We start from the raw sequence: 115,343 nt of genomic DNA, 5'->3' as shown, positions 1-115,343 counted from the left end.
GATCAATATCGCTTTTATTCTACCTCTGTCGCTTTATTCCCATGGCTGGAAGGCACCATTCGCTATGCGGATGTGCGTACCCGCCTTTACAGCAGTAATCCCGCTTTCAGTGGTAACCAAAGCTACAAAGATAAATCTTTTGACTTTAAAGTGCGTTTACTGGAAGAAAGCTACTATATTCCTGCTGTGGCATTTGGGAAACGCGATATCTCAGGTACTGGCCTGTTTGATGGTGAGTATATTGTCGGTAGCAAACGTTTTGGTCCGGTCGATTTCACTCTGGGCGTTGGCTGGGGTTATATCGGTAACAGCGGTAATATCAGCAACCCTTTTTGCCGGGCATCGGACAAGTACTGTACCCGCAGTGACTTAGTGGATGCAGGTGAAATCAGTTTTGACGGCATGTTTAAAGGTCCCGCGTCCGTGGTGGGCGGTATTGAATACCAGACGCCCTGGCAGCCGCTAAGTTTGAAACTGGAATATGACGGCAACGACTATAAGGACGATTTTTCTAAAAATATTCGCCAGTTTACCCACTATAACTTTGGCGCAGTATATCGTGTTGCCGACTGGGCATATGTTAATCTCAGTTATGAACGCGGTGATACTTTGATGTTTGGTTTTACCCTGCATAATAACCTGAATACTCTGCGTCCTGCTTATCGCGATGCGCCGAAGGTGGCTTATGATCCGGAAGTGACCGAGGGTGTGCCTTCTTATACCGTAGTTGCCAGCCAGCTGACTAATCTCAAATATAATGCAGGCTTTGATGACCCGGAAATTAAGTACCACGGCAACACCGTCTATATGTCCGGTGAGCAGAAACGCTATCGCGATCCTCGCGAAGCGGTTGATCGCGCTAATCGTATTCTGGTGAATCAGTTGCCTGCGGGCACCGAGACCATCAGCGTGACCCAGACCAACATGCATCTGCCGATGGTGACCACAGAAACCAACGTTGCAAGCCTGAAAAAAGAGCTTGCAGGATATCCGCTGGGTCATGAAGGAAAACTGCTTCAGAAACGTGTTGAACCCAAGGATCCAATACCTGACTCTCAGGGCTATCGTATTAAACCGTCTCGTTTTAGTTATGCATTTGAGCCTAAGTTAATTCAGTCACTCGGCGGACCGGAAGGCTTCTATATGTACCAGATTGGTCTGTTACCGAGCGCTAATTACTGGCTAACGGATAACTGGCTGGTCGACAGTGGGGTGTTTATTAACATCCACAATAACTACAACAAGTTTAACTCGTCATTGCTGCCTAAAGACTCGACCCTGCCACGAGTTCGTACTCATATTCGTGACTATGTCCGCAATGATGTCTTTATCAATAACCTGCAAACTAACTATGTGGCCGATCTGGGGAACGGATTCTATGGCCAGGCGTATGGCGGTTATTTGGAAATGATGTATGGCGGAGTCGGGGCCGAAGTGCTCTATCGTCCGCTTGACAGTCAATGGGCCATCGGAATCGATGCCAACTACGTCAAACAGCGTGACTGGAATGATATGATGCGTTTCGCTGACTATAACGTCGGCACCGGTTTTATCACCACCTACTGGAACCCACCGCAAATGAATGGCGTGCTGCTGAAAGTAGCGGTCGGTCAGTATCTGGCGGGGGATAAAGGTGTCACCATTGAGATGGCTAAACGCTTTGACAGCGGCGTTAAAGTCGGTATATGGGGGGCAAAATCGAATGTCTCGAAAGCCGATTACGGTGAAGGCGGGTTCAGTAAAGGTTTCTATGTCTCAATTCCATTTGACTTGATGACAGTTTCTCCGAATCCAAACCATGCGCTGATCTCCTGGACTCCATTGACGCGTGATGGCGGACAGACGCTGAGTAGAAAGTACCAACTGTATAATATGACGTCAGAACGTGAAATACCTTTGGGTCAGTGAGTGACGCAGTAATGACCCCTAAGTGGTGAGTGACAGACCTCATTCAAACGCCTGTTAAGGCATCAGTACTTTGATTAAAAGACGATGATAGCAAATGAAAAAGCGCATTTTAAAATTATCAGTTCTGGCTCTGACGTTAACAGCATTGAGTGGCTGTACGATAATACCAGGACAATCATTAAGCACCCGTGGTAAAGATGTCATCGAGTTACCGGATAATAATTATGATTTGGATAAACTGGTCAATGTCTATCCGGTGACGCCGGGTCTGATTGATAAGCTACGTCCTGGCAATATCGCTGCCCGGTCGAATCCAGAACTTGATGCGCAATTGCAAAATTATGAATACCGTATTGGCGTCGGTGATGTTCTGATGGTGACCGTATGGGATCACCCGGAATTAACCACGCCAGCAGGGCAGTACCGTAGTGCAAGTGATACAGGTAACTGGGTTAATGCGGACGGCACTATCTTCTATCCTTATGTCGGTAAATTACAGGTCGTTGGAAAAACTCTGGCGGAAGTGCGTAATGAACTGACCCGACGCTTGGATGCGGTGATTGAAAGCCCGCAAGTTGATGTCACGATTGCAGCTTTCCGTTCGCAAAAAGCCTATGTGACGGGTGAGGTGGCTAAATCCGGCCAACAGCCGATCACCAATATTCCGTTAACCATTATGGATGCTATCAATGCTGCTGGCGGACTGAGTAGCGATGCTGACTGGCGTAATGTGGTATTAACTCATAACGGGAAAGACTCAAGCGTTTCGCTCTATGCCTTAATGCAGCGCGGTGACTTGATGCAGAACAAGCTGCTGAGTCCGGGGGATATTCTGTTTGTTCCGCGCAATGATGACTTGAAAGTCTTTGTTATGGGTGAAGTAGGCAAACAAAGTACCCTCAAAATGGATCGCAGCGGTATGACGCTGGCTGAAGCTATTGGTAATGCTGATGGTATGAAGCAAGATGTCTCTGATGCCACCGGTATCTTTGTTATTCGTTCGGTGAAAGACCGTGCTGCGGGTAAAATTGCCAATATTTACCAGTTAAATGCGAAAGATGCCTCCGCAATGGTAATGGGGACTGAATTCCAGCTCGAACCTTACGATATTGTCTATATCACAGCCGCACCACTGGCTCGCTGGAATCGTGTTATTTCTCAGTTGGTTCCAACCATTACCGGTGTGCGTGACCTGACTGAAACCGTGAGATATATCAAAAGATGGCCAAACTAATGTTCCAGTCCGTTCTCGTGGTTTGTACTGGTAATATTTGCCGTTCTCCGGTGGGAGAGCGGTTATTACGTAAATTATTACCGGATATGAAAGTTGACTCAGCGGGAACCTATGGCCTTACTGACCATCCTGCCGATGCTGTTGCGGCGGAGGTTGCAGCAAACCATGGACTTTCGCTTGAAGGGCATCATGGACGCAAGTTAACGTCTGCCATTGCACGTAGCTATGACCTTATTCTGGTGATGGAAGCTTCACATCTTGAAGAAGTGACTAAAATTGCCCCGGAAGCGAGGGGAAAAGTGATGCTTTACGGACAATGGCTGGGCAAAAAAGAAATTCCGGATCCTTATAAGAAGAGCCAGGATGCTCATGAGCATGTTTATGGCCTACTTGATGACGCTTCACAGGAATGGGCGCGGCGGCTCAGTTAACTAAACGAGATATTCAAGTTTTATTATGACGACAAAAAATACGCAAAAGCAAAATACCCCTTCAACCGAAAATGAGTTGGATTTGGGCCGCTTGCTCGGTGATCTTATCGATCATCGTAAACTCATCATCGGTGTGACGCTGTTGTCTACTGCCTGTGCTTTGGTGTATGCCTTATTTGCTACACCGGTTTATCAGGCTGATACCTTAGTCCAGGTGGAACAGAAAAAAGGCAATGCGATTTTAAGCAGTCTGAGTCAGATGATCCCTGATTCTTCACCGGAATCTGCGCCTGAGCTGCAGCTATTACAGTCGCGAATGATTCTGGGTAAAACCGTCAACGACCTGAATTTACGTACCGTGGTCTCTGAGAAATTTTTCCCGATTTTTGGTGAGGGCTGGGCGCGTCTGTCTGGCCAGCCAGAACAGACTCTGGATGTGAACTGGCTGAATTTATCGCTTGGTCGCGACAGTTCAAAAAGCGTGCTGGTCACTGTCGGTGAGAACGGGAAGTATCAAGTCTCTCTGGATGATGATATTACCCTGCAAGGTACAGTGGGTGAATTGCTGAATGACAATGGTATTGATATCAAAATCAGCAGTATTGATGCGAAGCCGGGTACTGAATTCGTCGTGACGCAATATTCTGAGCTGGCGGCTATCAATAATCTTCAGCAGAATTTTACTGTCAGTGAGAAGAGCAAAGACAGTGGCATGTTGGGTCTGACTATGTCCGGAGAGGATCCGATACTGATTGAGAAGATCCTCAACAACATCAGCGATAATTATCTGCAACAGAATATTGCACGTCAGGCAGCTCAGGATTCGAAAAGTCTTGAGTTTTTGCAGAAAAAAATGCCTGAAGTCCGCAATGAGCTGGATGAAGCGGAAGATAAGCTGAACGCTTATCGTAAGCAGAGCGACTCCGTTGACCTTAACCTTGAAGCCAAATCAGTGCTGGAACAGGTGGTCAATGTTGATAACCAAATTAATGGCTTGACGTTCCGCGAAGCTGAAATTTCACAGCTGTATAAAAAAGATCACCCGACTTATAAAGCATTGATGGAAAAACGTCAGACACTGGAGCAAGAAAAAGCCCGTCTGAATAAACGTGTATCTGGCATGCCTGCGACTCAGCAAGAAGTACTACGTCTGAGCCGCGATGTTGAGTCTGGTCGGGCGGTATACAGCCAGTTGCTTAATCGCCAGCAGGAATTGAGTATTGCTCAGTCAAGTGCTATCGGTAACGTACGTATCATCGACCCGGCATTAACTCAGCCGAAGCCGATCAAACCGAAAAAACCGCTTATTGTTATCCTTGGTTTCTTCCTGGGTCTGTTTGCTTCAGCGGGTATTGTGCTGGCAAGTTCGGTATTACGCCGCGGCATCGAAACACCAGAACAGCTGGAAGAGCAGGGCATTAACGTTTATGCCACCGTGCCGACTTCTGAATGGTTACTGAAGCGCACGCGTTTGCGCAGTAAAAATTTCTTCTCTAATCGCGTTCGTCATAAGACTAAAAACGTTCCTTTCCTGGCACTGGACAACCCGATTGATCTGTCGATAGAGGCGATTCGTGGTCTGCGTACCAGCCTCCATTTCGCCATGATGGAAGCATCCAATAACGTGCTGATGATCTCTGGGGCAACACCGGACAGCGGAAAAACTTTTATCAGTAGTTCACTGGCTGCGATTATTTCTCAGCCCGGACAAAAAGTGCTGTTTATTGATGCGGATATGCGTCGCGGCTATATCCATGAACTGTTCCAGATGAGTAACGATAAAGGCCTGTCTGATATTCTTTCTGGAAAAACCAGCGCCAGTGATGCTGTGCAGACGTTCCATAAGGCGGGCTTTGATGTCATTACTCGCGGCATGGCACCACCTAACCCGTCAGAGCTGCTGATGCATGAGCGCTTTAAACAACTGCTGACTTGGGCCAGTGAAAATTACGATATGGTTATTATCGATACCCCACCAATTCTGGCGGTGACCGATGCTGCTATTATTGGTCGTTCTGTTGGCACAAGCCTGGTGGTTGCACGCTTTGAAATGAACAGCGTGAAAGAAATTATGGTTTGTGTACAACGTCTGGAACAGGCGGGTGTTACGGTGAAAGGGGCTATCCTCAACGGCGTAATGAAACGTGCAAGTAGTCAGTATGGTTATGGCTACCATCACTACGGTTACGATTATACGGATAAGGCATAACCGCAGCAGTATTTTTATAGACTAAACAGAATAATACCCGCCCGGAAATTTAGTCCAGGCGGGTATTTTTTTACCCTTCGCTGACCCCGATTCGTCTTCTGCCACATTCCCCGTTCTGGCGTTAAAATATTTCTCCCGATAAAAGGCGTCGTCAGTATGACTCTAACATAACGATGAAGTGTGACCACTCTCTCATCCTGACGGTAATACAATATTCCTTATTAAATGATTATGGGAATAATTTATTTTGTTTGCTATTGTAAAAATTAACGGTGTTCAGATCTTAAGGAGCTAGCGTGGGAAAAGAACTTTATCTGGGTATTATGTCCGGCACCAGCCTGGATGGTGTTGATACAGTTATTATGGATTTTTCAGAGACCAGCCCACAGATGGTAGCCTGTGGTTTTACCGCTATGCCAGATGAGTTACGAAAATCATTGGCGGCGCTATGTCTGCGAGGCGAAGCGACCTTACTGGAACTGGGAGAGCTGGACAATCGCCTTGGACATCTCTATGCGCAAAGTGCACAAGATCTGTTGCGGTCTTCGGGCATCAGCGCAACGGATATTCGTGCTATAGGCTGTCATGGTCAGACCGTATGGCATTCACCGCAGGGTAAATATCCCTTCACGATGCAGATTGGTGATGCCAATGTGATTGCATCCTTGACCGGTATTACTACTGTCGCGGATTTCCGCCGTAAAGATATGGCCTATGGCGGGCAAGGAGCCCCATTAGTCCCTGCGTTCCATCAGGCCTTATTTTCTGACCCACAGCAATTAACTGTAGTGCTGAATATGGGCGGGATCAGCAACATCTCAATACTGCAGACCGGAGAGCCCACCCGCGGATATGACACCGGGCCGGGAAATGTGTTATTGGATGCATGGATCGAACGTCATCTTGGGCACTCTTATGATAAAGATGCTCATTGGGCGCAACAAGGTCATGTCAATACCCCGCTATTAAAGCATTTGCTTGCCGAACCTTTCCTGGCACAACCCGCACCAAAAAGCACCGGACGCGAGTTATTTAGTCTGGCATGGTTGCTTGCTAAACTCGAAGCATTTCCGCATGTTGCCCCTCCGGATGTCCAGGCGACGCTGGTCGAATTCACGGCAATAACAATTCGTGATGAACTGTTAAAACTGCCTGAAACCCGGCAATCCAAAGTGCTATTGGCCTGCGGTGGTGGTGCAAAAAATCCGCTACTGATGGCACGCTTGCAGGCGATGCTGCCAGACTGGACGCTGGGAACGACCACGGCATCCGGGCTGGATATTGACTATGTTGAAGCGGCCGCCTTTGCCTGGCTTGCGCATCAGCGTATCCATAATCTGCCGGGTAATGTTCCGGCTGTCACCGGGGCCACAAAAGCGGTATCGCTCGGTGTCATTTATCCTGCTGACTAAATCATTCCGAATACCACCCGGGGGAACGCATTTGCCGTGAGCCCGGGTGATAGCCAGATTGGCTTACTCATCGGCTTTTCATAAGAGTGCTTCTTAATGCAAACTTCCCAACATGCTGTCGTAGCACAGAAACGTGCGCTTATCGCAGGTTCTGTAGGTAATTTTATTGAGTGGTATGAATTTGCTGTCTATGGATTTCTTGCCACAATCATCGCTCAGAATTTTTTTCGGCTTGAAGGTGAAGCTGAACTGACAGCACTGATTCTGACCTATGCCTCCTTCGCTATTGCTTTCTTCTTCCGGCCACTTGGTGCCATTATTTTTGGGCGTATGGGCGACAGGATTGGGCGTAAACCTACGCTACTGTTTGTCCTCATTATGATGACACTGGCTACCGTTGCTCTGGGCCTGGTTCCGACGTATGCCAGTATAGGTATTGCAGCACCGCTAATTGTGACCGGACTCCGTATCCTTCAGGGGCTGTTTGCCGGAGGAGAGTATGGTGGTGCAGTCTCATTGATGACTGAGTTTGCCCCGCGTGGTAAACGTGGGCTGTTTGGTGCCTGGCAATCATTTACTGTTGCTCTTGGATTACTGGCAGGTGCGGGCATTGTTGCCTTGCTCTCTGTCTTGTTAAGTCATGAAGAGATGCTCGCCTGGGGCTGGAGAATTCCATTTTTTGTCGCATTACCTATGGGGATTGTCGCTTTATGGTTACGCTTCCATATGGAAGAAACCCCAAGCTTTATCAAGCAAAAACAAGAACAACAGACGCAGCCTGTGGATAAAATAAAAGCGAGTCTGAGCACCACGCTGAAGACGATATTGATGGGTATTGGCCGGGTGATGGTGTGGTCTGCAGCAGGGTATACATATTTAGTTATTATGCCAACCTACTTGCAGTCTTCGCTTCATACCGGCTTTAATCAGGCATTATTAATTGCCGTTATTTCCAATATCGGTTTTGCTCTGACCATTATTCCTGCCGGCATATTAAGCGACAGAATAGGGCGTCGAACTGTGATGGTGACGGCGGCTGTCTTATTATTCATTCTTGCTTTACCGCTATTGCACTTGCTTCAGGACAGTAGCTCAACATTATTGACAAAAGCGATTGTGGTACTCATCGCTGGAGGACTGGTCGGATTGCTTGCTGGGCCTGGGCCTGCGATGTTATCTGAAATGTTTCCAACCCATGTACGATACACAGGGCTGGGACTGGCATATTCATTATCGAATGCCATTTTCTCTGGCTGTGCGGGTTTAATCATTACGGGTTTAATCAAAGAAACCGGAAACCTGGATATTCCAGCCTGGTATGTAATGGCGACCGCCGTAGTGAGTATTTTTGCACTACTGACACTCAATAAAGATGACCATTTACGTACTCTTGATGAGACGCATCCGACTGAAACGCCGGTAAAATAGCGCCATAGTATCTGATATCTTTACGGGCAGGGCTTGCTTTGACAGCCCTGCTCAGGAGGTGTGTTTATCAAGAGGAGTCCTGGTTGAATTTATGGTGGTAGTGCGACAAACCTTGATCTGAACGTAAAAAAGGTGCATATTCCACCCGTTTTTGTCAAATGTGTTTCTTTCTCATGACTCTTTATCAACAAATGTTGGTTTTTTACGCTATTATGGCGTTAGTTTGCGCAATAATTACGTGGTTTCTGGCGCGTGATACCTGGCGGATAAAACTTCTGTGTTCCGTTCTGGTAGGGGCAACCTGGCCGATAAGCTTTCCCGTCGCGCTCCTTTTCTCCCTGTTCTGAGTTCTGTGATAGCCAAAGATAAGTGACCGTTTTTTGATGACTGACAAAATGGCAAGGCTATCACTTTTTATATTTATACCTCTCATTCTTCAAGTTGCCTGTACGCTGGCTGCTTTCGTTTATCGAATTATTTACCCTCGTTAAGTTCATCGGTATTCTTTCACTTGCTCCTGCTTCGGGAACAACGCTTTGTCATGCTTTTATTCTTAATCCCGATGACGATTATATATAATGCTTGCTATATAATTTTAAATTAATCTGAAGCGATATTTTTTATCCAGGGGGGGTATTGTTATTTTCATGCGCTACCGAGGCGGAATTCTACATATAAATTCGTTTTATGATAGTTAATGAATTGAGTATGTGTATTCAGTTGGGGTGAGATTGTGCGCGAAATGCCAGTTTATAATCAAATAATATTATTAAGTTAACCTTCTGCTTTACGATTCACATATGAAATATATAGAATCTGGCTTGTCTGATTACAGATGTCACTGGCAGAAATATACAGTGTATCTCGTAACGGCGTTGATGGCAGGGAAATAAGAGAACTGAAAATACAGATGGTTTTTCTATAGGGAAGAAATATGTTTGACTTAGATAAAGCGCAGCGATTGAGTCTTACCGTGCAGGTTGAGTCACGGTTAAAAAGTGCTCTTATTTTAGGTATGCTAAAACCAGGAGCCCGTTTAGTGACAAAGGAAATTGCCCAGCAACTGGGTACGAGTATTACACCGGTCCGTGAAGCACTGTTAAGACTGGTCGCATCGAGTGCTTTAGATGTCACCCCCGCTCAGGCCTTCCTTGTGCCGGCAATCTCAGAATGCCATTACCAGGAGATATCGACTATCCGTAAAAGCCTGGAAGGTATGGCAGTACAAAAAGTAACACGAGAAATAAATAAATCCGGTTTGATGCGTTTAAATCAGCTCCGGGAGAGTTTTCTCAATGCCAGAAAAGTTAGCGTAGAGGCAGTGTTAAAGGCAAAACGTGATTTTTATTTTCAATTATTTAATTATGCTGAAATGCCAACGTTAATGGAATTAATTGAGCAACTATGGGTTAGAATTGGACCCAGTTTTAATTATCTCTATCCTCGCTTTGATGAAGTGTCGGGTATGACACATAATTATGATACTTTAATCGAAGCATTGACTGACAGAGATGAAGCCGGAAGTGTCGCTGCTATTCATAAAGGTATTATGGATGATTTTGATATTTTACTGCGTCAATATCGAGGGCAGTAAATAGTCATTGATGCTATTTTTAAATGGCCTGGCTGACTCTCTGTATTTGGTGAAAGTGCGTAAGGCCATTTGTCTTCTGTTATACACAAAATAATTCGGGTTATTCGGGTTATTTGCAGGCACAAAATGAGGTACGTCGACGAGCATAGATAAACTATGTGATTCGGCGCGCCTCAGGCATGCAACACCCAGGTAACTTGAAGTATGACAGGTATATACAGAATGATGCCCGGCTAACCCATTTACGCGGGACAGAGCAGATTGTGGCTGCGATTTTTGCCACGCGGTGAGTTGCTTTGTCTGTTTTTAGTCTGTTATTTCGGTTTTTTTATGCGCGGACAGAAATTTCAGTTGCATAATATTATACTAAGCGCTTTTTCATTAAACGGACGATTTTATCTGGGATACCGGAAAAGTAATCCCTGAGCTAACCGACCGATAAGATTTACCACTGCCATTTTTGATACAGGATGCCCTATGGCTAATGACATAACTTTTTTCCGTCGTTTTCAGGATGACATTATCAGTGGCCGTAAGACGATAACGCTACGAGATGCCAGCGAGTCTCACTTTTTTGCAGGCCAGTTTTTACGTACCGGGTGCTACGAAGATGACAGCTACTTTTGTACCATCAAAGTCATCAGCGTGACAGCGGTGCGGTTGAGTGAGTTAAATGAGCAGCATGCCCGACAAGAAAATATGACGCTGTCACAGTTGAAAGACGTTATCCGTGAAATATATCCGGGGGAAGAGTCACTCTGGGAGATTGCTTTCAGTGTCGTCAAGGTAGCGTAAACATCTTGCTGTAACAGCAACAAAAAAGGAAGAGCGAGCTCTTCCTTGATCTGACAACAAAAGGCCGCCGCTAAGCGGTTTGCTGACTGGCGTGTTTTAGCATTTGGTACAGTTCATCTTTCAAACGCAGCTTTTCCTTTTTGAGCAGGGCGACTTTAAGGTCATATCCTGTCCCTTTCGGACCTTCTCTGCGGAGTATTTCGCCGTCAAGGCGATGGTGTTTATCAAACAGACTGAGAAAACGAGGGTTGACGCTTTTCAGATGAGTAATCAATTCACGGTACTCAGGAAACATAGGGCCTCCTTGGTGAGTTTATTGAAAGAGGATGTCAGGACATTCAAAACCTGACCTGAAAAGTTTACCTGTTGCTGAGTAATATGGCTAAAAAACTGTCATTTATTTTGTCACTGATGGTAACAAAATATTCATAAAGCCAGTATTAATAGAGTCATACTGGCAAAAATATCAGGAACGCTTTTTCTGATAGCGTTTGTCCGTACCAGGTAGCTGCTCCACCACTTCCCAGCCACGGTGCTGATAAAACATGGCCGCGCGGCTCAGGCTATCGGTCTCAAGCCAGATTTGAGCATGTTGCTGAAAGAGTGCGGCTTCAGCATGATTCATTAGTTGTCCTCCGAGCCCCTGGCCTTCATATTCAGGCAGAACAAACAGCGCAAAAATTGATCCTTCGTCATGGTCCGCGATGGCAAAACCTGCGGTTATTTCATTTATTTCAGCCATCCAGATGCAATCAGGTACCGCCAGCATCTCCAGAATAACCTCGGGTGTTATTCCCATCTCTGTCAGTTGTTCTAATGAGAGCAGGTTTTCTTTTACCGCAGTACGGATAGCAAAAATAGTGGTGATATCACCGGGGCGGGCAGGGCGTACTACAATCTTCACTGTCAGCATTCTCGGGTTCAACAAAGGTACTGACATTGTAACAGGTTAATGATTAAAGTGTGCCCGATAACAGGGCACACTTTAGAGGATGAGATTAAGACTCAGGATTATCTTGTGCAAGCTGGTGTACGCGTTTACGCACACCAAACCAGCCAATAATCAGTAAGACTGCAATCACCGGAATGGAGGCGATGGTAAAAGTACCGTTTGGATAGTCCAGTGCCATCAGAATCAGAACACTGAGTAAGAACAGCAGGGTTAGCCAGGAAGTAAAAGGTGCTCCGGGCAGTTTAAAACTGACTTCATCTGCCTTCCCTTCGGCGATGGCTTTGCGCAGACGCAACTGGCAGATGATGATAAAGGCCCAGGAGGTGATAATACCCAATGATGCGACATTGAGGACCAGCTCAAATACCTGAGTAGGAACCAGATAATTGAGGAATACGCCGAGCAAGTAGACCGCACTGGTCGCAAGGATACCCGCATAAGGGACCTGACTCTTGCTCATTTTTGACATGAATTGTGGCGCCGACCCTCCCATTGACATGGAGCGCAGTATCCTGCCTGTGGCATACAGACCTGAGTTCAGACTGGACAGCGCAGCCGTTAACACAACGATATTCATGATATCCCCCATATAAGGGACACCCAGCTTACTAAAGAAGGTTACAAAAGGACTTTGGTTTGCCTGATAGGCACTCCAGGGCAGCAACAGCACTAGCAGTAAGACCGATCCGACATAGAACAAACCAATTCGCCAGATAACGCTATTAATCGCCTTTGGTACCATGGTTTTGGGATCTTTACACTCTCCGGCCGCGGTGCCAACCAATTCTATTGAGGCGAAGGCAAACACGACACCTTGTACCAGAATTAACGCGGGTAACAGGCCATGAGGGAACATACCGCCATTATCAGTTATCAGATGAAACCCTGTACTATGACCATCCAGAGGTTTGCCGCTCCCGAGGACGAGAGTCCCCACGACTAAGAAGCTGACGATAGCCAGAACTTTGATGAGGGCAAACCAAAACTCCATCTCTGCGAACCATTTCACACCAATCATATTCATGGTGGCAACAATAGCCAGGGCGCCAAGCGCAAACACCCACTGAGGAATGTCACCAAAGCTATTCCAGTACTGCATATAGAGCGCAACCGCGGTGATATCCACAATGCCGGTCATTGCCCAATTAATAAAGTACATCCAGCCGCATACATAGGCTGCTTTTTCGCCGATGAATTCGCGCGTATAGGAAACGAAACTGCCGCTGGAAGGGCGATGCAATACCAGTTCACCTAATGCCCGTAAAATAAAAAACGAAAATAATCCGCAGACTAAATAGACCAGTGCCAGCGCAGGGCCTGCTGCCTGTAATCTGCCACCGGCGCCAAGAAACAATCCGGTACCGATTGCGCCACCGATTGCTATCATTTGCACTTGACGGTTACCAATAGCTTTATGGTAACCGGCATCTTGCGCATTAAGCCAGTGACGTTTTGCGGCTCGCTTCTCCGCTTCTGTTTTTAAACTCATGGGACTCCCGTCTACCTGATAGCATAGAAAATGGCCTTCCTCTCAATACGTTTTGTCTTATCGCAGCGTCTGTAAAAAGAAGGCTGAGGATACTAGCCGGAAATCAGGGTAGAAGTAAAACCAGAAATCTGCGATTTCTGCCAAACGAAGCACGGCAAAAAATAAAAGTAGCGGTGATTTCGCACTGTTAGTGCAGCTCGGGATAAAGCAAAACTGCTATGCCTGATTCCTATAGTTGTCAAATTTTGCTGCAAATTCAGACTCATTACTTTCAAAAAAATGTTTTACTGGCGTGAGCGATATCCACAATCTGCTGGCGTAACCATTGATGTGCCGGGTCGATATCGCGGCGAAGATGCCAGAGTTGTTGGAACCAAAAGGGCTTAATAACCAGTGGCGGTTCAAAGATACACAGTGCCGGATTGAGTGGTGTGACATTACGACTGGCGACGGTAAGAATTAAATCGCTACCGGGGATCAAATCATTAGCAACACGCCAGTGTGGAAGCGTTATTTGTCTTTTCCTTTCCAGCCCAAGAGCTGCAAGATCTGACTCAATTTCTAACCCGTTGTTGGACGGATGCGTAACAATCACATGTGGCCTGGCAAGCCACTCGGCTAAACTCAGCATCCTGTCGGCAGGTAAGGTACTGGCATCCGCCACGCTGATAAATCGTTCCTCAAAAAGAGGCTGCTGTCGTAATGTTTCGCCATTCAGTCCGGGAAAAACACCCAGCGCAATATCCACTTCACCTTCATTAGCCTGAGCTATCATCATCTCACGGCTGGCTTGAGTGACTACTAATGAGATGTCCGGCGCCTCAGTGCGTAAGCGTCTGACCAGTTCAGGGAGAATCAGCCAGGCTCCATAGTCTGACATTGATAAGCGAAAAGTACGTTTTGATTCTGCCGGAACAAAAACAGGGGCTTCCAGCAAGCCTTCCAGCCCTTCAAGCGCTTCGGTTAACGGCGAAAGCAAACCACTGGCTTTAACACTCAGTTCAAGATGCTTCCCTCGGCGAATAAGCAGCGGATCATCAAAAATCGTTCGTAAATGCGCCAGTGCATGGCTGACAGCAGGCTGACTTTTATGCAGGCGAATAGCCGCCCGGGAGATGTGTTTTTCCAGTAATAAGGCATGGAGTGTGACAAGTAAATTAGTATCAATACGACGAAGGTTATTCATTTCGCGAATAGTTCCCAGGGTGAAATACGAATTGGTATCTATATTTCATATAACTGATGATGGCGGTTCGATCCATCGTTTTCTGAGGTTTATATGTTTTCAACCAGTGGACTCTATACTTTATTGCTTATCGGACTGGCATTGATTGCCGGCGCATTAGTGCCGTTTCAGGCGGGAGCAAATGCTATTCTCGGCCGTACTCTCGGTCATCCACTCTGGGCAACGGTCGTTTCATTGCTCGTCAGTCTTATGTGTGTTTTACCGCTGATTCTGGTTCTACGCTTGCAGTTACCTAAATTCGGTGAGGCTTTCCAGGCACCTGTCTGGATATGGTTTGGTGGCCTGGCAGGGGTTATTTTTATCACCGCGGCGCTAATGCTGGTGCCCCGGCTGGGAGGGACTGGGTTTATTGCCGGGGTGATTGCCGGACAGATGCTGACCGCCTTGATTATTGACCATTTCGGTTTAATGGGCCTGGCGGAAAAATCGGCCAGTCTGGGACGTATTAGCGGCGTTCTGGTGATTTTTGTCGGGGTAATTATTATTCAGCGTTGTACTCCCCCGTCTTAATAACAGGAGTAAGCATTTTTTAACATTTAATCACGGGTATTTAGCGATACAGTGCGGGGATGATTAATTAGAAAGGAAAGTCACTATGTCATTTTGCCTGGAAAGTTACTTTAAACGCATTAACTATCAAGGTCCCCGCACCGCGACTCTGGAAACATTAAAACAGTTACATATAGCTCATACCCAGACGATTGCCTTTGAAAATTTGGATGTCTTGCTGGAGCGAACAATCAAGACAGATGATGATAGCGTATTTGCTAAACTGGTTTCTGCGGGGCGTGGGGGCTGGTGTTTTGAACAGAATGGGCTGTTCCGGAGGGTACTCTTTGAGCTTGGATTCAAGGTGACGAATTTATCCGGACGCGTGCTACTGGCTAATCCTGCCCGCTTACCGGCGCGTACCCACCGTATTACCCTGGTAAATTTTGGCGATGAAGCCTGGCTTGCTGATGTGGGGTTCGGTGGTCAAACTTTACCGATCCCGATTCGTTTACATGCCGGTGAAGTTCTCGACACCGCATACGGGCGCTATATTCTGGAACAAGAAGAAGGATTCTGGTTATTGAAATACCAGAACAGCGAAAAGACGCTGAAAATGTACAGCTTTAACCTGGAGCCTCAGTTTGACTCAGATTATGAGATGGGCAACCATTATGTCTCAACCTGGCCTGCCTCCCATTTCCGCCATTGCCTGACCTTGAGTTTGTATCATCCTGACGGCGGGCGCAGCACGCTCTATAGTGCGGCAGAAAAAATGCCTGAGTTCAGTCATCCGGAAGCGTTATATCATCATCTACAACATCAGTTTAATTTACGTTTTGATGATAACGAGCAGGGGATCTCGCTGGATGAATTTACGGCGATGCTGGAACGCTTGAAACTGTTGGACGAAAAATAAGTTAAATGATACCTCTAACTAATAAAGGCAGTTAATTAGAGGTATGCTGGTCAGGCAACAATAAAGCCTTTTATCTCAACCTTGTTTGGGTTCATCAACGTTACGGTTGCGTGTTTTTTCTCTCGCTTGTTATTTCTGATGACTGAGAAATAACAAGCAGTTATCTTCTGCCGAACATTTTCACTTGAACGTTATCCATGTCGACATCTAAGTCTCAGAGTCTTAAAATGCTCATCCATCGTTGCAGGAACACCCCCTCCAGGCGAGAATCGAATAGCGGGAGTTTATGAAGTATAATGAGCGGATCTGACATTGTTAAATAGCTAAGACTGTCTCCTGTAGGTGACACACTATTTCGAATGATCGTTAAATAAATATATATTTACGAATTAAGCGCCAAAAAAGGCAATAAATCTAAAAAATCCCTTACCCATTTAAGTGATTTTATTTTAGCATAGCGGGCAGTTTTAAATGCTGGTGGACTCTGTGCAATGAAAAATATTATTTTCGTTATCCTTCTTGCTTTAATGGTACTGGGCGCTTTTGCTCATGATCCTCAACCCGTTGCAACAACGGATATGATTACCACGATGAATAGCCGATAACCGGGTTTTGGCTCATCCGGATCCCTTATTCTGGTTTCTTGGCTTAATGCGTGAATTGTTATAACACGATGTTTTTTAAAGCAAGATAAAAGAACAGACCTCCACTGGGCTGTTGCTTAACGTGTTTTATAGCTAATCGCGTTACGCTTTTCTCTGCTCGCCCATTGTTCACTATTTGCGAGTCCACGAGCTGAATTGACGTGCCGAATTTATATATAACCAGCAGGTATTTACGCTTGCGGCGGCAAACCTCCTTTGGGTTAATATTCCTGCACTATATTGTTAATAAGTTACTATTCCTGCTGTTATTATCATGTTATTTTAATCTTTCGATTTATCCTGCCTGTTATAAATAGTTTTTCACCAGAATTTGGCAATAAAGATGTATCGTTTTCCTGTCATCAATATTTTGGCCACATGAAGGCAAGCGAAATCCTTTTTTGCTGCATGATTTCATCAAAGCATCCGTAGTGTGCTTGTTCGGTATACTGGCAATGGCAAAGATTGCTTGCACCAGGAAGGCCTTCCACTGTAAAACAGTAGGTTAAGTCAGCAATCACGAGAAACCTCCATGCCACATATTGAAATTAAATGCTTCCCACGTGACTTAAGCGAAGAACAAAAGCAGGCGTTGGCGACAGATGTCTGTGATGTTTTGAAAAAACACTTTGGCTCAAAAGATGAGTCTCTGTCCGTGGCATTACAGATGGTAGAACAGGCGCAGTGGAAATCAGAGGTCTGGGATACACAAATTGCCCCCCAGATGGCACAGTTACTTAAAAAACCAGGTTATCAGTTATAATTGAGCAAGATGTGTTGTAAAAAGGCCCTGCAATAACAATATGCAGGGCCTTTTTATTTTACTGGCAATCAGTGTGGCGCCGTGAAAGGCTGTCTCAGCCAACCTTCGGCAATAAACCCAGCGTTATCGAGAACTGAATCAGCACAATCATAACACCGCAGGCAAAAACAATAACCAGTAGCGGTTTACCTCCAGCCACGTTAAATACACGCTCAGGATGATGTTTACGGCTCTGCCAGACCAGCATAGACGGGATCATTAATGCCAGTACGGCCAGAGCAACACCGGCATAACCCAGCGCCATTACGAAGCCCTGGGGATAGAACAGGGCAAATATCAGTGGCGGCAGAAAGGTCATCACCCCGGTTTGTAATCTGCCGGAAGCTCGACGATTACGAGAAAAGAGATCCGCCAGATAATCAAATAAACCTAACGAGACGCCAAGGAAAGAGGTCGCCAGGGCGAAATCAGCAAATAATTGAATGACCAGCCCCACTTTCGGTGTTGCCACAACCTCGCGGATCACTTGTAGGAAACCACTCAGTCCGGTGTGATGGGTTGCCAGAGTATCAAATGTGGCCCCATCAATTGAACCCAGCGTTACCAGTTGCCAGAAAATATAAGCAACCAGCGGGATGGCGCTACCAATAATAAAGATTCGGCGTAGTTTAAGCTGGTCGCCGCCCATATAGCTGATGATACTGGGTACGCTACCATGGAAACCAAAAGAGGTGAAAATAACAGGAATAGCAGACAGCGCGAGACCTTGTTCAATCGGCAGAGTTAACAGGTTGGTATGATGGATATGCGGCATCATCAAGGCCAGCATCACCACCAGCAGAATAACTTTTGCGGTAAACAAAATTCGGTTAAACATATCAACCATATGGGTGCCGATACAAACCACTCCGCCCGCAACGAGAGTGAAGAGAAGAACCCCCGAAGTCGCGGGAATATCCATGACTAACCAGTGACTCAGGCTGGCCGCCAGAAGTTCACCTGCACCGCTGATATAGGCCGCTGTTAATGCGTACATCAGAAATAGCATACTAAATCCCGTCAGCCACTGACCGGGACGACCAAGATAACGTTTGGCGAGTGTACCTAAACCGGTATCGGCAGAACTATACTGATAAACTTCGACCAACAATAATGCGGTGTAGCACATTAATGCCCACAAACCGAAAAGCATCAGCAAAGTAACACCGAAACCCACACCAGCAGAAGCCAAGGGCATAGCAAGCATTCCTGCTCCAATGGTGGTTCCGGCAACGATAAAAATACTGCCAAGAGTGCGATTCTTCACGTTTTCCTCTTTATTAATAAACAGAAACATCGCTTTATGCCGCGCAGAGTAAGGGAAAAGGTCTTTTTCGTCAAATGAGGGTTACGGGAGGTGTAATTCCTAGTTTACGCTCTTGAGTTTTGTTGTGTGACGTTGTCACAAAAAGCGATAGCTGGCAGGATTCTGTTTCTGAATAATTCTGATTGAGGGCGGGCTGCCAGGCGTTTAAAAATCAGAAAAGATGAGAAAAAAGTATATTCCCTTCAAATCTTAAGTTTCCAGGCTATTTTGGGGGCCCGGAAAACTCGAGTTATTTATAATACGGACATTAAATTCAATGCGTTAATTCGCTTTCTGCACACTAAGGACGGCCGCTTCCCGCTCAATGAAGAGCGGGAAATGTCTTTGGGTCAGATAGAGGTGCGGCGATAATCACGATATTCTGGTTTCCAGAAATTATCATCAATTGCCTGGTGTAACGCTTCATCAGAGGTGAGCGTGGCCAGACCTTGTTGCTGTGCGGTTTTTGCCACAGCAAAAGCAATCGCCCGGGAAACAAGTTGAATATCTTTCAATTCAGGGAGGACCAGACCTTCACCATTTTTTACCAACGGTGAATGTTCCGCCAGTGCCGCACTGGCGGCCATCAGCATTTCATCGGTGATGCGCGAAGCACCAGAAGCGATAACGCCGAGACCAATTCCCGGGAAAATATAGGAGTTGTTACACTGGGCAATAGGCAAGACCTTATCCTGCCACTGTACCGGAGCAAAAGGACTTCCGGTGGCGACTAGCGCCTGTCCTTCGGTCCAGGTAATAATATCTTGCGGGGTCGCTTCCACCCGGGAAGTTGGGTTTGATAACGGCATGATAATAGGCCGTGGACAATGTTTATACATCTCACGGATCACCTCTTCGGTGAACAGACCGGCCTGACCGGAAACGCCAATCAGAATATCGGGTTTCACATTGCGCACAACGTCCAGTAAGGACAATGCTTCACTGGTAGTATCCCAGTCATTCAGCTTGTCACGTTTCTGTACCAGTTTAACCTGGAACGGAAGCAGGTTTGGCATGTTATCGGTTAACAGACCAAAACGATCGACCATATAAACGTTGTTGCGTGCCTGAGTCTCACTGAGCCCTTCATGCTGCATTTGCGCGATGATTTGTTCTGCAATGCCGCAACCTGCGGAACCCGCACCAAGGAAAACAATTTTTTGCTCATTTAACTGACTGCCTGCAGCTTTACTGGCGGCGATTAATGTTCCGACCGTGACAGCCGCGGTGCCTTGGATATCATCATTAAATGAACATATTTTATCGCGGTAGCGCGTTAACAACGGCATGGCATTTTTTTGAGCGAAGTCTTCGAATTGCAGCAGAACGTTTGGCCAGCGATGGCGCACCGCCTGAACAAACTCATCCACAAATTCGTAGTATTCATCGCCGGTTATCCGTGGATGACGCGCTCCCATATACAACGGGTCATTCACTAATTGTGGGTTGTTAGTACCGACATCCAGAACGACTGGCAGGGTATAGGCCGGGCTGATTCCGCCGCATGCAGTGTAAAGCGAGAGCTTACCTATCGGGATACCCATTCCCCCAATACCTTGGTCACCGAGGCCGAGGATACGCTCACCGTCAGTGACAACAATCACTTTGACGTGCGGTATGGTAATGTTTTGAAGAATATCATCCATATGCTGACGGTTATCGTAATTAATGAAGACACCACGAGCACGACGATAAATTTCTGAAAAACGCTCACAGGCGGCACCAACAGTGGGGGTATAAATCACTGGCATCATCTCGACCAGATGATTTTCAACCAACCGATAGAACAGTGTTTCATTGGTATCCTGGATATTACGCAGGTAGATATGTTTATCTATTTCGTTTTTAAAACCCTGATACTGAAGCCATGCACGCTCAGCTTGCTCATCGATGGTTTCGACCGCGCCGGGGAGTAATCCCAGTAGATTGAAGTTAAGTCGCTCCTCAAGACTAAAAGCACTGCCTTTATTAAGCAGAGGGAACTCGAGTAAAACCGGACCGGCATAAGGAATATAAAGAGAACGGTGCTTTTTTGGCTTGGTGTTCATTTGGTTACTCTACAGTTTTCAATATGATGGTTTGTCAGGAGATCCTGGCGAGTGGATAACTGCCAGTATTACACAAGATATATGAACAAGAACAAAGCATTGTTCAATTACCCGTCATACTTCACGTTACCTGGACGTTGTCTGTATCCCGCCCGCCGATATCCATAGTTTATCTGTGCTTGTGGGTAACAAACAGGAAGATAAAATATTTTTCTTAATCGCTTACTTTTTTTGTGATTTAATAAGCTAAATGGTTTTAGCAACTTTTAGCCTTTGTGGAGAACAGTATGAGTGAAAAAGTCTGGGTGCTGGGTGATGCGGTTGTGGATCTGCTGCCTGAAGGTGACAGTCATTTATTAAAATGTCCCGGAGGCGCGCCGGCAAATGTGGCGGCGGGGATCGCCAGGCTGGACGGTAAGAGTGGTTTTATTGGTCGAGTGGGCGACGATCCTTTCGGCCATTTTATGAAGCAAACTCTGAATGATGAAAACGTTGATACAAGTTTTATGCACCATGACGCAGTACACCGGACTTCTACCGTAGTTGTCGCGCTGGACGAGCAGGGGGAACGTTCATTTACATTTATGGTTCGCCCCAGTGCCGACTTGTTTATCGTAGCCGATGACTTACCTGACTTTAACCCCCGGGAATGGCTGCATACCTGTTCTATTGCGCTCAGTGCGGAACCAAGCAGAAGCACGACCTTTCTGGCTATGAAACAAATTAAAGCGGCAGGCGGAAAAGTCAGTTTTGATCCGAATATTCGCACCGATTTATGGACAGACGAGGAACAATTACGTGCCTGTCTTGCTGATGCCCTTGCAATGGCTGATGTCGCGAAGCTCTCGGTCGAAGAATTGCAATTTATTAGCGGTGAATCAAATTTACAGCGTGGGATAGACAAGCTGATTTCATTTTACCCGCTACAATTATTACTGGTCACCCAGGGCAAAGAGGGCGTCATGGCCCATTATCAGGGAAAAACGCACCATTTTCCTTCCAGACCCGTGGTCTGTGTTGATACCACCGGGGCAGGAGACGCGTTTGTTGCGGGACTGCTGTGTGGACTGGCTGAACAAGGTATGCCAGAAAATATCGTACAACTAGAACAGATATTAATTCAGGCTCAGTTATGTGGTGCATTGGCCACGACTGCCAAGGGGGCGATGACAGCGTTGCCTCGTAAGCAAGATTTGGTTAAATATTTGTAACATCAGCACACGATTTGTAAGCTTCATCACAGTTACCTTACCCGATTCATTTTTTTTGTTGCTCAGGAAGATATGACATGTTTATCTCACTAAGCTAAATCGGTTTAGCAGTGGTGTAACGTAAATATAATTAGTAAGGATGCAATATATATGTACAAACAAAAAAAACTTGCATTGATGATAGCGGTGCTCGTCGGCTCAGCCTCTATGGGGGTACAAGCTGACTCGAAAAGTGTTGAAGCTCGTCTTGCGGCTCTTGAACAACGTCTTCAGGCTGCTGAAGAGCGCGCTCAGGTTGCAGAACAACGCGCAGTGGTTGCAGAAAAACAAGCGCAGCAACTGGCTGTGCAACAGCGTACAACCGAAGCGACCGCTGTATCCGTCGCTGAGCGTACTGCAAAACTGGAAAGCAAAGCGGATGCCAGCAGCGGCTTTGAGTTCCATGGTTATGCACGTTCCGGTTTACTGATGAACGGCTCAGGCTCCAGTACCAAAGGTGGGCCATATTTAACGCCAGCGGGTGACACCGGCGGTGCGGTCGGACGTCTGGGTAATGAGCCTGATACCTATGTTGAGCTGAATCTTGAACATAAACAAACTCTTGATAACGGTGTAACCACACGTTTTAAAGCGATGGTTGCTGATGGCCAGAAAACCTATAACGATTGGACAGCGGATTCCAGCGATGTGAACGTTCGTCAGGTCTATGCTGAACTGGGCAATTTACCGGGCTTTGATGGTCCGCTGAAAGGCAGTACTTGGTGGGCAGGTAAACGCTTTGACCGCGATAACTTTGATATTCACTGGTTAGACTCTGATATCGTCTTCCTGGCGGGGACCGGTGGTGGTGTCTATGATGTGAAATGGAATGATGACTTCCGCAGTAACTTCTCTATCTACGGTCGTGATTTTGGGCCAATTGAAAATGAGAGTAACAATACCATCCAGAACCATATGTTAACCGCAAACAACTTTATGGGTCCGTTCCAGGTGATGGTCACCGGGTTACGTGCGAAAGACAATGAGAACCGTAAGAGTGGTAATGGCGTCGATATTATCAATGGTTCGGACAAAGCACACAATGGTGTCCATGTTCTGGCCGGTCTCCATAACGATAGCTTCTACGGCCTGCGAGAAGGCTCTGCGAAAACCGCGATTCTCTACGGTCATGGTTTAGGTGCTGAGGTGAAAAGTATTGGTTCTGATGGTGCACTGTTGTCAGAAGCGAACACCTGGCGTTTTGCGAGCTACGGCGTAACCCCGCTGGGGGATGGCTGGCATATCGCGCCGTCGGTGATGGCGCAAAGCAGTAAAGATCGCTATGTGAAAGGCGACAGTTATCAGTGGGCTACTCTGAATACCCGTCTGATCAAAGAGATAACGCAAAACTTTGCTCTGGCGTTTGAAGGTTCTTACCAGTATATGGATCTGAAACCTAAAGGTTTTGAAGATCGTAACGCGGTGAATGGCAATTTCTATAAACTGACCTTTGCCCCGACGCTTAAAGCGGAAAAAGTCGGTGACTTCTTCAGCCGTCCGGAACTGCGTCTGTTCGCCACCTGGATGGACTGGAGCAGCAAACTGGATAACTACTCTAAAGAAGGTTCATTCGGTAACGATGGCTTCACCTCCGGCGGAGAGTGGAACTTTGGTGTCCAGATGGAAACTTGGTTCTAAGTTTTATCGGCCCCCTGTGTTGGTGGGGGCCGATAACCTGCCAGTGGCACGCTGTCCTGAGTTTATACTCGGAGGGCCGCGACTTCGTCAAATTATCACTCTCTTATGCTACTGCTCCCTCTCTGTTTGCATGATAAACTGCTGAGAATTATCCTTAGTTTCGGGTTTTTTTGTGCATAAAATCAAACGTGTCACGATAAAAGACGTGGCGGAACTGGCCGGGGTTTCTATCGCCACGGCAAGCCTGGTATTGAATGGCCGGGGAAAAGAACTACGCGTTTCTGCTGCGACGCGCGAACGCGTGTTGATTATTGCGCAACAGCAAAAATATCAACCTAATATTCATGCCCGATCGCTACGAGATGAGCGTAATCGCACACTGACCCTGGGGTTGGTTGTGCCGGAAATGACAAATTATGGTTTTGCCGTCTTTTCATTTGAGCTGGAAACGCTGTGCCGTGAAGCTGGATTACAGCTCATTATTTCTTGTACTGATGAGAATCCAGGCCAGGAAACCATGGTCGTTAATAATATGATTGCCCGCCAGGTTGATGGCCTGATAGTGGCATCTTGTATGTTTTCAGATGATTTCTATCGCAAACTCAGTGAACAATTACCGGTGGTCCTTTTTGACCGTAATATGTCCGGCAGTCAGTTACCCTGTGTACTCACTGAGTCGACGCAATCTGTCCGTGAGTTAATTGCGCCCATTGCCAGTCAGTCACCTGATGAGTTCTATTTTCTTGGTGGTCCGCCACGGCTGTCACCTACGCGTGACCGGCTGGAAGGCTTTATTCAGGGACTACAGCAAGCCGGGATAACGCCTCGTCCGGAATGGATTATTCACGGAAAGTATCATTCAAGTGCCGGATACGAAATGTTTGCCGAACTCTGTGCCCGGCTGGGGCGTCCACCGAAAGCCGTTTTTACTGCGGCCTGTGGTCTGCTTGAGGGCGTTCTGCGTTATATGCACCAACATAATTTACGCGACCAGCCTGTCTGTCTGGCCAGTTTTGATGACCATTATCTTTATGATTCTCTCTCTTTGCCGATCGATACGGTTTCGCAGGATAATCGTCAGCTGGCACTACATTGTTATACCCTGATTACTCAGCTTATTCAGGGGGAGGTACCGGAGAAGCTTCAGATCAGCCAGTCTGGCAATATAAAAAGACGCATTATGACAGACAGGTCTACTCGCTGAGTCTCTTCGTCGAGATCTGAAGGATTTTGCGGTTTTGAAGAGGACCTGCTATTACGGACTAAAATGAACAGCGCAAGACACATGCCCTCTATGGTTAACAGAGAACAATTGGGGGCCATGCTTATCGCGCAGGCATTGAGTATCAATAGCTATTCCGTTATCTATTGTGTTGGTATATACCCGTCATATTTCAAGTTGCTTGCACGTTGTGTGCGTGAGACAAGCAACTCGAATTATTTTGGATACAGTCCTAACTTTAGCCTTAATTAAAGAGTTTAAAACGTGAACCAATACACCGGAAAAAGCATGAAATATAATAACCTACCATAACAATACCTCCTCCTATAATGGTATCAATAAGGCGTTGTACTGCATAGTTTATGTCATTACTTCCAGGCTGGATAATATTTATCAATAATAAAATTAGCGGAGTTAAAAAAACAGCTTGTAAAACATACGAGCGACTCATAGCCCAAGGTAACACAAAAGAAAATATAGACATTACAGTTACAAAATAAATATTTTTCGGTATTAAAATCAATACTATAGCACCGATGATAACGCCGAAAAAAGTGCCGATAATTCGTTGTGGCGCCCGTGCCTGCATTGGACCTAAGTCAGGCTTAATAACCAGGCCAACCGTTAAGGGTATCCAAAACCAATGAGGGTTATTATCTATTAGATGCATGCTGTAAGCAACGCCAAGACATAATGCGAGCGTACACGCCGATATATACTTCGACTCTTTTGCCTGCGGAGGTTCTTTATTAACCGAAGGAGGAGGGGTTTCATCTTTTTTATCTTCGGGACTGCTGATTATATTGCGTATCAAAAATTCCAGGCTCAAGATTATTATATATAGCAATGTTCCGACTAAATACAGAATCGAGGGTTTCCAGAAGTTCTCTATGGAGGGTACACCTAATGCAATGGATGCTAATAATAAGAACTGTAGCATTCCTATTGATAGCGTATGATTAATACGACTTAAAAATTGAGATGCTGCACCAAAAAACATCATGGATAAAATCACCAAGCTCCATGACAATTCATTCAAATATCCAACAAGATAACCAAGGGAACCAATAATAGCCGAGAGAACCATTCGACTACAGACATAACGATACGTCCCTGTCGTTTCACCTGTTATCATCATAAGACAACCCATACCTATCCACATACCCGTCATTATATCGTTAGATAACAACCCGTATATGAATGGGATAAAGATGCTTACTGCGGCGCGAATAGCTCGCCCCCATCTCCAGTGACTTTGAGAAACATTAGCAATTTGGGATTTTTTTTTCAGAATCACGTTCATTTCTCACTCTGTTTTGCTTTGTTAGGTATTTGATAAAAATCAATAGATTTATCGATACGTTATCCTGGATACGACATTACAGATGAAAGCCAATAACACGTGGACATCTTGCACTATTAGAATGTAAAAACTATCAATATCATTTGATATAAAAACGTTAATCAAATATTACATCATACGAGACATAAACCACAAGAAAGAAGGTTCTGATTAATTGAATATACATCACGTGGTTGGGAATCGTCGTAGTAGTTACAGATACTGGCTGTAGCCAAAGAACCTGATGCCACAAAAGTGGCATAACTGACTCCTGTGCGCGACGTTTATCGCGAAAAAATGGTTTCTCAGGTGCGCGCAGCATTGCTGTATGGTCACAACTAAAGATATAAAACTGAGCTATTGGTGGGAGCGAAGTTGCTAATTGTGCTTAATGTTATCAGTTGTCAGCACGTACAATATGCAGATAATAAAAATTTATACAGTCCCTGTTAATGATTTTAATACTGAGGCGATGTCAAATGTTTATCTGCGTGATTTAATATATCTATGTTAAGCGCGTTAAATTTTGATGCTATGTCACAGACACAAATAACAGAACGCGATCGTCTGTTAAGAATAGACCACCTCAGTCAATGGGTGAGGGGCGTTTTTTGCAAGAAACGAGTTATCGATTTATAGAAACTGCTCCATCGATTTAACCGTTACTATGATAAGGAATAAATATGAATAATACGGGACATTTTATTACGGCAAAAGTTTTGGTCAATTCACAGTGGTCTGTCGAAGAAGGAAAGCAAGCCCTTGAAACCTATTGCCAGAAGGTGCGACAGGAGCCCGGCTGTAATCAGGCTTTAGCGTTACAGGATAATATTCAACCACGATGCTTTATATTGTGGGAGCATTATGAAAGCCAGGCTGCTCATCAACAGCATTTCACCCAGCCACATACCCATGCGTTTATCAAGGCGGGTTGGGTAAGTCTGGTTGAAGTCGTCGAAACAACACGCTGATATATTACATGGCCCTGTAGTTTTCAACGTTGAATATGGGGCTATGCCGCTTGTCATTAACGGGATCGCTCTCTCGATGAGTATATCCTGCACCCGGCCATCCGCCAATGTACATCTCAGCCGCGTTCAACTCGCTTAAAGTGCGCTGCCTATATACTCTGTTATTGATTGCTATTAACATCATTCTGATAAAAGCGCTGCTGGCGTAACGGGAGTGACTGTTTAAGATCCCGGCACGATAATTTTTTAGCAGACCTCTCCCCCGAACGGCTTATTTAACGGATGATTCAAACAAATGACACGACTTTACAAATGGATTATTGCCCGTGTTCTGGCCATTCCTGCGGCGTGTGCAGCACGATTGTCGCGTACTTTTCCAGGATACCCGGAAAGCCCTCACTTTAATAAAGAAAAAGGCCGATTTGTTAATCCACAGCCAATGAGCGGAGTCGCATTCAGAGACGGTATATCGGCATTATTAGAAATGTTGCAGGGCCTGAGTCAATATGGACCGAAGAAACCGTTGCCAACAATAACACCAGACTGGCCGCTGTTTCTTCAGAATGACAATATCAATCGTTTTATCTGGTTTGGTCACTCCACATTACTGATGAGAGTCGGACAACAAACCGTGGCAGTTGATCCAGTACTGGGTAAGTCAGTTTCACCTTTAGTCGTGAATATGCGACGCTTTCAAGAACCCGCAGCGCCTCTGAATGAATGGCCCCAGGTGAATATGATATTGCTATCACATAACCATTATGACCATCTGGAAGAAAAAACACTCAAGCAATTCGCCGGAACGTCGACGCGTTTCATTGTTCCTCTTGGCGTGGGGGAATATCTTACCCCGTTGGGGATACGGGCTGAAAATATTACCGAACTCGAGTGGTGGCAGTCACTGAATTATCAAAACGTTAGCTATACTCTGGTACCCGCATGGCATAATACCGGTCGTGGTTTGCGTGATACCGATAAGAGTTTTTGGGGGGGATATATTATTCAGCAGGCTGATGACACGATATATTATAGCGGAGACTCCACCTATGGCTTCCATTTTGCTGAAATTGCCCGCCGCTTTCCCAATATCAGTCTTGCTTTTATTGAGAACGGGCAGTACGACAGACGCTGGCCGAATAATCATATGACGCCGGAGCTGACCGTTCAGGCAGCAGAAGACTTGCAGGCTCATCGTGTGGTGCCTGTTCACTGGGGAGCTTATACCATGGCTTTTCATCCCTGGAGTGAACCGGTACGGCGTAGTATTCCTCTGCTGCGTAAAAAGGGAATACAGACGTTAACGCCCCTTCAGGGACAGGTTTTTGATAAAAATACCCCGACTGAAGAGTGGTATCTGAAGCTTGAATAACGCATCAATCGTGACAATATTTTAAGGGTTATTCCTTCTCGTCAGATGACAGAGTGAAATTTAAAAATGAATATTACTGAAAGCATTTTAAATGTTGTTGCTATGAATTCTGTCGTACTTTTTGTAGCGATATTTTTATTAATGCTAGGCTCTTCTGTTGTCGGGAAGTGTCTGTTTAAAAAAAAACACCCCGGTGACGATATCGCAAATGATGAGGCAAAAATCATTCTTGGCGCCTTATTATCATTACTTTTTTTATTGATGGGATTTATTCTGTCCATAGCGATTGGAGGATATAACGCCCGGGAACAGACAGAAGAGCAAGAAGCCATTGCTATTGCCAATGCGGTGCAAAATACCGCGATGCTTACTACAGAAAGTCAGCAACAAGCCTACCCATTACTGCAGCAATATCTCAGTACGCGTATTGCTTTTTTTAACTCGGGCACGCACATCTATTCCCAGCCATTACAGAATCAATCGATCGCTATTCAGAAAACATTGTGGGACATCGCCAAAAATGAAGCTAAAACCAGTACCGTTAACGGATTTAGCCTGGTATTAAGCTCTTATACCGAGCTGTACAACACCCAGGCCAGAACAACGGCTGGATGGCGGGATCAAATTCCAGGCGCGGCCTGGTTATTGTTGATAATCTTCTCTGTCGCAGCTAACTACTTGATAGGTCATAATATTCGGGGGTTGCGCGGGCGAAACTCACTGATTATAACCTTGCCGCTGCTCACAACCCTGGCACTGTTTATGATTGCAGAAATAGATGTGCCGGGAGAAGGGGTGATTTATGTCAAGCCGGATAACTTGTTGATTTTGCAAGAAGGTTATCTTTCAGCTGAATGATATTGGGGCGTTTTAGCCCTTTTTTAATGGTTTATTAGTTACATCATACTAATGGTTCTTGTTGATGGCGATCAATGCCAGCTTCCGTTGGCGCGGTTTTATGTTTTGCAGAAGTCACCTTTAAACACCCAGTGCGAACTTCTCTGGTAACGCATTCGGGAATGTTTCAGAAGATCTTTTTCCTGCTGATAACCAGGCTAAAACCCATAATATAACAAAGGAATTGTCAGCGTCTGAATAAATGTGTATTTTAAATGCATCTTTAAGAGAGAGGAAAGAAAACGATGTTAACCTCAAAGCAGAAAGAGCTGGTAAAAGCCACTGTCCCGGTATTAAAAGAGAGCGGTGCCGCTCTGACTGATTATTTTTATAAACGTATGCTGGGTAATAACCCGGATCTTAAAGAGACCTTTAACCTTGGGCATCAGCGTAGTGGGGCACAAGCACGTGCTCTGGCGGGGGCGGTGTTAGCTTATGCGGAAAATATTGATGATCCTTCAGTGCTTGCTCCGGCCGTTGAGCTTATCTGCCATAAACATGTGAGTTTAAATATTCAAGCTCCTGACTATGCGATTGTCGGTGAAAATTTACTGCATTCCATCAGCGAAGTGCTGAGTATTCCGATGGATGACGAACTGATTGTTGCCTGGGGCATTGCCTATCAGCAACTGGCTGATTTATTTATTGAAACCGAAAAATCACTTTATCAGCAGCAACAAGCGACGCAAGGTAGCTGGCTGGGCTGGCGTGAATTTGTCGTTGAGCGCAAAGAACAAGAAAACGCTGAGATTACGTCGTTTTATCTGGTGCCGAAAGATAAACAAGCGCTGCCAGTTTATCAGCCAGGACAGTATATTACTGTGCGAGTAACTGTCCCTGAACTCGGCATCAAACAGCCACGTCAGTACAGCCTGTCAGATAAACCATCGGGTAAATATCTGCGTATATCAGTGAAACGTGAGGATGCTCATCTCGAAGGGCAGGATCCCGGTTATGTTTCATCAACATTGCATAATGTGATTAATGAAGGGGATGTGATTGAAGCCAGCGCCCCCACCGGGAATTTCTTCCTGGTTAATCAGGATAACAATAATGTACTGATTAGCGCCGGAATCGGTCTTACACCGATGATAGCGATGCTAAACCAGCTTATCTCACATGAAAAAACGGATAAAACACCTGCCAGACAAATAAGTTTTATTCATGCGGCACGTCACCCTGATGTGCATGCGATGCGTAAAGATGTGGATGCTTTAAAAGAGCAAAACCCACGCTTGTATACTTATACTGCTTATGAGTCAGTCACTCAGGGGGAAGTCCTGGGTAAAGACTACCAGTATCAAGGTCGCCTGGATTTACAACAGGTTCCGGAAGCGCTACTCCCGAAAGATGCAGACTACTATCTTTGCGGCCCGCTCCCCTTTATGCAGCTACAGAATGCCGCCTTACTGGCTCGTGGCATTCCGCAACAGCAAATTCATAGTGAAGCATTCGGGACTGGGGGAGTAAAACTGTAATATAATGCAGGCATTGGCTATAACCCTGAATAGTTAAAGTTGTTTAATTTATACCCCAAATAATTCAAGCTGCAGGACAAAACGTCTGGGTTTGACCAACGCAACCTGTTGATCCGTCACTCACAGGAAATTGATGTATGACGGGCAGATTTGAGGTATTTCGGGAATAGCATATGTTGAGTTAATCGCCGGGGGAAAAGTATATTCCCCTGGTATAACGAGGACCTAATGAAACTTCACCAGTTTACCGATCTTGGCTTGCGGACACTTATTTTCCTGACACAACCGGCTCGTGAAACCCCTTTTACTATCAGCCAGACGGCCGGTGAACTTCAGGTCTCCGTTAACCACCTGGTAAAAGTGGTACATTTTATGGGGCAGCAAGGGTGGATCCATACCGTAAGAGGTCGTAACGGTGGTATTTACCTGGCGAAAGATTTGAAGGAGTATCGTCTGGGTGAAATAATCCAGACTCTGGAAGAGCGGGCTGATGAATCAAAATATATCGTTAACTGCTATGGACCCGTCTGCCCGTTGATTAATCACTGTAATTTAAACGGTATGCTGCAAGATGCCATGCAGGTATTTATCCAGCATTTAAATCAATACACGCTTGCTGATGCTGTACGTAACCGACATACCCTGAGCGAGTTAATGCGTATTCCATTGACGCAGACATAGAAAAAAATCGCTATCCGTCATGTACTTTATCTCGTTTTGTGAGTGTTTTTGGTTTTCGTCATTTTTTACGCACGGCATTGTTTTTACCGGCTGATTTTATTGTGTTTTTGTTTTTATTCCGCGCCGATAGAGAGTACTGCGGGCGACCCCTAACGCTTGTGCGGCTTTACTGATATTCCCTTTAAAGCGCTTTAAGGTCTCAGCGATTAAAGCCTCATCATGTCGTTGACGAATGGAGAGTGATTCTTCCTGTGGTGCTGACTGAAATTGTTCAGGCAGGCAACTGCAATCCAGCTGCTCGTTATCGTCAGCTAAAGCAAGCAAGACTTTAAGTAAACTACGGAGTTGTCGAATATTGCCGGGCCAGGGATACTGTGCAAGCTGTTCTGACAACTCTGGCATTAGCTGAATCCCCCTCCGGGCACCTCCCATTTCTTGCCACAATTGCAAAATAAAAGCCTGGGGTGCGGGCCATTCACGTAACGGGGGCAGGGTGAGTGAAAACTCCTGCAAACGGTACAGTAAGTCCTCCCGGAATTCACCGTTAGCCACTAATTGCGCTAAATTACGATGACTGGCGCAGATAACGGCAAAATCAACCGACCAGCTTTGACTGGAGCCTAAAGGTGCGACTTCTTTTTCCTGTAATACACGCAGCAAACGTGTCTGAAGCGCAAAGGGCATATCACCGATCTCATCAAGAAATAGTACGCCTCCGTCTGCCTCACGTATTTTACCGATATAACCATTTTTACTGGCGCCAGTAAAAGCTCCCGGCTGATAACCGAATAGCTCAGACTCAATCAATGATTCAGGAATGGCAGCGCAGTTGATAGCCACAAATTCACCCCGATACCAGCGGCTTTGCTGATGTAACCGACGACTGACAAACTCTTTTCCGGTTCCTGTTTCGCCTTGAATACAAAGAGAAATCCCTGCGTTAAGCAACCGAACCATTTTATCGTTTTCGTTTTGTAGGGGGAAGGTATCAACGGGCGGTCTGACAACGGGATGAATATTACGCAGAGGTTCACGCAAACGAAAATAGTACTGTTGTTGCTGTCTGGTTGTCAGCGGGAGAGGGACAGGAGTAGCCGCTTGTTTACACAGCGGGAATAATTGCTGAAAAGTGAGAGAACCAAACTGATCGAGGCGTAAATTAAGCTCCCGGATAGCAGTGCGATTAGCAGAGATTAACACATTGTCGGAAAATATCAGTAACAGCTCGTCAATACTATCAATGCCTTGTGGCTGAGGATGTAAACTCATTAGCCATTGATCGGGCTGCAGACTCTGTTTCATCCACAGATACTCAATCTGCTTGGCTGCGTCTTTGACCCAGGAGAGTGTATAAGGGTGGGAATAATGAGCGGGTCCGGAGATATCCAGCACGCCTGCAATTTGTCCATTTGGTGCCTGGAGCGTCATTGCTGCACAGTATAAATCCTGATTACTGGTGAGATAGTGCTGATGGGCAAAAATTTCACAGCCATCGGCGATAGCCAGCGAGGTACCGATAGCATTAGTTCCGCGCCCACATTCGCTCCATAAATTGCCGGGCGCCAGAGCAAAGCGTTGTACTTTTTGCAGCGCGCTGAGATCGCCAAAATTATTCAGCACTAAACCACTGGCATCTGACAGCACCACAACAGACTGTTTGGCGGCAATTTTCTCTGCCAGTGCCTTTACTACGGGCTGGGCAAATTGCTGCAGACTGGTATTGTTCGCGAGTTTATCAGCCAGTTCATTATGAGGAATGCGTGGCAAATCTCCTGCTTTTGGATCCAGGCCATATAGCTGACTACGAAGCCAGGAATCATTCAGTAACGGGGTTAACGCTATTTCAGGTGTACTGGCAACGGACTGATTTCCCAACATTAACAATCTCCGAACGAGCTCGAAAGTGTTGCGACATTGTAGCGGTTGGGTGTTTTTAATGTTGCGAGTCGCAACACAATTGCTAAATTGTTATTGTGAAGGATTGTAACAAAACAACAAGTCGAGACTTAATTCATTGATAAACAGATAAAAATAAATCCACAGGTGATCCGTTAAAAAACTGGCATGGCGCATGCAATAACATTGATGCCAAGCGATTACAGTCAAACTGTGATAGCTCACACTCTAATAAAAATGACCCTACAGTAAGGAGTTTGCGATGCGTTATGCTCATCCTGGTACACCTGGATCACTGGTTTCTTTTAAATCAGTTTATGGAAACTATATTGACGGTAAATTTGTTGAACCCGTCAACGGTCAGTATTTTATGAATACATCGCCCGTTAATGGCAGTGATATCGCCCAATTTCCACGGTCTGATGCCAGCGATATTAATGCGGCATTAGACGCAGCACATCGGGCTGCTGATGCCTGGGGTAAAACCAGCGCCCAGCATCGTGCTAATTTACTGTTACAACTGGCCGATCGTATTGAAGGAAATCTGGAATATTTAGCTGTTGCAGAGAGCTGGGATAATGGCAAACCGATTCGTGAAACCCTGAATGCAGATTTGCCCTTAGCGGTGGATCATTTCCGCTATTTTGCCGGTTGCCTGCGGGCGCAGGAAGGGAGCACGGCAGAGATTGACCAACACACTGTGGCTTACCATTTTCATGAACCATTAGGTGTCGTGGGGCAAATTATTCCGTGGAACTTTCCACTATTGATGGCAGCCTGGAAACTGGCTCCTGCACTGGCTGCTGGTAACTGCGTGGTACTCAAACCAGCGGAACAGACACCGCTGGGTATTACATTACTGCTGGAACTGGCAGGTGATATTTTCCCGGCAGGCGTTCTTAATGTCGTTCAGGGCTTTGGCCGTGAAGCGGGTGAAGCTCTGGCAACCAGCAAGCGTATTGCGAAAATAGCGTTTACTGGTTCTACGCCAGTCGGTCGTCATATTATGGCCTGTGCCGCGGAGAACATTATTCCCTGTACCGTTGAGTTAGGCGGCAAGTCACCGAATATCTATTTTGCCGATGTGATGCAAGGGGAAGAAGACTTTATCGATAAAGCTGTGGAAGGGTTAGTTCTGGGCTTCTTTAACCAGGGGGAAGTCTGTACCTGTCCGTCCCGGGCATTGATTCAGGAATCAATCTATGAATCCTTTATGGAACGCGTGATGGCGAAAGTTGCGAATATTCGTCGTGGCGATCCTCTGGACACAGATACCATGATCGGTGCTCAGGCATCACGTCAGCAGTTCGATAAAATTCTCTCTTATATTGATATCGCCCGTGAAGAAGGCGGTAAGATCCTCACAGGAGGTGGACGAGCCTCAATAAAACCTGATCTCGACAATGGCTATTATATCCAGCCAACGTTGATTAAAGGTGAGAACCAAATGCGTTGCTTCCAGGAAGAAATTTTTGGCCCGGTCATCGGAATTACGACCTTTAAAACGGAGTCAGAAGCGCTGGCGATTGCCAATGAAACGCAATTCGGACTTGGGGCAGGGGTATGGACACGGGATACTAACCTTGCTTATCGCATGGGGCGTAATATTAAAGCAGGCCGTGTCTGGACAAACTGCTACCATATTTACCCGGCCCATGCCGCATTTGGCGGCTATAAGCAGTCAGGCGTAGGGCGTGAAACCCATAAAATGGCATTAAACCAGTATCAGAATACGAAAAACTTGCTGGTGAGCTATGACACTAAGCCGTTGGGTCTGTTCTGAGAATGATTGAGTAGAAAGCTTCAGGCAGGTTTACGCCCTGCCTGAAGCTAACCAAGTAAAGGTGTTTTATAAAATGCTAAAAAAAAGGCGAAAAGTTTGTTTTTTCAGCATAAATGGATAGTTTTCACCTTGGGTGGTCTGAAATTTTACCGGGGTTATAATTTTTCATTCAACATTTTATGCTGTTCGAACTTCAGTTAATTTTACCTGTTTTATCATCTGTTGCCTCAGCCAGTTCAAGAAGCCATTCCTCCTTATGAAGAACCTTTCCATTCACTTGAATCTCAATATATTGAATACCTTCATAGTACTGACGGGTCGTGATTTTTTTAATGGTATGTTTTTTATCGATACGGATGACACTGTCGGGAGGTAACGAAAACGTGCGTAACTTAAAAACCTTGGGAGATGTCGTGTTATTCGCTTTCATAAAATGAAGAATATAGTCCAGGACGATATTCTGTGGCTGGTCACTGAGAGAACGAAGCTGCGTGGTGAACTCCAGGCTTTCATTCAGTCTGATCTTTCGTTTTTTTACCGTAAATTCAGTAAGTTCTACCTTTGCTCCAAATTGAACGCCAATAAGAGACAGTGCTCCCGGATGGCCTGCTTTGATAAGCGTTCGTAAAGCCTGTTTGATGATCCAGTCAATGTTTTTAAGTCCTGCGGGAGAAGCCTGCTGCTTCCAGCGGGTTAATAACTGAATGACGTAGTCAGGATTATCTTTGGTAATATCATTCAGGTGGTTGGCAACACTTTTTCTGACGTAGAGTTCAGGATCAAATTTTAACGCCTCTAAAATCTCTCGGGTTGCACTTGGATCCTGAATAAAAGCGGGTAGTAGTTCTCCCCAGGGAACCCTTGGTCGGGTTCCTTCTGACGCCCATCTACGAATATCCACATTCTCACTTCTGGCGCAATCAAGCAGAAACATCATGGTTTGCTGTGGATAGCGTTTGATAAAAGGGCGCACTGCCCATTCAGAGGTAAAAAACTGGGTGACAATGGCTAAGGCATCTAATGATATATCAGGGTATTCAATACCATAGGTCTGAATAAACTCAGCAATCGGCCAGACAGAAAACCCTCTGAGTTGATTATCCTTAAGGACTGATATCAGAATATTTAAGGCATCGGGATAGTTTTCAGGCAGCTCCGCGGCGAGGGTATCGCGTATCAGGTGAACCCTGGCTTTCATTTCTCTGTCCGTTAACAGCGGTGCGATAGCCAGAAATGCCGCAGAGTGAAATGAAGGTAAATAGCGACTGATTGAAGCAGCCATTTGCTGTAGCAAAGCCTCGTTAAACGCGTGTTTAAAGGCATTTTCATTACTGTTCTCAGTGATATTACTCATTTGATGCAGGCCTTGACTCGTTGGTAGCAGGTATAGCTAAAGTGCGAATGCATGGAGGCTTAGGTGGCGGAATGCTTTCAAAACCAGGATATTTAGATAAAACCTATACTATCACGATTAAAGATTCAGAAGGTTCTTCTTAATATCGTTTTAGGGAAGATCTCAGCATCGCTCATCAAAATATGATAACCCGCTCACGGAGCGGGTTCCTCACACCTTAATGGTTAAAAGGCAGCCATATAATCCAAACTGATGCCTTTATGGTATCCAGGCTATTCTTGAGTACAACGGTTACGCCAGTAATTTTAACAGCGTCTGGTGGTGGTGTTTGCTTAGGCTGCCAGGTGCCTGATAGTCGCTATTTTCGCGGCCCCTGGTATACAGGGCCACCAGCCAGTCATAGGCATAGCTGACGTTTGTTCGCTGGGGTTGTTCACCCAGTTTACTCAAGCGTTGATTAATATCCAGACGACTGACCGGTGCAAAAATGGCTTGTTGCTTATTAATACGGCTTAACGGGCGCTGGTTGTAAGGGGTACCAGCATAACCGAGCCAGGCAACAAAATCGCCCAACGCACTATGACTGCGTGCTACGGCAAGTTCCCGGTTCGGTTCGTCGCTGACGCTTTCCAGTTGCGCCGGTAATCCGAGTCGATAGCTGGCGATGATTAATATCTCGCACAATGTGTGCCACTGCTCAGGTTCCAGTAACGACGACAGGCTGGTTTCAGTTGAGTGTAACGGGGTGCGCAGATGATTGAGCCACAGATGATAAATTGCGTTACTGTAAGATCTTTTATCAGGATGGGGCGCCTCATCAAGCTCCTCATCGGCGAATAGATCAATCTTTAGTTCCGGACTTTCTGGTCTGGCTTGTTCTTGCTGATAAGTTTGTAACCAACATTGATTCAATGCCTCGCGGGAAGGTACCAGGCAAGCCAGCAAGGAGCCCAGTTGCAGCACCTGTGTTTGTAGTGTCCTCACCAGAACTTCAGCCTGCTGGCGCAGCTCTTCAGGTGTGAGCAAATGTACGTCGCGCAGACTACGGAATAAATTCCGGGCCTGTTTCTCTAATGCCAGATTCAAACCGGCCAGACGCTGAGTTTTACGTTCAGGTGTAAGAGCGCCTTGCAGCCAGTCGCGTAGCAAGTGTAAATTCCGAGTGTCCTGCGCCTGCAAAGTACCCCAACGCGTGCGAGCCGTTCCCACTCGCCGCTGAACTCCCTCATCCAGATTTACGCCATTTTTAAAACGTGAGTCTGCTGACGTAATGGCCCAAATGAGGCCGGGACGACCGTCGTTGCCGGAAATCTGAGTACTGTCTATCCAGCGGTTTAACCTGTCAGCTGTCGTCTGAGTCTCGCGTACGTGCAGTACGGCATTGCAAACCAGTAAAATATCCACTTGCAGGCGGTGAGTGTATAAATCGAGTTGGTGCGTTGGAATATCCAGTAAATCAACACCGGAAAGCAGGGGGGCTGATTTTGGCGTCAGAATCACTTCAGCACAAATCCGCGCTAAGTCTTGCTGCGAGACACTGAGAGGCGGTAGTGCGACCCCTTTGATCAGAGAGCAAACCTGCACATCGTTTGACTGCTGGTGGTGGTGAGGGTTGATGGGTGTCAAAAAACCTTCAACAGGCAACATAAAGCTGTCTACTACCAGGCTTGCCGGGGCAAGAATATGCTGAGGATGGCCGAGTTGTTCCAGTAACAGAGCGAGACGAAACCACTCTTGCGTTAAACGACTTTCTTCGTTCCAGAGCAATGAATACAGTTCAGCCCGATCGTTCAGGCTCAATCGTGGTGCCAGTGCGCTTATTCGGGCTTCCAGTGTTTCACTGAACCTGGCGCGACGTGGCTGTAAACGTCGGTATTCTTGCAAAACCCGAGCAATATCTTCTTCATAATCAGTATCGGGGGGATCGGCCTGGCAACGCGTTTCCAGCTCGCTTAAGCGTTGTGATATCAGACTGGGTAGCAGCGTGCGTGAGTCAGAACTTTGCAAATAATCTTTGATAAACAGATAAACCAGTTCGCATTCACTGAGTAAGGCCAGCCGCAATGGATACTGGGGAAGTTCAACGGACGGTGGAGTTTGGCTGAAACGTACTGCCATTGAAGTTGGGGTATTACCAGGATTAATATGCGTCAGATAATCGAAAGATTTATCGCCCAGCATAATTTCTATTCGCTCATTAGCCGGGCGTTGTAACGCCGCCAGTAAGTGATTTTTACCCGCCTGAGCATGGCCATAAAACCCCAGAGTGAGAGGCTGCTGGTACAAGGCGTTAACACAGCGGGAGCGTGATTTTATCCGTTGCAAGTTGATAGTCAGGCTGTCAGCCTGATGGTCGACTTGGCGGCTCAAGGCTCGGGTTTGCGTGACCCAGTCTGTCAGTGCGTTAAGGGTGTTTATCGTCGGATTCATTTGCGGTATACACTCCCGTTATCAATCCAGTAGTGCATCGCACCGTTGTCGCCGTTGGCGAGAGTGTTCAGTTTAAAACTGAGTTGTTCCAGCGGAACCGGTGTGCCATCTGATAACCAGGCTTTGGCGAGAGCGAAAGATTCCGCATCATGGGTCTGTTTCAGGGCCACATTAAGGACATTGTCACCGGCAACCGCTTTAGCCAGATGCGGTGAGTTAATGGCTAAGGTATATAACGAGGTCGCTGGCCAGCGGGCATTATCCAGTTGCCGGAAGCCCAGGCGGACATTGCCCCGTAAGGGGAAGTGAAGCTCCGAGGGAAGTTTTCCCTGTGGGGTATCCAAGTCGATATCCCGATACCAGACATTTTCATCACGCAGATGATTGGTTTCTTCAAGCACGCCAAGATAGCGGATCGTGGAATATGCCTGAATATCTGCGGCCTTAAAATTAAAGTGGGGCAGACGTAAATCACTCGCCAGACTATAGAGCATCGCGCCGACGGCGGCGGTTGATTTCGGATTACCGCGCGTATCGGTATTGGTAAACGGACAGCCTTCCTGTGTCTGGTAATTATCGAGCCAGACCATACGGTTGACCGGTACCGGCTGGAGATGACGCAACTGCTCCTGAATACCCGGCAAGGCACCAGAGCGTCCGGTAATCAACAGGACATCACAACAGTAGAGATTAATAACCTCACACAGTGACTGGAGTGGAGAGGTTAAAGAAAATTTTCCGCTCACTAATGCTTCTTTGAGCTGCGCAATATCCGCTTGCAATGGCACCTTCATAATATCAAAGGGGATTGCACAGGCGTCCTGAGCCTGTTGTACGGCCTGCTGGATATAGCTGATCACGTTCTCAGTGAGCGGCTGTGTGAGCAGTTCACCAAAAGTACTCTCCAGAATTGCGTTCGGATTTTCTTCCCCGTACTTTTCCCAGAACGATAAAATAGCATGTCCCAGTGGGATAAAGAGCTGGAGTGTGGTTTGCTGACGCAGAATGGCATGGCTCTCCTGACGGGTAGCCTCGCCAAACAGCATGTTCATCAATCCGCTGGCGTCGGTAACGCCTGAACGTTGAATTGCGTTTTGTAGTGATGGCAGGACGCTATACTGAATAATATCCAGCAGCACATCATCTCCGGCCACCTTAAAACCTTCGCGGAAAAGCAATCTGGGGGTGATTTTAACATTCCGGCCGCGACCTTCATCCAGCTGGTACTGAACAATCGCCATATCGGTGGTACCACCGCCAATATCCACTGAGGCAACGCGTAATGTTTTGCCGGGTTCTGTGGCATCATCGTCAATCAGTCTGTCGGCGCGCGCCAGTGTTGCAAAAAATTGTTCGGTCTGTCCGGCATAATTGACGATAGCTTCATGATACAGCCATACCAGCTGCCCGCAGGTTGCTTCATCCCATTCCATTTGCACTTGTGGGATCGGACGTTTACTCCGCTGGTGGGCATCGCTGGCGTTAAAGTCATCATCGACGGGGTGCCAGTCCAGTGCTTTCCAGACCAGACCCACTGCTTCCTGCATTCTGAGCCGGAATAATTCCCGCTCAGGTTTTGGCATTGCTGAAGGCAGGGTCAGAATAAGATTGCGCAAATGACGAGGTGCAGCAGGATGATTCATATTTTGCCGCGAACTGACGCTATTCATTTGCATTAAGGCTTGTGCCAGCAGTTCACATAACATCAAAGTCATCAGCGAACTACGGCTATATTGTGCTGAGAAGACAGGAAGGCGTTCTTCAATCGGTAAGGTATAAAGCGGCTGACCGTCATCATTCATTAGCGACATCAAGGGCAAGGCTGTCGCCTGAGGTTCACGTTGTGTTCTGGTATTAAGCTGACTGAATCGCCAGTTCTGATGTGCCGGGCTGGTATCCCATAAATAACGACGTGGACTTGAAATACCACTTTCCCCTTCGGTTCCAAGACGCTGACAGGCGAGGCGATGAGCCTCATCACCAACGCGAACGATCGAAGGCCAGATAAAGGCATCATGACGGCCACTTTCCAGGGAGCAATGCTGCTTGCCAAACCGGGCTTCGCTGAATTCGAGTCTGCTGGTAAACATCGGAGGATTCACTCGGTACGGCTCCCCCAGAGAGCGGATTTGTAGCTCAGCGGTCTGACGTAACCCTTCGTTTTCTGCACCATGATCCTCAATCAAAATTCCGCAGGTATGGGTATTGCCCACATCAAGCACCAGATCTACAGGTATCGCTTCAGCATGCAATGTTGCAGTGACAATTTTTACCTCGGGTATGGCAAGCTGTGTCCCGAGCATTTCCAGAATATTGAGATAGTGCCCCTGATATTCAAACAGTTTCAGGGCTCGTGTCAGCGAACTATCATCCATTGCGGCGTTATCGCGGTAAAAATGACAGAACACTTCCCGCAGCCAGCCATCAACCCAAGTGTTATCGAGAAAATGGTTCAAACTGTCATCACGCCAGGCAAGTGCAAACCGGGTCCCGTTACCAATATCACTGATATCCGGCGCCAGAGAAGGGCCGTTCTGTGCGGTTGCTATTCTGGTATCGAGAGCAATGGTCACCCGGACAGTATTTCCGGCATTATCAGGCTCATCAAGAGTACAGACCTGGACGCGCGCCCAGTTATCCGGCCCACCTGTAAATATATGTGAAGCATTAATACGCAAAAAAGGTAACGGTAACCAGACGTTATTCAGAACTTGCAACGAATGAGTCAGTGAAAGCGTGGTTTCGGGTTTTACCACTTCCGGAGCACTGCCTTTCTCACCGGGAAGCGTGAATTTTCCGGGAATAACATCATAGTTAACCCGAAGCAGCGGACCATTTGCTGTCTGACGGACAAAACGTCCGGCGCAGGTATCCTGCCACTGTGGGGTTAACCCAAAATCGAGAAACTGAATGCCACTATTCTCTATGAGTGTGACATCAGATTTATAGTTAAACAGTGTGGCCAGCATAATTAATTACTCACTTTTTGAAAGGTGATCGGAACCTGGTTGTCACCTTCGTAGCGACCGGTACATTCCGCCACGCCGTTGATGCCCGCTTTACAGGATATTTCTGGTAAGGCATGGCGTGTTCCGTCATTGCAACGCGCACTGCCACGGGTTTTGATCATTAATATTCCCGACTGATGCAGTCCGGAGAATATCTGCGCCTGACAGGTGACGTTGTCACTATTGGTGAGATGTACGGTGCCTTTATTATTCATAATTCGGTAACGTAACGTTGGAGGCTTACCGGCGACAGGATCACTAAACTGAGCACGTGCCAGCCATGTGCCGTTAAGGAATTTGGTTGATCCCATTCTTAATTCATCTGCCGGTAGCATTAGGGTGCCTTTGGATACCGGCGGCGATAAGACTTCCGGGACAGGCGCTTCAACGACGACAGGTGGTATCACGGTAGCCTGCATCAGCGGTAACGTACTCGGGGGAGGCTGTGCTTCGGATATCGGTTCAACAGGTTCAGTAATGGGAGGGAGGCCGACGTCTGGCGTTGCAAGCGTCTCTTCTTTCGACTGTAACCAGGGTATCAGATAACTACCACCAGCCAACACCAACAATAGCGCGAGAAGCGCGGCTGCGGATATCCAACGGCGGTATGTCCGGGGAACGGTTTTCTCTGCAGGTACAACAGAAGGACCTGGAGTCAATTCAGATGCAACAGTATAAAGAGCAAGATCAGGTAGATGGGCAGGTTCAGCTGTACTGGCTTTTTCGCTAACGGCGGCAGTTTCAACCGGGCGCGGGGTCGATGGTGTTAAGTGCTCGCGAGGTTTTTGGAGCTGCAGGCACGCCAAACTGTTTTCCCGGAGGGGCTCGTTTTGATTAACAAATCCCCAAAAGGTAATGACTGGTTTATCATCAACCAGATAGATATATTGGCTGGCGGGGAACTGTAATATTTTCGTCAGCAGTGAACCAAACAGCTGTAAGGCAGTTTTATCGCTGCGCAGGCATTGGCTACTCAGCAACGTTATGTTTGTCCGACAATGTTCAAGATAACGTAAGGCGCCAGTACGCTGTTCCTCACTGGCCGCTAACCAGCTGGTGATATGTCCCGGATTAGGCGCGTACCAGTCAATACGGCTACCACTGTCATTGATTTGTGGAATAGCCAAGGCATCAGCGATGGCCTGTTGGTTGCGCAAACGTAAGGTTTCACGGATTTGCCAGGCCGAATCAAATACTGCCTGGCCATTTTCTCCCAGAGCCAGAAAGTCGTCCGGGCATCCGCTGCGCAATAATGAGTTTATCACTTTATCCATCCTGCTTTTGAAAGCACATTGAGCACTATCTTCAATATGTCTATTTTATTGACTCTTCCTTAAGTCAAACGGCTAAAGAAGCGATGAAATTGACGAATTATCAGGCTATTGAATAGAGGGGATGTAATGAGAATAGTTTTTGGGCTACAGGATAGCCGTTAACTCTGGTCACTTTGGGTATATAATGACGACAGATTTTAATAAGGAGTAAACCATGGCACATCTGGATGATATTATTCAGCAGGTTGATGAAACCCTCGCACGTCATATTATTTTTGAAATGAATACCTTGCTAATTGCTCTTAGTAATGACGGGGAACTCACGCGCGAGGATCGCTATACTCAACAGCAACGACTCCGCTTTGCCATTGCGCAGAAAGGCCACGGGCATCACCGCTCCCAGGAAGATGAGGATGCCCGCCGCGAACGGTTGACCAAAGATGGCGAGATCATTTAACGCGCGAGTGCTCGAAAAATAGTCCAGACGTTATAAGCTCCACCCGCGCAGGCTATCGCCAGCAGTATCCAGGATGATAACAGCGAGATTGTTCGCTGGTGCTGGATTTTGACCCAGCGTTTAATCGCCAGAATATAAAAAGAGAGTACGGCAAAATCCAGCCCTGTCCAGACCAGTGCCAGCACCAGAACACTGGTACTGAAACTGGCTGTCACTGGGATAAACTGCGGGAAAAAAGCCATAAAAAAGAGAATATCTTTAGGGTTTGATAATCCGGTAATAAAGCCTCCCCAAACGCCTTTGCTCTGCACTGTTAACGGCTGTTCCGCCGAACTGGCCGGGGACAAAATACCCTGCCGTGCGATATAGCCAATATAGATACAGCCGGGAATACCCAGCAATGCCAGACTCAGTTCGCTGAGCGACATCACACCACTTAGCATCAAAATGGCGGCCGCCATCAGAACTAACGACGCTGCATTTGTACCTGCCAGAGTTGAAAATGCCCGGCGGCTTCCGTCGCGGGTGGTCACGCTGGTTATCAGGGCGACTACAGGACCGGGAGTCATAATTAACAGTAATACTGCCAGGATATAGGCGCTTAATAACGGGATATTCATTCGGTCTGTTCCTGCATTAAATAAGAGGCAAATTATTACGTCATCCCGGTCAGTTGAAAAACGGATAAAACTGCGCTTCAATGTGAGTTAAACTCAATAAAGGGTGTCTGTTATGTCGCTTCCTCCGTTATATGCGCTGAGAGCCTTCGAATCAGCGGCGCGCATGGGTTCTTTCAGTAAAGCGGCGATGCTACTTAATGTCACCCCGGGGGCCATTAGCCGGCATATTCGTACGCTGGAACAGTGGTTTGACTGCCAGTTATTTATGCGTATGGGGCCGAAGGTTGAAATTACCCAGGCAGGTCGAAGGCTGGCAGCGCAGCTTGAAGAGGGGTTTTCTCAGCTGGAACGCGCCTGTGATGCGTTCCGAAGCCACCAACAGGAAATACGCTTAAAAGCTCCCTCAACATTGACCTTAAGCTGGCTGTTAAACACATTGCGTACCTTTCGTGAGTCTGACTCAACACCTGAAGTGCAGGTTACCAGTGTCTGGATGGATACAGACAGTGTCGATTTTGCCAGGGAGCCTTATGACTGCGCCATTTTATTGGGTAGCGGGCAGTTTGGTGACGACACGGAAAGCCATCATTTGTTTGATGAGTGGTTGATACCTGTTTGTTCTCCGGGCATGGTGAGTCAGGCTCAGCAGAACTTATCTGACTGTGAGTTAATCCATCCTTCACCTGATGGCAGAGACTGGCGGCGGTGGGTCAAACAGAGTGGGAGATTTGCCGGGCTAAATCTGACCCGTGGTATTGTGTTTGATACGCTTGAACAAGGAAACCTGGCGGCGATTAGCGGACATGGCGTGTCGGTCGGCGATCTGCTGCTCAGCTTGAATGCCATTCACAGTGGAATGTTAGCCTTGCCGTTTCCTGAAACGATAGCAACCGGTGAGAGCTACTATTTTGTCTGTCAAAAAGGCACCTTTGCGCATAAAAATAACCTACAGCTTTATCATCATCTGAAAACCTGTGTTCCCGCTGATTATCCCGCTAATCTGCAATGGCTGCCGAAGACATCTTCGGTCGTTTCTGCTGGCGTAGCTGCCAGGTCAGATAACTCATCACCGTCCACCGATTTTAGCGTATAAGGAGGTTACATTGTCACTTGCTCTCAATGAATTCCAACAACCTATTGGCTTGCCGCTACCAAACTGGCAGCCGTGCGATTTGCCGCAACGGGTTACCCTCGAAGGACGTTATTGTCGGCTGGAAGCGCTTGATGTTGCGCGTCACGGCAGCGCACTCTGGGAAGCCTGGCAGCAGGCTCCGGATAACAGCGGCTGGACCTATCTGAGTATCGGCCCTTTTAGTACACGTGAGGCTTTTATTGAGTATTTGCACCAGGCGGCCAGCAGTCAGGATCCTTTTCATTTTGCGGTGGTTGATAATAACAGCGGTCTGGCGACAGGCACGTTTTCTCTTATGCGCATTGATCCAAACAATGGCACGGTTGAAGCAGGTTTTGTGATCTTTTCACCTTTGCTACAGCGTACTGTTCAGGCAACCGAGGCCCATTTCTTACTGATGAAATATGCCTTCGAAACGCTGGGCTTTCGTCGTTATGAGTGGAAATGTGACAGCTTAAACGCGCCTTCGCGTCGGGCTGCATTACGTCTCGGATTTCGTTATGAAGGACTGTTCCGCAATGCGGTCATTTATAAACAACGGACCCGCGATACTGCTTGGTTCTCGATTATTGCCGACGAATGGCCCCGTATAAAAGCAGGGTTTGAGGCTTGGCTCAGTGTCGATAATATCGTGCAAGGTATTCAAAAAGTCGGTCTGGCAAAACTCCGTGATACGGGGGGGCAGACTGCATCTCACCGAAGTCTGACTCTTCGCGCGCTGACTGCTGAGGACCTTCAGCAATGGACGATACTGTGGCAGGGTTATCTGACCTTTTATGAGTCCGATTTACCCGCATCAGTGAGTGCCTTGACGTGGGAGCGTTTGGGCGATCCTTCTGAGCCAATAAGGGGTATTGCGGCTTTTGATGAAAAAGGCGTGATGCTCGGCTTTACGCACTTTATCTATCATCGTAGTAGCTGGTCTGCAACCCACTATTGCTACTTAGAAGATTTGTTTACTGCACCGGATGCCAGAGGCAAAGGGGTGGCACGAGCATTGATTGAGGCCGTGCGTGTTCAGGCGATGGCCGATAATTGCAGCCGGTTGTACTGGCATACCCATGAAAACAACATTCTGGCTCAGGCATTGTATGAGCGTGTGGCGACGCAGTCTGGCTTTATTCAGTACCGTAAGGGATTATAAAACGTATCGCTTATTCGTCAGGGCTCAGTTGCCTGGGCTCTGTCTGCTGATAAGTGGTTGACCTGAGCATGTATTACGGACAGGTCACCAGCTTAATCGCGACTGTTTTTTATTCATCAGAAGGGGAAAACTAACTACAGCACTGGTTAATCGGTAGAATATATTTCTTATCTTCAGCCATTCTGGCTACGCGATATTTATGCGGCGGCACCGAAAAATAATTTTTAAAGGTACGTGTCAGAGTCTGCTGAGACTCGAAACCATAGCTTTCAGCTAAATATAAAATCGGTTCATCGCTTTCTTGCAATTTCAGTGCAATTTCCGTCAGCTTACGGTTACGAATATATTGCCCCAGAGAGTATCCCGTCTCTTTTTTGAACATCCGTTGCAGGTGCCATTTTGAGTAACCCGAACGCTGTGAAACTTTCTCCAGTGATAGGGGGGCTTGTAGATTATTTTCTATCCAGTCTAAAATACTGTGAATAGTAATGGTATCGTTGTTCTGTCTGGACATTATTCTACCTCTTTGCAGGTTTACGGCAGTATCTTGGTAAGTAACTTATAGAGTGTATCGACTTCATCCTGGTGCAGATTTTTTGTCAGCTCGTTATGCATACTTAATCCCACTGTACAATGACATTGCTGACAAAGAGCACGACCTTCAGGCGTTAAACTGATAAGTATTCCACGTTTGTCTTTAGGATTCGGGACGCGTTGCACCCAGCCTTTGCATGACAAGCGATCCAGCATACGTGTTAATGCGCCAAGATCGACGGAAAGAGCCTTTTTTAACTCTACCGGGGAAAGGCTGCCTTGATGATGAATAGAGCACAGCACTTTAAATTGAGCGGCAGTAATATCCAGCGTACATAATGCATCGTTTAACAAACGTTCAGCGTGCTGATTGACCATATGGATCAATCGGCCCAGCGGGATAATTTCGTTAAACAAATCACAGTTACTGTCACGACTCAAAATGTTTGCCCAGGCAAGTAGTTAGTAACGTCAGATACTATTCATGATGAAACTATATGTCAATCTGCGGCAGCCCCGGATGCCACAAATAGCTAAAAAACCAAAAATGGTGCTAAAATTGATGTTAAAACACTAAGTTAAACTGAAAACTCTCGCTAACAAGGGACATTAAATGATGGAATTATTTCGGGCAATAGGTCTCGGACTGGTTGTTTTATTACCCCTGGCTAACCCATTAACGACGATTGCGTTGTTCCTGGGACTGGCGGGCAATATGAATAAACAGCAACGTAACCGCATTGCTGTGATGACTGCGATTAACGTCTTTGCCATTATGATGGTTGCTTACTATGCCGGTCAGGTAGTAATGAATACCTTTGGTATTTCTATTCCCGGACTCCGTGTTGCGGGGGGGCTTATCGTTGCATTCATTGGTTTCAGAATGTTATTCCCGGCGCCTAAATTGCAGCATACCGGTGCTTCTGCGAATGAGCAAAATGACGAGCCTGATACCAATATTGCCTTTGTACCACTGGCAATGCCAAGCACCGCCGGGCCGGGTACGATTGCGATGATAATCAGTTCCGCTTCCACAGTCAGACAGAGCAATGATTTTCCTGCCTGGGTACTGGATGCCGCACCGCCGCTTATTTTTCTGATAATTGGTTTGATTCTGTGGATTAGTTTACGCAGTTCGGGTTCCATTATGCGCATCGTGGGTAAAGGAGGAATTGATGCAATTTCACGGCTGATGGGGTTCTTGCTGGTGTGTATGGGCGTTCAGTTTATTATCAACGGCATTCTTGAAATCGTTAAAACCTATCCTGCCTGATCCTGCTCGTTAGCCTGGTCTCCCGGCATGAGTGGGAGACCAGCGCTTCTTTTTAAACTATGCCTGAATCTGTGCCTGAGGCTGCTCCTCTTCTGACTTGGACGTCCAAATCCGAAAGATTAACACGGACAAAATGAATGCTGCCAGGACCGGTATCGCACCGACATACCCAATTTCTGCCATAGAGAAATGCAGACTGACCTGGTTGCCTAACAGCGCTCCGGCACCTATGCCGATATTAAAGATACCGGAGAATAAAGACATTGAGACATCTGTTGCGTCCGATGCCAGTGACAGGATTTGCACCTGCATGGTGAGGGTTATGGTCATCACTGCGACTCCCCAGAATACACAAAGTACCATCAGCGGCACTTCACCCACTGCGGCAGGCAGCAGTAACACCAGACAAATCAGTAACAGACCAATCGCACCACTGAGTAGTTGTGAGGCATACTTATTACCCAGTTTACTGAAGACGATGCTGCCAATAATGCCCGCAGCGCCGAGGATCAGTAATAACAGCGTGGCAAAATTTGCGCTCAGTCCGGCAATATTTTGTACGAAGGGCTCGATATAACTATAAGCGGTATAATGTCCGGTGACGACAATAGCTACCAGCAGGTAAAGACTCATCAGAGCTGGGCGGCGGAGCAGCAACGGTAAACTTGCCAGTGAACCTGAACGTTCACTCGGCAGTTGCGGCAGCAGACGCACCAGGCAAATCAGTGTCAGGGTTGCAATTATTCCAATACCCAGGAAAGTGGTTCGCCAGCTAAAGTACTGTCCGACAATGCGGCCAAGCGGTAAGCCCAGCACCATGGCCAGTGCAGTACCGGTCGCAATCAAACTTAGTGCCTGGGCTTTTTTACCCGCAGGAGCCATACGTAAAGCAAGCGATGCGGTGATTGACCAGAAGATAGCATGAGCAAAAGCCACGCCAATACGACTGATGATAAGCACAGTAAAGTTCCATGACAGGAACGACAGGATATGGCTTGCAATAAAGACGATAAAAATAGCAATCAATAAACGGCGGCGTTCCACTTTCCCGGTTAATAACATAAAGGGCAGGGATGTCAGCGCCACTATCCAAGCGTAAATAGTCAGCATGATACCAACCTGCGCGGTTTCCATATCAAAGCTTTGGGCAATATCTGACAATAAACCGATAGGAACAAATTCGGTGGTATTAAAGATAAAGGCGGCGACGGAGAGCATAAGCACCCGCAGCCACGCAGTTTTGCGAGACACTGTATTTGACGGCATATAAAATTCTGGCAGGTTGGTCAGTAAGAAGTGGTGAAATGATAGGCTGCTATTGACCGCCATTCAACTGATTTTGTGATTTACATCTCATATTTTTATCGTTGTAAAATGTGACGCTGTCACTAAAAAGAAATAGTCGATGCATAACCACAGTTATACGATAAAAATGGGGACGTGACAGAGGTTTAGCCGTTAAAAGCTATGCTAATTTTATTGCCTGAAGGAGCATAAACACAGGCCGTATACGTGACTGCAAAGATGATTCGGTGCGCCGTGAAAATCGCCGCCGTGACTTATAGCGGTCTGGTTAAAGCTTTGACTTCAACGTGCGATTTCACTCTGAATTCAACTATCGTTCTTTTTTGAAGTTTGATTAAATCAAAATGCCAGAAACTGCAGACGTTTAATAATCTCTTCATCCAGAGGCAGACAGCGAAAATCAGTCATAATTTGTAATTCTGTCGCTGAGTTTATGGCGCTAATTTTCATAATGTTCTGATCAGCCTTGCCGGGTTTCCTGCATAAATGCCTTTGATCTCAATCGGCTTCACCACAACTGAACCCGCACCAATAACGGAGCCGCTGCATATATACGGTGACAGAATGGTGGCTCCGCTGCCCACAGTAACCGAATCACCTAGGGAAATGGTGATCCAGTTATCAGGTGACGGATCCGGCGCACCAGACCGAAACAGATCGTTGGCAAACGTCACGTTATGACCAATGAAGCAGTTCTCCCCCAGTGATACGTTTTCACAGATAAACGTGTGCGACTGTATCCGGCTTCCACTGCCAATAACACAGCCTTTCTGTATCTCAACGAAGGGGCCGACAAATACATTGTCCCTGAGTTCACATTCATAAATGTTGGCAGGTTTGACAATACGAACATTAGTCCCGTGAACCACATCCCGGACAGCACATTCCATAAATTTCATACAAATACTTCCTTCAAATACTTCCTTCAAATACTGATGACCCATACTGGAATTGTTGTGGTAAGTGTCGTTCTCAAAGTCGGTGGAACTGCATGACAAAGCCATTGGGCATTATCTGAACATAAAACATTATCAGTAAGTTGAAGTCACACCCCGATTCTGCTCTTCGAGAATTTTATAGACAGTGGAACGTGCAATGCTGAGTTGATGAGAAATATAAGTTGCACCAATACCTTTCTGATGGAGTTCCAGAACGGCATCCCTGTCTACACTTCGCTTGCGTCCGAATTTGATGCCTTTAAGCTTCGCCTCCTGCCTGCCTTCATTAGTGCGCTCAAGAATTCTTTGGCGTTCGGCCTGTGCTACAGCTGAAAGAATAGTGAGCACCATTTGTCCCATTGGTCCGTCGGTGCTAATCCCGTCATCAATGAACCGGACTGCAACGCCTTGAGTATCGAATGCTTTTATCAGGTGAATCATATCAGTAGTGTCGCGGCCAAGACGGTCGAGTTTTTTTACCAATATGACGTCGCCTTCCTCCACCTTCATTCGCAGCATGTCTAGACCTTCTCTGTCGGTAGAGATGTCCGATGCTTTATCTGTAAATATACGATTGGCTTTCACCCCAGCGTCTCTGAGCACCCCGATCTGAATATCGAGTGACTGCTGGCTGGTAGAGACCCGCGCATAACCAAAAAGTCGCATATAAATGTACCTTAAATCGAATATCAGACACCTTATGTCTATTATGGCAAAAATACGATTAATAGACAGCCTATGCTTTCCGTTTTATGTTGTCTGATAATTTATATTATTTCGAACGATTGCGGGATTGTTAATAAATAACCGTCAGGCAAGCAGGCCGATATGCCCGTCGATTTTCTGACCACTGAGCAGGAACAGCGAAACAAACCCGAATGACAAGTTGGAGGCAAGATCCCCGAAGCCATAGCCTATTTTTTCCCGAATACTGACCTTCACGTAGCTGTCAGAGGCAATTTCTATTGTTTTCATTATTATTCACTTATGCTGGTTGGCGTGTTAATGAGTATACCGGGGACAGAAATAGCGGCTTTCCAGCCTTTGTTTAAACAATTCCGATTTTTTGCTTTGTTACGGTGTTGTGATAAGTATCACAGAGAGGCTTTATATGTTGCTTCATCCATTCTCCTGTCAGTCCTGTCATCTGCTGCTAAGATTTCCACTGCTCTGCTATAATCTGCCAGTTTATCTTATTGACTCAGGAGTTTAGAGTGCCGGTATTAGACAATCAGTTACTGGAAGATATCCTCAATCAGGTTCGCCACTTAGTGGGAAAGGGCCGTGTTGCGGACTATATCCCGGCTCTTGCGGCAGTCCATGGCGATAAACTCGGCATAGCAGTCTGTTCTGTGGAGGGGGAACTTTTCACAGCCGGTGATGCTAATGAACGTTTTTCCATTCAGTCGATATCAAAAGTGCTGAGTCTGGCGCTGGCTATGGAGCGTTACGATGAGCATGAGATCTGGCAAAAAGTGGGCAAGGAACCTTCCGGTCAGCCTTTTAACTCATTGTTACAACTGGAAATCGAGCAGGGGAAGCCGCGAAATCCGTTTATCAATGCTGGCGCACTGGTCATTTGTGACATGTTGCAAACACGATTGAGTGCACCTAAGCAACGTATGCTGGAGGTCGTGCGGAATTTATCGGAGGCCGGGGATTTAATCTATGATGTGCAAGTCGCACGTTCAGAATTTGAACATTCAGCACGTAATGCGGCTATTGCCTGGTTAATGAAATCATTTGGTAATTTTGATAATGATGTCACTACCGTACTACAAACCTATTTTCATTACTGCGCCCTCAGTATGAGTTGTCTGGAATTAGCCAAGACATTTGTATTTCTGGCTAATCAGGGACAAACTTTACACGGGAAGCAGATTATTCCTGCGGAGCATGCGAGACAAATTAACGCCATGATGATGACCAGTGGCATGTACGATGGTGCGGGTGAGTTCGCTTATCGGGTCGGGCTGCCGGGGAAATCTGGTGTGGGTGGTGGGATTATTGCTATTGTGCCTAATGCGTTTTCAATAGCGGTCTGGTGTCCTGAACTGGATACGTCTGGCAACTCTTTAGCAGGAACTGCTGCGTTGGAAATTTTATCCAAGCGAATGGGGCGTTCTATTTTTTAGCCTTAAAGTATGACCAATGCAGTGAGATATGAATTGTCTGTCAGATACCCAACGTATTGGCGGCTAAGCGCAGCCAGAGCAGCGCAACAATGCTGACTGTCACCATAACTGCTGCGAGAATAACAGCGATAAATATCCGTTCTGACCAGGTTTTTTTCTGCATCACCTCTCCATTTTTTAAATCATCAGGAAGCCCAATATAAAACAAAGAATGTAAACACGGAGTAAACCTGATCTCGCTTATCACTATAGCAATACCCTCTTTGGATTAATGGATCTAATCTGTAAACATGTTGAAACTCCCCGAGAAATACTTGCAGTATCTCAAATAATCACTGATGAATTGCGGGTGGGCGTGTTCTTATTAACGTTCACTTACCATCATCACAATATCAACGAGGCCTGGAATGTCAGTGAGGCCCCGCCGGAACCAGAAGTATCACGACGATGGTCACGGCAAAGGGCGTAAAACTCGGTCGATGGCTGGCCGGTCGACTGATGAAAGAGCTGAGTATAGCCAGTTGTCAGATACAGGCAGATGTTGTGGCGCTATCGGATAGCACAGAGTATGAGCTGCCGGGGAAACTGCTGGGATAATAGCCCAATGGAGCGGTTCTTCCGTAGTACGTCGGTGGTACGAAAGCCGGGATGAAAGGCTAACACAACCGCAACCGACGTGATATGACGCCAGTACTGGACGCCACGCGGGAAGCCGAAAGCCGCCTGAGATAACGGGGAATAGCTGAAGAGCAGGGAATAGTCCTCGACGTTTGCCATCCTTCCATAATTCCCCGTCAGTCCAGCCAGACTTTGACTGGGTTATCGTCCTTTCCCGCTGTTCATCAACGATGATACCGATATAAAATCCGTCAGGGCGTGGATTGCCAATAAACGATTTTTTTCCAATATCAGCATGTGTGTCGCTTCACCTATTTCCAACCAGCGTTTTTCTGGTGAGCCCGTGGCTCGCAGAAACCATGCCTGCGCCAGATCAATAGGGACATCAATATCCCATTCGCCGTGGATCAGAATAACGGGGACCCGTATATTTTCCGGCTGGTAGTAAGGTTTATTGGCTGTCCAATATTCCCGGATATCCTGAATAGGACCATTACCTGATTTAAACGAGGTATCAGCACGCAATTCGGCGTCCGGTTCCGCAGATAAGGTCTGCTTGATCCAGGCGTCAAAGGTTCCTTCAGGGATCAGACCGTCACGTTTGTCGGCAGGCACTGCGCTGAGCCAGTGTCGTTTAGCCGCATGCATATTAACGATGCGCCAAGCGCCCAATTCTTCCCCGGTATCAATGGGAACCGGTTTATTGCTGAGCCATTGTGGCGCAAGTAGGCCAAGACTGCGCACTGTTTCATTATTTCTCGCCGTATAGGTTGCAGCAATGGTGCCTCCCCAGGACATACCAAAAATATTAAGCTGTTTCAGTTGTCGGGTGCGCAACAGGAAGTCTGCAGCATAGGTGAAATCGCGCACCGCCGTTTCGGTACGGCCCACCGGTAAACCTAGCTGTGCCGGCTGTGTCATCGCCTGGGAGCGGGTTGAACCGCCATAGCCCCGCACATCGACGGCGTATACATCGAATCCGGCGCAAGCCAGATGATCCATAAAGGACTTTCCCTCCACTGGGGTATCATAAAGGCTGCCGGACGAATATGTTGCCCCGTGCACCATTAATAAGGTGTTTGACTCATCATAGGTCCGGTTTTTATCCGGACATTTTCTGATAAGGTTCAGCGTTATACCGGCAGTATCAGAAGGGATCAAAAAGTTTTCGCTGAAAATTTCCTGCTTAGACATGCTTGTGCCTCATCTATAATGATAACCACTGTAATTGGCCTTCAGCATTCGCTTCGATCTTGCCTGCTGAGGTACCGGGAAAATGGGTCGTGAAAACGGTTGCCCGTGTCGCTACGGCGAACTCCAGCGCTTTGCGGCGCGAATGCAGGGATTGTTCGGGAAATTCACAAAAAACCGAATTCCACTGCGGAAGCGCTATTTGTAGCGGATGATGCATGATGTCTCCCCAGAAAAAGGCCGTTTCTCCTTCTGAGGTAAAACTCAGCGACAGGTGATCGTAACTATGTCCCGGTGTTGAATGGAGCTTAAAACCTTCCAGTGGAAAATCGTCATCACCGTTTATCAGCATCCCCATACCGGCGGCAATAATCGGAGCTACGCTGTCTTCATGGACGAATTCGCTCGGCTGACGTACGTTGTTAGGATCTGCGTAAAAAACAAATTCTTTTTGCGAAAATATATAGCGGGCGTTAGGAAAGGTCGGCACCCAGCGGCCCCCGTTCAGCATCGTATTCCAGCCAACGTGATCGACATGCAGATGGGTATTGAAGATATAATCCACCTGCTCCGGCTCGATGCCCGCTTCACGTAGCCGGACGAGATACGGCACATCCAACTGGTGGAACAGCAGGTTGCGCGGCCGTGATTTTCCATTACCGGACGCCGTATCAATCAGCAGGGTAAGACCATCAACTTGCAGCAACCAGCTATGGGTACTTTGGGCCAGAGAGGAAAACTCGCCGGAAAAACAGTATGCCGGCAATGTCTTTGCCGCATCTTGCGCGATATCATCCTGCCATTGCGGATAGAGAAACGATCCCGCTACGTTTTCCAAGGCCAGCTCCGGGATTTTGCTTATCCGCGCGCGGCCGATTTTATGCGTCGTAATAGCAGACATAACTTTACTCACCTTAATGTTCAACATATAACAGGTTTTATACTTGCCGATTTATCCCCGCAGAACAAGATAGGCGAAAGGGATGGATGGTTGTTGATTTTGCAACGATAGTCTGAGGAAAACAGATTGGATAGGCTTACAATGATGCGCTCTTTCGTCCGGGTGGTGGATTCCGGCTCTTTTGTCAGTGCAGCCAGGCTGCTCAATATACCTAAATCGACCATCACTCGGCATATCCAAGCGCTGGAACATGATCTGGGCACAAAGCTGCTGAACCGTACTTCACGTACGCTAAATCTGACCGAACAGGGGCAGATTTATTATCAGGGGACGTTACGGCTGCTTGAAAACCTCGATACTCTGGATAGCAACATTCAGATGTCTGCCATGCAACCGCGAGGAAAAGTCCGTGTAGAAGTGCCGAATGCTCTAGCCTATTGTCTGGTGATACCGGCGTTGCCTGATTTTCTGGCACGTTATCCTGATATCCAGCTTGAGCTTAGTGTAGGCAACCGGACGGTCAATCTGATCGAACAGAATATTGATTGCGTTATACGGATTGGAGAGTTGTATAACGACGCACTGATTGCCCGTTCTTTAGGGGAGCTGGCACAGGTGACCTGCGCCAGCCGTACCTATATTGAACGCAGCGGACAGCCGGCGCATCCTGTCGATCTGGCTCAGGGGCATACACTGATACAGATTATTTCCCCCCGAACCGGTCTGAAGGTGATCAATGAACTTTATCGCGACAGACAGGTGGAAAGAATAAGCTCGCAGTGGCAACTTGCCGTTAATGATTCAATGGCCGCGAGTACGGCCGCGCTTCACGGTTTAGGCGTGGTGACGACATACCGCTTTCTGGTTGAGGAATACCTGTCAAGCGGGCAAATGGTTGAACTGTTTTCTGACTGGAATATCCAGCGTATACCGGTACATATCGCCTGGCCGGAAAATCGCCAGCTGCCCTCTAAAGTTCGCATTTTTATTGAATGGGCCAGAAATTTGTTCAACCAAGGGGAGTGAGATGTAGGCATCCCCTCCACAGTAGCGGATGATATAAACATCTCATCATAGTTTATTGGAACTATTCCGTAAGCCGCCTGCCAGTTGAATAAACACTTCAATCATTTTTGGCAGTGCCCGCTGCGGATCGTCGCTCGCAGCAATCCAAAGAGCGGAATTCAACGCGGAACTGTTTAACAAATGTGCAGCCGCATCCGCGTCAACCGATTTAAGTACGCCGCGTTCGATCAAATTTATAACGGTCTGTCGGGTGGATTTGAGGCAATTATTTTGGCTAGGCCATTGTGTTGGATCCCCAAGGAAGGCCGGACCATCGAGCAGAACAATGCGGCTTACTTCTGTGTCTAGTGCCATTTTAATATAGGCAATCCCTTCAGCCAGCAGCTTTTCCCAGTCATCACTGGCATTCGCAGCGGCGGCTTTGGCTCGTTGTGCCATTTCACCATCTACTTGAGCAACAACCGCGGCAAGCAGCCCCTTTTTATCACCAAAGTTGTGGTATAGCGCCCCGCGAGTCAGGCCAACGCTGGTGGTTAATTCATCCATAGATACAGCAGCAAAACCTCTTTCGGCAAAGGACTTCCGCGCAGCCGTGATCAATTTGGCTCGGTTCTCTTCCATCGTTTCGGCACGGCGTTTGGTGGCCATACGCTCTCCTTTTTGATATACGAGACGTATGTTATTTGACATACGTCTCGTATGTGTGATTAATTTAATATACGCCGCGTATATTAAATCAATTTCGCATATCACGCATCCCGCATCACACATTGACTTAAGAAAGGTAATTCCATGATCCAGAGTGAGCCTATTTTTCCTGCTAACCGCCATGCTCTCTATGAAGAGCACGGTTATTCTGCCGCGATCCGTTCTGGCGATATGTTGTTCGTTTCCGGCCAAGTTGGCAGCCGCGCCGACGGTACGCCGGAGCCTGATTTTGCCGCGCAGGTACAACTTGCATTTGATAACCTGGCAGCAACGCTTGCAGCAGCGGGTTGCACGTTTGACGACCTGCTTGATGTCACCACCTTTCATACGGATCCGGAGAATCAGTTTCCGACAATTATGCAGGTGAAACAGTCGATTTTCCCGCAGCCCCCTTATCCGAACTGGACAGCCGTTGGAGTTACCTGGCTTGCGGGATTCGATTTTGAAATTAAAGTCATTGCCCGAATTCCAGCATCCACCTCCGCAGGTTGAAAGGTCTTGATGTTAATGCCTCATCAACGGGTGAGGCCGCCATCATGAAAAGCGTTGTTTCAGCACCGACATAACATCCAACATACGCTTCCGACACGATGTAGTCCGACATGGGCCGAAGTTTTTCAAGATTTTTATGCTAAATTTAAACGTCCCCCTTGCTCAGCTGATACGTTATATGAGGGGGTATTGCGCCTGATCCGCTCGTTGAGTTTTATAATGCTGTAAGTCTCCGCTATGCCGTTCCGGTTAGTGGGTGTGTTCTTATTAACGCTCACGTATCATTATTTCAATAGTTACAACATACATAATATATTCTACAAAATCCCACTTTAGCACTCTGCTCGCTGTCTTTGGTCTGGCAAAACAAGCGGGGGAGCAGTCTCCCTCCGCATCAGTATCTTACTGATTTTCCCCCATAATAATTTTCAGGGTTTCTTCATCAGGTTTACCTTGGTGCTGCTGCAATCGTCCCTCAGCATTAAGGTAATAAATCGCAGGTGTTGCATTTCCGCCTAAATCGTCCATCAGTGAGAGATTATTTTTAAGTGCCTCACCGACTTCAGGTGTGATTTTCTCTGGTTTTGTTAAGGCCAATTTGCCTTTACTGTTCTCATAATCAGCCAATGTTTTAGCCGGATCTTCAGTCATCATAATTGCAGCCGCTTTCTGACCGCTATCAGGGCGTAACATGCCAACCAGTAATATTCTGAGCTGAACTTTTCCGGATGTAAGCCATGGCTGAGCCTGATCCCAAAACTCAGTACAATAAGGACAGTAGGGGTCAGCAAACACATAGACAATACGTGGGGCGTCTTTACTGCCGGCTGCTATCCAGCGATGCTGGCCCAGGGTATTCCACATCTCTTTAGCCATCGGTGCGTAGATAAACTTTTCGACTTGTTCATCGCTCAGATTATTGCCCTTTGCATCAACCATATTTCCCATAATGGCGTGTTGCTTATCTGGAGTCAGGTAAACGGTCGTACCTTGACCCTGGAATTGCATCGCATAACCCGGTAAACCGCCGGGAGCGGTAAACTCACCTTTTAACTCAAACCCTTGTTTTTCAAGTGCTGTAATCGGGGCGGGAAGAGGGGCTGAAGCGGCCAGAACACTTAGTGGAATGAGAAGATTAAGGGAAAGTACAGTCTGGATTATTTTATTCATTAAAGAGTCCTTGCAAATAGCGAGCTGCGCGCGAGATTTGTCGCATAAACGCTGACTATCCTACCGATTTAGACTGACAATTTCAGTAAAGATTACCGATTGTATGCATGAAGAGTCCCAATAAGGCTCAATTAAGGGATTGTTTTTTGATAGAAATGGTATTGTCATTAATTCATCATCAGGCGGAGTCTTATCATATCGTAAATAAAAAGCGGCGTTTATAGCTGTCTTTTATTTTATTATTTATTAAATATCAGACAGGATATATTTAAGTGAAAATTAAAATGCCAAATATTTTAATGCTACTCATCTTGCCCTGTAGTCAGGCTTTTTCTTCGGAAGGTAAGCATGAAAGCGTCGAACTGAACCAGGTTATTTCTCAATACCGGAAGTCGCTTGCCGATGTTCCTGTTGATTATTCTTTACTGGAAAAAAAAACGTTTCCCGGGGGCATATTACAAAAATATAAACTCAATTCACAGTCATGGACTTTACAAGGTACTGTCTCTCCTGAAAGCTGGCTGCATGAAGTCGATATTTATATCCCAGACGCCGCTCTCGATAAAAATGCACTGGTTGTCATTAACAATGGAAGCAATAACGACGGCCATGGTAATTCTGTCGCACCGACTAATTTCACTCAGGATATGCTTCGCCAGATAGCCACTACCAGCAAGACTATCGTGATATCAGTCAGTAACGTTCCAAATCAGGCGTTAATTTATCAGGGAGCAGCCGAACCTCTTGCTGAAGATAACAGCGTGGCCTGGTCATGGAAGCTCTTCATTAATGATATGAAGAAGTATCAGAATGCATCGCTTCATATTCCTATGGCCGCTGCCGTATCTCAAACATTACGGCTGGCTAAAATAGAGCTGGCGTCACAGAATATCACTCAATTTATCGTTACCGGTGCATCTAAACGTGGCTGGGCCGCCTGGCTAACTGCATTATCAGATCCTGACGTTGTCGCGATTGTTCCTTTTGCTATAGATTTGCTCAGTACCCAAAAGTCTATCAAACATATGTATCACTCATATGGAAAAAACTGGCCTGTTGCATTTTATCCTTACTACCAACAAGAAATAGATAAGCATATCGATACGGATGCGTTTTCCAGTCTGATGGAGATAGAAGATCCTTTAACCTATCTCTCCAGTGACATGCATGATCGACTTAATATTGAAAAATATATTATCAATGCCAGTGGCGATGACTTTTATGTTCCGGATAATAGCCATTTTTATTACGATAAATTACCCGGTCCAAAATCGTTGCGTGTTGTGAAGAATTCCACTCACAACGGAATTCTTTCTGTCACTGTACCCTCGTTGGTAACTTTTATTAATCGTTATCAGAAACAAAAGAAATTACCTGAAATTAGTGAAACAGTCGTCAGTGATGACAAGAGGAACAAAAAACTGAAAGTCCATTTTTCAGAGCAACCAACGCAAATTCTACAGTGGACGGCACATAATCCAGTAGCCAGAGATTTTCGTTTTGCCTGTGACATTAAATATTATTCAAAGCCAGTCACGCTTCCGGCTGACAATAAAGAAGTCATTATACCGCTGACCAAGCCCGGGAACGGCTGGCAGGCAACTTATCTTGAGGCCACCTTTAATGATGGCTATGTCGCTACCTCGCAAGTTTATATTCTTCCTGATGAGTACCCTAAAATTTCACCGCCAGCGAAAGGAGCGGCCTGTCAAACGATTCCAGGACGAGGCCTTAAACCTTAACAGCGGTAAAATGGCAATATTACGCGGGGATTACCTGAATCTCACATAAGTGCAGAGATATTTTCTGCCGCAAACAGATCCCCAGGCAATATTATTTATCTTTAATCTACAACTTCAGCGGTTGTTAACACCCGAGCAAAATCAGCCTCGAGCAAAGCCATAGTGACATGATGGATCTCTTCGGCTCCTGGCTGATGGCTTTGCAAACCGAAACTGATAACCGCATCTTTTATTACGATCATATTTAATCCCAAATCAGCGCCGGTTCTGACGGTTGAATTAACACAAAACCCTGCTACGGCACCCATTACGACAACCTCAGATAAGCATCTGTCTTCAAGATAAGAAAGCAGGGGAGTTGAATTAAATGAAGAGGATGTATGTTTAATGAAGACCGGTTCATTTGCTAATGCGTCAAAAAACTCAATCGGTAAACTTAAAGGGGAGTCCTGATGCAAGGCTGAATCAATCTCAGGCGTCTGGTGACGAATATGAATTACCGGCAGCCCCGCAGCTCTGAATGTCGCAACGACAGCTATCATGTTCGCAATGGCATTTTCCGGATAGAATGGAACACCTTGCTGGATCCTCTCAGTAACATACTTTTGCATATCAATGATCAATAATACTTTTGACATTTTTTCCCCATTACACAGTGAAGGAGTCGCGCTATCCAGAGTAATCCTTGGCGTATTCTAGGTGATGGCGTCACTTACAGCCAGATATGATTTACAATCCCACTAACGTTCAGCTAAGCTACAGCTCAGTCTGGCACCGCCCGGAACCTGTCTGGAAGTAACATCGTTAAGCACCGCCTGATACTGTGTCTGTCTTCCTGTTACGAGGTTGAACTCATGCAACATACTATTAAATTTGGTCGTATAGCCGCTGTCTTGCCGGTCAAAAATATCAGTCTTGCACAGCATTTCTATATCAATGATTTGGGCTTCGAGAAAGTTTTTGAGAATGGTAATCCGGTAGGCTTTATGATTTTAAAACAGGGAGCCTGTGAATTACATTTAACCTTACAGCCTGGATATAAAGCGGCTCATTTTCCTGTCATACATCTGCTGGTTGATGACGCTAATGCTTTATTTACGCTTTGCCAGCAAGCCGGAGCGAGGATCATTCGGGGACTGGAAGATAAAGAATATGGCATTCGTGCGTTTATTTTTGCCGATCCGGATGGTAACCGCATTGATGTTGGTCAGATACTTAAACCAGTATAGAGAGTACATGAAAATACCAACAGCACTGTCATGAAAGTTTCTGATACGCTGACATGACTCTCTGCGCAGCGTATCAGTGAAAAGGGCAGCTGTCATGGTTCTGGAGAGGACTGACCAAACGTAAGCAATCTTGGTTATAACATATATAATCGTAAATAATAATTTTACCTGAAAATACGATATTCAGTGTGCTTGCCTGCTATATCTAAAAACTAATTGCTTATGAAACAATATCCTGTATTTTTATTTCTCACTCATAACTAAATAATGGCTCATTCAAATTCAATAAAATAATTTTTTGCCTTTATTTATAGATGGCAGCATACGTTTTTATTCTTGACATAAGCAGAACTGTGCAATCACAATGCCGCGAACATCAGAAAATATAAAAAATGCGTTATATCGCATTCAATGTAATTTGAGAATTTTAAATGAATTTTTTCAAAGGGATAACTCGCTCTCTGTTTTTTCTGTCGGTATTAATGATACTGGGTATCATTATTTCGCTTTCGACAGCTCAATACCTTTGGATAAATAGCAATCATTCTCAGATTAAATCCTATTCCAAAGATCTTTTAAAACGTGCTGTTTATGTTTCTGAAAATCTGAGCGGGGCGTTAAACAGCATGAGCACCAGTAGTGGTGACAAATGTTCAAGTAAAGATATTAATGAATTAAAGTACATTGTTTTTACGCATAATTTCCTTAAAGATGCAGATATTATAAAAGATAATAAAATACTCTGTTCAGCACTTTGGGGGGATATTCCTGAATCTTATAAATTCACAGGTGAAAATAGAGTAACAAAAAATAATATTACTATCTGGAAAAAATGCCCGGCTATGGAATAAAGGGTTCCTCTATTGATATGAATAGTAAAAATAATATATTTGTAGTCGCGACCCCCCATGCTTTTCTGGCGTTTGAAAATAGCACTAATGGTATTAAATCCAGAGTCACATCGTTAGATGGAAAGATGGTATTACGTTCCTTTGGCGATAAGTTATTACCTGATGACGATTTAACATCTATGAGTTACAGAGTTTGTTCAGAGGAATATGAAATTTGCGTTCACTCTCAAATTCACGATTCTTTATTTTCAACTGCACATTACCATTTGTTATTTATTATCATTCTTTGCGGCTCAGTGCTTGGATATTCAGTCTGGTATGTCATCAAACAGCAACAATCAAATAATAATTTAATTGAGTCAAAACTGCTGAAGGCAGTAAACTCGGGCTTAATCAGTATAGAATATCAACCTATCGTTAATATGCAGACGTATAAACTACATGGTGTTGAGGCTCTTGCAAGATGGCATGATAAGCACATGGGAGATATTCCACCTATTGTGTTCATTAAAAAAATTGAAGAAATGGGGATCAGTAATAAATTTAGCAAATATATTGTTTCCAAGGCTATGCGTGAATGTAGTGACTTTCTCGCGAGCAATCCTGACTGTTACTTAAGCTTAAATATTGACTGTGAATTTTAACTTTCGATAACTCAATATCCTTTCTGATAGATACCGCCAAGAAAAACAATATCCATCCTCAGCAGATTGCATTTGAAATACTTGAAAATTCCACGATTGATTTTAAAACACTTAACGACAAGTTGAATATGTTAAGAACGCTTAACTTTATGATTTTTATTGATGACTTCGGTACTGGATATTCAAGTCTGGCTTACTTAAGTGCGCTCAGCTTTGACAAAATTAAAATAGACCGAACTTTTACTCATGCCGCAGGAACCCATTCTCCCACGGAAAAAGTGCTAGAGAAAATAAATGAAATTGCCAGTACAATGAGCGTACGCGTTATTTTTGAAGGCTTAGAAAGCGAGACACAAAGACAAGCTATTTTAGCATTTAATCCCAAGGCGCTAGCACAAGGCTGGCTCATCAGCAAAGCCGTCCCCATTGACCAGATTAAGACCCAGTATTAAAGCTCTTCTGCTTAATCTGAAATATGCCAGCAGAAAACAATTCGAGATCAGCTTCCAACACGTCATAGTAGAGTCTGATTTTATCCAACTATGATAAGAGAATTGTGCTATGCAACAAATTGATTTTTACATGGTAGATGCTTTTACTTCCCATACTTTTGGTGGCAATGCAGCAGCAGTATGTCCACTCACTGAATGGCTGCCTGATGAAACATTATTAAAGATGTCACAGCAGCATAACCAGTCAGAAACGGCATTTTTTGTCACGACTGATAAGGGTTTTGAACTCCGTTGGTTTACGACTCAGCATGAAATCAATTTATGTGGCCATGCCACACTTGCAGCAGCACATGTCATCTTTGAATATCTTGATTACCCGCACACAACCATTCATTTCGATACCCGATTTGTTGGCCCGCTGACGGTAACACGCAGCGGAGACTGGCTGACACTTGATTTCCCTGCATGGTCTACTGAGCCCGTCACGCCACCGGATTTATTGCTGGAAACATTAGGTATCACAGAATATAAAGAAGTGCGAGTTGCCCGTGATTATATGGTTGTACTTGAGAACCAGCAGCAAGTAGAAGCCGTTCGTCCGAATATCAATGCCATGATCCCACTGAATAAAATGGTTTGTATTACAGCACCAGGAGATGGCGAGTATGATTTTGTCAGCCGCTTTTTCTGCCCGGGAGAATCAGTGCCTGAAGATCCGGTTACCGGTTCCGCACATAGTATGCTTATTCCTTACTGGGCCGAACAGTTAGATAAAACTCAGATGCTTGCGCGCCAGGTTTCTGAGCGTGGCGGTGATTTACGCTGCAAACTGGTTGGTGACCGTGTCGCTATTGGCGGGCAGGCGACAACTTATTTGATCGGTAAAATTTTATTGCGATAAACTATTTAGTAATAACGCTTAACACAGGGATGTGTTTCGATTATCCGGACTGATTTATTTTTAATAATAGATAGCGGCTGGAGTCTGCCTCATAAAACCGATGTTCTATTTCAAATATACTCACCAGAAGAATAGGGAAGTGATACGATATTTAGCCAGGTTTTTATCCTCATACGAGTAGTGAGATGCACCAATTTATTTATCAGTAGCCTGCCAGTTAAACACCTTATCCATTCGCCTTTTACATCGATAATCGTAACGGTTATGTGAGTTATTTCCATTGCTTTGCCACTTGATATTAATAATTCAGCATCTAATTTAACAGTAACCTTTTTATCAGAAATTGTAAGTTGATTAAACTATAATGTCTGCTTACTCTAATAAAATCCGTAACCAAGGAAGGCTCGATATTCATGAATAAGAATGCAAAATATAGCAAGGTCGATGATATCATCGTGTTAAGACTGCTTCCCTTAACCAACATTTTTAGCGAAGATAGAGATATCTATGGCCATTCATGGATTGAGTTAGGAGAAAATGAGAGTTACGGATGGTGGCCTAACTGGCCCGCCGGTTGCCACGTACTCAAAGGCATGTTACTCGGAGTACCTGGAGATTTAAACGGGCAAAGTATATTATGCGGCACTTCTAAAATAGATCCCCATCATCATGACAGAAGTAAAGGAGTGGTAATATTCGATTTATATCGTAACGATTACAGAACATCCGAAGAAATAAAAAAAGAAATACGAAATTACGTTAAGTGCCACGAAGGAAAATGGCAATGGCCATTAGGTTTATGTTGTCATTCATTTCAACGTAAAATGCTAAAAGACTTAAATCTTAAAATAAAAAAAAGACAATCAGAAAAAACTTTTGACAAGACGGATATATCGCAGGGCCGAAAAACGGAAAAAGTCAGTTACTATGCGAGCTTTACAGGATTTTATCACCCAGTAAGATTGCTTGAAGAAGTAGCATACTCACAAACTTTCTCGATGAGTAGTTATATTAAAGCTACTTTTGATGCAAACAACAAATTAGTGGTTATAGAAAAATTTATCGGAAATATTTCGTTTTTTAAATACGAATACGTATGGTCAGGAAAAAATAAAATAACAGAAGTACATCTCTCCCAAAAGGATCGCGTATTTAATATGTAAAAACGGTTGTTGTCGATGATGCTCCCAGGCCGCCTTTCTGAAAGGCGATCATAAGTAGAGTAGGGAAGAACTGTCCCGTTAATCCTGGGATCTTTTCGCCTATCTTTAATGTGAGCAACTCACTTGCTTCAATGTCAGTCCAGTAAAAACTGCGAGTTCTTTCACACCAGAGTGGACAATCCCCCAGCATATTCCTGACATCAGATGCGATTGAAAACATGTTAATCCTCCTATAAATTGCGTTGACCAGACTTACCCACATCTGCGCGGGAACAAACGTGGGTAAAGGCTTTACTGCAGAAAACGTGCAGAGAGCCGATCGCCGAAAAGCATGATGGCGAGACCGGCCAGCATGACCAGTATTCCTCCCAGTCTCAGTAACGAGACTGGTCTCCTTATCGCACCCAGCAGGCCAAAATGATCGATCACCTGTGAGGAAAGTAGCTGTCCGACAATTGCCAGTCCGAGCAGGGCCGAAAAACCGATTTTTGGTGCGAGCACAACATAGCTGAATAATGCGCAGGCACCAATCAGTCCGCCTGCCAGGCTCCACAAAGGCTGCGAAGGAATAGCTGCAAGGGAGGTGAGTAAACCTCCACGCAGTAGCGAGTAAATTCCGAGGCTGAACGCCCCGAACGTAAAGGAAAACAACGCGGCGGTGACCGGATCCCCTCCGAGCCCTTTTGCAAGCTGGCTGTTCAGTGTCGTCTGGAGGGTAATACCCAGACCTGCTGCAAAAGCTATCACGTAATAAATTGCGATCATGCTATTCGCCTCTGTCAGTTTGCCTGAACCAGCGGCAGAAATTTTTCCGCAAAGATGTCTGGTTCATACCCTGCAGCCGCAAAAAGGTGTTCGCGTGATTCATCAATGGCTGCACGAAGGCGCTCGTTGTCTACACCCAACACTGTGCCGTTCTGCTTGACGATGCGCCCACCGATCAGCACGGTATCGATGTTGCTGCGTTCAGCAGCATGCACCACCGTACCAAACGCATTTCCGTTGGGATAGAGGTTGAGGTCTGCCGCGTTAATCAGGATCAGATCAGCCTGTTTGCCCGGCGTCAGGCTTCCTGTTTTGTCCTGCAGTCCGGCACAAACCGCGCCATCAACGGTTGCTGATTTAAGCAGCTGCGCAGCAGGAAGAGTGGTCAGTGAATGCGCTGAATTACAGCAGTGCTTATGCATACCCATCACACGCTGCAGATAGAACGCGACGCGCATTTCCATAAACATGTCGGTGCTGTAAGACGTTTCATTATCCACGCTCAGGCCAGGATTGATGCCATGACGCTGCGCGGCTTCAATGGCAAACATTCCGCTTTCGATACCGTAGTGTGAATCTGAGCGAGGGCAGACATTTACCCGGACACCTGCTTCGCGCAGGATTTCCCAGCCTTCATCAGGCAGTGCCGCACAGTGGTTGAAGATATTGTCCGGGCCGAGCAGACCCTGCTGATGCAGTGACTCAAGCTCGGAGGCCATCTCAGCGCCAAAGAACTCTGTCACAATAGGCAGACCCAGCCTGCGCGCTTCTGCCCATAATTCTGGCTCCAGCTGAGCCATAACCCCTAAAGTCACAAGGCCTTCAGGGTTATCCCTGAAATACTTTTCCTGCAGACGCTGCCAGTTACCTGGCCAGTGTGCTTTATCCCATTCACCGGCCACCGGTGCGCCGGAAGCGTGGATAGCTCGAATGCCGGAGTCAAGCAGGGCCTCAACGGCGGCATCGGCGTGCGCTGCGGTACGGCTGTTGTGCGAGTTATCAATCATCGTGGTGATGCCCGCGTCAATCGCGCCTAGTGCCGTCAGAAGATTACCGACGTAGATATCTTTCGGGCGGTAATATCTGGCGAACGAAAAGTGCGTGGCGTTGCTGTAGTCGTCCAGACAGGTGGCGTTGGGATTGATGCGGCGCAGTTGACCTTCCCAGGCGTGACGATGAGAATCAACCATCCCCGGCATGGCAATCATATTTTTGGCATCAATGACATGAGCGCCTGGCGCGTCAAGGTTCTGGCCCACGGCGGTAATAATTGAGCCGTTGATGAGAATGTCACCGTGCTCAATGTTACCAACGCTATCGTCCATACTCAGTATGGTTGCGCCGCGAATCAGTGTTACCGGCGAATTTTCCATCTGATTCTTAACAATATTTCTGTTGTAATTGGTCATTGTAATCGTCTCTTTCAGTTTAAGAAGGAAAACGATACGCCTCCCGATTAAGATGAAAAAGATGACTAACGCGTTTTCATAATTCAGAATTAACGAATAATGATGGTTAACAACGCTACATGATATTCAGGGGAGCAGTCAGGTGGATCGTATTCAAGCTATGCAGGTTTTTTTAAGGGTGGCTGAGGCCGGAAGCTTTGTCCGAGCAGCAGAAACACTGTCTCTGCCTTCCTCTACTGTTACCAGCACCATCAAAAACCTGGAGAAATACCTGCAGGTGCGTCTGCTCAACCGAACCACAAGACGGGTCAGTCTTACTCCTGAAGGCCTGCAATACCTGTCGCAATGCAGAGAAATTCTGGCCTTAATTGAACATACTGAAGCCAGTCTGGCTGATTCGAACAGGCTTCCCCGGGGCCGTTTACGCGTTGATATGCCCGGCGGTATAGCCCATTTCATCGTTATGCCAAAACTGAAGGAATTCTACAGCCGGTATCCTGATATTTACCTGATGATTGGTGTCAGCGACCGGCAGGTCGATCTGGTTCAGGAGGGGGTGGATTGCGTGATCAGAACCGGAGAGTTGCTTAGCTCTACACTTGTTGCCCGTCCGCTTGGGCAGTTTCGCTGGATCACCTGTGCCTCTCCCGATTATCTCAGGAAATACGGTATTCCGCAGTCACCTCAAGATTTATCTCATCACCGGGCTGTTCATTATTTTTCAGGGCAAAGCCGACGTACAGGTGAATTGAGCTTTGTGCAGGGAACAGAAACGCTGTCCGTATCCGTCAGCGGGTCGGCAGCCGTCAACGAAACGGGACTCTACATAAAAATGTGCCTCGAGGGATTCGGGCTGGCACAGCTTGCTGAAAACGTTGTAGCAGAACACCTGCAGAAAGGAACGCTGGTTGAAGTTTTGGCCGACTGGCAGCCGTCGTCTGTTCCTGTCACATTGCTTTACCCCCATCAGCGTTTTCTTTCACCCGCCGTTCGCGCATTTGCAGACTGGATAGATGAAACCGTTAACTGATACCTTTCGGCCGGTGCAGGCGAAGTCTGTGTCTGGCGTATGGGGGCATCCCGGAGCAGCGACTTACCGGGGAAAGGGCTATACAGGGAGACTCACCTCTCCGAATAAGGGGCGCCGCCGTCTGAAGGTACCAGCCGCATCCGGGCACACACTCAGCTGAAGTGCCGGAGTAAAATATCTTCCAGAATGCGAAAAACGGTCCTGATGCGCTGCGGTACAAGGGCCTGATAGGGCCGGTAAAGATAAAGCTGCCAGGTTTCCAGTTTCAGTTCCGGCAGGACATTCACCAGCCTGCCATCTTCCAGATATTCCCTGCAGGCCAGATTACTTGACTGGATCACGGCTTTCCCGGCTAAAGCAGCCTGAATCTCAGACTGGGAGTCGGTGGTAAAAAATTCAAGATGGCGCGGTACAAACGTATCGACGCCATCGAGCATATATTCGAATACTTTGCCGGTTTCAGGATTCAGTAGCCCACTGAAAGGATAGCGCTGGCGCAGATCTTCGAAGTTTTCCGGCGCCCCAAGCTTCTCAATGAGTTCAGGCGATGTCATCAGCGCGTGATGAACGAGCGTGATGGGCCTGATAATAAAGTTCGGATTTGGCTCGCGTTCGATGCGGATCCCCATATCAATGCGGTTCTGTACAGAATCCAGCTTCATCATGTCCAGCCGCCAGTCTATAAACAGCTCAGGATAGGGGCGAAGCGCAGTTAAAAGCTCAAACAGCACCTGTTCGTGTCCGGGAAAGCGGAACAGTGTGATCCTCACAATCCCCCTCATCTCATTGTCATCTCTGGCCGTCTGAAACAGCGCTTCTGAGTCTTCAAGAAGGCGCACAGCCTTTGGCAGGAAAAGTTCGCCAAAGCTGGTCAGCACAATCGATCGGGTATTCCGCTTGAACAGTGGCTCGCCGAGCTGATTTTCCAGCTCTGCAATTGTTCGCGTTACCACAGAGGGTGAAATGGCCAGCCTGACCGCAGTTTCGCGAAAATTCATCGTTTCCGCAGCGGCAACAAAAAATCGCAGAGCATCAAGTTTATTCATGATTATTGTGTTTTAAGCAATTCTGACTTTCGAAATTAACAATTTTTCAGCAATAAATCCAGCCGTATACTTAACCACTCAAAATCATCATCGTCTTAAATAAGGGTGAAATAATCATGAAAATGAGAAGGTTAGGTAGCCAGGGACTTCAGGTCTCAGAGATGGGGCTGGGGTGCATGGGCATGGATCATGGCTATGGTCATTCAGTTGAAATCAAGGAAAGGATAAAGCTGATAGACAAGGCTATTGAGCTGGGATGCAACCTTTTCGACACGGCCCCTATTTACGGATTCGAAAACGAAGAACTGCTGGGTACTGCTCTCAGTAAACACAGGGAGAGTGTCATCATTGCGACCAAGTTCGGCGTGACCGGAATGGAAAATATCGATGGTCAGCTGGTACCGGTTCTGGACAGTAGCCCGGCGTCTGTCCGAAAGCAGCTGGAAGGTTCTCTTGACCGTCTTAAAACCGATTATATTGACCTGTTTTATCAGCATCGCGTTGATCCCGCGGTTGAGCCGGAAGTGGTCGCAGGATTGATGAAAGAGTTAATCGCCGAAGGGAAAATAAAGTACTGGGGATTATCCAATGCGCCCGCGTCTTATATCCGGCGGGCCCATGCAGTGTGCCCGGTCACCGCCGTTGAAGATCAGTATTCGATGATGTGGCGTAAGCCTGAGCAGGATCTGTTTACAGTCTGCGATGAACTCGATATCGGCTTTATGGCCTACAGCCCGCTGGGTAATGGATTCCTGAGTGGTCAGGTGACCGCGGATACAACCTATGGCGAGGGCGATTACCGGGGCATGATGGGGCGATTTAAACCCGAGGTAATGGAAAACAACCAGGCGCTTCTTAATCTGATCGCGGACATTGCTGAAAGAAACACTGCAACGTCGGCACAGGTTGTCCTTGCATGGGAGCTGGCTCAGAAGCCTTATATCGTGCCGATTCCGGGAACAACCAAATTACACCGGCTGGAAGAGAATTTTAATGCCGCAAATGTACAGCTCAGTGACGCTGAATTAGATGATATCAATGCCGCTTTAGCCCGGCTTGAAATTGACGAAACCTTTTTTTAAAGACAAGAGATAAGAAAATGAAAACCATAATTGTTGTTACTCATCCAGACATTCATCGTTCCCGTGTTAACTCGGCGCTGGCAAAAAGTGCAGCATCGCTGCCCGATACTGAAGTGCGTTATCTGTATGACCTCTATCCGGACGGCAAAATTGACGTAGCCGCTGAACAGGCTGCTCTGGAAAACAGCGAACGTATTGTGCTGCAGTTCCCGATGCAGTGGTACAGCACGCCGCCACTGCTCAAGCAGTGGCTTGATGATGTGCTGACTTACGGCTGGTCACATGGTGGCGAAACACAGGCACTGCGTGACAAGCAACTTATGCTGGCCGTTTCGCTGGGTGGCGCTGAGTCTGCCTATCGGCCTGATGGTGCAGCCGGATATACGGTCAGCGAATATCTGTTGTCCTTTGAAACCATCTCTGGATATCTGGGTATGCGTTATCTTAAACCTTTCATTACCGGCGGTAGTGCGACGATCACCGACGAAGAAATTGCGGCACAGGCTGAACGCTACAAAACGGAATTAGCCTGATTCGCATCTTACCCGATAAAGTCTTCTTCGTTCAGCGATCGCTGAGATTTGTTAATGCCGGGTGCACGCCGTCTGCGGGAAGGTTAATCGCCAGAAGGTACCGACTGTGAGCGGTTATTGTCCCGTTTAGCCTGTACCTGACGGGCAACATCCAGCACATGGCCCAGTCTTTTTGTTGTCCACAATCGCGACGGGATCAACTTCCGACAGCCGGTCATAGGTGGAGTAGGGTAGTAGCACTCCATTTAGTCGCAGTTCCTTATGTCCGTCAGGATAGTGCCAGACATCAATATACTTGCCGATAGCCCTTCGACTGTATTCGCTGTCCTCAATCAGATAGAACACTTTATTATTGTAGGGGTCTGAAGCCCAATCGTACGAAAACGCACGCTAAGTATTTTTTTAACCAAGAGGGTGTTTTCGTTACCGGGTTTGTACGCCGGAACCGCCGAAATTTCCGTGACACATCATCACATGCTCTACTATGGTTGCTTCTCGTACACTGAGCCATAAGCTCCGTGTACGAGTGTTACCGAAGTCTGAGGGGTAACGGGGCCCTGATTAGGTATCTCCCCATAATATTCCCCAACGACTGATTGTAGTTTGGTAATGAGACGAGATCTGAGAAAAGAGCCGATTAACATTTTCATTATTGTTTATATTTATGACGTCGAAATTATTACTACTTTCCAGAACATTAACTTTAGTGAAAGTAAGCAAAGCATCTATGTATTTTAACCCATCATATACATGGTCCAAGTGTATATTTGACTTCCTACCATCACAGCCTGTTTTAACCAAGAATCCGCGTGACTGAGGTAGTTGATATTTACTCCCATAGTTATCTATATTTATTTCATACTCATCACTCATCATAAATATTGCTGAGCCAAGTAACGTTGCTGTTGGTGTAAAAGGAAAAATATCACCCAAATCAACTGCTATGATATTCACATCACTCTTATTTACAATGCCATTTTTGAACCAACGTTCGTATTGCTTTGTTTTATCCAGTATCTTGGAGGTTAGTTGTGTTTTGGGCTTATCTGTAACTGCATGTTCTTTTGCATCGATGCTTTTACATTGGAATCGTTCATCTTCTTGAGTCATTAACGTCACTTCAAAATTAAAACGAACACCACTCATCTTCATTACAACATCAGGGTGATTTTCTCCTGTTTGCTCAATCAGTCGGGCTTCTTTACCAATACTTTTTTGCAGAACTGTTGCCAAAAAGACCTCGGAAGGAAATGATTTTCGCTTATTAATATCGTTCTCAAAGTCAATTGCTTGAGTAAATGAGTCCTGATGCTTGCCAAGATATTTTCTTACCTGTTGATATGCCAGTTCATAATCGAAACTCATATCTATCTCCTGATATCATTGAAATAGAATACTTCCTTTCTGAGCTATTTGGTAATCCTTACTTGAGACTATACACGCCGGACATCTTAACTTAGCCCAGAGCGAACATTACAACTAAAGCTCTGATTTACATTAAAATGGCAATTTTGCCAGATTGAAAATCAGTGCCATTTTTCTCGCAACCGTCAGACTTAATTCCCGGAATATAACGGCTTCAATGAGTTCCAGCCTGTAGCGCTCCCTAGGAGACATCAACACTTTTTTATCTGCTTCTGCATGTTTGGCCTATTATCGTCAACATAGACCAGTGCTGTACAGGGTCGACCACGCTTTTCAAACCAGTGATGGTCGCAACCGTCTATCTGGATCAGTTCGCCGGTACAGGGACGTCGGTAACGGGGCTGATGAATTTTCGGCGGCCGTTGTCTGCAGGGGAGCCAAAGACCGACTTTTATCATGAGGCGTCTGATTGTTTCCTTGCCAAGGACCAGACCGTGAACTTCCTACAGCTTTTCCCGTGCCAGAGTCGGTCCAAAATCGCGATAGCGTTCCCGGATGATACTCAGTGCCAGCTCAGTCAGTGATGCGGGCAGCTGACGGTTTCCAGAGCGGCCGCGACTCTGGTTATTCATGCCAAGTGGTCCTGACTGATGATAGCGTTTCAGCAGATGGCCGCAATGGCGCGGCGTAATACCGAGCATTTCTGCAGCCTGGCCAGGACGCAAGTTGCGATCGATGACATCCTGAAGGATTTTAAGGCGGTTGACTTCTTTCACGGAGAACATCCCGGCGTCATGTATGGCCATAGAAAACTCCTCATCAGGAAAAGTGAGTCGTTGTCTAGTCATACAGAATGAGCCACAAATAGACATTAGCATTGAGCCACTACACTCTATGTCAAGGCTAAGTAGAGATGTCCGGGGTGGGGCAAAGTTCAAATGTCCTTTGATAATATTGAATTCCTGGATAAAAATCGCATCTTAACCTCTTCGTTTGAGTACCTTGTTGGGTTGACCCCGTATTCGCTTTATTTGTAGTATTGGGCTGCTTTGAAGTGTTTCATGTTCAAACGCGACGTGTTCTGTGAGTTCTTCCTGACAACAGAGCCGACAATATATACACATCCGCTATGGAGAATCTGACAACCGCTATGCGTATTACGCCACCCTGAGTTTTTCCTTCCTCTGTCGTACTGAGCAAGCCTCAGCACGCACTCAATAACATCCCGTCTGCGGATGTGCTTTACCGTACGTAAAAATGTAGCCCTCCAGGGCTGACTGTATCTAAAAACTGAGAAATTACTATGTTGCTGTCCTCGACGCGTAAGGACTGGCTGGGTAACGTCCGTGGTGACGTTCTGGCTGGTATTGTTGTCGCGCTCGCACTCATTCCAGAAGCGATCGCTTTTTCCATTATCGCCGGTGTCGATCCCCAGGTGGGCCTCTACTCGGCGTTCTGTATTCCTCTCGTTATGGCCTTCTTTGGCGGGCGTCCGGCGATGATTTCTTCATCCACCGGTGCAATGGCGCTGCTGATGGTGACGCTGGTTAAAGATCATGGCTTACAGTATTTACTGGCCGCTTCCATACTGACCGGGGTATTCCAGCTGATAGCCGGTTACCTGAAGCTCGGTGGATTGATGCGTTTTGTTTCACGCTCAGTGGTCACGGGATTCGTTAATGCGCTGGCAATACTGATTTTTATGGCGCAGTTGCCTGAACTGACCAGCGTGACCTGGCATGTTTATGCCATGACTGCGGCAGGGCTGGGGATCATCTATCTCTTCCCTTATATCAACAAAACCATTCCTTCACCGCTTGTGTGCATCGTCGTACTGACTGGGATTGCCATGTGGCTGCATCTGGATGTGCGAACCGTCGGCGATATGGGGAAACTTCCCGACAGCCTGCCGGTCTTCCTGCTCCCGGACGTGCCTTTGAATCTCCAGACGCTGCTCATCATACTGCCATATTCTGCGGGGCTTGCCGTGGTGGGGCTGCTTGAGTCGATGATGACCGCCACTATTGTGGATGACATGACCGATACGCCAAGCGACAAAAACAGGGAGTGCAAAGCTCAGGGCATCGCGAACATCTGCACATCCTTTATCGGAGGAATGGCAGGTTGCGCGATGATTGGGCAATCCGTTATCAACGTAAAATCCGGTGGCCGCGGACGACTTTCAACCCTCACGGCGGGCGTGGTGCTGCTTTGCCTGATTGTGTTTCTGCGCGACTGGGTATCCCAAATCCCGATGGCAGCGCTGGTCGCGGTGATGATTATGGTTTCCATCGGGACATTCTCCTGGCGCTCCATAGCCAACCTGCGGACACACCCCCTTTCAACCAGCGTGGTCATGCTTGCCACCGTCGCGGTTGTGGTGGCAACACATAATCTGGCCTTCGGCGTGCTGACCGGCGTACTGATTGCTTCGCTCAACTTTGCCACTAAAGTATCCCGGTTCATGCGCGTAACGTCAGTTCTGGAGGGAACGAGCCGGACGTATACCGTCACCGGCCAGGTATTCTTTGCATCAGCAGACCGCTTTACCAGCCACTTTGATTTCCGTGAGGCGATTGAGAATGTGGTGATAGACATTTCACACGCCCATTTCTGGGACATCACGTCCGTCAGTGCTCTGGATAAGGTGGTCATTAAGTTCCGCAGAGAGGGCACCGGGGTTGAGATACGTGGGATGAATGAAGCCACCCGCACCATCGTTGACCGGTTTGGTGTTCATGATAAACCTGAAGAAGTCGAAAAACTGATGGGCGGTCATTAACAGACCGGAGGAAAACTATGAATAATACTGTTACAGCCTGTGTGGACGGTTCACTTTCAACGCGGTCAGTGTGTGAATATGCGGCGTGGGCTGCCCGCACTTTGCAATCACAGCTCGCACTGTTGCACGTTATCGAAAAAGACAACACCCCGGTGGTGTCAGATCTGACCGGCACTCTCGGCATAGACAGTCAGCAATTGCTGACCAATGAGCTGGTAGAAATCGAAGGGCAACGTAATCGCCTGCTGATGGCGCAGGGGAAAGCAATACTGGAAAGTTGTGCTGAACTGCTTCAAAAACAGGGAAGCCCGGATGTGCTTTTGATGCAAAAACACGGTACACCGGATGAAGTTCTGACAGAGCTGAGCGACCTTCGTCTCATGGTGCTGGGGCGTCGGGGTAGCCAGCATCCGGTAGGCTCTCATCTGGAAAGCGTTATTCGTCTGCAAAAGAAACCCCTGCTGGTTGTTCCGGAGAACTACTCAGTGCCTTCCAGAGTCATGCTGGCTTATGATGGCAGTGAAGAAAGCAGGAGTAACCTGGAACGTCTGACGATGAGTCCCTTACTCAGGGGGCTGGAGTGCCACCTTGTCATGGTAAACGGTAAGAAGGAAGAGCTGCTGACCGCACAGCAAATTTTACGTGACGCGGGTATAGAAAACAGCACAACACATCTTACCGGGCAATCAGTCGGGGATGCGCTTATTCGTTACGCCGAGGAAAATGCTGTCGATCTGATAGTGATGGGGGCCTACGGTCATTCCAGGTTGCGGCAGTTCTTTATCGGTAGTCATACCTCCGAAATGCTGCAAAAGACGCAACAACCGCTTCTTATCCTCCGTTAGCACTGATTATCTTAAATAAAAAAGGGCGAGTTCTCTCGCCCTTCGTCACAAGAACACGTTTAGTTCAGCCGGTTACCTTTTTCATCAACTACCTTCTCACCGTCCTCTTTCGTGAACGCGCTTTTCTGCGCATCGGGAAGAATATCCAGCACGACTTCAGAAGGGCGGCATAGCCGGGTACCCAGCGGCGTTACCACGATAGGGCGATTGATCAGAACAGGGTGCTGCAACATAAAATCGATTAACTGCTCGTCAGTAAAGCGGTCTTCCGCCAGCCCTAACGCTTCAAAAGGTTCGACATTCTTACGCAGCAGCGCTCGTACCGTGATCCCCATATCCGCAATGAGTTTTACCAGCTCAGCTCGTGATGGTGGGGTTTCAAGATAATGAATAACGGTCGGCTCTGTACCGCTGTTGCGGATCATTTCAAGGGTATTGCGTGACGTGCCGCAGGCCGGGTTGTGATAAATGGTAATGTTGCTCATATCAGTATCTCATTACAAAGTGAAAGACAGACGAAGCGCCAGTGCTGCAAGCGTGACAAACAGCACGGGGATTGTCATGACAATGCCCACCCGGAAGTAATATCCCCAGGTAATTTTGATATTTTTCTGCGACAGAACGTGCAGCCACAGTAACGTTGCCAGACTGCCGATAGGGGTAATTTTTGGCCCCAGGTCGCTGCCGATGACGTTGGCGTAAATCATCGCTTCTTTGATAACACCGGTCGCTGTGCTGCCATCAATCGACAGCGCCCCGACCAGCACGGTCGGCATATTGTTCATCACTGATGACAGGAAGGCCGTCAGGAAGCCCGTACCCAGCGTTGCCGCCCACAATCCCTGCTCTGCCAGCTGATTCAGCAAGGAAGAGAGATAGTGGGTCAGACCGGCATTTCGTAAGCCGTAGACCACCAGGTACATCCCCAGCGAGAAGATAACGATTTGCCAGGGCGCACCACGCAGCACCTTACCGGTGTTAATGGCATGCCCTTTTTTCGCAACAGCAAACAGAAGCAATGCACCAGCGGCAGCGACCAGACTGACCGGTACGCCCAGCGGCTCCAGTCCGAAGAATCCCACCAGAAGCAACACCAGAACCAGCCAGCCGGTTTTAAAGGTATTCACATCACGTATAGCGTCTTTCGGTTCTTTCAACAGAGAAACGTCGTAAACGGCGGGAATGTCCTTACGGAAAAACAGATGCAGCATCACCAGCGTAGCCGCAATCGCGGCCAGGTTAACCGGGACCATCACGGCGGCATATTCTGAGAAACCAAGCTTAAAGAAATCCGCCGAGACGATATTCACCAGGTTTGAGACAATCAGTGGCAGGCTTGCCGTGTCAGCGATAAACCCTGCGGCCATGATAAACGCTAAGGTTGCCCCCCGGCTGAATCCCAGCGCCAGCAGCATCGCGATAACGATAGGTGTCAGGATCAGTGCCGCACCGTCGTTGGCAAACAGTGCCGCAACCATCGCACCAAGCAGGACGATCCAGGTGAAGAGCAGCCGCCCCCGGCCATTCCCCCAACGGGCAACGTGCAGCGCGGCCCATTCAAAGAAGCCGGATTCGTCGAGCAGAAGACTGATGATGATCACGGCGATAAAGGTGGCGGTCGCATTCCACACTATCTGCCAGACCACCGGAATATCCCCCAGATGAACGACGCCAGTCAGCAATGCCAGAATTGCGCCCAGTGAGGCACTCCAGCCAATCCCCAGCCCTCTGGGTTGCCAGATAACCAGGACGAGCGTGAATAAAAAGATAGCACCAGCCAGTAACATCAGAAACTCCATTCACATTTGTTTATTCGGATATATATATCGCCATCAGCAGGAGACAGATGCCACGCTACTGAGCTTGTTGCGTATGTTTTCTCGTTCACAGTTCCAGGCTGTATCAATAATACCCGCAGCCCATGCTGGCATGTGTGGCGACAGTCGGTAATGCACCCATTTTCCTTCGCGACGGTCGATGACCAGCTCGGCTTCACGTAAAAGGGCCATATGGCGAGAAATTTTTGGCTGAGACTCTGCGGTTGCCTCACAGATGTCACAGACGCACATTTCACCGGACTCCCTGAGAAGCATCACGATAGTTGAACGGGTCTCGTCGGCGAGCAGTTTAAAAAGCTGAACAGACTGTAGCATGCTTAACCTCGTAAAAAAATAACAATACATATGATATTTCATATGTGATAACTTTTAAAGCATAGCTTATGAAATGGAGATTTTTTATGACCGACTTACCAGCAATCGAACCGGCTTATTTTGATGATGCGCTTGCCAGCAAACTTACGGGCAACAACGAAACCATGCCGCGAATTCTCATCCTGTACGGTTCAGTACGAGAGCGGTCCTACAGTCGTTTTGCAGCGGAAGAGGCCGGGCGGTTGCTGGCAAAGATGGGGGCTGAGGTGAAAATATTTAACCCATCCGGTCTGCCGTTACCCGATGATGCGCCCGAAAGTCACCCCAAAGTGCTTGAACTCCGCGAGCTGGTCAGGTGGTGTGACGGAATGGTCTGGAGTTCTCCGGAAAGACATGGCGCCATGAGCTCGGTGATGAAGGCCCAGATTGACTGGATACCCCTGAGTGAAGGTGCTGTTCGTCCTTCCCAGGGTAAAACGCTGGCCGTCATGCAGGTTTGTGGTGGTTCACAGTCGTTTAACACGGTCAATCAGATGCGGATACTTGGCCGCTGGATGCGGATGTTCACCATCCCCAATCAGTCATCAGTGCCAAAGGCATGGCAGGAATTTGATGATGAAGGGCGCATGAAACCCTCACCCTGGTATGACAGGATTGTCGACGTTACCGAAGAGTTGTTCAAAATGACGTTACTCCTGAAAGGGCACACAGCCTACCTGTCCGACCGCTACAGCGAAAGGAAAGAGAGTCATCAGGAGCTCGCGGCACGGGTCAATCAGGCCAAAATCTGACAGCCAGGCATGCCCGGATGGATTACCGGGCTTTAAATCGGTTTCTTTCCAAATATCTCTTCAGAGCGTGACTGAAGTTTCACCAGGGCATTGAACATATCGTCCTGCTCAAGGGAGCGCTGAGATTTCTTCGTCGTGGGGGCTTTACGCCTGCGTGAAGGACCGTCGCCGGATGGAACGGACTGCGACCGGTTATTATCCCGCTCGGCCTGGACCAGCTGCGCCATTTCCAGGGCCCGCCCCAGACGTTTGTTGTCCACAATGGCCCCCTGATCGATTTCAGAAAGCTTGTCATAGGTGGAGTAGGGAAGTGACACGCCATTAAGCCGGAGCTCTTTATGTCCATCCGGGTAATGCCAGACATCGATGTATTTACCAATCGCCCGACGACTGAATTCGCTGCCTTCAATCAGATAAAGGACTTTGTCGTACTGCACTGTGAGTGATTTCGACACTTTACGAGCTTCACGCCAGTTAAATACCATATCAAGATCATCATCGACATCCAGTTCCCGATAAACATCAAACGCCTGGCGAGGCGCTTTTGCGAAACGACGGTTGTAATCGTTCATGAACTCTTCGGCAAATGCGTTCGCAGCTTCCATGGAACTTTCTCTCGAGCTAGTGTAGGGCCAAAATCAGAATATTTATCTCGTATGATTTCCAGGGCCTGATCAGTAAAAGCTTTAGGCAACAAGCGGTTTCCCGGATTACCACGACTACGGTTACTAATACTAAGCGGGCCATGTTCACGGTATCGATTAAGTAAACGGCTGCAATGTCGTGGCGTTATGCCGAGAAGTTCAGCTGCTCGGCCAGAAGTCATTCTGCGGTCGATGACATCTTGCAAGATTTGAATGCGATTAATCTCTTTCAACGTAAATAGTCCTGAGCTTTCTGCACTCATGACCATTTCCTCGATGAGTTCCTTTTTCTTTAACCCCCCGGAAAAAGAATGATGATAAGAACCCCACAGAGTTAATGTAGCGCAGACATTAGGATTGAGCCAGAACTAGACATTAGCATTGAGCCACTACACTCTAGGTGCGCATAATGTATATTATGTTAAATGGCTCGTCTTTGAAGGAATTCAAGCACAGCAATATGTTATCACCCTGTCTGATTCGCTTAGGTCACTTCGGTATTTTGATTTTAATTACAAATCCTAATGACCAATAAAATCAACTGCTCACCTTCCCTGTCAGATTTTGTCGTTTTTTTTGGCGTCGCTACGTGAATTCTGATGCGTTAGCAGGACCGTCTTATCTGCAAATATTCGTGTAGCGTGACGGCTCAAGCAAAGCCCGTGACCAAGTTTGCTATTTGCCGTCCTGTTTGATGTCTGCCGGAAGCATCGCACCGCCGTGATTTTTTCTACCTTAGTGCTCGCCAGATATCAGGCATAAAAAAACCGGCTGTGATAGCCGGTTCTCTTTTAATAACTGCTGTCTCAGCCAACAAGACTTTCTAACGGAATATCGAACTGTTTGTGCAGATTGCGAATCATCGGTAACGTTAGCTCGCGTTTTCGATTGAGCACTTCATATACGTGATTCAGCCGACCAATTGCCGGAGCCAAATCTTTTGCCGTTAGTCCCATCACAAAATCCCGCCGCGGGACTATACACACAGACCAGCATCAACCGCCATGCTGGCCTGCATGCCCTACCCGTTTTACTGTTCAGTCACTTCAACTCACCGTAATCAGCAAACGCTCACTGTTTTGCCGCCGCCGTAGCTTCCTTAATCCAGCTATCAAACTGCGCCTGGTGCGCATGAATCCAACCATCTACATGACGTTCGATGTCTGCAGATGAAGATTCACCCGCATGCATGCGCTGGTTTTGCGCATTCACGTCGGCGAGCGGCAGTTTAACAATCGAGAACAGTTTCGCTGCAGCCGGATTCTTTTCCGCCCATTCTTTGTTGGCGACAACATGCTCATTATTGGCTTTGAAGCCATAATTCTTGCCGTTAGGTAGCGCTGTATCTTCATTTTTTTGCGAACCTGGCGTCACCGAGAAAGGAACCGTTAACCAAACAACATCGCGACCCGGTTTTAATTCATCGCTAACCCAATAAGGTGTCCAGGTAAAATAGAGCACCGGCTTACCGGATTTATAGCGTGTTAAAGTATCTGCGATGATGGCAGAATAATTGCCTTGATTCTGCTGCACAGTATTACTCAAACCATAGGCTTTGATTTGTGCCTCGATAACTTGCCCACAGACCCAGCCAGGATTACAACCGGCAAGATCGGCTTTACCATCATTATTGGCATCAAACAGCTTCGCGATTTTTGGATCTTTCAGCTGTGAAATATCAGTGATGTGATATTTGTCTGCAGTCTTCTTATCAATCAGATATCCTTGCGCAGCACCGCTAATATACGTGCCTTTACGGTAGAATTTGCTGTCGCCGCCTGCGGCGTTATACATATCTTTTTGCAGCGGTTCCCAGTTAACCGCCATATAAGTGGCATCTCCCGCCGCGATTGCCGTATACGCCACATTGTAATCCACCTCTTCCGTTGGCTTCACGGTGTAGCCTAGCTTTTCTAACGCTTTATTAATCAACTCGGTTTGAAACGACTCTTCAGGCAACGTACTTTGCACCGGAAGAACGGTAACGCCATCACCGGGCAATTTTGCGGCCATGGCAGCAGGCGCAGCGACAATCGCCGTCAGAGATAAAACGAGTAATTTTTTATTGAGCATAATTATTGTTTCCTGGATAAACGTGCAGGCGAATATGTTTCTCACCAGCAGGTGAAAACGAAAATAGAAAAATGTGGGTGGTGATGGCGAAATAGCTAGTAGCTGAGGTGGTGATGCGAATAGCGAAGATGAGGATGGTAAACAGCAGCGTTGGAATAAATCATATTCTGTTTAGAAGCTGGCCTGATTATTATATTGGATGGCCCGCAACAATTACTCCAGATCAAATAGACGAAATTACACCCTACCACAACGAAATAATCCTGCAACCCTCAATGTCGCAGACATGGATAATACCAACGGTGGATAGCTGAAGTTATTTTGCCGATATGGTCGCTTGTTTTGGCGATAATTCTCATCTGATGCTGAAATCATTTCGCCCAGAACCTGGGGCAATTTCTAATATTGAACGACGCACAAAGACGTCGCTATTTTCCAGAATGTCATCTTTTCAGGGAATCCCTTTCGGCAGCCCAGCGAAGAAATCGGCGTAACTGGCAGTTCGTTGCTGGCGTACAACTTCCTTCAAGGCTTTCTTTGCCCTATTGTGATAGCAACGCTGTTCAAAGAAGGGGCTTAACGTAGGATAATTTCCGTTTTCCAAGCGGATCCCATTAACGCCATCGTCTCTACCCTCACCCGTTGAAATATTTTCATTGCCTGTTCATATGAACGAATGTTGGTGTATCCAATCACTAATCCGTAACGCTTTTGTGTCTGTGCATACCAGTTTGAAAGCGGTTTGACACAGAGATCGTGTTCAGTCCACAGAGTGGCTAATGCCTTATCTTCAATACCACGTTTCAGGAAAGCGACAATGTGCATTCCGCCATCGGTAAGCTCAAATTCAAAGACACCCGGGAAACTTGTTTCAATTGCCTCAAGCATAATTCGGCGGCGTTGCTGATAGAGTAAGCGCATTTTTTTTATATGCCGATAGAAATGCCCTTCGATAAGGAACTGCGCGAGAATCTTTTGTGGTAGTAATGGCAGACCGGTTTCAAGGATTTCCCCCAGTTCGTTGAATTGTGTCACTGTTTCCTGAGGCATGACGATATAACCGATACGCATGGCTGGCATTATCGTTTTACTGAATGTACCGGTGTAGATGACACGGTCATGCATATCCAGGCTCTTCAATGCCGGAATGACTTTTTTTGTGTAGTGAAACTCACCGTCGTAATCATCTTCGATGACCCAACTGTTGTTTTGCTGTGCCCATGCCAGAAGTTGATGCTTGCGCGGGAGTGAAAGGCTTACTGCGAGCGGACTTTGATGTGTCGGTGTCGTAATAGTGAAGCGCGCATCAGAATGATAGCGCTGAAGATAGTCAATATCCATCCCCTGCCGATCCACAGGTATATAATGCAGATTGGGCGCGATCCGCTTTAATAATTGCTGTCCGTAGAAGTAGCCTGGGTCTTCAAATAACACTTTATCGTTCGGCTGTGCCAGTACTGACAGAATCAACCGCAGATTAGCTCGGTAGCCACTGGTAATAAATATTTGATTCGGCAGGCAATTCAGCCCCCGTGAAATATTAAGATAACTGGCAATGGCCTCACGCAATGGCAGAAAACCCATCACTGGCGGCATGAGCATCTCTTCCGGACGAAGACTACGTGCTGCCTTTCCTGATATTAATAACCATTTTTTATGCGGGAACTCATCCAGCGCAGGGATCCCTAGCCGCAGATCCCCTTTCCTTTCAACGGCCTGAATATCAGGTGAACGAGACAATACTGGCTTGTGTGCATTGGCCTTTGGGGTCAGTCTCAACTCCGGATTGATATAAGTCCCCTTCGCTCCCCGGCTAACGAAATAACCCTCCCCTGTGAGAATTTCATAAGCGGTTTCTACCGTTTTGCGGGCTACCTGCAGCTCGTTCGCCAGCAAACGAATCGACGGGACGCGATCCCCGGGTTTTAAAAGACCATCCAGAATTTGCTGCCGATAACGAGCATAGATTTTTTTGTACCCCATGAACGATACCCTTTTATGACCTACCCATTAACATCGATATTGACCCTTTTTAACCAGACATACAAGTTTAAGATAACGGCTATTAATCAGGCCATCCAGTATGAGGCGTTATGAAGACAACACATTATGACACCGCCACAGAGCTTGCCCGCTGCTTTACGCTGATGCGGGAGTTACGCGGCGAACTGAATAGTGAGGTGCAATTTATTGCCCAAGTCCAGCGCCAGCAGGCGCAAGGTTATCGTCTGGCAGGACTGGAGCGGGATGGAAAACCTGTCGTGCTGGCCGGCTATCGCCTGCTCGAAAATTTTATTCACGGACAATTCTGTTATGTCGATGATTTAGTGACAACGCATGACGTTCGTGGCCAAGGGATCGGTGCAGAGATATTAGAGAACTTAGCGGTGATTGCGCGTGAATACGGTTGTTGCAAGATGGTGCTTGATACGGCCATTACCAATACGCAGGCTCAGGCTTTCTATCAGCGTGTCGGATATACCGCACTGGGCCTGCATTTTCACCGCGATCTTACCTGAGGACGAACAGGATGAAACTACTTCATATTAAAGTCAGCCCTGGTTTAGCAAGTTCGGCATCCCGAATCGCGTCTCAACGTCTGGTCGATAACTTGCGCAGGCAGCATGCCGGGCTTGAAGAGTCCGTGCTGGATCTGGCGCAGCGGCCGCTGCCGCATCTTGATGCATTGACTATTGCGGCTTTTTTTACGCCTCCTCATCTGAGAAATGAATCACAGCTCGCGGCGATAAAGATCTCTGAGCAACTGGTGGACCAGCTTTTTGATTGTGACACGCTGGTTATTTCATCTCCCATGTGGAACCTCGGTCTGCCTTCAGTGCTGAAAGCCTGGTTTGATCATATTACTCGCGCCGGAAGAACCTTCGCCTTCACTCCGGAAGGTACCAAGGTGGGGCTTGTCAGAGACAAAAAAGTGTACTGCATTGTCGCCAGCGGCAGCTTATTTACCCATGGGCCCTTTTTACAAGATGACCAGTTCACGCCATATATTCGCGTCGCGCTTGAATATATTGGCATTACCGACGTGCAGTTTATCCGGGTGGAGGGAACACATGATCCCGCCAGTCGTACTACCGCCTTATCCTGCGCACTACAAACCATTGATCGTTTATTTTAAAAAGAGGATTACAGTATGTCGTCACGCGTAAATCATTTCAAAACGATTCCAGCCCTGACTAAAACCCTGGCTGATGCATCTATGGCATTAGAGAAAATCTCGCTGGACAAAAAACTTAAGCACTTAGTGGATATCCGTGCGTCACAACTTAACCACTGTGCATTTTGCCTGGATATGCATGTTAAAGAAGCGAAAATGCATGGCGAGCGAGAATTGCGTCTTTACCACGTTGCAATCTGGCGTGAATCGCCATTGTTCAGCGCCAAAGAGAAAACAGCTCTGGCATTAACTGAAGCTTTGACCCGTATTGGCGATCATGGTGTGAGCGAAGCGTTATATGGTGAGTTGCGTGAACATTTTTCTGAAGTTGAGATTTCGGAATTAACCTTTAGCATTGCCATGATTAACGCCTGGAATCGTCTGCAAATCCTGTCGCAAATGACGCCAGGCTCTCTGGATAAAGCTTACGGTCTGGATCGCGCGGAATTAAACTGATGGCTGTCCGCCAACGACGGTTGCTGTTGGCGGATTTTTATACATACTGCGTGGTATTTGTGGATCACGAATAGATGACAGTTTTGGGCCCAAGGATAAAATTCCGGCCCGTTCTCTGACTGTTTTACCCCCCAAAGGGAGCGGCAATTCAGGTATTACTCTGTTAATCAGCACGGTTCCTGCCTGTAACTGGGGGCAATACGTTTAGCCCTGGCAAATCTTTCGATATCCGAACTGACCTTTTAATGATTAATCGCCGTTCCCTGATGAAAACGCATCTGCCACTGGCGACCATTTGGACCTGATGGCGATAACACCCAGATAGATGAGCGTTCTGTTCTGCGAGTGACGTTGTCACCGATATCACGCTGAAAACTTTTATACCTCAACAATACCGTCTCTGTGGTAATCATTGTCAGAACAAAGTCTTCAGCGTAAATAGACAAATGCTGACTTTCATTTTTTAAAGCCGCTATGGTTTGCACCTTGTTATAGCACTGACCTGAGCGACCGACCTCTTCGAAATCGTCATGCAGCAATTTATCTACCCGGTTAGCATCAAGGCGCAACGCCGGATTATGTAGCTGGATTTCCAGGGCTTGAATAACAGACAACAGAGTCGATAGTTCAGTCAAAATCCCCTCTCTTTTTGGCAACGCTACGTAAAATCTGGGAGGATTTCGCGGTCATATCCTTGCAGATTTCACGTAGCGTATCATTTTGCGACCGTTATATAAGATAAGTGGGTCAATCTTTTCCCGGAATGATAAGCACATCGAGTCTTTCGGCAAGTTCGAGGACCCCGTCATAAGTGGTGGCATCGTTAATCAGGCTGAGGGACTGGCCAGTCTGAGCGAGTGACAGTCGGGGAATTCTGTCACCAAACAGCATCAGTGCTCGGGAAGTATCATCCTGTCTGGAGACCCAGGCAAGCCCTTGAGCCGTCGGACATTGCTGATAAAGTTTTGCTGCCCATTGACGAGTTATTGGATATTGATCTTTCTCGGTATCAATCAATTCTTTACGGGTAATGCCTAATTTACGCAGTGCCACACTGGAAAGATCCACCAGCTTAAGGTTTTCAACAATTTCAAGTGTTGAGTGTACCTGTTGTCTGAGTTTACTCTTATCGAACGTTTTAAGACCGGGGACAAAAGAGACATCGTGAAACACGGTCTCCATCAAGGCGCAGTTTTTTGTCATACCGGCGTACAGGGTCGGTATAGGTTCACCTTTTGCATTTTGTATCGGACTAAAACGCGCATTACCTTGCAAACCAGGATTAAACTGGCTGGCCGCAAACTGCTCATGATGAATGCGGTGCAGCAGCGTGCCTTTATTCAGTAAATAGGTGGTTGTCTTCAGGAGACCTGCATGTGTCAGTGAATCAATTTCTGCATTATGCGGCTTTTCATCGCCAGAACGCTTAACCATGCTCTGGCGCCTGAATTTCATCTCTCGCTGCCGCAATCACCTGTTCTGGATGTGAGACCAGCAGATCTTGAGGGCGTTTTCCGCCAAGAAAACTATTCACTGACATAAACCAGAATGCCATGCCCCAGCCATTTTTGTGGTCTGCAAAGATTTCAATAACTTGCGCAAGTGCTTTTAATGGTCGGAAACCCTCGTCCCTGTTCAGACCATAGGCAGGAAAGTAATCAACCCCGCTATGATGGATAGCAAAGATGCGGCCACCCCTCTTCCATTTATTTGGCTGGGCGCTGGGGTTGGCGGTGCTTAATTGAGCCAGCTGCGCCAGTTCAGCAGCACTCAACCAGTCGCCACTTTCCAGAACTGCTTTGCGAGCCTTAACCAGCATAGCCACTTCTTTCAGGATCCGTGGAGAGGCGGGAGTCGGCGGTACTAATGCCTCAGCCAGACGTTCCAGCGTGGCACTACTTTGCTGTTGCTGTTGGAACAATGCATACATGGATGACGCCATGTTTGACAGGTTCTCAAAAAGAATCTCTGTTCCATGGCTATTCTGGTGTTCAAACGAAACAAGTAAGACTTGCTCAGCATGGGACCTGCTGAGACGGCCTCTCACTTCTTTCGGGGTACCAATCAAAGTGGACACCCCAGTGGGCTCTTTATGGATACTCATAGATGCTCTCCCTTTTGGGTTATTAGCATGACTTAATAATATCATATCCACGATAACCTGTAAGGGCGATTTCCCCCCTCTTAACGGATGATTCTGACTAATTCAGGATTGGCTAATAACCGCCGCCACGCCGCAGCAACATTTGCTGGTATATCAACATGATCAATAAAGCCTGCACCTTCAGGTCCATAGCCTGACTCATCGTCATATAAGCGCTTTATTTCACCGAGAATCATCGAAATATAGCGTTCAATGCCCCATAAACCGGGTACCTGAGCACCGGTAATTTTTACCCCTGCTCTTGTCCTCAATAATTTGGGTTTGAAAACGGGCCAGTTGGTAAACTGGCAATCTCTGTTTTTCTGTTTCCAGCTACAGGAGAACGTTTCATATGTCCTTCTCTGCATCAGCGGATCCTGAACCAGGAGAACGCTTTTAACGTTAAACGATCGGCGGGCAAGTAAATCACGGCTGAAGTCAGCATTCTGACCACAATTTGCTGAACGGTCTTCAATAAGGATTTTTTCCTCCGGAATATGAAACAGCCGAGAAGCAATCAGTGACAGAAGTTCAGCCTCACTTTCCTCATTGATATCCTTGAAATTAATCAATAAAGAATCCTGCATTGCTTTTTTAAGCAACGGTGTAGAGTGCCCAATACCGCCACTTAACAGCACGGGAATATCCGCCTCGCTGGCAAGATATAATGCGCCTAAAATAGTGGGGATAATGGCATGTCCGGCCAGAATCAATAAATCATGGTCGGTACTTTCCTGTTCAGAAAAATCATCGACCGACAACCAGTCCGCGAGAATATTAAGATCGCGAATAATGGCATCTGACAACATCATCGTTGTTCCTCTGTTATTTCAACATCGTTATTGCATAACATATTCAAAGCAGCCAGGACAGCTTCGCGCTTTTCATTAAGCCGGGTAGCAACGTAGACTTCAATATTCAACTTCTGTGATTCAGGGTTTGTCAGTTCTCTGTAACACAGGCCTTCCTGATTGAACGTGCATTTTGATTGAGGCATCAGGGCAAATCCCTTTCCTTTCGCGATATGGGTAAGCATAGCGAGTGAATCATCCGGCTCTTTAACCCTTTTAAGCGGAAATTTGAGCTGATAAAAATAGCGTTCACACTTGTCATAGAATGACGGATTAGCGCTTCTGGCAAACCAAAAGAGCGGTAAATCACTGACCTCTTCCAGCGATACCTTCTCTTTAAGACTTGCAGGATGTACAGCCGGCATAGCCATCAGCAACGGTTCCTGGCAGACCCGACGATACTGGATGATATCTTCATGACCGGTCCCCTTTTCCCCGATAAGCACGAGATCGAGTGTATTTTTGGACAGGCTCTGAAGTAGTTGTGCAGAGGTCAAATTCGGCATATCTGCATCATCACCAGCATTCAGCTCATTAAGCTGTTTGTTAACGGGTTCAATCAATTCAAAATTCAGCGTCCGGGTAAGGCCAATACGGAGGTGGTTTTCTGATGATAGTGAGGCTGTTTTTAGTTCACTGAGTTTCTGAAGAATATTCTCTGCCTGGATTACCAGTGCGTGCCCCGCTTGCGTCAGGCTGACATTTTGAGTACTGCGGCTGAATAACTGTAGATCCAGAATGGCTTCAAGGCTCTTGATCTGACGCGTTAGTGGCGGCTGAGTCATTCTGAGCCGTTCGGCTGCTTTGCGAAAGTTCAGCTCATGCGCCACAGCAAGAAAGCACTGAAGCTGTTTAACGCTGGGAAGATTGTTACTGATTAGGTACCCTGTCGTAGCCATAGATTCCATCCTGCCGGTTTCTGTCTTGAATCATGAGAAAGATAAAGAACCGGGCAATCCCCGGTTTTTATTATAATGGCTGATTTCAGGCGTTAACGCCTTTCACGCCCTCCTCAGAATACCGCCCGCCTTTGATCTCAATACGCTGGTGAATATCGTTCAGTAATGCAATATCCGATTTGTCCAGAATGATGTCAGCCGCCTGCGCATTCTCAATCAGATAACGGATGTGTTTGGTTCCCGGAATAGGCACCAGCTTATCATACTGTGCGAGCAACCAGGCCAGGGCAATCTGACCTGGGGTGCAGCTGTATTTTTCAGTAATTGGCTGAATAACGTCAAGAAGTCGGGCGTTATGATCGAGACTGGACTGAATGAACCGTTCATTATTTTTACGGAAGTCTCCTTCCACAAAATCGCTGTTTTTACGGTACTTCCCGGTCAGAAAACCTCGCCCCAGAGGGGAGTAAGGCACCAAACCAATACCCAGATCTTTCACTGCTGGAAGAATTTCGTCCTCAATATCACGAGTCCATAACGAATATTCTGTCTGCAGGGCCGTAAGTGGATGCACAGCATGAGCCCGCCGCAGGGTTGCTGCCGAGACTTCGCAGAGTCCGATATGATTGATCTTACCCTCTTTGACGAGATGGCTCAGGCATTCCATGCTCTCTTCGATGGGCGTTGCCTGACTGATTCTGTGAAGATAGAACAGATCTATCCGCTCAGCGCCAAGCCTTTTAAGGGATTCATGGCAGCAACGAGTGATATAGTCAGGTTGATTATTGATGGTGCGGGCGTAGGACTCATCAGGTGAACGTTCAATTCCACATTTTGTGGCAATGGTAAATTGAGCGCGTGTAGCCTTATCAAGCCCGGCAAGAAAGTGGCCAATCAGCCGTTCATTATGCCCTCGTCCATACAAGTCAGCAGTATCAATAAAGGTAATATTCAGGTCGAGAAGCTTATATAACAACTGCTGGGAAACTTGCTCCTCTGTCTGGCCATAAAATTCGCTCAGTCCCATGGCGCCATAACCTACAGAACTGACCGAAAGGTCCTGGGATAAATTTCGAGTATTCATTATGTCTCCTTTTGAAGTTATCTGATTGTTTCACCTCGCTGGCAATTGATGAATTGTCATTTTCGTCATACAAAAAAAGTATCAAGACGGCGTCGTTCCCGTCTTTCGACATAATTTAAGGAGACAGAGATAAAATAAAAAAGCCGACAGTTCATTTACTCTGTCGGCTTCTGTGTGATAAACGGATACGCTGAGTTTTAGGCAGTCCAGTTAATAATACCGCTCCAGGAAGTCAGCAGAACAATAATACCGAAAGCAATACGGTACCAGGCAAAAGGTTTAAAACTGTTGCTTGAGACATAGTGAATTAACCAGCGAATACAAATCAGTGCACTCACAAAGGCAAACACCAGTCCAACTAAAAATAGTGGGGTATCAGATGCTTGCAGAAGATTACGTTCCTGCCAGATAGAATAGACGCCCGCGCCAATCAGCGTTGGGATACCTAAGAAGAAACTAAACTCAGTGGCACATTTACGAGACAACCCAATCGCCATTCCCCCGATAATAGTTGAACCAGAACGGCTGGTCCCCGGGATCAGGGCTAAACACTGTAGCAGGCCTAAATAAAGTGCGTCCTTCGCCGTCATATCATCCACATGACTGACCCTGACATGCCCCTGGGTTTCGCCTCGTTTTTCGACAATAAGAATAATAAAACCACCGATAATAAAGGCCAGAGCCACGGGTACCGCACTGAATAAATGAGCTTTAATCATGCTACCAAAAGCCAGTCCAAGCACCACAGCGGGTATAAAGGCAATCAGTATATTTCTGATAAATCGTTGAGCAACCGGGTCGGAAAACATGCCGACAATGGTATGAATGAGTTTCACTCGATATTGCCATATCACCGCCAGCATCGCGCCGGTTTGAATAGCAATACCGAAGACTTTCTCTTTTTCACCGGTGAAATCAATCAGTCCGCCAACTAAAATAAGGTGACCGGTTGAGGAAATAGGCAGGAACTCTGTCAGCCCCTCAACGATTCCCATCAGGGCTGCTTTTAAATAAATAAGATCCAGCACTCTAACTCCTTAGCAAATTTTTAAACCCAACATATTGTTTATACCCTGACAAATAATATCCGTTAGTCAGGAAAAAAATGACCATCAGCAATGAGTCTGCTTGTTCTGAAACGGCATGTGTTACCAGAAAAATATCATCGGTGACAAATATGACAATTTGATGACATTTTAATGACGTAGGGTAACTTATTGTCTTTCCCTAAAAATCACGGCGACTTAACATTTTTATGAATAAAACTCTCAGGCAATAAACAGATGATAACAACATGAATTTTTCTAATTTGTCATGACGATATTTCACCATCTGTTTGACCTGTTCAGGTATAGAATCTTCAGATAATTCAAATGATTCTGAGAGAAACAAAGTGAAAGATAATCACCACACCCCCCCGTTCCGTGCTGATGTTGTTGGCAGCTACCTGCGCCCTGACTATTTACATACGGCTCGTCGCCAGTTTACCCATGGAGAAATAGACCTGGTGGCTCTGACTGCTGTAGAAGATCGTGCCATTCGTGAACTGATTACTAAACAAAAATCGCTGGGTTTACCAGTGATAACCGATGGTGAGTTTCGTCGTAGTTGGTGGCATCTCGATTTCATGTGGGGATTGAATGGTGTAGAGAAAGCCAGTCTTTCACAGGGGTATGTATTTGACGGTATTGAAACGCGTCCGGAAACGGCGCGTCTGACAGGAAAAATCAGCGGTGAAAATCACCCTTTTATTGAACATTTTAAATTTATTCTGCCTTTCGCTGATGCCAACACTCTGCCACGTCTGACTATTCCCGCTCCGGCACAATTTTTAAAAGAATTACATCGTCCTGAGAATAAACAGGCTACAGAGAGCATTTATCCCGATCAGGCAGAGCTGGTCGCTGATATTGTCAAAGCCTATCAGCAGTTTATCAAAGCGCTTTATGCCGCAGGATGTCGTAATTTACAACTTGATGACTGTACCTGGGGAATGATGGTGGATGCCCGGTATAATAATGCTGGTGTGGCTATCTCTTCTCAGGATTGTGACTGTCATCCTTCAACTCATACGGTCGTCAGCAGTGATCTTGGTTCCCTCGCTGAACTCCTGCTCAATGTGAATAATGGTGCAGTTGAAGGTGCTCCTGAGGATTTAGTGCTGACGACCCACGTTTGCCGGGGTAACTATCGCTCTACCTGGGCGGCAAGTGGCGGTTATGCTCCGGTAGCTGATGCCTTGTTTGGTCGCGAAAATGTCGCCGCCTATTATCTCGAATTTGATACTGATCGGGCCGGAGATTTCTCTCCTCTTGCCGCAGTGAGCGGAAATAAACAGGTTGTGCTGGGGCTTATCTCGTCAAAATTTGGCCAGCTGGAAGATAAGACAACAGTGATAGCCCGTATTCGTGAAGCCGCACAATATGTACCCCTTGAACGACTTTGCCTGAGTACGCAGTGCGGTTTTGCTTCAACCGAAGAAGGCAATGCATTAACGGAAGAGCAGCAGTGGGCTAAAATTGAACTGGTTCAACAAATAGTCGCTGAAGTCTGGAAGGCATAGTACTTGCGCTGTCGAAAACGACATCAGACTCTTCTCTGAAGTCGTTTTCCATTAAATATTACGCAGGTGAACTCACCTTAATCACCATTTTGCCAAAATTTTCCCCACGCAAAACTTGATTTAATGCCGCCGGTGCATTCTCCAGCCCTTCCACAACTTGCTCTTTATAGTGAATTTTTCCTTCTGCCACCAGAACACTCATTTTTTCAAAAAATTCACCGAATCTGTCGCTAAAATCGTCAAAAATAATAAAACCACGCATCTGAATACGACGCTTAATCATCTCCATCATAATATATGACGTTCTGTCCGGTCCTTCAGGCAAACGGGTTGCATTATAGCTGGCAATCAGACCACATAAGGGAACTCGTGCACCGGTATTCAACTGCGGGAATACGGCATCAAAGACTTTACCACCCACGTTTTCAAAATAGACATCAATACCGTTCGGGCAGGCCACCGCCAACTGTTGCTCAAAATCCGCGGCGCGATGATCAAGACATTCATCAAATCCTAGCGTCTCTTTCGCATAGCGACATTTTTCTTCTCCACCCGCAACACCTACTACCTTACAACCCCAGAGTTTCCCGAGCTGACCCACAGTGGCGCCGACCGGACCTGTTGCCGCCGCAACCACCAGCGTTTCTCCCGGACGAGGCTTACCAATTTCTGCAAGTCCCATATAAGCCGTGAAACCGGGCATCCCCAGAATACCCAGAGCATAGGATGGATGTGCAAAATCGGGAGCCAGTTTAATAACCCCTTCACTGCCAGAAACAGAATAGGTTTGCCACCCACCCTGACTCAGCACCCAGTCTCCCGGCGCAAAACCTTCAATATTAGACTGTTCTACCTGAGAGACGGTCCCGCCAACCATCACCTCACCAATAGCCACCGGTGGCGCATAGGATTTACCACCCGCCAGCCGTCCGCGCATATAGGGATCAAGGGAAAGATAAACCGTGCGAAGCAACATCTGTGATTTTCCCGGTACCGGAACGTCTTGTTGAGTCAGTGCAAAGGTATGCTCATCAGGCTCACCTGACGGGCGAGATGCCAGAGTCCAGGCTGGATTGTTTTTTAAAACATGGCTCATCTTTTTTCCTCTCAAACTTATGTGTATAAGAACGCTTTTGTCACTCGGTTTGGCTGACTACCGGGATAAAATACCGCATCGGCACTCTGATGTTTTACCTCTTTGAGGCTAGCGGTCCCGGACGGTATCTTTTGAGCATGTTTATCCACTTTAAACAGGATAACAGCGACTGAATCGGTGGTTGAGATAATGTTATTACACACGAATGAATTAAATACAGGCTTTAATCGCTAAACATCTGTTATCAGCCGGTGAGCCCCAGATAGCCATGTATTCCCATATAAATTCCCACGCAGGCGATAAGCGCGCTGGAAAAGTAAGGTGCTCTTTTGGCTATTTTGTTAAAGCCGTCCCAGCGTTTTGCAACCTGACGCACGCTTATTGCTGCACCGACGCCGACGGCAACCAAGGTCAGAGCCAGTCCGATACTGAAACAGACTACCAGCGTTGCCCCCAAGGTTAAGGCCTTAAGCTGAATACAAATAAGCAGGACAGTAATCGCCGCCGGGCAAGGTATTAACCCTCCAGTCAGGCCGAATAACAGGATCTGGCCGTTGGTCACTTTTTTATCGGTAAAACGGCGCTTGATATCATCGGCATGGGCCCGTTCGTGCGCATCCTGATATTCCTTCGAATGGATATCCAGCCCTTCCAGGGAGACGTGGTCATGTTCATGAAACGAGAGTGCATACTCATGGGCATGGCCGTGATGACCTAATGAGAGGCGCACGGTAAAATCATGAGGTTCAGGGATCGCTAACATGGATTCTAAATACGTCCCTTTATCAACGAATTCAAAGCGCTGTGAAAAATCCGAGCCCTCCCGGATCGTCACCAGGGACACATCACCCGCAGCCCACTTTTTCCCCCGCACGCTGCGTAGCCGCCAGTGTGGGGCCTCTCCTTCTTCGAAAATGGATAACTCAACCTGACCGTGCCCGGTATCAATCAGACGAGATTCATCATGATGATGGTGATGTTCTTCTGCATGCATCGACTCAAGCCAGTTTTTCTCACCGCGCCAGGTTTGCCAGAACATCCAGAATGCGGTTGCCAGAATAATGATGGCAGAAATCAACTGTAGCCAGGGTTCAGTTGACTCAGCGGTGAATTTATTACTGATATACATACCGCCAAAAGCAATGAGCCAGACGATAGCGGTGTGTGACAACGTCGCCGCCAGCCCCAGCATCACCGCCTGTCGTACGGTTCCTCTGATAGCAATAATAAAAGCCGCCATCATGGTTTTTGAATGTCCCGGCTCCAGCCCATGAAGCGCACCGAGTAAGATGGCACTCGGGATGAAAAACCAGGCATTTCCTTGCTGCAACAGCGTCGCAAACTCGTTCATGATAATAGTTCTTATTTAAATGTGAGGGCTTAATTCTACTCCCCCCCAGTACAATATACTACCCCCCAGTAGATCTTGGATGCTATCATTCAAAAAACATCTAAGACTGTGAGGTTTATAAATGTCACATACCGTCCGGGATAAGAAAAAAATTATCGCGCGCACCAATAAGATCCAGGGCCAGGTTGCCGGGCTTAAAAAAATGCTTGATGAACCCCATGAATGCGCAGCCGTCCTGCAACAAATTGCGGCGATCCGTGGTGCGGTAAACGGGTTAATGCGGGAAGTCATCAAAGGACATCTTGCAGAACACGTTGTTCATGAAAATGATGAACAGAAGCGTGAAGAAGACCTTGAGGTGGTGTTGAAGGTGCTGGATTCTTATATAAAGTAATGCGATTTATTTTCTTTTATTGCCTTATTTTTCCTCACCTTTTCCAGAAATACCCGCAGAATAACGGGTTGTGCATGCAATAAAAAACCGATTAAAAAATCAGTCATCCAGGGATGACAACGCCCCTTGTGTCTCTTGTTTATTCGCGGTTTATAACATTTCGCCAATAAGCTTCTGGCCTTCATTATCACTTGGGATTTCCTTTGATTTTCCTGAGTAATAAAGTATTAACCAGTAAATAATCATATTTATTAGTAGCTGCATTTTGAATCTGGATACGGAGACGATTTTAGCTATTTTGGGTGTCAGTCGATTCGATAATGCCGGCAATGAAGATATCAAATGGACGGTCTTATGATCCCACTGACGGACGATTAAACGCGTATAAATCTCCTCAAACCGCCCTTTCTTTGATACCAGAAAATATTGCCATAGCTGCTGATTGACCGGGAGATGTTGACATCTCAGAAACCAGCCAATGGTTTTCTCTTCAAGCTCACCCATCAGTGTATCCAGCTCAGTTTGTGATAACTCATGCATGTTTTTGCTCCATTTACGTGACAGACAGATCGTGAACTTTATCCAGCCGAAGATAACACCAGCAGACAATGTGTGGATTATGATATGCACTGTCAATTTGTGCAAGTTATTGATGTATTAATTGCTCGATTCAGCGTGATTTTGATTGGTGCGGAATGACAATGGCAAGATCTCATCACCAGGCTCGCTGACGTTCTGGTTCATTCTTTTCGGCCCCGCGTCTTCCAAAAACAGCCGTTAATCTTGCTTTAATCCAACGACAATCATTCAGATAACACGGCTTAATTCAGAGGGATAACACAGTATTGATTTAAAGATCGTTGTATATTGGCCTGCTGTGCACTGTCCTGGAAAAATGCTATGATATTTCACGTAATTTACAGGGGCTGAGAACCTTCACTCGCTCGAAAACTGACAAGGATCCCCGGCATGAAACCGAAGTCTGCAACCCTTTATGATGTCGCTGAACACGCCCAAGTTTCCTATCAGACAGTCTCCCGGGTTATCAACCAGGCAGCACATGTTTCAGAGAAAACCCGCCTCAGAGTTGAAGCGGCGATGAACGCACTGAACTATATTCCCAATCGCATGGCGCAGCAGCTGGCCGGAAAACTGACCCACACACTGGGCTTTGCCACCAGTAACCTGGCGCTGCATGCTCCGTCACAAATTGTTGCTGCGGCTAAGTCACGCGCCGGTGAACTGCAGTTTAATGTCGTGATATCCATGACCGAACAGTCAGGGATTGAAGCAACAAAAGCGGCCGTCAGTCAGTTACTCTCCCAGCGTGTCGATGGCATTCTGGTCAATATTCCCATGGAAGATGAACAGAGTCAGGAAATTGTCCAGCTTTGCGGTTCTATTCCGGTACTGTTTCTTGACGCCTCACCCGACTCCGAAATGCACCATATTATTTTCGATCCCCAACAAGGGGCTAAGCTCGGTGTTGAACATCTGGTTGAACTGGGACATCAAAAGATAGCCCTGCTTGCGGGTCCGCTCAGTTCCATTTCTGCGCGTCTGCGTTTTGAAGGCTGGAATGCCGGGCTTGCCGCTCACCAGCTTGCACCAATGGCCGTGATGCACGGTGACTGGAGCTCTCTTTCCGGTTACCAGCATGTCACACAACTGCTGAATGAAGGCACGATTCCTTCTGCGATACTGGTCGCCAACGATCAGATGGCGTTAGGCGCATTACGCGCACTCTCCGAGTTCGGTTTACCCGTCCCGGGAGCCATCTCAGTGGTCGGTTATGATGATACCGAAGACAGCGCCTGCTTCACCCCACCACTGACCACTATCAAGCAGGACTTCAAAAGACTGGGCAAGGTGAGTGTGGAACGCCTGTTGGCGCTTATCGCAGGTGAAGAGACGGTATCCGAATTATTGCCTGTCACGCTGATTGAACGTAAAACCACAAGTAAACCACAAGCAAACGCCGTATCGGCTCAGCACCTGGCTGAAGAGCTTACTCGCCTGGCCCGCCAGGTTTCCCGCCTGAAATAACGCGTTCTCAGTGCCCCTATATCGGGGCAATTATTGTGAATTTCATCACCCTCTATCGTAATGATGCTTTACAAATGTCAGGTATCCTCGCATAGTAACTAAAATTGTGAGCGGATAACAAAATCACTCAAGGAACCTGAATCATGAGCCAAAGACCTCTCTCTTTAGCCGCCGTACTTGCCCGTCGCGACTGGGAAAACCCCGCCGTCACCCAGCTTAATGCACTGGCTGCGCATCCGCCTTTTTCCAGCTGGCGAACAGCCGATGATGCCAGGAAAGATACGCCATCAACTTCAATCCAAAATTTGAATGGCCGCTGGGCATTCAGTTATTTTACTCAGCCAGAACAAGTGCCGGAAAACTGGCTGGAAAATGACCTGGAGAGCGCCCACAGTACAGAGGTTCCCTCTAACTGGCAGATGGCGGGTTATGATGCGCCAATCTATACCAATGTCACCTATCCTATTCCGGTCAACCCCCCTTTTGTGCCTGCAGAAAACCCAACGGGCTGTTACTCGCTCACATTTAATGTCAACCCGGACTGGCTCTCCAGCGGGCAGACACGTATTGTCCTCGACGGCGTTAATTCGGCCTTTCATCTCTGGTGTAATGGTCAGTGGGTAGGCTATGCCCAGGACAGCCGTCTGCCGTCAGAATTCGATCTCAGCCAGGTACTGGTTGCGGGTGAAAACCGCCTTGCCGTCATGGTACTGCGCTGGAGCGATGGCTCTTACCTTGAAGATCAGGATATGTGGCGTATGAGCGGTATTTTCCGCGATGTCACTCTGCTACATAAACCCGATACCCGACTGGCCGATGTTCAGATAACCACCCGGCTTAATGATGATTTTACCCGTGCAACGCTGGATGCACTTGTGGTGGTTGAAGGCAATATCACTGATGCGGATCGGGTTGAAGTCCAGCTTTGGCTCGGTGACAGCCTGATAGCCGAGGCTCAACAAGCAATTGAAAGTGATATTATTGATGAGCGCGGCCGTTACAATGACCGCACGACTCTGCGCCTTCCTGTAGAGGCTCCTGAACTCTGGAGTGCTGAAATACCGACGCTGTACCGTACTGTGGTACAGCTAAAGCGCGGTGAGAGTCTTGTTGAAGCAGAAGCTTACGACACTGGCTTTCGAACCGTGAGCATCACTAATGGCCTGCTGACCATTAACGGTAAGCCGCTGCTTATCCGCGGCGTTAACCGTCATGAACACCATCCGGATAACGGTCAGGTGATGGATATTGAGACAATGCGTCAGGATATTCTGTTGATGAAGCAGAATAACTTTAACGCAACACGCTGCTCTCACTACCCTAATCATCCCCAGTGGTATCGTCTGTGCGACTACTACGGATTATATGTTGTCGATGAAGCCAATATCGAAACCCACGGTATGGTCCCGATGAACCGTCTGAGCAACGATCCGCGTTGGCTGCCAGCCATGACCGAACGCGTCACACGTATGGTACAGCGTGATCGTAACCATCCTTCGATCATTATTTGGTCGCTGGGCAATGAGTCAGGACATGGCGATAACCATGATGCCCTGTACCGCTGGATAAAATCTAACGACCCGAGCCGTCCGGTACATTATGAAGGCGGCGGCGGTAACAGCACCGCTACCGATATTATTTGTCCGATGTATGCCCGTGTTGACGAAGACCAACCCTTCCCGCAAGTACCGAAGTGGTCAATTAAAAAATGGGTCGGTATGCCTGGAGAGTCACGTCCGTTGATCCTCTGTGAGTATGCCCATGCTATGGGTAACAGTCTGGGTGGTTTTCATAAATACTGGGAAGCCTTCCGCCAGTATCCTCGCCTGCAGGGTGGCTTTATTTGGGACTGGGTCGATCAGTCACTGAATAAACGGGATGAAAATGGCCAAACCTTCTCGGCCTATGGCGGTGATTTTGGCGATACGCCGAACGATCGCCAGTTCTGTATGGATGGTCTGGTTTTTGCCGATCGCACGCCACATCCATCCTTGTTTGAAGCTCGCCACGCTCAGCAGTTCTTCCAGTTCCGTTTACTGCCGGACTTGCAGCTAGAAGTGACCAGTGAGTATCTGTTCCGTCACAGTGATAATGAGAAACTGGTCTGGAACGTTAAACTGGAAGGTGAAACCCTGGCCAGTGGCCATGTGGCACTTGATATTGCGCCTCAGGGGCAGCAAATCATTCGTCTTGATTTACCTGAAATTTCCCGTAGCGGTCAGGTATGGCTGAATATCGAAGTTCACCAGAACTCAGCCACCAGCTGGAGTGACGCCGGCCACATCTGCGCCCATGAACAGTGGCAGTTACCGGGAATACTGTCCGATATAACAGAAGTTGCTGAGGGTAATGTCCCGGTTCTGACCACCACTGACACTGACTACCAAATTCAGCATGGCGATCAACAGTGGCTGTTTGACCGTAAGAACGGCCTGTTGACTCAGTGGACGAGCCGGGGTGAGAACCTGCTACTGACCCCATTACAGGATCAGTTCACCCGTGCCCCTTTGGACAATGATATTGGTGTCAGTGAAGTGACACGCATCGACCCTAATGCCTGGGTTGAACGCTGGAAAGCAGCCGGACACTATCGGATGGAGAGTCGTGTTGTCAGCCTTCATGCGGATATTTTGTCGCAAGCTGTCCAATTGCGTTCAGTACATCACTGGCTGGCTGACGGTAAGCTCCTGTTTATCAGCCGTAAAACCTATCTGATTGATAACCAGGGTGAATTGAAGATTGACGTTGACGTTGATATCGCTCGCGGAACTCCTGCCCCGGCCCGTATCGGCCTGACCTGCCAGTTGGCGGATATCGACTCAGAGGTTACCTGGTTAGGTTTAGGGCCACATGAAAACTATCCTGATCGTCTTCATTCCGCACGCTATGATCTCTGGCAACGCCCGCTGGCGGATATGTATACCCCGTACGTTTTTCCGAGTGAAAACGGCCTGCGCTGTGGAACCCGTCGTCTTGACTACGGCAACTCTCGCTGGAGTGGTGACTTCCAGTTTAATCTGAGCCGTTATAGCCAGACGCAGCTACGCGAGACATCTCACCGTCATCTGCTGGTTGAAGAACCTGGCACTTGGTTGAATATCGATGGTTTCCATATGGGCGTTGGCGGCGATGACTCCTGGAGCCCGAGTGTGTCACCTGAGTATCTGTTACAACAGCAACATTATCACTACAGTCTGCGCTGGGCCCGTCGTTAATTCCACGAGAGAGTCCTGTAAACGGCGGCCCGTATGGCCGCCGTTTTTCATTGTGCGCCTGTCCACTCCCCGTTATCTGAGACTGACCTGACTGAGTGATTCAAATAAATAAGCATTCAAAAATTTCTGGCGAAATGAACCATTAAAACGTTCCTGGCGCAGGATTTCCTCTCGGTTATTACCAGCCCTTTTTTGCGAAAGGCTCCTTCATGGCATGATTTTCAGGCCTGAATCAGCAAGCTTCAGGATATTAACGATCTGAGTTTCAGTAAATCGTGCTTTTTTCATTTTGACCTCTGCAAATGCAAAGGCAGAAAATCTAATTGAAGACGCCAGGAGTGATCCTGCCTCCTGCCGATTAATAAAAACCATTTTCGCCTGTGGTGCTTAAATAATTGCAACCCGCTCACATATTAAAACAATCCATAAATATCAATACCATGCGGTTATTTTATTTACAGTTAATCAATGAAAATTTCCATTTTTGTCGAAAAAAACAAAAACACAACAATTTTTGAGTGAGCGGTCACAATTACATTCTGTAATGGCTGTTAATATCTTGGTTATCATCAGGCATTTTTAACAGGACGACGTGATGGAACCAACGCGCTTTCTATCAGGAAACACCTCTACTTTGTGTATCGATCCCGCTAATGGCGGTGAGATCCTCTACTGGGGGCGTAAACTTGTCCCAAGTCACGGGGCTAAACTTGCGTTAAGTCGCGCGGTACCCTACGGGCGACTGGATACCGATACCCCTGTATCACTGATGGCTGAAAATGGCCGGGGTCTGTTCGGCAGTCCGGGGATCGAAGGACAGCGTAATGGCCTGCACTGGTCACCCGTTTTCACTATCAGAAAAATAGAAGAAACTGCCGAAGGTTTAGAGATCCACAGTGAAGACTCTGCTGCAGGCCTGCGCGTCACCTCACACCTACTGTTTGATCGCGACTGCGATGTCATCAGACTCAGCCATACTTTGACCAATACTGGCGATACAGCCTACGATGTTGCTCGTCTGGCCATCACCCTTCCCTTGCCAGAACGCGCCAGTGAATGTCTTTCCTTTTACGGTCGCTGGGTTTATGAATTTCAGCAACACCGCCACTCACTGATTCATGGCGGCTATCAACAGGAAAACCGTCGCGGTCGTACCTCGCATCAGCACTACCCGGCACTGATCGCCGGTACCCCGGGCTTTGGTGAAAACCATGGCGAAGTCTGGGGCGCTCATCTTGCCTGGAGCGGTAACCATCGTATGCGTATCGACGTCAAAGCCGATGGCCGTCGCGTGCTGCAAGCCGAAGCGCTGTATGTCCCGGGTGAAATTCGGTTGCAGACAGGAGAAAGCGTGACCACTCCTCTGCTTTATGCAACCTGGAGTGGTCGAGGTCTGAACGGTATGAGCCAGCAGTTCCACAACCATATTCGTCGTCAGCTGCTTAGCTTCACCTCAGCTAAACCTCGCCAGGTTCACCTCAATACTTGGGAAGGGATCTATTTCGACCACGACCCACAGTACATCATGGAGATGGCCACCCAGGCCGCTGTGATGGGCGTGGAGCGTTTTATTATCGACGATGGCTGGTTCCTTGGCCGCAACGATGATAAAGCCGCATTAGGCGACTGGATTGTCGATGAGAAAAAATATCCGCAGGGTCTGGAGCCCGTCATTGCCCATGTTCTGAAACAAGGTATGACTTTTGGTCTGTGGGTTGAGCCGGAAATGATCAGCAAAAACTCCGAACTCTATCGTCAGCATCCTGACTGGTTACTGCAATTGAGTGACTATCAGCAGCCGGTTGGCCGCAATCAGTATGTATTGGATCTGTGTAACGACGAGGTCTTTAATTACTTATTCGAACGCCTTGATACCCTGCTGAGTCGTTACAAGATTTCTTATCTGAAGTGGGATATGAACCGCGAAGTGGTTCAGCCTGGCCACGAACACCGCCCGGCACAAACGCGCCAAGTGGAACGCGTCTACGCCTTGATGGCAGCATTACGGGCGAAGCACCCGGAAGTGGATATTGAATCCTGTGCGGCCGGTGGCGGGCGTATCGACTATGAAATTCTGCGCCATGTTCAGCGTTTCTGGCCATCAGACAATAACGATGCCCTTGAGCGTCATGCTATCCAACGTGGTTTCAGCTACTTCTTCCCGCCGGAAGTGATGGGTGCTCATATTGGTGCGAAAAAAAGTCATTCTACTCGTCGGGTTTCAGATATCCATTTCCGCGGTATCACCGCGCTGTTCGGTCATTTAGGTATCGAGCTGGACCCGCTTAAAGCCTCTGAAGAAGATAAAGCCGGATTTAGCCGTTATATCGAAATCTATAAAAAATATCGTCAGTTGATTCATGAAGGCACACTCTATCGCCTCGACAGTGATGACTCCGCAGCACAAAGTATTACCTCTGTTGTTTCGGCAGACCGCCGCCAGGCGCTGGTTGCCGTTGCTCAACTGGCTATGCCTACCTGGGCGCTGAGCGGTGCGCTACGTCTGCAAGGACTGGATCCCGATATGACCTATCGTGTCAGCGTTATTGATTCGGCTGAAAATTTCCGTAATGGCATTGTCAGTACCCAGCCTGCCTGGGTGGCTGATGGCGTTGAATTATCAGGTGACTGGTTGCAACACGCAGGTCTTGCGATGCCCGTACTCGATCCTGAATCTGCGGTGCTGCTGCTGGTTGAAGCACAGAATTAATTTTTCTCTGATCTGATGTCTTAAAAAAATAAAGGAAAAATATGAGTATCAGCAATACAAGTAAGCTCTCCTACGGTATCGGGGCGCTGGGCAAGGATCTTGCCTGTTCAATTGTTTACCTCTATTTGATGTTTTATTATACCGATGTTGTCGGTCTTTCAGCGGCCTTTGTTGGCTCGCTGTTTTTATTTGCCAGAATTTGGGATGCAATAACAGATCCGATAATGGGATTAATTGTTGATAATACCCACAGTCGTTTTGGTAAATTCCGTCCTTGGATTTTAATTGGCACTATTATTAACTCTGTCGTGATGATTGGCGTCTTTATTGCCCATGAATTTACCGGTTTCTGGCTTTATTTTTATGCTTCTGTCTCTTACATATTATGGGGCATGACCTATACCATTATGGATATTCCTTACTGGTCAATGATCCCCTCATTAAGCAAAGAGAAAAAAGAACGCGAAAAAATTGTTGTTATCCCTCGTCTGTTCGCAAGTCTCGCCTGGCTGCTGATGGGTGCCTTTGGTCTGAAAGCGATTGACTGGCTGGGTAATGGCGATAGCGCCAGCGGTTTTGTCCGTATCAGCATGGTTATTGCCGTCTTCTTTATTATCAGCGCAGTAATAACCGTCATTAACGTGAAAGAAACTGTCGATGTAAAAGTCAGCAAACCAAAAATCAGTTTCAAAGATATGATCAATATCATCACTCAAAACGATCAGCTCAAAGCACTGATTGGTATCGTTCTGAGTTTTAATATGGCGATGCAGTTGGCGGGCGGATTTGCGATTTATTACTTCGCCTACGCCATCGGTAATAAAGACTTGTTCCCGGTGTTTATGATGCTTTCAGGTGCAGCAGAAATTGCCGGTCTGCTGCTGTTTCCGAAAGTGGTTGCCAGCCTTTCACGCCCAACGGTCTGGCGTCTGGCCTGTTTATTCCCGCTGTTAAGCTGTCTTATCCTGCTGTTCTCCAGCATCTTTATGCCAGACAGCCAGATTCTGGTTGGTCTTTCGGGTGCGCTACTGAAGCTGGGCTCAGGCTTCTCGCTGGCCATGGCAACCGTGATGCTGGCTGATGTCGTGGACTATGGTGAATATAAAACCGGTATGCGCAGTGAAAGTATCATCTTCTCGGTACAAACCATGCTGGTAAAAGCAGCTGCTGCTTTCGCAGGCTTCCTGATTGGTATGGGTCTGACCGTTATTGGTTATATTCCGAATGAAGTTCAGAGTGCTGATACTGTATTAGGCATGCGCATATTAATGATCGGTATTCCCTTTGTCTTAGTTGCCGCCAGTTATTTAATTTACCGTCGCTATTACAAACTCAATGGTCAGTATCATGACGATGTTATGGCCGCCTTAGTTGAGAAACGTAGTTAATTTTCACCCACTCGCCGGCAGTATAGTGCTGCCGGTAACACCACTCGTTTAATAAATACAGCATGGAATTTTTTATGATGACTCGCCGTGGTCTTTTACCTCTGCTCGCGTTAGCTTTGCCTTTTTCTGCCTCCGCCGCTCAGCTGGAAAACTTTACTCCCATCGGTTATGTAAAATGGGGGAATATTTATACCAATAATAAAAACAGAAATGATGGCAAAGGAAAACTCGACACCGTTATTCGCGCCTCGGAAGGTTTTGGTAATTACCGCTTAGGTAATGAAATGAACTGGTGGGAAGGTGGATTTAAAACTGATATTACCACCGACACAGATGCTATTTTTGATTTCACCTGGTATATCGGTAGCGGTGATTCCTGGGGAGACGTGGGAACTCTGCAAACCTGGGCTTCAGTCTATAATATTATCCCCGGTCAGCCCAATGCGAAAATTTGGGTGGGCAAGCGCTTTTATCAGCGCTATGAAGTCCATATGATTGACGTTAAATACTGGGATGTCTCTGATAACGGTACTGGTCTGGAAAACGTCGATTTTGGTTTTGCCAAAGGTAGCCTGGCCTGGCTGGCACCAGAATCGAGTGCTGACCAGCGCGCTCTGCACAATATTGACGTACGTCTGAGTGAGCTGAAACTCTCTGACGATGCTGATTTAACCACCGGTATCAACTACGTTTTCACCCAGAACTCCAGCTACAATCAGAAAGACATCACCACCGATGGTTCCATGTTGTCGATGATTTATCGCCAGGCCTGGTCAATGGGTAGCAACTCCCTGGCTTTCCAGTACGGACGTGATGCACTGGCAGGCGGCCTGATGAGTGCTGAAGGTGCCAGTTCAACCAAATATAACACTGGCGTTAACCATAACGGTTACAGTTGGCGTGTCTTCAACTATGGTGAAATCAACTTCACCGATAATATTCAGAGTATGTACTCCATCGCCTGGCAGGATCTTAATCTCGATAATAAGAGCGGGATGACCTGGTTCAGTACCGGTTTACGCCCGCAATATAGCTGGAATGAATATCTGGCAACCGCGCTGGAATTTGGCTACGAGCGTGTTGATGCTCAGAACAATGCTGGCGTCAACGATATGTATAAAATTACCCTGGCACAGATGATCCAGGCTGGTAAAGGAGTTTGGGCTCGTCCCGCATTACGTCTGTTTGTGACCTGGTCAGATTCTGATACCCAGTGGGAACGCCTCAACAGCTACGGCGAAAAGTATAAGTATGCTGCACCGGTGAAAAGCGACAAAGGAAGCACTGAAGAAGTCACCTTTGGCTTTAACTTCGAGCTGTGGTGGTAGTGGATAACAATATTCGGGAACCTATGATGAAAAAAATAATACCTATGGCCTTGGGCCTGCTGTTGCTGAGTGGCTGTACCCAGCCCGTCACATCAACTCAGGACACCAGCATCGTCACACCGGTCGCTTGCTGCACCGCACTGAATCAACTGCCAGTGCAAAGTTTTAACGGGAAGTCATCGTTAAAACTGAATTTTGACGCACAAACGCCAAAAATCAGCGAAGACAACAGCAGTGTTCGCGCACAGGTTGTCGCGCTGCCGAATACCGACACGGCCTATACCCTTGAGTTTACTGCCCCCTTGACCCACGAGCAGTTCCTCGCCGTACAAGCCGTGGTCTACGATGCAGACTGGAAACCACTGCAAAAGTTGACCTATAAGGACTTTGTCTACCGTACCCCTGCGGTACTGCAAAGCCATCGCCTGTTTGCCAGCATGCTGGTACAGCCCGGTATGAAAGCACCGCGCTGGCTGGTGATTTCAACTGTCACGCATCCAGAACCTGACCGTGTGAAGTTGATTCCAGAATCCACTATTTACGCCGAGAAAACTCAGGTTGAAGCCCCCCTGGAGCTGACCAGATACGGTACTGCCAGTGAAACCGGACCACTTACTGTACGGATTAGTCGTTTCAGCCAGCTGGCGAATGAACTGATTAATGTGGTGACGGGAGGATAATACAGTTCAGTCTTGATCCTCGCTGATGTGAGGATCAAGACTGCTGATAAAGCAGGAAAAAGCGGATTGTTCTTTGTTTCAATAGTTCAGAATTATTTACCTGCCACCCTATTTATCGATTAGCCAGACGTGTTCTTCAATATCCGCCTGATGAAAATCCATTACGCTAGATTTCTTCGCCATTAGTGGCAATCACATTCTGATACCAGTAGAAGCTTTTCTTTCTCAGGCGATTAAGGGTTCCGTTACCATAGTTATCCTGGTCTACATAGATAAAACCATAGCGTTTAGCCATTTCAGAAGTGGAAGCACTAATTAGATCAATCGGTGCCCAGGAGGTATATCCCCATAATTCCACGCCATCTTTAACGGCTTCTCTCATTTCACGGATATGTCCCTGGAAATAGGAGATACGATAGTCATCAATAATCTGATTATCCGGGCCCAGGGTATCCGTGGCACCCATACCATTTTCAACCACAAACAGCGGGATCTGATATCTGTCGTACATATCATTCAGCGCAATACGTAGCCCTACTGGGTCTATCTGCCAGTCCCATTCTGTTTTTTCCAGGTATGGGTTTTTCACACCGCCGGCAATATTACCGCTCACTTTATCCATTTTATCAGCGTTAATACTGGTCACCAGTGACATGTAGTAACTGAATGAGAGGAAATCAACCGTATGCTGGCGCAGGATCTCTTCATCACCCTGCTCCATGGCTATCTGTATATTCTTTTCTGCGAACCGACGGTTCATATGGCTTGGGTAATAGCCCCTGATTTGCACATCAGAGAAGAAATAATTGAGCTGATTTTCTCTGTGAGCAAGTAACATATCATTCGGATCGCAACTCTCGGCATAGGTCAGCAGGCGGGTAAGCATACAGCCGATTTTTGACTCCGGAATAATATTATGACAATGCTTAACCGCCAGTGCGCTGGCAACAAATTGATGATGTAAGGCCTGATACAGCACATTCTCTATTTCGCCTGAGGAGAAGCGATCCGGTACGATACCGCCAGTAGTAAAGGGATGGCGAATAATACTGTCTATCTCATTAAAGGTTATCCAGTATTTCACTTTGTTCCGGTAACGCTCAAAAACGCTGATAGCAAATTTCTCAAATAAGCCCACGACTTTTCTGTCGAGCCAGCCATTGCATTCATTAACCAGATGAATGGGCATTTCATAATGTGACAGTGTCACTAATGGTTCAATGTTATTTTTAATCATCTCATCGAACAGGTCGTCATAAAAACGCAGCCCTTCTTCATTTGGCTGGTCTTCCGTTCCATTCGGGAAGATACGCGTCCAGGCAATAGAGACGCGTAATACTTTGAAGCCCATTTCACCAAACAATGCCAAGTCTTCTTTATAACGATGATAAAAGTCGATACCGCGGCGTTTTGGATAGCAACTGATGTCGGTAGCCGCAATAGCATCCTGAATTTGCCGATCGCTTATGGAATAATGTTTTTCATATTCTCCGCGCCCCAGCGCATCGCGATAGACCGCCATATCTGCGGTTGACAGCCCTTTTCCGCCCTGGTCTGAACCACCCTCTACCTGATTTGCGGCAACCGCGCCACCCCAGAGAAAATTATCAGGGAATCCGGTGATTATTTGTTTAGACATACAGTATCTCCAAGTCAGTTTATTTATTCAGGCTGTAAAGTGAGTAGATGATTTCCAGACCGCACAGTCTGTTGCTCTGTGGGGATTATCATTCGATAATCAGAAGTATTAGATACGACGACAGGTGTAGTCAGGTCATATCCTTCGGCACGGATAGCGTCTATATCAAAGGAAAGAAGCAGCTGGCCAGCAGTGACGCGTTCACCTTCACTCACTGAGGCAGTAAAATATTTGCCATTAAGGCGCACGGTATCGAGCCCGACATGAATAATAATCTCGGCTCCATCGTCAGAGGTTATGCAGATAGCATGATGGGTATGAAATAGTTTGCTGATGACACCGTCGACCGGGGAATAGACCAAACCCTCTTCTGGAATAATGGCAATTCCCTCACCCACTGACTCGCTGGCAAATACCGGATCCTTAACCCTGTCGAGTGGAATAACGGTGCCCATTAATGGCGAGATAAGATAATTAACAGGCAGAGTTCCCGCCGCAGAGACCGGTTTATCAGCCACTGTGACTGCATCAGAGGCTTGAGCAGGACTCATTTTAACGGCAGTGTCAGAGCCGATTTCTTCATCAAATCCGAACAAATAGGTCAGTATCGCTGAGAGTCCAAAAGCCATGCTTAACCCGATAAGGTAGTAGGCAAAGGTATCGGTCATAAAGGCAGGAAGTGTGGTAATTGACGGGAAAACGTAAGCGATTACCGTAGTACCCATACCGCCGACGAAACCACCTGCGAGAGTACCGGCAATAATGGATGCAACAAGCGGACGTTTATATTTCACCGACAGTCCATAGACTACCGGCTCTGTAACACCAGCAAATAGCGCTGGGATCATCGCTGACAGCGCAAAAGACTTCAGTTTTTTATCTTTTGCTTTCAGGAATACACCCAGCGCCACGCCCGCCTGAGAGAACGTCGCCATCGCGGCCGCGGGTTTGATAGTATCCGAACCATGCATAGCAATATTATTGATCATGACCGGCACCAGACCCCAGTGCAGACCAAACATCACCAGGATAGTCCAGCCTCCGCCAATCAATGCGCCGGTCAGTATACCGCTGACACCCGTCATATAGCTGATAGCATGACCAATACCATCACCGAGATAAACACCGATAGGGCCAATAACGATAGCAATAGTTGGCACCATAATCAGTAATCCGAGCATCGGTACTGCAACAGACTCGATACTTTGATGGATGATTTTTTTCAGGAATCGCTCAACATAGGAGTAGAGCCAGATAGACAGAATTGCCGGGATCAGCGTGGAAGAATATTTCATCAACACCACCGGGATACCCATAAAGGTCACGATATCGCCGGGCGCTTGCATCAGTCCGATAAAATTAGGCTCAAGTAATGCGCCAACAATCGCTACGCTAACAAAGGGATTGGTACCAAAAGAGCGGGCACAGGAAAAGGCCAGAAATAATGGCAGAAAATAGAATACGCTGTTGCTAGCCGCGGCGAGAATTTTATAAGTACTGGTATCGGCTGCCAGTAAGTTATAGGTGGTCAAGATAACCAGCAGCGCTTTAATCATACCCGCTCCGGCAAGTGCCGGTACCACAGGGACAAGAATCGACGACATTTTATTAAAAACAGCGCCAACAATATTTCCTTTACCTGATTTTTTTTCTGCTGTTGCAGGCGAGTCGGTAGTGGAGACTAATCCGGCAGCATAAATAGCGTCATATATTTTAGTAACATTATTACCAATAACAACCTGACATTGCTCATTACTATTTATCGCCATGATGACACCGGGCAGGCGATTCAGTGCTTCAATATTAAATAATGCTGTATCACGAAGGGTAAAACGTAATCGTGTAATACAGTGTGTTAAATGGGTAACATTCTCTGCCCCACCTAAATTAGCGATTATTTTTCGTGCCAGATCATCAAATTCGGACATGGTGAGACCTCAATTCTGGAATTGATTTTAGGATATAGCTATTTTTTAATTCAATACTAATTATTCGTTTCTAAGATTTTCAGTATGAATAGTTAAAAACATCACTTCATCATCAGTTAATTTTCTACCGTAATTTTTCTTAATGAAGTCGCTTATTTTCACTGCACACTCATGTGACTCGCTGTATTTCATTGAAACCAGTTCATTCAGAGAACCATCTCGATTATCCACATATGAGTTACTTAATAAGCGGTGGGCAAAAAATTTAAGATGCGTCACCAGTCGCTGGAAATTTAGTGACTCTTCTTTGTACTCGATGCGGAAATGATACTTAATAATATTAAGTGTTTCCTGAATGATTTTAGAGACATCACTGACATCAGGCATTGTGCCGTCTTGCTGGGCATTGAGAAGATGCAGCGCGACAAACGCAGCTTCATTTTCATCAAGTGCGGTGCCAATTTGCTGATTGATTTGATCTATGGCATCACTACCAATACGAAACTCTTCGCGATACAGCCTCTTTATATCCCAGAGTAGCTGATTTTTAATCCGCTTCCCGAGGCGGTCACGTTCAATGGCGAAATTAAGGTGATCAAGCAGTGATGCATAAACACTTTTGTGTATATTACGATCAAGTCTCACTTTTGCCTGACCGACTATCTCGGAGACAATATGAAAAAGTGACTCAGGAATATCAGAATAATAATCCTGACCAGAAGTCAGGTTAATATTTTCATCGTGGCGGTATATTTTTTGGGAAAGAGAAGGGTCAATGATATCGCCGGTTTTTTTTCCAAAACCGATACCTTTACCAATGATAATACATTCATGGTTTACGGCATCATGTGCCACGACAACATTGTTATTAAGAACCCGTTGAATACGCATATTTTACCCAAAAAAAAAGGCAAAACATAAAAAGAGTTATGACTCTTTCTAGGTTTTGCCTGTTATTCACAGTTACAATCCAGTTTTTAATTAACCATAAGCCGATAAACTTAGCAACGGTATTTTACTTGGACCAGATAATAACTGTGAACTATTTCACATATTCAGCCTCAGCAATGCAGGCCGCGATGCTGAGGCTGAATATCAATTCCCGTCTCTGAGCTGTGCAAGTGTGGTATTAGTCAGCGAAATATTGCCAAATTCAACCTTACACCCTGATCCGTTTGGTGACTGTGCCATAAAGCCCAGGGTCATACTCCCGGTGGTTTCATGGGCGGACTCATCAAATGAAAAGGCGCGGATAAAAATCCAGCGATTGCTTTCCACTGCGGCATGAAACGAATAAACATTTTCTTTACGGGATATACGCAAATCAACTCTCGAACCGGCTACCACAAAAGCATTGGCATCATCTGACGTTTTGCCTTTGTTTACTACCGATACCACCATTGCCTCACCATCCGGAGAGTATTCAAAACACAGTTTGGCCCAGACTTGTTCACTTGCTCTTAGCAGCAGCACACCGGCATCAAATGTCTCTTTGAAGTAGACCGTAACTGTTGAAGATAACTGGAAATCACCAACAGGTGCAGATGTCATCAATGTAGCAGCATCATGACGCGGTGCGGCTGCCGAATCAGGCTGATTACATGAGGGATCAATATAAATATCACTGACTGGATGGGCTATTCCAGTCAGAATTTGCTGCTGTTCATCAACAGACCACTCAGAACCTTTCGAGGCTAAAAACACTTCTGGAACGAAACCGTGCATATCATTCTCCATGTTAATGCTGGGATAATAGTGGGACAAATATTAAGGAAAAGTCGATAAAGACATTGTTTATTTTTAACTTGAAATATTTATTCTGTTTTATATTTTTATAACTGCCGAGGGTGGCAGACAGCCATTATTGGCGGAAACGGCTACTCTGAAAAGGAAAATAGTTCTCTTTAAGCAGAAATAACCACGCAGTAACAACTCTGTATCCTATATATAACCGACATCACATTTTTTATTGATTAAAATCATTATGATAAAGAAAATCATAGAGGAACACTGCCAGTGAAATATAACCTAATCGCACTTATTCTCACCCTGGCCTCATCAGGTACTATTGCAGCCCCCACGCTACCAAGTCCGGATCCTTCCATTCCTCTGAATCAGTATATTACTGCACGCAATGCGGATAACAGTATGACTTATCGTCTGTTTGCTCCCGCTGCCCAAAAAGTTTCTGTGGTCACGGGGGATACTCCACAAACTTATGCGTCGCACGAGATGACGAAGAATGAACGGGGTGTCTGGGAATGGAAAAGTGGAACCATGGAGCCCGGTTTATACGAATACTTTTTTGATATTGATGGTTTTCGTTCTGCTGATACCGGCAGCCGTTACCAGAAACCACAGCGTCAGGTTAACACCAGTTTGACGCTTATTCCGGGAAGTATTTTAGATGAGCGTGCAGTCCCCCATGGTGAAGTGCGTGATATCGCCTGGCATTCTGCGGCATCGAAAGCGGAAAGACATATTTATGTCTGGACACCACCTGGCTATACCGGAACGGGTGAAAAACTGCCAGTACTCTATTTTTATCATGGCTTTGGTGACACCGGGCTTTCTGCTGTTGAGCAAGGTCGTATTCCACAAATAATGGATAACTTGCTGGCTGAAAAGAAAATCAAACCGATGCTGGTGGTGATACCCGATACTGAAACCGACGTTCCGGAAGCTGTTCCTGAAGATTTTCCGCCAAAAGATCGCCGCCAGACGTTCTATCCTCTTAATGCCCAGGCTGCTGATAATGAACTGATGAATGAAATTATTCCACTGGTTGCCGAGCGTTTTAATGTCCGTTCAGATGCCAATGGCCGTGCGCTGGCAGGGCTGTCTCAAGGTGGCTATCAGGCACTGGTTTCCGGCATGAACAATTTGGACAGTTTTGGCTGGTTGGCAACATTCAGTGGCGTAACGACAGAAACTGTGCCAAATAAAGGTGTCGCAGCCCAACTTAACAAACCTGAGGATATTAATCGCCAGTTGAATAACTTCACTCTGGTGGTTGGGCAAAACGATCTGGTGACAGGGGCTGATATTGCCGGACTCAAAAAAGAGTTAACCCAGAAAGGTATTCATTTTGATTATAAAGAATACCCAGATTTAGGCCATGAAATGAATGTCTGGCGTCCGGCATACGCTGATTTTGTCCAAAAGCTGTTTAAAGAGTAAATATCAACCTGTATCTCACTCTTAGATGTTGATAAAGCTGGCGGATGTGCATTATTAATGCATCCGCCTATCGCTTATACCCTAAATAATTCGAGTGACCTGTAGGCGACAAATTCAGCCCGGCGATGAGCATACGGCAGGAATACAGGACAGGATGTGGATAGAATAATAATTACAGTGGAAATATAGATGGTATTTTATCAAAACACTCACCCCCTGATATTGCATCTAATTCAAGGACATTAGCGTACTTCAATAATGTAAAACCAATAACAAATAGTCAGCTGTAACTCTCGTGGATGCTATCATGAATTTAAGGGATGCTTTGTACCCATAAAAAATGCACCTTAGTCAGTGGGATATGCCACTTTTGGGGTGCAGTTCACACAGGATGAGTCTTTACGTACTTATCGGTAATTCACGCTTGTCATCTCACTACACAGTCTTGGCCTGAAGTTTAAAGGCGCTTACCGCTTCAGCCAAGGCTGAAGCTTGTGCTGTGCGCCGAGCATGGCGCGTAGCGCCTTGATGGGCGCTGTCTGTTGACTGTGGTGGTTAACAGACGACTTGGAGG

102 protein-coding genes and 6 pseudogenes (1 of these 108 running past the window's edge) are annotated in these 115,343 nt (G+C 46.8%); 55 read left to right on the top strand and 53 right to left on the bottom strand.

Annotation, left to right across the window (positions count from 1 at the left end):
- The 9 genes from Q1A40_RS10210 to yqfB all read left to right on the top strand — a co-directional run.
- On the top strand, positions 1–1,908 hold the 3' portion of the coding sequence (locus Q1A40_RS10210) for a YjbH domain-containing protein (protein ID WP_299999983.1). The gene continues 189 nt to the left of window position 1, outside the view; the window shows 1,908 of its 2,097 coding nt (coding positions 190–2,097); its start codon lies beyond the left edge, outside the window; its stop codon occupies positions 1,906–1,908.
- A 94-nt stretch (positions 1,909–2,002) separates the two neighbouring features.
- Positions 2,003–3,142: a polysaccharide export protein gene (locus tag Q1A40_RS10205; RefSeq protein WP_299999795.1), complete on the top strand. Its 1,140-nt coding sequence runs from the start codon at positions 2,003–2,005 to the stop codon at positions 3,140–3,142.
- The gene (locus Q1A40_RS10200; protein WP_299999793.1) at positions 3,130–3,573 is read left to right on the top strand and encodes a protein tyrosine phosphatase; all 444 of its coding nucleotides are present in this window, start codon (positions 3,130–3,132) and stop codon (positions 3,571–3,573) included. The genes Q1A40_RS10205 and Q1A40_RS10200 overlap by 13 nt, the downstream gene beginning before the upstream one ends.
- Positions 3,574–3,598: 25 nt before the next feature.
- A complete protein-coding gene (locus Q1A40_RS10195; protein WP_299999791.1) occupies positions 3,599–5,782 on the top strand; it encodes a polysaccharide biosynthesis tyrosine autokinase in 2,184 nt (727 codons plus the stop codon).
- A 296-nt stretch (positions 5,783–6,078) separates the two neighbouring features.
- Complete coding sequence (locus Q1A40_RS10190) at positions 6,079–7,194, top strand: anhydro-N-acetylmuramic acid kinase (RefSeq protein WP_299999789.1); 1,116 nt, start codon at positions 6,079–6,081, stop codon at positions 7,192–7,194.
- Positions 7,195–7,290: 96 nt separating this feature from the next.
- Positions 7,291–8,622, top strand: a complete 1,332-nt coding sequence (locus tag Q1A40_RS10185) for an MFS transporter (protein WP_299999787.1) — start codon at positions 7,291–7,293, stop codon at positions 8,620–8,622.
- Between the two features lie 173 nt (positions 8,623–8,795).
- A complete protein-coding gene (locus Q1A40_RS10180) occupies positions 8,796–8,969 on the top strand; it encodes a GhoT/OrtT family toxin (protein ID WP_299999785.1) in 174 nt (57 codons plus the stop codon).
- Positions 8,970–9,556: 587 nt separating this feature from the next.
- Positions 9,557–10,216 carry an FCD domain-containing protein gene (locus tag Q1A40_RS10175; RefSeq protein ID WP_299999783.1) on the top strand — a complete coding sequence of 220 codons (660 nt, stop codon included), beginning with the start codon at positions 9,557–9,559 and terminating at the stop codon, positions 10,214–10,216.
- Positions 10,217–10,693: 477 nt separating this feature from the next.
- The gene (yqfB, locus tag Q1A40_RS10170; RefSeq protein ID WP_299999781.1) at positions 10,694–11,011 is read left to right on the top strand and encodes a N(4)-acetylcytidine aminohydrolase; all 318 of its coding nucleotides are present in this window, start codon (positions 10,694–10,696) and stop codon (positions 11,009–11,011) included.
- Positions 11,012–11,081: 70 nt separating this feature from the next.
- On the opposite strand, the gene Q1A40_RS10165 is transcribed toward yqfB, so the two are convergent.
- The 4 genes from Q1A40_RS10165 to Q1A40_RS10150 form a co-directional block, all read right to left on the bottom strand.
- Positions 11,082–11,306, bottom strand: coding sequence for a DUF465 domain-containing protein (locus Q1A40_RS10165; protein ID WP_299999779.1), 225 nt, complete (start codon positions 11,304–11,306; stop codon positions 11,082–11,084).
- Between the two features lie 171 nt (positions 11,307–11,477).
- Positions 11,478–11,915, bottom strand: coding sequence for a GNAT family N-acetyltransferase (locus tag Q1A40_RS10160; RefSeq protein ID WP_299999778.1), 438 nt, complete (start codon positions 11,913–11,915; stop codon positions 11,478–11,480).
- A gap of 94 nt (positions 11,916–12,009) precedes the next feature.
- Positions 12,010–13,452, bottom strand: coding sequence for an L-asparagine permease (gene ansP / locus Q1A40_RS10155; protein ID WP_299999776.1), 1,443 nt, complete (start codon positions 13,450–13,452; stop codon positions 12,010–12,012).
- A 271-nt stretch (positions 13,453–13,723) separates the two neighbouring features.
- Positions 13,724–14,638: a LysR family transcriptional regulator gene (locus Q1A40_RS10150; protein ID WP_299999774.1), complete on the bottom strand. Its 915-nt coding sequence runs from the start codon at positions 14,636–14,638 to the stop codon at positions 13,724–13,726.
- Between the two features lie 93 nt (positions 14,639–14,731).
- On the opposite strand from Q1A40_RS10150, the gene Q1A40_RS10145 reads away from it, so the two are divergent.
- The 3 genes from Q1A40_RS10145 (at position 14,732) to pptA (ending at position 17,513) form a co-directional block, all read left to right on the top strand.
- Positions 14,732–15,208: a DMT family transporter gene (locus Q1A40_RS10145; RefSeq protein WP_299999772.1), complete on the top strand. Its 477-nt coding sequence runs from the start codon at positions 14,732–14,734 to the stop codon at positions 15,206–15,208.
- A gap of 85 nt (positions 15,209–15,293) precedes the next feature.
- Positions 15,294–16,106 carry an arylamine N-acetyltransferase gene (locus tag Q1A40_RS10140; RefSeq protein ID WP_299999770.1) on the top strand — a complete coding sequence of 271 codons (813 nt, stop codon included), beginning with the start codon at positions 15,294–15,296 and terminating at the stop codon, positions 16,104–16,106.
- Positions 16,107–17,282: 1,176 nt separating this feature from the next.
- Positions 17,283–17,513, top strand: coding sequence for a tautomerase PptA (gene pptA, locus Q1A40_RS10135; protein WP_299999769.1), 231 nt, complete (start codon positions 17,283–17,285; stop codon positions 17,511–17,513).
- A gap of 94 nt (positions 17,514–17,607) precedes the next feature.
- On the opposite strand, the gene tyrP is transcribed toward pptA, so the two are convergent.
- Together tyrP and Q1A40_RS10125 are read right to left on the bottom strand one after the other, a co-directional pair.
- On the bottom strand, positions 17,608–18,819 hold the full coding sequence (tyrP, locus tag Q1A40_RS10130; RefSeq protein ID WP_299999768.1) for a tyrosine transporter TyrP: 1,212 nt from the start codon (positions 18,817–18,819) through the stop codon (positions 17,608–17,610).
- 389 nt (positions 18,820–19,208) lie between these two features.
- The gene (locus Q1A40_RS10125; protein WP_299999766.1) at positions 19,209–20,906 is read right to left on the bottom strand and encodes an NAD-dependent malic enzyme; all 1,698 of its coding nucleotides are present in this window, start codon (positions 20,904–20,906) and stop codon (positions 19,209–19,211) included.
- Positions 20,907–21,193: 287 nt separating this feature from the next.
- On the opposite strand from Q1A40_RS10125, the gene Q1A40_RS10120 reads away from it, so the two are divergent.
- From Q1A40_RS10120 to Q1A40_RS10110, 3 genes are all read left to right on the top strand, one after another.
- Positions 21,194–22,117: an aminoimidazole riboside kinase gene (locus Q1A40_RS10120; protein WP_299999764.1), complete on the top strand. Its 924-nt coding sequence runs from the start codon at positions 21,194–21,196 to the stop codon at positions 22,115–22,117.
- A gap of 150 nt (positions 22,118–22,267) precedes the next feature.
- The gene (locus tag Q1A40_RS10115; RefSeq protein WP_299999762.1) at positions 22,268–23,794 is read left to right on the top strand and encodes a carbohydrate porin; all 1,527 of its coding nucleotides are present in this window, start codon (positions 22,268–22,270) and stop codon (positions 23,792–23,794) included.
- Positions 23,795–23,966: 172 nt separating this feature from the next.
- Positions 23,967–24,998 (top strand): LacI family DNA-binding transcriptional regulator, encoded by a 1,032-nt coding sequence (locus Q1A40_RS10110; protein ID WP_299999761.1) that lies wholly within the window; start codon positions 23,967–23,969, stop codon positions 24,996–24,998.
- 262 nt (positions 24,999–25,260) lie between these two features.
- Here Q1A40_RS10110 and Q1A40_RS10105 read toward each other — a convergent pair whose 3' ends face one another.
- The gene (locus tag Q1A40_RS10105) at positions 25,261–26,319 is read right to left on the bottom strand and encodes an FUSC family protein (RefSeq protein ID WP_299999759.1); all 1,059 of its coding nucleotides are present in this window, start codon (positions 26,317–26,319) and stop codon (positions 25,261–25,263) included.
- Between the two features lie 722 nt (positions 26,320–27,041).
- Here Q1A40_RS10105 and Q1A40_RS10100 point away from each other — a divergent pair.
- From Q1A40_RS10100 to Q1A40_RS10080, 5 genes are all read left to right on the top strand, one after another.
- Complete coding sequence (locus Q1A40_RS10100) at positions 27,042–27,329, top strand: antibiotic biosynthesis monooxygenase (RefSeq protein WP_299999756.1); 288 nt, start codon at positions 27,042–27,044, stop codon at positions 27,327–27,329.
- A 295-nt stretch (positions 27,330–27,624) separates the two neighbouring features.
- Positions 27,625–28,698, top strand: coding sequence for an MBL fold metallo-hydrolase (locus tag Q1A40_RS10095; protein ID WP_299999754.1), 1,074 nt, complete (start codon positions 27,625–27,627; stop codon positions 28,696–28,698).
- 102 nt (positions 28,699–28,800) lie between these two features.
- Positions 28,801–29,556: a hypothetical protein gene (locus Q1A40_RS10090; RefSeq protein WP_299999752.1), complete on the top strand. Its 756-nt coding sequence runs from the start codon at positions 28,801–28,803 to the stop codon at positions 29,554–29,556.
- A 284-nt stretch (positions 29,557–29,840) separates the two neighbouring features.
- The gene (gene hmpA / locus Q1A40_RS10085; RefSeq protein WP_299999750.1) at positions 29,841–31,073 is read left to right on the top strand and encodes an NO-inducible flavohemoprotein; all 1,233 of its coding nucleotides are present in this window, start codon (positions 29,841–29,843) and stop codon (positions 31,071–31,073) included.
- Positions 31,074–31,301: 228 nt separating this feature from the next.
- Entirely contained in the window at positions 31,302–31,754 is a 453-nt protein-coding gene (locus Q1A40_RS10080; protein WP_299999747.1) for an Rrf2 family transcriptional regulator, read from the top strand.
- Between the two features lie 96 nt (positions 31,755–31,850).
- Here Q1A40_RS10080 and Q1A40_RS10075 read toward each other — a convergent pair whose 3' ends face one another.
- The gene (locus Q1A40_RS10075) at positions 31,851–33,632 is read right to left on the bottom strand and encodes a sigma-54-dependent Fis family transcriptional regulator (protein WP_299999745.1); all 1,782 of its coding nucleotides are present in this window, start codon (positions 33,630–33,632) and stop codon (positions 31,851–31,853) included.
- A gap of 280 nt (positions 33,633–33,912) precedes the next feature.
- On the opposite strand from Q1A40_RS10075, the gene Q1A40_RS10070 reads away from it, so the two are divergent.
- Positions 33,913–35,433, top strand: coding sequence for an aldehyde dehydrogenase family protein (locus Q1A40_RS10070; RefSeq protein ID WP_299999744.1), 1,521 nt, complete (start codon positions 33,913–33,915; stop codon positions 35,431–35,433).
- 193 nt (positions 35,434–35,626) lie between these two features.
- On the opposite strand, the gene Q1A40_RS10065 is transcribed toward Q1A40_RS10070, so the two are convergent.
- From Q1A40_RS10065 to Q1A40_RS10050, 4 genes are all read right to left on the bottom strand, one after another.
- On the bottom strand, positions 35,627–36,787 hold the full coding sequence (locus tag Q1A40_RS10065; RefSeq protein ID WP_299999742.1) for a DNA alkylation repair protein: 1,161 nt from the start codon (positions 36,785–36,787) through the stop codon (positions 35,627–35,629).
- Positions 36,788–37,078: 291 nt separating this feature from the next.
- A complete protein-coding gene (locus Q1A40_RS10060) occupies positions 37,079–39,217 on the bottom strand; it encodes a virulence factor SrfC family protein (RefSeq protein ID WP_299999740.1) in 2,139 nt (712 codons plus the stop codon).
- On the bottom strand, positions 39,214–42,186 hold the full coding sequence (locus Q1A40_RS10055; protein WP_299999738.1) for a virulence factor SrfB: 2,973 nt from the start codon (positions 42,184–42,186) through the stop codon (positions 39,214–39,216). The genes Q1A40_RS10060 and Q1A40_RS10055 overlap by 4 nt, the downstream gene beginning before the upstream one ends.
- Positions 42,187–42,188: 2 nt before the next feature.
- A complete protein-coding gene (locus tag Q1A40_RS10050; RefSeq protein ID WP_299999736.1) occupies positions 42,189–43,499 on the bottom strand; it encodes an SrfA family protein in 1,311 nt (436 codons plus the stop codon).
- A 214-nt stretch (positions 43,500–43,713) separates the two neighbouring features.
- On the opposite strand from Q1A40_RS10050, the gene Q1A40_RS10045 reads away from it, so the two are divergent.
- Positions 43,714–43,956 (top strand): DUF2526 family protein, encoded by a 243-nt coding sequence (locus tag Q1A40_RS10045; RefSeq protein ID WP_299999734.1) that lies wholly within the window; start codon positions 43,714–43,716, stop codon positions 43,954–43,956.
- Here the strand turns inward: Q1A40_RS10045 and Q1A40_RS10040 are convergent.
- Positions 43,953–44,576, bottom strand: a complete 624-nt coding sequence (locus tag Q1A40_RS10040) for a LysE family translocator (RefSeq protein ID WP_299999731.1) — start codon at positions 44,574–44,576, stop codon at positions 43,953–43,955. The two genes, Q1A40_RS10045 and Q1A40_RS10040, sit on opposite strands and share 4 nt — an antisense overlap.
- A gap of 112 nt (positions 44,577–44,688) precedes the next feature.
- Here Q1A40_RS10040 and Q1A40_RS10035 point away from each other — a divergent pair, with 112 nt between their 5' ends.
- Both Q1A40_RS10035 and Q1A40_RS23175 read left to right on the top strand, forming a co-directional pair.
- On the top strand, positions 44,689–45,669 hold the full coding sequence (locus Q1A40_RS10035) for a LysR substrate-binding domain-containing protein (protein WP_299999729.1): 981 nt from the start codon (positions 44,689–44,691) through the stop codon (positions 45,667–45,669).
- A 10-nt stretch (positions 45,670–45,679) separates the two neighbouring features.
- The gene (locus Q1A40_RS23175; RefSeq protein WP_367275740.1) at positions 45,680–46,852 is read left to right on the top strand and encodes a GNAT family N-acetyltransferase; all 1,173 of its coding nucleotides are present in this window, start codon (positions 45,680–45,682) and stop codon (positions 46,850–46,852) included.
- A gap of 130 nt (positions 46,853–46,982) precedes the next feature.
- Here Q1A40_RS23175 and marA read toward each other — a convergent pair whose 3' ends face one another.
- Together marA and Q1A40_RS10015 are read right to left on the bottom strand one after the other, a co-directional pair.
- Positions 46,983–47,366, bottom strand: a complete 384-nt coding sequence (marA, locus tag Q1A40_RS10020) for an MDR efflux pump AcrAB transcriptional activator MarA (protein ID WP_299999727.1) — start codon at positions 47,364–47,366, stop codon at positions 46,983–46,985.
- A 20-nt stretch (positions 47,367–47,386) separates the two neighbouring features.
- Positions 47,387–47,764, bottom strand: a complete 378-nt coding sequence (locus Q1A40_RS10015; RefSeq protein WP_299999978.1) for a MarR family transcriptional regulator — start codon at positions 47,762–47,764, stop codon at positions 47,387–47,389.
- 235 nt (positions 47,765–47,999) lie between these two features.
- On the opposite strand from Q1A40_RS10015, the gene Q1A40_RS10010 reads away from it, so the two are divergent.
- Positions 48,000–48,659, top strand: a complete 660-nt coding sequence (locus Q1A40_RS10010; protein WP_299999724.1) for a MarC family NAAT transporter — start codon at positions 48,000–48,002, stop codon at positions 48,657–48,659.
- Positions 48,660–48,716: 57 nt separating this feature from the next.
- Here Q1A40_RS10010 and Q1A40_RS10005 read toward each other — a convergent pair whose 3' ends face one another.
- Positions 48,717–49,925 (bottom strand): sugar transporter, encoded by a 1,209-nt coding sequence (locus tag Q1A40_RS10005; RefSeq protein WP_299999722.1) that lies wholly within the window; start codon positions 49,923–49,925, stop codon positions 48,717–48,719.
- A gap of 485 nt (positions 49,926–50,410) precedes the next feature.
- Positions 50,411–50,863 (bottom strand): acyltransferase, encoded by a 453-nt coding sequence (locus tag Q1A40_RS10000; RefSeq protein ID WP_299999720.1) that lies wholly within the window; start codon positions 50,861–50,863, stop codon positions 50,411–50,413.
- Between the two features lie 64 nt (positions 50,864–50,927).
- Here Q1A40_RS10000 and Q1A40_RS09995 point away from each other — a divergent pair.
- Positions 50,928–51,002: pseudogene (locus tag Q1A40_RS09995) on the top strand (IS1 family transposase); the annotation flags it as partial.
- Here Q1A40_RS09995 and Q1A40_RS09990 read toward each other — a convergent pair.
- Together Q1A40_RS09990 and Q1A40_RS09985 are read right to left on the bottom strand one after the other, a co-directional pair.
- Entirely contained in the window at positions 50,996–51,568 is a 573-nt protein-coding gene (locus tag Q1A40_RS09990; RefSeq protein WP_299999719.1) for a recombinase family protein, read from the bottom strand. The pseudogene Q1A40_RS09995 and the gene Q1A40_RS09990 overlap by 7 nt on opposite strands.
- 144 nt (positions 51,569–51,712) lie before the next feature.
- Positions 51,713–51,877, bottom strand: coding sequence for a hypothetical protein (locus tag Q1A40_RS09985; RefSeq protein ID WP_299999991.1), 165 nt, complete (start codon positions 51,875–51,877; stop codon positions 51,713–51,715).
- A 239-nt stretch (positions 51,878–52,116) separates the two neighbouring features.
- On the opposite strand from Q1A40_RS09985, the gene glsB reads away from it, so the two are divergent.
- The gene (glsB, locus tag Q1A40_RS09980) at positions 52,117–53,037 is read left to right on the top strand and encodes a glutaminase B (protein ID WP_299999718.1); all 921 of its coding nucleotides are present in this window, start codon (positions 52,117–52,119) and stop codon (positions 53,035–53,037) included.
- A 40-nt stretch (positions 53,038–53,077) separates the two neighbouring features.
- Here glsB and Q1A40_RS09975 read toward each other — a convergent pair whose 3' ends face one another.
- Positions 53,078–53,200 carry a hypothetical protein gene (locus Q1A40_RS09975; RefSeq protein ID WP_299999717.1) on the bottom strand — a complete coding sequence of 41 codons (123 nt, stop codon included), beginning with the start codon at positions 53,198–53,200 and terminating at the stop codon, positions 53,078–53,080.
- Positions 53,201–53,534: 334 nt separating this feature from the next.
- Between Q1A40_RS09975 and Q1A40_RS09970 the strand changes: the two are divergent.
- Positions 53,535–53,662 (top strand): annotated as a pseudogene (locus Q1A40_RS09970) (IS3 family transposase); the annotation flags it as partial.
- A gap of 194 nt (positions 53,663–53,856) precedes the next feature.
- Here the strand turns inward: Q1A40_RS09970 and Q1A40_RS09965 are convergent.
- Together Q1A40_RS09965 and Q1A40_RS09960 are read right to left on the bottom strand one after the other, a co-directional pair.
- Positions 53,857–54,849: an alpha/beta fold hydrolase gene (locus Q1A40_RS09965; protein WP_299999716.1), complete on the bottom strand. Its 993-nt coding sequence runs from the start codon at positions 54,847–54,849 to the stop codon at positions 53,857–53,859.
- Positions 54,850–54,862: 13 nt separating this feature from the next.
- The gene (locus Q1A40_RS09960) at positions 54,863–55,747 is read right to left on the bottom strand and encodes an MBL fold metallo-hydrolase (protein ID WP_299999715.1); all 885 of its coding nucleotides are present in this window, start codon (positions 55,745–55,747) and stop codon (positions 54,863–54,865) included.
- Positions 55,748–55,873: 126 nt separating this feature from the next.
- Between Q1A40_RS09960 and Q1A40_RS09955 the strand changes: the two genes are divergently transcribed.
- Positions 55,874–56,773, top strand: coding sequence for a LysR family transcriptional regulator (locus tag Q1A40_RS09955; protein WP_299999714.1), 900 nt, complete (start codon positions 55,874–55,876; stop codon positions 56,771–56,773).
- Between the two features lie 45 nt (positions 56,774–56,818).
- Here the strand turns inward: Q1A40_RS09955 and Q1A40_RS09950 are convergent, their stop codons facing one another.
- Positions 56,819–57,421: a TetR/AcrR family transcriptional regulator gene (locus Q1A40_RS09950; RefSeq protein ID WP_299999713.1), complete on the bottom strand. Its 603-nt coding sequence runs from the start codon at positions 57,419–57,421 to the stop codon at positions 56,819–56,821.
- Positions 57,422–57,565: 144 nt separating this feature from the next.
- On the opposite strand from Q1A40_RS09950, the gene Q1A40_RS09945 reads away from it, so the two are divergent.
- Positions 57,566–57,973, top strand: a complete 408-nt coding sequence (locus Q1A40_RS09945) for a RidA family protein (protein ID WP_299999711.1) — start codon at positions 57,566–57,568, stop codon at positions 57,971–57,973.
- A 402-nt stretch (positions 57,974–58,375) separates the two neighbouring features.
- On the opposite strand, the gene dsbG is transcribed toward Q1A40_RS09945, so the two are convergent.
- Positions 58,376–59,143 (bottom strand): thiol:disulfide interchange protein DsbG, encoded by a 768-nt coding sequence (dsbG, locus tag Q1A40_RS09940; RefSeq protein WP_299999709.1) that lies wholly within the window; start codon positions 59,141–59,143, stop codon positions 58,376–58,378.
- A 272-nt stretch (positions 59,144–59,415) separates the two neighbouring features.
- Between dsbG and Q1A40_RS09935 the strand changes: the two genes are divergently transcribed.
- Positions 59,416–60,885 (top strand): PhoPQ-activated protein PqaA family protein, encoded by a 1,470-nt coding sequence (locus Q1A40_RS09935; RefSeq protein WP_299999707.1) that lies wholly within the window; start codon positions 59,416–59,418, stop codon positions 60,883–60,885.
- 101 nt (positions 60,886–60,986) lie between these two features.
- On the opposite strand, the gene Q1A40_RS09930 is transcribed toward Q1A40_RS09935, so the two are convergent.
- On the bottom strand, positions 60,987–61,523 hold the full coding sequence (locus tag Q1A40_RS09930; RefSeq protein WP_299999705.1) for an isochorismatase family protein: 537 nt from the start codon (positions 61,521–61,523) through the stop codon (positions 60,987–60,989).
- A 216-nt stretch (positions 61,524–61,739) separates the two neighbouring features.
- Between Q1A40_RS09930 and Q1A40_RS09925 the strand changes: the two genes are divergently transcribed.
- The 6 genes from Q1A40_RS09925 (at position 61,740) to Q1A40_RS09900 (ending at position 66,125) form a co-directional block, all read left to right on the top strand.
- The gene (locus tag Q1A40_RS09925) at positions 61,740–62,114 is read left to right on the top strand and encodes a VOC family protein (RefSeq protein ID WP_299999703.1); all 375 of its coding nucleotides are present in this window, start codon (positions 61,740–61,742) and stop codon (positions 62,112–62,114) included.
- Between the two features lie 431 nt (positions 62,115–62,545).
- Complete coding sequence (locus Q1A40_RS09920) at positions 62,546–62,965, top strand: CSS-motif domain-containing protein (protein WP_299999701.1); 420 nt, start codon at positions 62,546–62,548, stop codon at positions 62,963–62,965.
- A 17-nt stretch (positions 62,966–62,982) separates the two neighbouring features.
- Positions 62,983–63,609 (top strand): EAL domain-containing protein, encoded by a 627-nt coding sequence (locus tag Q1A40_RS09915; protein ID WP_299999700.1) that lies wholly within the window; start codon positions 62,983–62,985, stop codon positions 63,607–63,609.
- Positions 63,603–64,061, top strand: coding sequence for an EAL domain-containing protein (locus Q1A40_RS09910; RefSeq protein ID WP_367275741.1), 459 nt, complete (start codon positions 63,603–63,605; stop codon positions 64,059–64,061). The genes Q1A40_RS09915 and Q1A40_RS09910 overlap by 7 nt, the downstream gene beginning before the upstream one ends.
- Before the next feature lie 109 nt (positions 64,062–64,170).
- Positions 64,171–64,962: a PhzF family phenazine biosynthesis protein gene (locus tag Q1A40_RS09905; protein ID WP_299999698.1), complete on the top strand. Its 792-nt coding sequence runs from the start codon at positions 64,171–64,173 to the stop codon at positions 64,960–64,962.
- Positions 64,963–65,375: 413 nt separating this feature from the next.
- Positions 65,376–66,125 (top strand): DUF6156 family protein, encoded by a 750-nt coding sequence (locus tag Q1A40_RS09900; protein ID WP_299999697.1) that lies wholly within the window; start codon positions 65,376–65,378, stop codon positions 66,123–66,125.
- A 291-nt stretch (positions 66,126–66,416) separates the two neighbouring features.
- Here the strand turns inward: Q1A40_RS09900 and Q1A40_RS09895 are convergent, their stop codons facing one another.
- Together Q1A40_RS09895 and Q1A40_RS09890 are read right to left on the bottom strand one after the other, a co-directional pair.
- Complete coding sequence (locus Q1A40_RS09895) at positions 66,417–66,890, bottom strand: DMT family transporter (protein WP_299999696.1); 474 nt, start codon at positions 66,888–66,890, stop codon at positions 66,417–66,419.
- Positions 66,891–66,904: 14 nt separating this feature from the next.
- Positions 66,905–68,299 carry an amidohydrolase family protein gene (locus tag Q1A40_RS09890; RefSeq protein WP_299999695.1) on the bottom strand — a complete coding sequence of 465 codons (1,395 nt, stop codon included), beginning with the start codon at positions 68,297–68,299 and terminating at the stop codon, positions 66,905–66,907.
- Positions 68,300–68,441: 142 nt separating this feature from the next.
- Between Q1A40_RS09890 and Q1A40_RS09885 the strand changes: the two genes are divergently transcribed.
- Positions 68,442–69,329 carry a LysR family transcriptional regulator gene (locus Q1A40_RS09885; RefSeq protein ID WP_299999694.1) on the top strand — a complete coding sequence of 296 codons (888 nt, stop codon included), beginning with the start codon at positions 68,442–68,444 and terminating at the stop codon, positions 69,327–69,329.
- Between the two features lie 152 nt (positions 69,330–69,481).
- Here the strand turns inward: Q1A40_RS09885 and Q1A40_RS09880 are convergent, their stop codons facing one another.
- Positions 69,482–70,375, bottom strand: a complete 894-nt coding sequence (locus Q1A40_RS09880) for a LysR family transcriptional regulator (RefSeq protein ID WP_299999692.1) — start codon at positions 70,373–70,375, stop codon at positions 69,482–69,484.
- A gap of 116 nt (positions 70,376–70,491) precedes the next feature.
- Here Q1A40_RS09880 and Q1A40_RS09875 point away from each other — a divergent pair, with 116 nt between their 5' ends.
- Positions 70,492–71,457, top strand: a complete 966-nt coding sequence (locus tag Q1A40_RS09875) for an aldo/keto reductase (protein WP_299999690.1) — start codon at positions 70,492–70,494, stop codon at positions 71,455–71,457.
- Positions 71,458–71,474: 17 nt separating this feature from the next.
- On the top strand, positions 71,475–71,990 hold the full coding sequence (locus tag Q1A40_RS09870) for an NAD(P)H-dependent oxidoreductase (RefSeq protein ID WP_299999688.1): 516 nt from the start codon (positions 71,475–71,477) through the stop codon (positions 71,988–71,990).
- Between the two features lie 8 nt (positions 71,991–71,998).
- Here Q1A40_RS09870 and Q1A40_RS09865 read toward each other — a convergent pair.
- The 3 genes and pseudogenes from Q1A40_RS09865 to Q1A40_RS09855 form a co-directional block, all read right to left on the bottom strand.
- Positions 71,999–72,338: pseudogene (locus Q1A40_RS09865) on the bottom strand (ISNCY family transposase); the annotation flags it as partial.
- A 213-nt stretch (positions 72,339–72,551) separates the two neighbouring features.
- Complete coding sequence (locus Q1A40_RS09860) at positions 72,552–73,355, bottom strand: hypothetical protein (RefSeq protein ID WP_299999686.1); 804 nt, start codon at positions 73,353–73,355, stop codon at positions 72,552–72,554.
- 290 nt (positions 73,356–73,645) lie between these two features.
- Positions 73,646–74,161: pseudogene (locus tag Q1A40_RS09855) on the bottom strand (helix-turn-helix domain-containing protein); the annotation flags it as partial.
- Positions 74,162–74,658: 497 nt separating this feature from the next.
- Between Q1A40_RS09855 and Q1A40_RS09850 the strand changes: the two are divergent.
- Positions 74,659–76,137 (top strand): SulP family inorganic anion transporter, encoded by a 1,479-nt coding sequence (locus tag Q1A40_RS09850; RefSeq protein WP_299999684.1) that lies wholly within the window; start codon positions 74,659–74,661, stop codon positions 76,135–76,137.
- 17 nt (positions 76,138–76,154) lie between these two features.
- Positions 76,155–76,982 (top strand): universal stress protein, encoded by an 828-nt coding sequence (locus Q1A40_RS09845; RefSeq protein ID WP_299999682.1) that lies wholly within the window; start codon positions 76,155–76,157, stop codon positions 76,980–76,982.
- A 59-nt stretch (positions 76,983–77,041) separates the two neighbouring features.
- Here the strand turns inward: Q1A40_RS09845 and arsC are convergent, their stop codons facing one another.
- Genes arsC through Q1A40_RS09830 form a run of 3 tightly spaced genes read right to left on the bottom strand, consistent with a single transcriptional unit; the run spans position 77,042 to position 79,135 of the window.
- The gene (arsC, locus tag Q1A40_RS09840; RefSeq protein WP_000065802.1) at positions 77,042–77,467 is read right to left on the bottom strand and encodes a glutaredoxin-dependent arsenate reductase; all 426 of its coding nucleotides are present in this window, start codon (positions 77,465–77,467) and stop codon (positions 77,042–77,044) included.
- A gap of 12 nt (positions 77,468–77,479) precedes the next feature.
- A complete protein-coding gene (locus Q1A40_RS09835; RefSeq protein WP_000922628.1) occupies positions 77,480–78,769 on the bottom strand; it encodes an arsenic transporter in 1,290 nt (429 codons plus the stop codon).
- Positions 78,770–78,814: 45 nt separating this feature from the next.
- Positions 78,815–79,135 carry a metalloregulator ArsR/SmtB family transcription factor gene (locus Q1A40_RS09830; RefSeq protein ID WP_299999678.1) on the bottom strand — a complete coding sequence of 107 codons (321 nt, stop codon included), beginning with the start codon at positions 79,133–79,135 and terminating at the stop codon, positions 78,815–78,817.
- 86 nt (positions 79,136–79,221) lie between these two features.
- Here Q1A40_RS09830 and arsH point away from each other — a divergent pair, with 86 nt between their 5' ends.
- On the top strand, positions 79,222–79,926 hold the full coding sequence (arsH, locus tag Q1A40_RS09825; protein ID WP_000130816.1) for an arsenical resistance protein ArsH: 705 nt from the start codon (positions 79,222–79,224) through the stop codon (positions 79,924–79,926).
- Between the two features lie 32 nt (positions 79,927–79,958).
- On the opposite strand, the pseudogene Q1A40_RS09820 reads toward arsH, so the two are convergent.
- From Q1A40_RS09820 to Q1A40_RS09805, 4 genes and pseudogenes are all read right to left on the bottom strand, one after another.
- A pseudogene (locus tag Q1A40_RS09820) lies at positions 79,959–80,833 on the bottom strand (helix-turn-helix domain-containing protein).
- A 543-nt stretch (positions 80,834–81,376) separates the two neighbouring features.
- Positions 81,377–81,523: pseudogene (locus Q1A40_RS09815) on the bottom strand (transcriptional regulator); the annotation flags it as partial.
- Positions 81,524–81,641: 118 nt separating this feature from the next.
- Complete coding sequence (gene proX / locus Q1A40_RS09810) at positions 81,642–82,643, bottom strand: glycine betaine/L-proline ABC transporter substrate-binding protein ProX (RefSeq protein ID WP_299999655.1); 1,002 nt, start codon at positions 82,641–82,643, stop codon at positions 81,642–81,644.
- Between the two features lie 576 nt (positions 82,644–83,219).
- The gene (locus tag Q1A40_RS09805; RefSeq protein ID WP_299999654.1) at positions 83,220–84,626 is read right to left on the bottom strand and encodes a PLP-dependent aminotransferase family protein; all 1,407 of its coding nucleotides are present in this window, start codon (positions 84,624–84,626) and stop codon (positions 83,220–83,222) included.
- A gap of 110 nt (positions 84,627–84,736) precedes the next feature.
- On the opposite strand from Q1A40_RS09805, the gene Q1A40_RS09800 reads away from it, so the two are divergent.
- Genes Q1A40_RS09800 through Q1A40_RS09790 form a run of 3 tightly spaced genes read left to right on the top strand, consistent with a single transcriptional unit; the run spans position 84,737 to position 86,274 of the window.
- Positions 84,737–85,162: a GNAT family N-acetyltransferase gene (locus tag Q1A40_RS09800; protein ID WP_299999652.1), complete on the top strand. Its 426-nt coding sequence runs from the start codon at positions 84,737–84,739 to the stop codon at positions 85,160–85,162.
- A gap of 11 nt (positions 85,163–85,173) precedes the next feature.
- Positions 85,174–85,779: an NAD(P)H-dependent oxidoreductase gene (locus Q1A40_RS09795; RefSeq protein WP_299999650.1), complete on the top strand. Its 606-nt coding sequence runs from the start codon at positions 85,174–85,176 to the stop codon at positions 85,777–85,779.
- A 15-nt stretch (positions 85,780–85,794) separates the two neighbouring features.
- Entirely contained in the window at positions 85,795–86,274 is a 480-nt protein-coding gene (locus Q1A40_RS09790; protein WP_299999648.1) for a carboxymuconolactone decarboxylase family protein, read from the top strand.
- 242 nt (positions 86,275–86,516) lie between these two features.
- On the opposite strand, the gene Q1A40_RS09785 is transcribed toward Q1A40_RS09790, so the two are convergent.
- From Q1A40_RS09785 to Q1A40_RS09755, 7 genes are all read right to left on the bottom strand, one after another.
- Complete coding sequence (locus tag Q1A40_RS09785) at positions 86,517–86,909, bottom strand: nuclear transport factor 2 family protein (RefSeq protein ID WP_299999646.1); 393 nt, start codon at positions 86,907–86,909, stop codon at positions 86,517–86,519.
- Between the two features lie 112 nt (positions 86,910–87,021).
- Positions 87,022–87,708 (bottom strand): RES family NAD+ phosphorylase, encoded by a 687-nt coding sequence (locus tag Q1A40_RS09780; RefSeq protein ID WP_299999644.1) that lies wholly within the window; start codon positions 87,706–87,708, stop codon positions 87,022–87,024.
- Complete coding sequence (locus Q1A40_RS09775) at positions 87,701–88,378, bottom strand: hypothetical protein (protein ID WP_299999642.1); 678 nt, start codon at positions 88,376–88,378, stop codon at positions 87,701–87,703. Before Q1A40_RS09775 ends, Q1A40_RS09780 begins: the two co-directional genes overlap by 8 nt.
- A gap of 80 nt (positions 88,379–88,458) precedes the next feature.
- Positions 88,459–89,229, bottom strand: a complete 771-nt coding sequence (locus tag Q1A40_RS09770) for a YdcF family protein (protein WP_299999641.1) — start codon at positions 89,227–89,229, stop codon at positions 88,459–88,461.
- On the bottom strand, positions 89,226–90,167 hold the full coding sequence (locus tag Q1A40_RS09765; protein ID WP_299999639.1) for a LysR family transcriptional regulator: 942 nt from the start codon (positions 90,165–90,167) through the stop codon (positions 89,226–89,228). The genes Q1A40_RS09770 and Q1A40_RS09765 overlap by 4 nt, the downstream gene beginning before the upstream one ends.
- A gap of 85 nt (positions 90,168–90,252) precedes the next feature.
- On the bottom strand, positions 90,253–91,251 hold the full coding sequence (locus Q1A40_RS09760) for an aldo/keto reductase (protein WP_299999637.1): 999 nt from the start codon (positions 91,249–91,251) through the stop codon (positions 90,253–90,255).
- A 197-nt stretch (positions 91,252–91,448) separates the two neighbouring features.
- Complete coding sequence (locus Q1A40_RS09755; RefSeq protein ID WP_299999636.1) at positions 91,449–92,279, bottom strand: undecaprenyl-diphosphate phosphatase; 831 nt, start codon at positions 92,277–92,279, stop codon at positions 91,449–91,451.
- A gap of 365 nt (positions 92,280–92,644) precedes the next feature.
- Here Q1A40_RS09755 and Q1A40_RS09750 point away from each other — a divergent pair, with 365 nt between their 5' ends.
- Positions 92,645–93,814 (top strand): 5-methyltetrahydropteroyltriglutamate--homocysteine S-methyltransferase, encoded by a 1,170-nt coding sequence (locus Q1A40_RS09750; RefSeq protein WP_299999635.1) that lies wholly within the window; start codon positions 92,645–92,647, stop codon positions 93,812–93,814.
- Positions 93,815–93,872: 58 nt separating this feature from the next.
- On the opposite strand, the gene Q1A40_RS09745 is transcribed toward Q1A40_RS09750, so the two are convergent.
- The gene (locus tag Q1A40_RS09745; protein ID WP_299999633.1) at positions 93,873–94,910 is read right to left on the bottom strand and encodes an NADP-dependent oxidoreductase; all 1,038 of its coding nucleotides are present in this window, start codon (positions 94,908–94,910) and stop codon (positions 93,873–93,875) included.
- 244 nt (positions 94,911–95,154) lie between these two features.
- The gene (locus Q1A40_RS09740) at positions 95,155–96,261 is read right to left on the bottom strand and encodes a nickel/cobalt efflux protein RcnA (RefSeq protein WP_299999631.1); all 1,107 of its coding nucleotides are present in this window, start codon (positions 96,259–96,261) and stop codon (positions 95,155–95,157) included.
- 121 nt (positions 96,262–96,382) lie between these two features.
- On the opposite strand from Q1A40_RS09740, the gene rcnR reads away from it, so the two are divergent.
- Positions 96,383–96,655: a Ni(II)/Co(II)-binding transcriptional repressor RcnR gene (gene rcnR, locus Q1A40_RS09735; protein ID WP_299999629.1), complete on the top strand. Its 273-nt coding sequence runs from the start codon at positions 96,383–96,385 to the stop codon at positions 96,653–96,655.
- A gap of 150 nt (positions 96,656–96,805) precedes the next feature.
- Here rcnR and Q1A40_RS09730 read toward each other — a convergent pair whose 3' ends face one another.
- Complete coding sequence (locus Q1A40_RS09730; protein ID WP_299999627.1) at positions 96,806–97,159, bottom strand: hypothetical protein; 354 nt, start codon at positions 97,157–97,159, stop codon at positions 96,806–96,808.
- 465 nt (positions 97,160–97,624) lie between these two features.
- Between Q1A40_RS09730 and Q1A40_RS09725 the strand changes: the two genes are divergently transcribed.
- The gene (locus Q1A40_RS09725; protein WP_299999626.1) at positions 97,625–98,701 is read left to right on the top strand and encodes a LacI family DNA-binding transcriptional regulator; all 1,077 of its coding nucleotides are present in this window, start codon (positions 97,625–97,627) and stop codon (positions 98,699–98,701) included.
- 143 nt (positions 98,702–98,844) lie between these two features.
- Positions 98,845–101,916, top strand: coding sequence for a beta-galactosidase (locus Q1A40_RS09720; RefSeq protein WP_299999624.1), 3,072 nt, complete (start codon positions 98,845–98,847; stop codon positions 101,914–101,916).
- Between the two features lie 207 nt (positions 101,917–102,123).
- Here Q1A40_RS09720 and Q1A40_RS09715 read toward each other — a convergent pair whose 3' ends face one another.
- Positions 102,124–102,288 carry a hypothetical protein gene (locus Q1A40_RS09715; protein ID WP_299999989.1) on the bottom strand — a complete coding sequence of 55 codons (165 nt, stop codon included), beginning with the start codon at positions 102,286–102,288 and terminating at the stop codon, positions 102,124–102,126.
- Between the two features lie 223 nt (positions 102,289–102,511).
- Between Q1A40_RS09715 and Q1A40_RS09710 the strand changes: the two genes are divergently transcribed.
- The 4 genes from Q1A40_RS09710 to Q1A40_RS09695 all read left to right on the top strand — a co-directional run bounded on the left by Q1A40_RS09710 (position 102,512) and on the right by Q1A40_RS09695 (position 108,022).
- Positions 102,512–104,626, top strand: a complete 2,115-nt coding sequence (locus Q1A40_RS09710; protein WP_299999623.1) for an alpha-galactosidase — start codon at positions 102,512–102,514, stop codon at positions 104,624–104,626.
- A gap of 41 nt (positions 104,627–104,667) precedes the next feature.
- The gene (gene melB, locus Q1A40_RS09705) at positions 104,668–106,014 is read left to right on the top strand and encodes a melibiose:sodium transporter MelB (RefSeq protein ID WP_299999621.1); all 1,347 of its coding nucleotides are present in this window, start codon (positions 104,668–104,670) and stop codon (positions 106,012–106,014) included.
- Between the two features lie 74 nt (positions 106,015–106,088).
- A complete protein-coding gene (locus Q1A40_RS09700) occupies positions 106,089–107,342 on the top strand; it encodes a carbohydrate porin (RefSeq protein ID WP_299999619.1) in 1,254 nt (417 codons plus the stop codon).
- 23 nt (positions 107,343–107,365) lie between these two features.
- A complete protein-coding gene (locus Q1A40_RS09695; RefSeq protein ID WP_299999617.1) occupies positions 107,366–108,022 on the top strand; it encodes a MalM family protein in 657 nt (218 codons plus the stop codon).
- Between the two features lie 166 nt (positions 108,023–108,188).
- On the opposite strand, the gene Q1A40_RS09690 is transcribed toward Q1A40_RS09695, so the two are convergent.
- The 4 genes from Q1A40_RS09690 to Q1A40_RS09675 form a co-directional block, all read right to left on the bottom strand.
- Complete coding sequence (locus tag Q1A40_RS09690) at positions 108,189–109,661, bottom strand: glycoside hydrolase family 1 protein (protein WP_299999614.1); 1,473 nt, start codon at positions 109,659–109,661, stop codon at positions 108,189–108,191.
- Positions 109,662–109,684: 23 nt separating this feature from the next.
- Entirely contained in the window at positions 109,685–111,589 is a 1,905-nt protein-coding gene (locus tag Q1A40_RS09685) for a beta-glucoside-specific PTS transporter subunit IIABC (RefSeq protein ID WP_299999612.1), read from the bottom strand.
- A 60-nt stretch (positions 111,590–111,649) separates the two neighbouring features.
- Positions 111,650–112,480, bottom strand: coding sequence for a BglG family transcription antiterminator LicT (gene licT, locus Q1A40_RS09680; protein WP_299999611.1), 831 nt, complete (start codon positions 112,478–112,480; stop codon positions 111,650–111,652).
- Between the two features lie 204 nt (positions 112,481–112,684).
- Complete coding sequence (locus Q1A40_RS09675; RefSeq protein WP_299999610.1) at positions 112,685–113,314, bottom strand: DUF1349 domain-containing protein; 630 nt, start codon at positions 113,312–113,314, stop codon at positions 112,685–112,687.
- A gap of 315 nt (positions 113,315–113,629) precedes the next feature.
- On the opposite strand from Q1A40_RS09675, the gene Q1A40_RS09670 reads away from it, so the two are divergent.
- Positions 113,630–114,769: an alpha/beta hydrolase-fold protein gene (locus Q1A40_RS09670; protein ID WP_299999973.1), complete on the top strand. Its 1,140-nt coding sequence runs from the start codon at positions 113,630–113,632 to the stop codon at positions 114,767–114,769.
- Positions 114,770–115,343 lie beyond the last annotated feature (574 nt).

This window comes from uncultured Cedecea sp. (genome assembly GCF_947498825.1).
Lineage (GTDB): Bacteria > Pseudomonadota > Gammaproteobacteria > Enterobacterales > Enterobacteriaceae > JGM124.
The sequence above is the reverse complement of the archived record's forward strand: the minus strand, read 5'-3'. Positions and strand labels throughout refer to the sequence as shown.

Excerpts from the sequence above, each read along its gene's own strand:
- Q1A40_RS10205 (WP_299999795.1), top strand. The coding sequence starts at position 2,003 with ATGAAAAAGCGCATTTTAAAATTATCAGTTCTGGCTCTGACGTTAACA.
- Q1A40_RS10200 (WP_299999793.1), top strand. The coding sequence starts at position 3,130 with ATGGCCAAACTAATGTTCCAGTCCGTTCTCGTGGTTTGTACTGGTAAT.
- Q1A40_RS10195 (WP_299999791.1), top strand. The coding sequence starts at position 3,599 with ATGACGACAAAAAATACGCAAAAGCAAAATACCCCTTCAACCGAAAAT.
- Q1A40_RS10185 (WP_299999787.1), top strand. The coding sequence starts at position 7,291 with ATGCAAACTTCCCAACATGCTGTCGTAGCACAGAAACGTGCGCTTATC.
- Q1A40_RS10180 (WP_299999785.1), top strand. The coding sequence starts at position 8,796 with ATGACTCTTTATCAACAAATGTTGGTTTTTTACGCTATTATGGCGTTA.
- Q1A40_RS10175 (WP_299999783.1), top strand. The coding sequence starts at position 9,557 with ATGTTTGACTTAGATAAAGCGCAGCGATTGAGTCTTACCGTGCAGGTT.
- yqfB (WP_299999781.1), top strand. The coding sequence starts at position 10,694 with ATGGCTAATGACATAACTTTTTTCCGTCGTTTTCAGGATGACATTATC.
- Q1A40_RS10165 (WP_299999779.1), bottom strand. The coding sequence starts at position 11,306 with ATGTTTCCTGAGTACCGTGAATTGATTACTCATCTGAAAAGCGTCAAC.
- ansP (WP_299999776.1), bottom strand. The coding sequence starts at position 13,452 with ATGAGTTTAAAAACAGAAGCGGAGAAGCGAGCCGCAAAACGTCACTGG.
- Q1A40_RS10150 (WP_299999774.1), bottom strand. The coding sequence starts at position 14,638 with ATGAATAACCTTCGTCGTATTGATACTAATTTACTTGTCACACTCCAT.
- Q1A40_RS10145 (WP_299999772.1), top strand. The coding sequence starts at position 14,732 with ATGTTTTCAACCAGTGGACTCTATACTTTATTGCTTATCGGACTGGCA.
- Q1A40_RS10140 (WP_299999770.1), top strand. The coding sequence starts at position 15,294 with ATGTCATTTTGCCTGGAAAGTTACTTTAAACGCATTAACTATCAAGGT.
- pptA (WP_299999769.1), top strand. The coding sequence starts at position 17,283 with ATGCCACATATTGAAATTAAATGCTTCCCACGTGACTTAAGCGAAGAA.
- Q1A40_RS10125 (WP_299999766.1), bottom strand. The coding sequence starts at position 20,906 with ATGAACACCAAGCCAAAAAAGCACCGTTCTCTTTATATTCCTTATGCC.
- Q1A40_RS10120 (WP_299999764.1), top strand. The coding sequence starts at position 21,194 with ATGAGTGAAAAAGTCTGGGTGCTGGGTGATGCGGTTGTGGATCTGCTG.
- Q1A40_RS10115 (WP_299999762.1), top strand. The coding sequence starts at position 22,268 with ATGTACAAACAAAAAAAACTTGCATTGATGATAGCGGTGCTCGTCGGC.
- Q1A40_RS10105 (WP_299999759.1), bottom strand. The coding sequence starts at position 26,319 with ATGAACGTGATTCTGAAAAAAAAATCCCAAATTGCTAATGTTTCTCAA.
- Q1A40_RS10100 (WP_299999756.1), top strand. The coding sequence starts at position 27,042 with ATGAATAATACGGGACATTTTATTACGGCAAAAGTTTTGGTCAATTCA.
- Q1A40_RS10095 (WP_299999754.1), top strand. The coding sequence starts at position 27,625 with ATGACACGACTTTACAAATGGATTATTGCCCGTGTTCTGGCCATTCCT.
- Q1A40_RS10090 (WP_299999752.1), top strand. The coding sequence starts at position 28,801 with ATGAATTCTGTCGTACTTTTTGTAGCGATATTTTTATTAATGCTAGGC.
- hmpA (WP_299999750.1), top strand. The coding sequence starts at position 29,841 with ATGTTAACCTCAAAGCAGAAAGAGCTGGTAAAAGCCACTGTCCCGGTA.
- Q1A40_RS10080 (WP_299999747.1), top strand. The coding sequence starts at position 31,302 with ATGAAACTTCACCAGTTTACCGATCTTGGCTTGCGGACACTTATTTTC.
- Q1A40_RS10075 (WP_299999745.1), bottom strand. The coding sequence starts at position 33,632 with ATGTTGGGAAATCAGTCCGTTGCCAGTACACCTGAAATAGCGTTAACC.
- Q1A40_RS10070 (WP_299999744.1), top strand. The coding sequence starts at position 33,913 with ATGCGTTATGCTCATCCTGGTACACCTGGATCACTGGTTTCTTTTAAA.
- Q1A40_RS10065 (WP_299999742.1), bottom strand. The coding sequence starts at position 36,787 with ATGAGTAATATCACTGAGAACAGTAATGAAAATGCCTTTAAACACGCG.
- Q1A40_RS10060 (WP_299999740.1), bottom strand. The coding sequence starts at position 39,217 with ATGAATCCGACGATAAACACCCTTAACGCACTGACAGACTGGGTCACG.
- Q1A40_RS10055 (WP_299999738.1), bottom strand. The coding sequence starts at position 42,186 with ATGCTGGCCACACTGTTTAACTATAAATCTGATGTCACACTCATAGAG.
- Q1A40_RS10050 (WP_299999736.1), bottom strand. The coding sequence starts at position 43,499 with ATGGATAAAGTGATAAACTCATTATTGCGCAGCGGATGCCCGGACGAC.
- Q1A40_RS10045 (WP_299999734.1), top strand. The coding sequence starts at position 43,714 with ATGGCACATCTGGATGATATTATTCAGCAGGTTGATGAAACCCTCGCA.
- Q1A40_RS10040 (WP_299999731.1), bottom strand. The coding sequence starts at position 44,576 with ATGAATATCCCGTTATTAAGCGCCTATATCCTGGCAGTATTACTGTTA.
- Q1A40_RS10035 (WP_299999729.1), top strand. The coding sequence starts at position 44,689 with ATGTCGCTTCCTCCGTTATATGCGCTGAGAGCCTTCGAATCAGCGGCG.
- marA (WP_299999727.1), bottom strand. The coding sequence starts at position 47,366 with ATGTCCAGACAGAACAACGATACCATTACTATTCACAGTATTTTAGAC.
- Q1A40_RS10015 (WP_299999978.1), bottom strand. The coding sequence starts at position 47,764 with ATGGTCAATCAGCACGCTGAACGTTTGTTAAACGATGCATTATGTACG.
- Q1A40_RS10010 (WP_299999724.1), top strand. The coding sequence starts at position 48,000 with ATGATGGAATTATTTCGGGCAATAGGTCTCGGACTGGTTGTTTTATTA.
- Q1A40_RS10005 (WP_299999722.1), bottom strand. The coding sequence starts at position 49,925 with ATGCCGTCAAATACAGTGTCTCGCAAAACTGCGTGGCTGCGGGTGCTT.
- Q1A40_RS10000 (WP_299999720.1), bottom strand. The coding sequence starts at position 50,863 with ATGAAATTTATGGAATGTGCTGTCCGGGATGTGGTTCACGGGACTAAT.
- Q1A40_RS09990 (WP_299999719.1), bottom strand. The coding sequence starts at position 51,568 with ATGCGACTTTTTGGTTATGCGCGGGTCTCTACCAGCCAGCAGTCACTC.
- Q1A40_RS09985 (WP_299999991.1), bottom strand. The coding sequence starts at position 51,877 with ATGAAAACAATAGAAATTGCCTCTGACAGCTACGTGAAGGTCAGTATT.
- Q1A40_RS09975 (WP_299999717.1), bottom strand. The coding sequence starts at position 53,200 with ATGCAGAAAAAAACCTGGTCAGAACGGATATTTATCGCTGTTATTCTC.
- Q1A40_RS09965 (WP_299999716.1), bottom strand. The coding sequence starts at position 54,849 with ATGTCTAAGCAGGAAATTTTCAGCGAAAACTTTTTGATCCCTTCTGAT.
- Q1A40_RS09960 (WP_299999715.1), bottom strand. The coding sequence starts at position 55,747 with ATGTCTGCTATTACGACGCATAAAATCGGCCGCGCGCGGATAAGCAAA.
- Q1A40_RS09950 (WP_299999713.1), bottom strand. The coding sequence starts at position 57,421 with ATGGCCACCAAACGCCGTGCCGAAACGATGGAAGAGAACCGAGCCAAA.
- Q1A40_RS09945 (WP_299999711.1), top strand. The coding sequence starts at position 57,566 with ATGATCCAGAGTGAGCCTATTTTTCCTGCTAACCGCCATGCTCTCTAT.
- dsbG (WP_299999709.1), bottom strand. The coding sequence starts at position 59,143 with ATGAATAAAATAATCCAGACTGTACTTTCCCTTAATCTTCTCATTCCA.
- Q1A40_RS09930 (WP_299999705.1), bottom strand. The coding sequence starts at position 61,523 with ATGTCAAAAGTATTATTGATCATTGATATGCAAAAGTATGTTACTGAG.
- Q1A40_RS09925 (WP_299999703.1), top strand. The coding sequence starts at position 61,740 with ATGCAACATACTATTAAATTTGGTCGTATAGCCGCTGTCTTGCCGGTC.
- Q1A40_RS09920 (WP_299999701.1), top strand. The coding sequence starts at position 62,546 with ATGAATTTTTTCAAAGGGATAACTCGCTCTCTGTTTTTTCTGTCGGTA.
- Q1A40_RS09915 (WP_299999700.1), top strand. The coding sequence starts at position 62,983 with ATGAATAGTAAAAATAATATATTTGTAGTCGCGACCCCCCATGCTTTT.
- Q1A40_RS09905 (WP_299999698.1), top strand. The coding sequence starts at position 64,171 with ATGCAACAAATTGATTTTTACATGGTAGATGCTTTTACTTCCCATACT.
- Q1A40_RS09900 (WP_299999697.1), top strand. The coding sequence starts at position 65,376 with ATGAATAAGAATGCAAAATATAGCAAGGTCGATGATATCATCGTGTTA.
- Q1A40_RS09895 (WP_299999696.1), bottom strand. The coding sequence starts at position 66,890 with ATGATCGCAATTTATTACGTGATAGCTTTTGCAGCAGGTCTGGGTATT.
- Q1A40_RS09890 (WP_299999695.1), bottom strand. The coding sequence starts at position 68,299 with ATGACCAATTACAACAGAAATATTGTTAAGAATCAGATGGAAAATTCG.
- Q1A40_RS09880 (WP_299999692.1), bottom strand. The coding sequence starts at position 70,375 with ATGAATAAACTTGATGCTCTGCGATTTTTTGTTGCCGCTGCGGAAACG.
- Q1A40_RS09875 (WP_299999690.1), top strand. The coding sequence starts at position 70,492 with ATGAAAATGAGAAGGTTAGGTAGCCAGGGACTTCAGGTCTCAGAGATG.
- Q1A40_RS09870 (WP_299999688.1), top strand. The coding sequence starts at position 71,475 with ATGAAAACCATAATTGTTGTTACTCATCCAGACATTCATCGTTCCCGT.
- Q1A40_RS09860 (WP_299999686.1), bottom strand. The coding sequence starts at position 73,355 with ATGAGTTTCGATTATGAACTGGCATATCAACAGGTAAGAAAATATCTT.
- Q1A40_RS09850 (WP_299999684.1), top strand. The coding sequence starts at position 74,659 with ATGTTGCTGTCCTCGACGCGTAAGGACTGGCTGGGTAACGTCCGTGGT.
- Q1A40_RS09845 (WP_299999682.1), top strand. The coding sequence starts at position 76,155 with ATGAATAATACTGTTACAGCCTGTGTGGACGGTTCACTTTCAACGCGG.
- arsC (WP_000065802.1), bottom strand. The coding sequence starts at position 77,467 with ATGAGCAACATTACCATTTATCACAACCCGGCCTGCGGCACGTCACGC.
- Q1A40_RS09835 (WP_000922628.1), bottom strand. The coding sequence starts at position 78,769 with ATGTTACTGGCTGGTGCTATCTTTTTATTCACGCTCGTCCTGGTTATC.
- Q1A40_RS09830 (WP_299999678.1), bottom strand. The coding sequence starts at position 79,135 with ATGCTACAGTCTGTTCAGCTTTTTAAACTGCTCGCCGACGAGACCCGT.
- arsH (WP_000130816.1), top strand. The coding sequence starts at position 79,222 with ATGACCGACTTACCAGCAATCGAACCGGCTTATTTTGATGATGCGCTT.
- proX (WP_299999655.1), bottom strand. The coding sequence starts at position 82,643 with ATGCTCAATAAAAAATTACTCGTTTTATCTCTGACGGCGATTGTCGCT.
- Q1A40_RS09805 (WP_299999654.1), bottom strand. The coding sequence starts at position 84,626 with ATGGGGTACAAAAAAATCTATGCTCGTTATCGGCAGCAAATTCTGGAT.
- Q1A40_RS09800 (WP_299999652.1), top strand. The coding sequence starts at position 84,737 with ATGAAGACAACACATTATGACACCGCCACAGAGCTTGCCCGCTGCTTT.
- Q1A40_RS09795 (WP_299999650.1), top strand. The coding sequence starts at position 85,174 with ATGAAACTACTTCATATTAAAGTCAGCCCTGGTTTAGCAAGTTCGGCA.
- Q1A40_RS09790 (WP_299999648.1), top strand. The coding sequence starts at position 85,795 with ATGTCGTCACGCGTAAATCATTTCAAAACGATTCCAGCCCTGACTAAA.
- Q1A40_RS09780 (WP_299999644.1), bottom strand. The coding sequence starts at position 87,708 with ATGGTTAAGCGTTCTGGCGATGAAAAGCCGCATAATGCAGAAATTGAT.
- Q1A40_RS09775 (WP_299999642.1), bottom strand. The coding sequence starts at position 88,378 with ATGAGTATCCATAAAGAGCCCACTGGGGTGTCCACTTTGATTGGTACC.
- Q1A40_RS09770 (WP_299999641.1), bottom strand. The coding sequence starts at position 89,229 with ATGATGTTGTCAGATGCCATTATTCGCGATCTTAATATTCTCGCGGAC.
- Q1A40_RS09765 (WP_299999639.1), bottom strand. The coding sequence starts at position 90,167 with ATGGCTACGACAGGGTACCTAATCAGTAACAATCTTCCCAGCGTTAAA.
- Q1A40_RS09760 (WP_299999637.1), bottom strand. The coding sequence starts at position 91,251 with ATGAATACTCGAAATTTATCCCAGGACCTTTCGGTCAGTTCTGTAGGT.
- Q1A40_RS09745 (WP_299999633.1), bottom strand. The coding sequence starts at position 94,910 with ATGAGCCATGTTTTAAAAAACAATCCAGCCTGGACTCTGGCATCTCGC.
- Q1A40_RS09740 (WP_299999631.1), bottom strand. The coding sequence starts at position 96,261 with ATGAACGAGTTTGCGACGCTGTTGCAGCAAGGAAATGCCTGGTTTTTC.
- rcnR (WP_299999629.1), top strand. The coding sequence starts at position 96,383 with ATGTCACATACCGTCCGGGATAAGAAAAAAATTATCGCGCGCACCAAT.
- Q1A40_RS09730 (WP_299999627.1), bottom strand. The coding sequence starts at position 97,159 with ATGGGTGAGCTTGAAGAGAAAACCATTGGCTGGTTTCTGAGATGTCAA.
- Q1A40_RS09725 (WP_299999626.1), top strand. The coding sequence starts at position 97,625 with ATGAAACCGAAGTCTGCAACCCTTTATGATGTCGCTGAACACGCCCAA.
- Q1A40_RS09720 (WP_299999624.1), top strand. The coding sequence starts at position 98,845 with ATGAGCCAAAGACCTCTCTCTTTAGCCGCCGTACTTGCCCGTCGCGAC.
- Q1A40_RS09715 (WP_299999989.1), bottom strand. The coding sequence starts at position 102,288 with ATGGTTTTTATTAATCGGCAGGAGGCAGGATCACTCCTGGCGTCTTCA.
- Q1A40_RS09710 (WP_299999623.1), top strand. The coding sequence starts at position 102,512 with ATGGAACCAACGCGCTTTCTATCAGGAAACACCTCTACTTTGTGTATC.
- melB (WP_299999621.1), top strand. The coding sequence starts at position 104,668 with ATGAGTATCAGCAATACAAGTAAGCTCTCCTACGGTATCGGGGCGCTG.
- Q1A40_RS09700 (WP_299999619.1), top strand. The coding sequence starts at position 106,089 with ATGATGACTCGCCGTGGTCTTTTACCTCTGCTCGCGTTAGCTTTGCCT.
- Q1A40_RS09695 (WP_299999617.1), top strand. The coding sequence starts at position 107,366 with ATGATGAAAAAAATAATACCTATGGCCTTGGGCCTGCTGTTGCTGAGT.
- Q1A40_RS09690 (WP_299999614.1), bottom strand. The coding sequence starts at position 109,661 with ATGTCTAAACAAATAATCACCGGATTCCCTGATAATTTTCTCTGGGGT.
- Q1A40_RS09685 (WP_299999612.1), bottom strand. The coding sequence starts at position 111,589 with ATGTCCGAATTTGATGATCTGGCACGAAAAATAATCGCTAATTTAGGT.
- licT (WP_299999611.1), bottom strand. The coding sequence starts at position 112,480 with ATGCGTATTCAACGGGTTCTTAATAACAATGTTGTCGTGGCACATGAT.
- Q1A40_RS09675 (WP_299999610.1), bottom strand. The coding sequence starts at position 113,314 with ATGCACGGTTTCGTTCCAGAAGTGTTTTTAGCCTCGAAAGGTTCTGAG.